The 115,343-nt window shown below is 43.0% G+C and carries 90 protein-coding genes, 1 tRNA gene, 3 rRNA genes, 4 pseudogenes and 4 riboswitches (1 of these 102 running past the window's edge); of the genes and pseudogenes, 88 read left to right on the forward strand and 10 right to left on the reverse strand.

Translation table 11 applies throughout. From position 1 onward, the window contains the following. The 16 genes and pseudogenes from ACQYAD_RS02585 to ACQYAD_RS02660 all read left to right on the forward strand — a co-directional run. On the forward strand, positions 1 to 126 hold a 126-nt coding region (locus ACQYAD_RS02585), incomplete at its 5' end, for a helix-turn-helix domain-containing protein (RefSeq protein ID WP_430235497.1). Positions 127 to 722: 596 nt separating this feature from the next. Further along, positions 723 to 2,426, forward strand: a complete 1,704-nt coding sequence (locus ACQYAD_RS02590) for an IS1634 family transposase (RefSeq protein WP_430235220.1) — start codon at positions 723 to 725, stop codon at positions 2,424 to 2,426. 778 nt (positions 2,427 to 3,204) lie between these two features. Further along, a complete protein-coding gene (locus tag ACQYAD_RS02595) occupies positions 3,205 to 3,543 on the forward strand; it encodes a helix-turn-helix transcriptional regulator (protein ID WP_430235222.1) in 339 nt (112 codons plus the stop codon). Then, the gene (locus ACQYAD_RS02600) at positions 3,536 to 4,414 is read left to right on the forward strand and encodes an ImmA/IrrE family metallo-endopeptidase (protein ID WP_430235224.1); all 879 of its coding nucleotides are present in this window, start codon (positions 3,536 to 3,538) and stop codon (positions 4,412 to 4,414) included. The genes ACQYAD_RS02595 and ACQYAD_RS02600 overlap by 8 nt, the downstream gene beginning before the upstream one ends. Then, positions 4,401 to 5,162, forward strand: coding sequence for a hypothetical protein (locus ACQYAD_RS02605; RefSeq protein WP_430235226.1), 762 nt, complete (start codon positions 4,401 to 4,403; stop codon positions 5,160 to 5,162). The genes ACQYAD_RS02600 and ACQYAD_RS02605 overlap by 14 nt, the downstream gene beginning before the upstream one ends. A 96-nt stretch (positions 5,163 to 5,258) precedes the next feature. After that, positions 5,259 to 5,633, forward strand: coding sequence for a DUF956 family protein (locus tag ACQYAD_RS02610; protein ID WP_430235229.1), 375 nt, complete (start codon positions 5,259 to 5,261; stop codon positions 5,631 to 5,633). A 131-nt stretch (positions 5,634 to 5,764) separates the two neighbouring features. Beyond that, positions 5,765 to 5,917 (forward strand): annotated as a pseudogene (locus ACQYAD_RS02615) (PRD domain-containing protein); the annotation flags it as partial. Between the two features lie 227 nt (positions 5,918 to 6,144). Further along, complete coding sequence (locus ACQYAD_RS02620; RefSeq protein WP_430235231.1) at positions 6,145 to 7,116, forward strand: mannose/fructose/sorbose PTS transporter subunit IIA; 972 nt, start codon at positions 6,145 to 6,147, stop codon at positions 7,114 to 7,116. Positions 7,117 to 7,150: 34 nt separating this feature from the next. Then, a complete protein-coding gene (locus tag ACQYAD_RS02625) occupies positions 7,151 to 7,957 on the forward strand; it encodes a PTS mannose/fructose/sorbose transporter subunit IIC (RefSeq protein ID WP_430235233.1) in 807 nt (268 codons plus the stop codon). A 19-nt stretch (positions 7,958 to 7,976) separates the two neighbouring features. After that, positions 7,977 to 8,888 (forward strand): PTS system mannose/fructose/sorbose family transporter subunit IID, encoded by a 912-nt coding sequence (locus ACQYAD_RS02630; RefSeq protein WP_430235235.1) that lies wholly within the window; start codon positions 7,977 to 7,979, stop codon positions 8,886 to 8,888. Between the two features lie 148 nt (positions 8,889 to 9,036). Further along, complete coding sequence (locus tag ACQYAD_RS02635; RefSeq protein ID WP_430235237.1) at positions 9,037 to 10,053, forward strand: oxidoreductase; 1,017 nt, start codon at positions 9,037 to 9,039, stop codon at positions 10,051 to 10,053. 257 nt (positions 10,054 to 10,310) lie between these two features. Next, complete coding sequence (locus ACQYAD_RS02640; protein ID WP_430235239.1) at positions 10,311 to 12,119, forward strand: sigma 54-interacting transcriptional regulator; 1,809 nt, start codon at positions 10,311 to 10,313, stop codon at positions 12,117 to 12,119. 118 nt (positions 12,120 to 12,237) lie between these two features. After that, on the forward strand, positions 12,238 to 13,443 hold the full coding sequence (locus ACQYAD_RS02645) for an iron-containing alcohol dehydrogenase (protein ID WP_430235241.1): 1,206 nt from the start codon (positions 12,238 to 12,240) through the stop codon (positions 13,441 to 13,443). A gap of 138 nt (positions 13,444 to 13,581) precedes the next feature. Next, positions 13,582 to 15,042: a CoA-acylating methylmalonate-semialdehyde dehydrogenase gene (locus tag ACQYAD_RS02650; RefSeq protein ID WP_430235244.1), complete on the forward strand. Its 1,461-nt coding sequence runs from the start codon at positions 13,582 to 13,584 to the stop codon at positions 15,040 to 15,042. Between the two features lie 81 nt (positions 15,043 to 15,123). Then, on the forward strand, positions 15,124 to 16,422 hold the full coding sequence (locus tag ACQYAD_RS02655) for an MFS transporter (RefSeq protein ID WP_430235246.1): 1,299 nt from the start codon (positions 15,124 to 15,126) through the stop codon (positions 16,420 to 16,422). Positions 16,423 to 16,597: 175 nt separating this feature from the next. Further along, complete coding sequence (locus ACQYAD_RS02660; RefSeq protein ID WP_430235249.1) at positions 16,598 to 17,047, forward strand: YndM family protein; 450 nt, start codon at positions 16,598 to 16,600, stop codon at positions 17,045 to 17,047. A gap of 63 nt (positions 17,048 to 17,110) precedes the next feature. Here ACQYAD_RS02660 and ACQYAD_RS02665 read toward each other — a convergent pair whose 3' ends face one another. Next, entirely contained in the window at positions 17,111 to 18,262 is a 1,152-nt protein-coding gene (locus ACQYAD_RS02665) for a thermonuclease family protein (protein WP_430235251.1), read from the reverse strand. 212 nt (positions 18,263 to 18,474) lie between these two features. On the opposite strand from ACQYAD_RS02665, the gene ACQYAD_RS02670 reads away from it, so the two are divergent. From ACQYAD_RS02670 to ptsG, 5 genes are all read left to right on the forward strand, one after another. Next, on the forward strand, positions 18,475 to 19,290 hold the full coding sequence (locus ACQYAD_RS02670) for an STAS domain-containing protein (protein WP_430235253.1): 816 nt from the start codon (positions 18,475 to 18,477) through the stop codon (positions 19,288 to 19,290). Positions 19,291 to 19,433: 143 nt separating this feature from the next. Continuing rightward, positions 19,434 to 19,535: riboswitch (purine riboswitch) on the forward strand. 128 nt (positions 19,536 to 19,663) lie between these two features. Continuing rightward, positions 19,664 to 21,193 carry a glutamine-hydrolyzing GMP synthase gene (gene guaA, locus ACQYAD_RS02675; protein ID WP_430235499.1) on the forward strand — a complete coding sequence of 510 codons (1,530 nt, stop codon included), beginning with the start codon at positions 19,664 to 19,666 and terminating at the stop codon, positions 21,191 to 21,193. 112 nt (positions 21,194 to 21,305) lie between these two features. Then, positions 21,306 to 21,407, forward strand: a riboswitch (purine riboswitch). A 118-nt stretch (positions 21,408 to 21,525) separates the two neighbouring features. Then, on the forward strand, positions 21,526 to 22,854 hold the full coding sequence (locus ACQYAD_RS02680) for an NCS2 family permease (protein WP_430235255.1): 1,329 nt from the start codon (positions 21,526 to 21,528) through the stop codon (positions 22,852 to 22,854). Positions 22,855 to 23,028: 174 nt separating this feature from the next. Next, on the forward strand, positions 23,029 to 23,865 hold the full coding sequence (glcT, locus tag ACQYAD_RS02685) for a glucose PTS transporter transcription antiterminator GlcT (RefSeq protein WP_430235257.1): 837 nt from the start codon (positions 23,029 to 23,031) through the stop codon (positions 23,863 to 23,865). Positions 23,866 to 24,040: 175 nt separating this feature from the next. Continuing rightward, positions 24,041 to 26,104, forward strand: a complete 2,064-nt coding sequence (ptsG, locus tag ACQYAD_RS02690; protein ID WP_430235260.1) for a glucose-specific PTS transporter subunit IIBC — start codon at positions 24,041 to 24,043, stop codon at positions 26,102 to 26,104. Positions 26,105 to 26,128: 24 nt separating this feature from the next. Here ptsG and ACQYAD_RS02695 read toward each other — a convergent pair whose 3' ends face one another. Then, complete coding sequence (locus tag ACQYAD_RS02695; RefSeq protein ID WP_430235262.1) at positions 26,129 to 27,586, reverse strand: ArnT family glycosyltransferase; 1,458 nt, start codon at positions 27,584 to 27,586, stop codon at positions 26,129 to 26,131. Between the two features lie 493 nt (positions 27,587 to 28,079). Between ACQYAD_RS02695 and ACQYAD_RS02700 the strand changes: the two genes are divergently transcribed. The 17 genes from ACQYAD_RS02700 to purD all read left to right on the forward strand — a co-directional run bounded on the left by ACQYAD_RS02700 (position 28,080) and on the right by purD (position 47,728). Beyond that, positions 28,080 to 29,629 (forward strand): 16S ribosomal RNA (locus tag ACQYAD_RS02700). A 216-nt stretch (positions 29,630 to 29,845) separates the two neighbouring features. Next, positions 29,846 to 32,785: ribosomal RNA gene (locus tag ACQYAD_RS02705) — 23S ribosomal RNA — on the forward strand. Positions 32,786 to 32,866: 81 nt separating this feature from the next. Continuing rightward, positions 32,867 to 32,983, forward strand: a 5S ribosomal RNA gene (rrf, locus tag ACQYAD_RS02710). The 16S, 23S and 5S rRNA genes sit together here, the layout of an rRNA operon. Before the next feature lie 404 nt (positions 32,984 to 33,387). Next, positions 33,388 to 34,113: a response regulator transcription factor gene (locus ACQYAD_RS02715; RefSeq protein ID WP_430235264.1), complete on the forward strand. Its 726-nt coding sequence runs from the start codon at positions 33,388 to 33,390 to the stop codon at positions 34,111 to 34,113. Between the two features lie 50 nt (positions 34,114 to 34,163). Continuing rightward, a complete protein-coding gene (locus ACQYAD_RS02720; RefSeq protein WP_430235502.1) occupies positions 34,164 to 34,361 on the forward strand; it encodes an NETI motif-containing protein in 198 nt (65 codons plus the stop codon). 103 nt (positions 34,362 to 34,464) lie between these two features. After that, a riboswitch (purine riboswitch) is annotated at positions 34,465 to 34,566 on the forward strand. A 155-nt stretch (positions 34,567 to 34,721) separates the two neighbouring features. Then, entirely contained in the window at positions 34,722 to 35,186 is a 465-nt protein-coding gene (gene purE, locus ACQYAD_RS02725) for a 5-(carboxyamino)imidazole ribonucleotide mutase (protein ID WP_430235504.1), read from the forward strand. Further along, on the forward strand, positions 35,140 to 36,330 hold the full coding sequence (gene purK / locus ACQYAD_RS02730) for a 5-(carboxyamino)imidazole ribonucleotide synthase (protein ID WP_430235266.1): 1,191 nt from the start codon (positions 35,140 to 35,142) through the stop codon (positions 36,328 to 36,330). The genes purE and purK overlap by 47 nt, the downstream gene beginning before the upstream one ends. Before the next feature lie 61 nt (positions 36,331 to 36,391). Beyond that, positions 36,392 to 37,690: an adenylosuccinate lyase gene (purB, locus tag ACQYAD_RS02735; protein ID WP_430235268.1), complete on the forward strand. Its 1,299-nt coding sequence runs from the start codon at positions 36,392 to 36,394 to the stop codon at positions 37,688 to 37,690. Positions 37,691 to 37,748: 58 nt separating this feature from the next. After that, on the forward strand, positions 37,749 to 38,462 hold the full coding sequence (gene purC, locus ACQYAD_RS02740) for a phosphoribosylaminoimidazolesuccinocarboxamide synthase (RefSeq protein WP_430235271.1): 714 nt from the start codon (positions 37,749 to 37,751) through the stop codon (positions 38,460 to 38,462). Continuing rightward, on the forward strand, positions 38,455 to 38,709 hold the full coding sequence (purS, locus tag ACQYAD_RS02745; RefSeq protein ID WP_430235273.1) for a phosphoribosylformylglycinamidine synthase subunit PurS: 255 nt from the start codon (positions 38,455 to 38,457) through the stop codon (positions 38,707 to 38,709). Before purC ends, purS begins: the two co-directional genes overlap by 8 nt. Then, positions 38,706 to 39,392: a phosphoribosylformylglycinamidine synthase subunit PurQ gene (purQ, locus tag ACQYAD_RS02750; protein ID WP_430235275.1), complete on the forward strand. Its 687-nt coding sequence runs from the start codon at positions 38,706 to 38,708 to the stop codon at positions 39,390 to 39,392. Before purS ends, purQ begins: the two co-directional genes overlap by 4 nt. Continuing rightward, positions 39,376 to 41,592: a phosphoribosylformylglycinamidine synthase subunit PurL gene (purL, locus tag ACQYAD_RS02755; protein ID WP_430235277.1), complete on the forward strand. Its 2,217-nt coding sequence runs from the start codon at positions 39,376 to 39,378 to the stop codon at positions 41,590 to 41,592. Before purQ ends, purL begins: the two co-directional genes overlap by 17 nt. Continuing rightward, positions 41,577 to 42,989 (forward strand): amidophosphoribosyltransferase, encoded by a 1,413-nt coding sequence (gene purF / locus ACQYAD_RS02760; RefSeq protein WP_430235279.1) that lies wholly within the window; start codon positions 41,577 to 41,579, stop codon positions 42,987 to 42,989. Before purL ends, purF begins: the two co-directional genes overlap by 16 nt. 280 nt (positions 42,990 to 43,269) lie before the next feature. Beyond that, positions 43,270 to 44,295 carry a phosphoribosylformylglycinamidine cyclo-ligase gene (gene purM / locus ACQYAD_RS02765; protein WP_430235282.1) on the forward strand — a complete coding sequence of 342 codons (1,026 nt, stop codon included), beginning with the start codon at positions 43,270 to 43,272 and terminating at the stop codon, positions 44,293 to 44,295. Continuing rightward, positions 44,292 to 44,903, forward strand: coding sequence for a phosphoribosylglycinamide formyltransferase (purN, locus tag ACQYAD_RS02770; RefSeq protein WP_430235284.1), 612 nt, complete (start codon positions 44,292 to 44,294; stop codon positions 44,901 to 44,903). The genes purM and purN overlap by 4 nt, the downstream gene beginning before the upstream one ends. Further along, on the forward strand, positions 44,878 to 46,416 hold the full coding sequence (gene purH / locus ACQYAD_RS02775) for a bifunctional phosphoribosylaminoimidazolecarboxamide formyltransferase/IMP cyclohydrolase (RefSeq protein WP_430235287.1): 1,539 nt from the start codon (positions 44,878 to 44,880) through the stop codon (positions 46,414 to 46,416). The genes purN and purH overlap by 26 nt, the downstream gene beginning before the upstream one ends. Positions 46,417 to 46,450: 34 nt before the next feature. Further along, a complete protein-coding gene (gene purD / locus ACQYAD_RS02780; protein WP_430235289.1) occupies positions 46,451 to 47,728 on the forward strand; it encodes a phosphoribosylamine--glycine ligase in 1,278 nt (425 codons plus the stop codon). A gap of 159 nt (positions 47,729 to 47,887) precedes the next feature. On the opposite strand, the gene ACQYAD_RS02785 is transcribed toward purD, so the two are convergent. Beyond that, the gene (locus ACQYAD_RS02785; RefSeq protein ID WP_430235292.1) at positions 47,888 to 48,169 is read right to left on the reverse strand and encodes a YgaP family membrane protein; all 282 of its coding nucleotides are present in this window, start codon (positions 48,167 to 48,169) and stop codon (positions 47,888 to 47,890) included. A gap of 256 nt (positions 48,170 to 48,425) precedes the next feature. Between ACQYAD_RS02785 and ACQYAD_RS02790 the strand changes: the two genes are divergently transcribed. The 24 genes from ACQYAD_RS02790 to ACQYAD_RS02905 all read left to right on the forward strand — a co-directional run bounded on the left by ACQYAD_RS02790 (position 48,426) and on the right by ACQYAD_RS02905 (position 76,213). After that, a complete protein-coding gene (locus ACQYAD_RS02790) occupies positions 48,426 to 50,171 on the forward strand; it encodes an adenine deaminase C-terminal domain-containing protein (protein WP_430235294.1) in 1,746 nt (581 codons plus the stop codon). 66 nt (positions 50,172 to 50,237) lie between these two features. Continuing rightward, positions 50,238 to 51,290: a DUF3048 domain-containing protein gene (locus ACQYAD_RS02795; RefSeq protein ID WP_430235297.1), complete on the forward strand. Its 1,053-nt coding sequence runs from the start codon at positions 50,238 to 50,240 to the stop codon at positions 51,288 to 51,290. An 18-nt stretch (positions 51,291 to 51,308) separates the two neighbouring features. Then, positions 51,309 to 51,641, forward strand: coding sequence for a YerC/YecD family TrpR-related protein (locus ACQYAD_RS02800; protein ID WP_430235299.1), 333 nt, complete (start codon positions 51,309 to 51,311; stop codon positions 51,639 to 51,641). A 200-nt stretch (positions 51,642 to 51,841) separates the two neighbouring features. After that, on the forward strand, positions 51,842 to 52,525 hold the full coding sequence (locus ACQYAD_RS02805) for a heptaprenylglyceryl phosphate synthase (RefSeq protein ID WP_430235302.1): 684 nt from the start codon (positions 51,842 to 51,844) through the stop codon (positions 52,523 to 52,525). Between the two features lie 78 nt (positions 52,526 to 52,603). After that, positions 52,604 to 54,853 (forward strand): DNA helicase PcrA, encoded by a 2,250-nt coding sequence (gene pcrA, locus ACQYAD_RS02810; protein ID WP_430235304.1) that lies wholly within the window; start codon positions 52,604 to 52,606, stop codon positions 54,851 to 54,853. 67 nt (positions 54,854 to 54,920) lie between these two features. After that, a complete protein-coding gene (gene ligA / locus ACQYAD_RS02815) occupies positions 54,921 to 56,936 on the forward strand; it encodes an NAD-dependent DNA ligase LigA (RefSeq protein ID WP_430235307.1) in 2,016 nt (671 codons plus the stop codon). Between the two features lie 6 nt (positions 56,937 to 56,942). Next, positions 56,943 to 58,091, forward strand: coding sequence for a CamS family sex pheromone protein (locus ACQYAD_RS02820; RefSeq protein WP_430235507.1), 1,149 nt, complete (start codon positions 56,943 to 56,945; stop codon positions 58,089 to 58,091). A 148-nt stretch (positions 58,092 to 58,239) separates the two neighbouring features. Further along, positions 58,240 to 59,787, forward strand: coding sequence for an L-glutamate gamma-semialdehyde dehydrogenase (pruA, locus tag ACQYAD_RS02825; protein ID WP_430235310.1), 1,548 nt, complete (start codon positions 58,240 to 58,242; stop codon positions 59,785 to 59,787). 287 nt (positions 59,788 to 60,074) lie between these two features. Continuing rightward, on the forward strand, positions 60,075 to 60,443 hold the full coding sequence (locus tag ACQYAD_RS02830; RefSeq protein WP_430235312.1) for a hypothetical protein: 369 nt from the start codon (positions 60,075 to 60,077) through the stop codon (positions 60,441 to 60,443). Between the two features lie 73 nt (positions 60,444 to 60,516). Beyond that, on the forward strand, positions 60,517 to 61,605 hold the full coding sequence (locus ACQYAD_RS02835; protein WP_430235314.1) for an ABC transporter permease: 1,089 nt from the start codon (positions 60,517 to 60,519) through the stop codon (positions 61,603 to 61,605). Between the two features lie 5 nt (positions 61,606 to 61,610). Further along, on the forward strand, positions 61,611 to 62,867 hold the full coding sequence (locus ACQYAD_RS02840) for an ABC transporter permease (protein WP_430235316.1): 1,257 nt from the start codon (positions 61,611 to 61,613) through the stop codon (positions 62,865 to 62,867). Further along, positions 62,867 to 63,568: an ABC transporter ATP-binding protein gene (locus ACQYAD_RS02845; protein ID WP_430235318.1), complete on the forward strand. Its 702-nt coding sequence runs from the start codon at positions 62,867 to 62,869 to the stop codon at positions 63,566 to 63,568. The genes ACQYAD_RS02840 and ACQYAD_RS02845 overlap by 1 nt, the downstream gene beginning before the upstream one ends. A gap of 393 nt (positions 63,569 to 63,961) precedes the next feature. Continuing rightward, positions 63,962 to 66,397 (forward strand): nitrite reductase large subunit NirB, encoded by a 2,436-nt coding sequence (gene nirB, locus ACQYAD_RS02850; protein WP_430235321.1) that lies wholly within the window; start codon positions 63,962 to 63,964, stop codon positions 66,395 to 66,397. After that, the gene (gene nirD / locus ACQYAD_RS02855; RefSeq protein WP_430235323.1) at positions 66,394 to 66,714 is read left to right on the forward strand and encodes a nitrite reductase small subunit NirD; all 321 of its coding nucleotides are present in this window, start codon (positions 66,394 to 66,396) and stop codon (positions 66,712 to 66,714) included. The genes nirB and nirD overlap by 4 nt, the downstream gene beginning before the upstream one ends. A gap of 60 nt (positions 66,715 to 66,774) precedes the next feature. After that, entirely contained in the window at positions 66,775 to 68,247 is a 1,473-nt protein-coding gene (gene cobA / locus ACQYAD_RS02860; protein ID WP_430235325.1) for a uroporphyrinogen-III C-methyltransferase, read from the forward strand. A gap of 114 nt (positions 68,248 to 68,361) precedes the next feature. Next, positions 68,362 to 68,985, forward strand: a complete 624-nt coding sequence (locus ACQYAD_RS02865) for a precorrin-2 dehydrogenase/sirohydrochlorin ferrochelatase family protein (protein WP_430235328.1) — start codon at positions 68,362 to 68,364, stop codon at positions 68,983 to 68,985. 308 nt (positions 68,986 to 69,293) lie between these two features. Further along, complete coding sequence (aceA, locus tag ACQYAD_RS02870; protein ID WP_430235331.1) at positions 69,294 to 70,577, forward strand: isocitrate lyase; 1,284 nt, start codon at positions 69,294 to 69,296, stop codon at positions 70,575 to 70,577. A 374-nt stretch (positions 70,578 to 70,951) separates the two neighbouring features. Next, positions 70,952 to 71,275 (forward strand): hypothetical protein, encoded by a 324-nt coding sequence (locus tag ACQYAD_RS02875; RefSeq protein ID WP_430235334.1) that lies wholly within the window; start codon positions 70,952 to 70,954, stop codon positions 71,273 to 71,275. An 87-nt stretch (positions 71,276 to 71,362) separates the two neighbouring features. Beyond that, positions 71,363 to 71,797, forward strand: a complete 435-nt coding sequence (locus ACQYAD_RS02880; RefSeq protein WP_430235337.1) for a YueI family protein — start codon at positions 71,363 to 71,365, stop codon at positions 71,795 to 71,797. A gap of 38 nt (positions 71,798 to 71,835) precedes the next feature. Continuing rightward, positions 71,836 to 71,949, forward strand: a riboswitch (TPP riboswitch). A gap of 55 nt (positions 71,950 to 72,004) precedes the next feature. Next, positions 72,005 to 72,517, forward strand: a complete 513-nt coding sequence (thiW, locus tag ACQYAD_RS02885; RefSeq protein WP_430235340.1) for an energy coupling factor transporter S component ThiW — start codon at positions 72,005 to 72,007, stop codon at positions 72,515 to 72,517. A 158-nt stretch (positions 72,518 to 72,675) separates the two neighbouring features. After that, a complete protein-coding gene (gene gatC / locus ACQYAD_RS02890; RefSeq protein WP_430235343.1) occupies positions 72,676 to 72,969 on the forward strand; it encodes an Asp-tRNA(Asn)/Glu-tRNA(Gln) amidotransferase subunit GatC in 294 nt (97 codons plus the stop codon). 12 nt (positions 72,970 to 72,981) lie between these two features. After that, complete coding sequence (gatA, locus tag ACQYAD_RS02895) at positions 72,982 to 74,439, forward strand: Asp-tRNA(Asn)/Glu-tRNA(Gln) amidotransferase subunit GatA (protein ID WP_430235346.1); 1,458 nt, start codon at positions 72,982 to 72,984, stop codon at positions 74,437 to 74,439. Positions 74,440 to 74,452: 13 nt separating this feature from the next. Then, complete coding sequence (gatB, locus tag ACQYAD_RS02900) at positions 74,453 to 75,880, forward strand: Asp-tRNA(Asn)/Glu-tRNA(Gln) amidotransferase subunit GatB (RefSeq protein ID WP_430235348.1); 1,428 nt, start codon at positions 74,453 to 74,455, stop codon at positions 75,878 to 75,880. Between the two features lie 259 nt (positions 75,881 to 76,139). Then, a tRNA-Pro gene (locus ACQYAD_RS02905) sits at positions 76,140 to 76,213 on the forward strand. A gap of 87 nt (positions 76,214 to 76,300) precedes the next feature. Here ACQYAD_RS02905 and putP read toward each other — a convergent pair. Continuing rightward, complete coding sequence (gene putP / locus ACQYAD_RS02910; protein WP_430235350.1) at positions 76,301 to 77,779, reverse strand: sodium/proline symporter PutP; 1,479 nt, start codon at positions 77,777 to 77,779, stop codon at positions 76,301 to 76,303. A gap of 313 nt (positions 77,780 to 78,092) precedes the next feature. On the opposite strand from putP, the gene ACQYAD_RS02915 reads away from it, so the two are divergent. Next, positions 78,093 to 79,034 (forward strand): diacylglycerol kinase, encoded by a 942-nt coding sequence (locus ACQYAD_RS02915; protein WP_430235353.1) that lies wholly within the window; start codon positions 78,093 to 78,095, stop codon positions 79,032 to 79,034. A 212-nt stretch (positions 79,035 to 79,246) separates the two neighbouring features. Here the strand turns inward: ACQYAD_RS02915 and ACQYAD_RS02920 are convergent, their stop codons facing one another. Beyond that, positions 79,247 to 79,702, reverse strand: coding sequence for a CBO0543 family protein (locus ACQYAD_RS02920; RefSeq protein ID WP_430235355.1), 456 nt, complete (start codon positions 79,700 to 79,702; stop codon positions 79,247 to 79,249). Positions 79,703 to 79,898: 196 nt separating this feature from the next. Here ACQYAD_RS02920 and ACQYAD_RS02925 point away from each other — a divergent pair, with 196 nt between their 5' ends. From ACQYAD_RS02925 to ACQYAD_RS02955, 7 genes are all read left to right on the forward strand, one after another. Next, positions 79,899 to 81,362, forward strand: a complete 1,464-nt coding sequence (locus ACQYAD_RS02925) for a nicotinate phosphoribosyltransferase (RefSeq protein ID WP_430235358.1) — start codon at positions 79,899 to 79,901, stop codon at positions 81,360 to 81,362. 915 nt (positions 81,363 to 82,277) lie between these two features. Next, positions 82,278 to 82,889 carry a 5-bromo-4-chloroindolyl phosphate hydrolysis family protein gene (locus ACQYAD_RS02930; protein ID WP_430235360.1) on the forward strand — a complete coding sequence of 204 codons (612 nt, stop codon included), beginning with the start codon at positions 82,278 to 82,280 and terminating at the stop codon, positions 82,887 to 82,889. A 17-nt stretch (positions 82,890 to 82,906) separates the two neighbouring features. Beyond that, positions 82,907 to 84,082 (forward strand): toxic anion resistance protein, encoded by a 1,176-nt coding sequence (locus ACQYAD_RS02935; protein WP_430235362.1) that lies wholly within the window; start codon positions 82,907 to 82,909, stop codon positions 84,080 to 84,082. A 266-nt stretch (positions 84,083 to 84,348) separates the two neighbouring features. Continuing rightward, positions 84,349 to 86,298: a sigma-54-dependent Fis family transcriptional regulator gene (locus ACQYAD_RS02940; protein ID WP_430235364.1), complete on the forward strand. Its 1,950-nt coding sequence runs from the start codon at positions 84,349 to 84,351 to the stop codon at positions 86,296 to 86,298. Positions 86,299 to 86,511: 213 nt separating this feature from the next. Next, positions 86,512 to 87,492, forward strand: coding sequence for a thiamine pyrophosphate-dependent dehydrogenase E1 component subunit alpha (locus ACQYAD_RS02945; RefSeq protein WP_430235509.1), 981 nt, complete (start codon positions 86,512 to 86,514; stop codon positions 87,490 to 87,492). A gap of 31 nt (positions 87,493 to 87,523) precedes the next feature. Continuing rightward, positions 87,524 to 88,546, forward strand: coding sequence for an alpha-ketoacid dehydrogenase subunit beta (locus tag ACQYAD_RS02950; protein WP_430235366.1), 1,023 nt, complete (start codon positions 87,524 to 87,526; stop codon positions 88,544 to 88,546). Positions 88,547 to 90,781: 2,235 nt separating this feature from the next. Continuing rightward, entirely contained in the window at positions 90,782 to 91,915 is a 1,134-nt protein-coding gene (locus ACQYAD_RS02955; RefSeq protein ID WP_430235369.1) for a dihydrolipoamide acetyltransferase family protein, read from the forward strand. 132 nt (positions 91,916 to 92,047) lie between these two features. Here the strand turns inward: ACQYAD_RS02955 and ACQYAD_RS02960 are convergent, their stop codons facing one another. After that, positions 92,048 to 92,200: a lmo0937 family membrane protein gene (locus ACQYAD_RS02960; protein ID WP_430235372.1), complete on the reverse strand. Its 153-nt coding sequence runs from the start codon at positions 92,198 to 92,200 to the stop codon at positions 92,048 to 92,050. Positions 92,201 to 92,379: 179 nt separating this feature from the next. On the opposite strand from ACQYAD_RS02960, the gene ACQYAD_RS02965 reads away from it, so the two are divergent. The 3 genes from ACQYAD_RS02965 (at position 92,380) to ACQYAD_RS02975 (ending at position 94,590) form a co-directional block, all read left to right on the forward strand. Then, a complete protein-coding gene (locus ACQYAD_RS02965) occupies positions 92,380 to 93,840 on the forward strand; it encodes a PAS domain-containing protein (protein WP_430235512.1) in 1,461 nt (486 codons plus the stop codon). Between the two features lie 85 nt (positions 93,841 to 93,925). Further along, positions 93,926 to 94,216 (forward strand): hypothetical protein, encoded by a 291-nt coding sequence (locus ACQYAD_RS02970; protein WP_430235375.1) that lies wholly within the window; start codon positions 93,926 to 93,928, stop codon positions 94,214 to 94,216. Positions 94,217 to 94,365: 149 nt separating this feature from the next. After that, positions 94,366 to 94,590 carry a hypothetical protein gene (locus ACQYAD_RS02975; RefSeq protein WP_430235378.1) on the forward strand — a complete coding sequence of 75 codons (225 nt, stop codon included), beginning with the start codon at positions 94,366 to 94,368 and terminating at the stop codon, positions 94,588 to 94,590. Between the two features lie 50 nt (positions 94,591 to 94,640). Here ACQYAD_RS02975 and ACQYAD_RS02980 read toward each other — a convergent pair whose 3' ends face one another. Both ACQYAD_RS02980 and ACQYAD_RS02985 read right to left on the reverse strand, forming a co-directional pair. Further along, on the reverse strand, positions 94,641 to 95,123 hold the full coding sequence (locus ACQYAD_RS02980; protein ID WP_430235380.1) for a CotY/CotZ family spore coat protein: 483 nt from the start codon (positions 95,121 to 95,123) through the stop codon (positions 94,641 to 94,643). A gap of 422 nt (positions 95,124 to 95,545) precedes the next feature. Further along, positions 95,546 to 96,334 (reverse strand): GNAT family N-acetyltransferase, encoded by a 789-nt coding sequence (locus ACQYAD_RS02985; RefSeq protein WP_430235383.1) that lies wholly within the window; start codon positions 96,332 to 96,334, stop codon positions 95,546 to 95,548. Positions 96,335 to 96,482: 148 nt separating this feature from the next. Here ACQYAD_RS02985 and rlmD point away from each other — a divergent pair, with 148 nt between their 5' ends. The 4 genes from rlmD to ACQYAD_RS03005 all read left to right on the forward strand — a co-directional run bounded on the left by rlmD (position 96,483) and on the right by ACQYAD_RS03005 (position 100,236). Further along, a complete protein-coding gene (rlmD, locus tag ACQYAD_RS02990; RefSeq protein WP_430235385.1) occupies positions 96,483 to 97,853 on the forward strand; it encodes a 23S rRNA (uracil(1939)-C(5))-methyltransferase RlmD in 1,371 nt (456 codons plus the stop codon). Positions 97,854 to 98,232: 379 nt separating this feature from the next. After that, positions 98,233 to 98,478: a hypothetical protein gene (locus tag ACQYAD_RS02995; protein ID WP_430235388.1), complete on the forward strand. Its 246-nt coding sequence runs from the start codon at positions 98,233 to 98,235 to the stop codon at positions 98,476 to 98,478. A 288-nt stretch (positions 98,479 to 98,766) separates the two neighbouring features. Continuing rightward, the gene (locus ACQYAD_RS03000) at positions 98,767 to 98,904 is read left to right on the forward strand and encodes a shikimate kinase (protein WP_430235391.1); all 138 of its coding nucleotides are present in this window, start codon (positions 98,767 to 98,769) and stop codon (positions 98,902 to 98,904) included. Positions 98,905 to 99,555: 651 nt separating this feature from the next. Further along, positions 99,556 to 100,236: a vWA domain-containing protein gene (locus tag ACQYAD_RS03005; protein WP_430235393.1), complete on the forward strand. Its 681-nt coding sequence runs from the start codon at positions 99,556 to 99,558 to the stop codon at positions 100,234 to 100,236. 364 nt (positions 100,237 to 100,600) lie between these two features. Here ACQYAD_RS03005 and ACQYAD_RS03010 read toward each other — a convergent pair. Continuing rightward, a pseudogene (locus tag ACQYAD_RS03010) lies at positions 100,601 to 100,912 on the reverse strand (YnfA family protein); the annotation flags it as partial. Positions 100,913 to 101,075: 163 nt separating this feature from the next. On the opposite strand from ACQYAD_RS03010, the gene merR reads away from it, so the two are divergent. Both merR and merA read left to right on the forward strand, forming a co-directional pair. After that, positions 101,076 to 101,474, forward strand: coding sequence for an Hg(II)-responsive transcriptional regulator (merR, locus tag ACQYAD_RS03015; RefSeq protein WP_430235396.1), 399 nt, complete (start codon positions 101,076 to 101,078; stop codon positions 101,472 to 101,474). Between the two features lie 397 nt (positions 101,475 to 101,871). Beyond that, positions 101,872 to 103,518, forward strand: coding sequence for a mercury(II) reductase (merA, locus tag ACQYAD_RS03020; protein WP_430235398.1), 1,647 nt, complete (start codon positions 101,872 to 101,874; stop codon positions 103,516 to 103,518). 184 nt (positions 103,519 to 103,702) lie between these two features. Here merA and ACQYAD_RS03025 read toward each other — a convergent pair whose 3' ends face one another. Then, complete coding sequence (locus tag ACQYAD_RS03025; protein WP_430235400.1) at positions 103,703 to 105,100, reverse strand: IS4 family transposase; 1,398 nt, start codon at positions 105,098 to 105,100, stop codon at positions 103,703 to 103,705. Positions 105,101 to 105,359: 259 nt separating this feature from the next. Between ACQYAD_RS03025 and ACQYAD_RS03030 the strand changes: the two are divergent. The 9 genes and pseudogenes from ACQYAD_RS03030 to ACQYAD_RS03070 form a co-directional block, all read left to right on the forward strand. Beyond that, positions 105,360 to 106,459, forward strand: a pseudogene (locus ACQYAD_RS03030) (IS4 family transposase). Positions 106,460 to 106,818: 359 nt separating this feature from the next. Then, positions 106,819 to 107,643, forward strand: coding sequence for a hypothetical protein (locus ACQYAD_RS03035; RefSeq protein WP_430235403.1), 825 nt, complete (start codon positions 106,819 to 106,821; stop codon positions 107,641 to 107,643). A 457-nt stretch (positions 107,644 to 108,100) separates the two neighbouring features. Beyond that, complete coding sequence (locus ACQYAD_RS03040) at positions 108,101 to 108,526, forward strand: VOC family protein (protein ID WP_430235405.1); 426 nt, start codon at positions 108,101 to 108,103, stop codon at positions 108,524 to 108,526. A gap of 133 nt (positions 108,527 to 108,659) precedes the next feature. After that, positions 108,660 to 109,820: a DUF4317 domain-containing protein gene (locus ACQYAD_RS03045; protein WP_430235408.1), complete on the forward strand. Its 1,161-nt coding sequence runs from the start codon at positions 108,660 to 108,662 to the stop codon at positions 109,818 to 109,820. Between the two features lie 260 nt (positions 109,821 to 110,080). After that, entirely contained in the window at positions 110,081 to 111,544 is a 1,464-nt protein-coding gene (locus ACQYAD_RS03050) for a protein adenylyltransferase SelO (RefSeq protein ID WP_430235410.1), read from the forward strand. Between the two features lie 359 nt (positions 111,545 to 111,903). Then, complete coding sequence (locus ACQYAD_RS03055; protein ID WP_430235413.1) at positions 111,904 to 112,866, forward strand: Rpn family recombination-promoting nuclease/putative transposase; 963 nt, start codon at positions 111,904 to 111,906, stop codon at positions 112,864 to 112,866. A 294-nt stretch (positions 112,867 to 113,160) separates the two neighbouring features. Beyond that, positions 113,161 to 114,007 (forward strand): annotated as a pseudogene (locus ACQYAD_RS03060) (Rpn family recombination-promoting nuclease/putative transposase); the annotation flags it as partial. A 439-nt stretch (positions 114,008 to 114,446) separates the two neighbouring features. Next, complete coding sequence (locus tag ACQYAD_RS03065) at positions 114,447 to 115,073, forward strand: TetR/AcrR family transcriptional regulator (protein WP_430235415.1); 627 nt, start codon at positions 114,447 to 114,449, stop codon at positions 115,071 to 115,073. A gap of 130 nt (positions 115,074 to 115,203) precedes the next feature. Continuing rightward, on the forward strand, positions 115,204 to 115,343 hold the 5' end (the start) of the coding sequence (locus tag ACQYAD_RS03070) for a DHA2 family efflux MFS transporter permease subunit (protein ID WP_430235418.1). 1,393 nt of this gene lie beyond the right edge of the window; 140 of the gene's 1,533 nt are visible here — the first part of the coding sequence; its start codon is at positions 115,204 to 115,206; its stop codon lies beyond the right edge, outside the window.

The raw sequence follows: 115,343 nt of genomic DNA on the forward strand, positions 1-115,343 counted from the left end.
CATTCCGGAAATCAAGTAGCGGAACAATTAAAAATAAGTCGTCATTCTGTTTCTAATTATGTAAGAAAATTTAATAAAGGTGGAATAGAAAATCTGTTATTAAGAAATTATAGAAGGTCAAATTAAATATGATCAGGTGAAGATATTTTGTTCGAATTTATTTTACATGTTGTTACTAATTTTATTATTGAAGGTTTGGCTCCACTGCATCAATAATAATTAATTAAATATAAGGTTAGAGATGAATGCTGGGTATCGAAATAAGTACTCAGCATTTTGTTTGCTATGGCGTATAAACATTCGGCAAAGTGGGCATAAAGATAATAACTCATTCGGTAATGTAATCATCGAGGTATCCCTCGATAAGTACTTTACCGAATAAATATGGCTAGAAAGGCTTGATATCAAGGGGTTTTCAAGTTGGCTTGTTTTAAAAAACGGAAAAGGTAAGAATTTCTTCGGTAAAGTGAGCAGTAGGGATAAAAATTTTTCGGTAAAGCAAGCAGTGTAAATTACGTAAAAAAACTGCTGCCATATGGACAGCAGCAGTTAGGCGGATTCATCACCAATCGAACCCACTAGTTTTTCTAATTCAACAAAAGGTGTAAGCCGGTATTCAATCTCATATTTCGCATGAAAAATATTCCAAATTGGAATTTTAAAAGGACTTTCTCTCTACCCTGTAGAAAACTCTAGTTATCACAGAACGTGGAGGGGTTATTATGGGTGATCAAGTCCTTACCTTGGATGTGGGACCATCGATGTTACTGTCCAAACTTATGGACGAAATCCGATTTGTGGAAATCATAAACGAGTCTCTGACTTGGGACCAGGAGCGATGTAGTCTTTCCCCGGGTACCAGGATCAAGGCCCTGATCCTTAACATCCTTTGCCAAGGGAATCCGTTATACAAAGTGAAGGAATTCTATGAAAAACAGGATATCGAATTCCTTTTTGGCCCGGACACAACTGCGGAACAATTCAATGATGACGCTCTTGGAAGAGCGCTTGACTACCTATATGAAGCCACGCCATGGAAGGTATATACACCTGTGGCCCTATCGGCCCTAAATAAGCTCAATATCACACTTGGCCTTCTTCACAATGATACAACGTCATTTTCCGTCTATGGGGAATATACTCCCAAATCTGAAACCGATCCCGAATCTGAAAAGATCCTTTCCGTCACCCGTGGATACAGTAAGGACCATCGTCCGGACCTTAAGCAGATCATGCTTGGCATGTCTGTCACCCCCGAGAGGATCCCTCTGCTCGCAAGAATGGAGAACGGCAACACTTCCGATGTAAAGTGGAACATGGAATTCATCAAAAAACTTCGGGAAGTCCTCACCAAGGAAGATTGGTCGAACCTCCTGTACCAGGCGGACTCTGCCCTCGTATTGAAGGAAAATCTCGATGGACTGGCAGACCATAAGCTTGATTTCCTTTCCCGTCTTCCTGACACATTCAGCCTTTCAAGCGAATTGAAAACCAACGCTTGGAAAGAGGGGAACTGGGTGGATGTCGGGAACTTGTCAGCTAAAAAAGACGGTGCACAGTATCGTTACCAGGCCTTTGAATGTGAACTTGAAGGGCGCACATACCGCTTCCTTGTGGTTCACTCGGACCAGCTCGGAAAGCAAAAGGCCAAACGGCTCGAGTCAGAAGTACAAAAGGAACACAAGCATCTCGCCAAATCAATTGAAAAGCTGTGCACAACCCCTTTCCATTGCAGGGAGGACGCACAGGAGGCTAGGGAAGATTTTGAAAAAAAGCATAAGGCGAAGCTTCATAAATACCGCTTGGACGTCACTGCCTCCGAAGAAACGGTTAAGCGTAGCCGCCGTGGACGTCCGAAAAAGGAAGAACAGGCTCTGACCGAGACAGTATACCGGATTACCCTTCAATCACTTCAAGAAAACCACGAAGAGATTGAGCACAGACTCCGGCTGATGAGCACCTTCATCCTCATGACCAACAGGATGGACAAATCAAAACTGCCGGATCTAGATATGCTTAAGTGCTACAAAGGTCAATCGGCAGCCGAGACGCGGTTCCGGCTGTTGAAGGAGGAGCAGATGATTGACGCTGTCTTTGTGAAGACCCCCGAAAGGATCGAAGCGCTCGGTATCGTCTATGTGATGGCCCTTCTCATCTACGGGATGCTTGAATACAGAGTCAGGACTGAGATGAAATTACAGGAAAAGCCCTTGATTCTTAAAGGGAACAGAAAGCTGTTTGAGCCGACAGGGAAAGCACTCCTAGAACAATTGCAGGATATTCGCTTCATCGTCATTCGCCAAGGTGGGCAGACGCTTCGCTATCTTCCGGATAATATCGGGGACGAGACAAAGAGAATCGTCAGCCTGGCAGGATATGATATGTCCATTTACGTGTCGAAATTTCAGGAAAAGGTAAAAGCCTAAATTGAAATTCTGAAGGAATGCCGCTAACCTGTCGAAACGAGACGATAATTAGGAGAAATACCAAAATATTGTCGGCTCAAATGGCAAAGCAGCAGCTTTTTAAAAATCAATAATCAAAAATTTGTCTAGGTCTGTATTTGACCTGCGAAATGTGAGTTTAAAAGGAGCATTCCTTGTATTAATGTCATCAAATGGATATTTTTGGAAGGTTTAATTGCTGTTGGAAAGATGCGTTTTCCTTTTTTCGGGGAATGATTAACTCAATGGTTTTTGATGATGGAGCTTTGAACTCTTCGAAGTTCTTATTCATTGTGGACACTTATACCATTTTTAAAGACCTGAAACTCCAATAATCGGTCAAACAGTTCCAACACGCCTTTGGATACAATGCTTTCATCTTGTTGAAAGACACCGAAGTAACCACTCTGGAATATCTCGTTGCATAAAGATTTCCTCCTTTCTTTTAGGTATCGCTTGTTGTTCATCAAGCATTATCATGATACCTTCGAACGTGTTTCGTTCGAAGAGGAGGTGAATTATTTTTGGGGGATTTAATTGTATAATTATGGTAATTATCTTGTGCTAATTTGTAAAATGTTTTTTTAAAAAGATTCTAAAATTATGGGGAAAAGGTGTTGGTAAAGGTAATCGGGGGGTTTGAGTATTGTTAACGTATTTATGAGTAAAAGTAGGAATATAAGTAAAAAGGTACAATTTGTATCATTCATTTGATTTTTTATAATCGGATGATATAATTTATATATAAGGAGTGGTTCTAATGAATAGAATATCTGTTGAACTCTTAGCTAATAAAGTAAAAGAGAAACGTGGGGAACGAACTCAAGGGGAAATTGAAACAATAACTGGTATTAATCGCCAAATTATTGGGAGGATAGAAAATGGTAAACATATACCTTCTGTTCCACAACTAAACGCGTTGCTAAACACGTTGGGAATCGATTTCCATGAAATAATTGAATCAAAAGAAAAAAGTGTGTTTGCAGCAATGATGGGCGAAGCTAAAACAGAGGCAGAAAAAGAAGGATTTGAAAAGATGATTTCTATGATGCTATGCCTTCGAAAGTACGAGCGATTAAGAGGGATAGGAAATGCCTAAGTTAACTGATAAGAATATCTTTGAAATTAAGGAACTTGTTAAAGAAAAGCGAGGACAATTGAATATTGGTATGGGGCCAATTGGGGAAAATATTTTTAAAATAGCTCGACAGTTAAATATAAAATTAGTATTTTTGCCAATTGATAATAAGGATAATCCTGATGATGCCTTTTCTGCGTTATATTTGGTTTCTAAAGAAACAAATAGGGATATTTCATTTATTGGCCTTAACACTTCACAACGACAAGATAGGCAAATTTTTTCCATTGCTCATGAATTATATCACCACTGGACAGGTACAACTCTATCGGTCTGCCATCTAGATGATGAAAAATCAGAATTAGTAGAATTAAAGGCAAATCGTTTTGCTGCAGAATTTCTATTACCTTATGAAACATTATTTTATGAGATTGGATTGAAGAACGAAGGGAAAAATAACTTATATAACTTTTCCTATGCAGGCCTTTTACGATTTATTGCATTGTTACATTGTGATTATAGGTTACCTTTTAAAGCAATCGTTCGTCGGTTACACGAGACCAAGGCTATCAACGAAACGCAACTTGAATTATTAAATAAAGAAAATAGTAGAGATCCAGAGGGATTATATTTTAAGATTGGTATAAGCCAAGATGAAAACGTATTCAAGAAACTAAATGAGCCGACATTTACTTCAGGTGTCGATGGTGAAAACATCGATTTAATGATCAACCTATTAGAAAATGGGACTGTAACATTAGAGGAACTTTCTGAAGATTTATCATTATTTGATAAAAATCTTGGGAACTTTGGATTAGAAGAGGATGTAGATCAAGAGGATTTGGATGAAATAAATGCCTTCTTAAAGGATTTTGAAAATGAAGCTGAATAAGGTAAATACTTCAAATCAAAACTCTGCCTTGGTATCTTTAATACAAGACAGTAATCAAATATTGCCTGTTGATGCAAATTTTTTTATTGCATTTGATCGCTCTAAGCTTTCTTCGAGTTTGCGTCCAATCGATTTTATTACATTTCAAAAAATGTGGATTAATCCATTGCTCTCTACTTTTCCGAATCTATCCATTCACGAATCTGTTTATGATGAAATTACTGTAAACTATTCAGCCCAAAAATTTATTGACAAGCAGATTGGAAAATATCAACAACCTCTATTGTTATCTGATTCAGAGTTAGATGAAAACGGAGAGATTGTTCGTGCATCGATTGAAAAGAAGATAGCAAAATATACACGGTATGAACCAGAAAAGGATAACGCAGATAACCGTGGGGAAGTGAAATCTCTCGCATATATCGCAACCAAAGGATTGCTTTATTTTTGTTCGCATGATTCCAATGCCTTAAAATTAATTGAAAAAGCAAGTGAATGGGATACTAACTTGGAAAGTGTAAATGCTATAAGGACGTACGAAATTCTATATTATCTACTAAAAGCAAAAGCGACATCTAAAGATGTGGTCCGGTTTTTGTATAAGTATTTGTACTACTCAACTAAGTCGGATAAAGCGGTGAATCCTGAATGGGGAATATTTATAAATGAAATGGATAACTTGTATGATGAATTAATTTCTACTTGTCCTGATTTCCCAGATATATCTGCTGTACAAGTTAATCCTTGATTTGTTGTTGCTCTATTTCTTTTTCGTCAACTTTGCTTAAAGTGATAAAAAGAGTATAATAATGATTTAGTAAAAGAAAGAAATGGAGTAGATCAGATGGTTCAATCGATCAATACAAAAGTTGATTTAGTTATGGATGCAACCTCCCATATAGGAATTGCTGATTATGGAAAAATCATGATCGGAGACAAAGGATTTGAATTCTTCAATAATCGTGATGCCCGCAAGTTTATTCAAATTCCTTGGGAAGAAGTTGATTACGTGATCGCTTCAATTATGTTCAAAGGGAAATGGATTCCACGTTATGCTATTCAAACTAAGCGAAATGGGACGTTTACGTTTTCTTCTAAAGAGCCGAAAAAAGTTTTGCGAGCAATCCGTGAATACGTTGATCCGAATCATATGGTTCAATCATTAAGTTTCTTTGATGTGATCAAACGCAGCTTGAAGGGTAAATTTAAACAATCATAATTTTACATTCAAGACAGGTTGGAACTTGCCTTTTTTTCTTGCTTAGTTTGGCACAGATCCAAAATGGTTAACTGACAAACTGTTAAAAAATTTAAAATACATTTTTTAAACTTTACACAAAGCTTCAAATAAATCTCTTGAAAGAAAAATATCCGATATGCTATAATCACTTTTGGAAGCTCATTAAAGTGATCCAGCAAACATTGATAAAGAATGTAGTTGATGCAGAGGCTGTTTGTTTAACACTCCATTTACAGCGTTTGCAAATCAATTTAAATAGCTAACGCCATTATTTTTTACGTGTTACTGATTCGATCAGGCATGAGTGAAAAGTATTGATTGAAATGAAGAATAAAGGGCATTCTATACCTATATCTTCATTAAATCGACTTTTTGCTCATGCCTTTTTATTGTCTTTATTGAAACTGTAACCGCTTTAGATGAGCTGAAAAGACTTTAGGAGTTTACCATGTTTATTTAAGCCCTAACAATCATAATAGGAGGTAAAAAGATGGTAGGAATTATCATTGCTAGTCACGGCGAATTTGCCAAGGGTATCTTGCAATCTGGATCGATGATCTTTGGAGAACAAGAAAATGTAAAAGCTGTTACATTGATGCCGAGCGAAGGACCTGATGATGTAAAGGCAAAAATGAAAGAAGCAATCGCCTCTTTCGATAACCAAGACGAAGTATTATTCTTAGTCGATCTTTGGGGTGGAACTCCTTTTAACCAAGCCAATAGCTTGCTTGAGGAACACGGAGGCAAATGGGCAATTGTTGCTGGTATGAACTTACCAATGGTGATTGAGGCTTATGCATCGCGCTTCTCAATGAACACAGCGCATGAAATTGCCGCACATATTTTGGGTACGGCGAAAGAAGGGGTTAAAGTAAAACCTGAAGAGCTAGAACCAGCACCAACATCTGCGACAGCTGCTGCAAAATCAGGAAATGCAGGTGCCCCTGGTAAGTTTGAATATGTGTTAGCACGTATCGACTCGCGGTTGCTTCACGGACAAGTAGCGACTGCTTGGACAAAAGCTACACAGCCTACACGTATTATCGTTGTATCTGATGCGGTAGCGAAGGATGACCTTCGTAAGAAATTGATCCAGCAGGCTGCTCCTCCAGGTGTAAAGGCACACGTTGTGCCTATCAGGAAAATGATTGAACTTGCAAAAGATGATCAACACTTTGGCGGCCAGCGCGCGTTACTTCTTTTCGAAAACCCACAAGATGCGCTTCGAGCGATTGAAGGTGGCGTCCCATTGAAGACAATTAACGTTGGTTCGATGGCACACTCACCTGGTAAAGTTCAACCAAATAAGGTGTTGGCCTTTAGCCAAGATGATATTGATACTTTCGCGAAGTTAAAAGAAGCTGGTTTGAATTTCGATGTACGGAAAGTTCCAAATGATTCAAAAGGCGACATGGACGAAATTCTCAAGAAGGCTCAAGAGGAGTTAAACAAACAAAAGTAATCCTAATTTTCAGAGAAAACGGAGGATAATAATCATGGATTTGAATATTATTCAAATAATTTTAGTCATTATCGTAGCATTTTTAGCTGGTATGGAAGGAATTTTGGATGAATTCCAATTCCACCAACCAATCATTGCTTGTACGTTAATCGGCTTAGTTACAGGAAACTTAGTACCAGCACTTATCTTAGGCGGTACCCTTCAATTGATCGCTTTAGGCTGGGCAAATATCGGTGCTGCCGTAGCGCCAGATGCTGCGTTAGCATCCGTTGCATCTGCCATTATTTTAGTTTTAAGTGGACAAGGTCAAGCTGGCGTGGCTTCTGCGATTGCGATTGCAATTCCGCTTGCAGTTGCAGGATTATTGTTGACAATCATCGTCCGTACGCTTGCAACAGGGTTGGTACATTTAATGGATGCTGCAGCTAGAGAAGGAAACATCAGAAGAGTTGAACTATGGCACATCGTTGCGATCGGCTTGCAAGGGTTACGTATTGCAATCCCGGCTGCATTAGTTTTAGCGATTGGTGCAGGTCCGGTTAGAAGCTTGCTTGAATCGATGCCAGCTTGGTTGACTAGCGGTTTAGCAATCGGTGGGGGAATGGTTGTAGCCGTTGGTTATGCAATGGTTATTAACATGATGGCTACAAAAGAAGTATGGCCATTCTTCGTGCTTGGTTTCATATTAGCGACTGTTTCACAAATCACACTTATTGGTCTTGGGGGTATCGGTGTGGCTCTTGCCCTTATCTATTTAGCGCTTTCGAAACAAGGCGGTTCAGGTAATGGCGGAAACTCAAACACTGGTGATCCACTAGGCGATATAATCGATAGTTACTAAGAAGGAGGCGGACATAGAAATGGCACAAGAATTGAAATTATCAAAAAAAGATCGTATTTCTGTTTGGTGGCGTTCAACTTTCATCCAAGGCTCTTGGAACTACGAACGTATGCAAAACGGCGGTTGGGCATTTTCAATGATTCCCGCAATCAAAAAATTATATAAAACAAAAGAAGATCGTGCTGATGCACTAAAACGCCACTTAGAATTCTTTAATACCCACCCATATGTAGCTTCACCTGTTATTGGTGTAACTTTAGCACTTGAAGAAGAACGTGCAAATGGTGCGCCGGTTGACGACACAGCCATCCAAGGGGTCAAAGTCGGTATGATGGGGCCTTTAGCCGGTATCGGGGATCCTGTTTTCTGGTTCACGGTTAGACCAATCCTTGGTGCGTTAGCGGCTTCTCTTGCTTTGACCGGTAACATCCTCGGGCCGATTCTTTTCTTCGTTTTATGGAATCTTATCCGTATGGGATTCACGTGGTATACGCAAGAATTTGGTTATAAAGCTGGTTCTAAAATTTCTGATGACTTATCTGGCGGCTTGCTTCGAGATATTACAAAAGGTGCATCAATCCTTGGTATGTTTATCCTTGGTGCATTAGTAAACCGTTGGGTGTCCGTAAAATTCACGCCAGTTGTATCTTCAGTTAAACTTTCCAAAGGTGCTTATATTGACTGGAGTAATTTACCTGCTGGAGCGCAAGGGATTAAATCTGCGTTACAACAGCAAGCTGCTGGTCTTTCATTAGAACCTGTTAAAGTAACGACTTTACAAAACAACTTGGATAGTTTAATTCCTGGTTTAGCTGGATTGTTGATAACGCTTCTTTGCATGTGGTTGCTTAAGAAGAAAGTTTCTCCAATCGTTATGATTCTTGGGTTGTTCGTGGTTGGTATCGTCTTCCACTTACTAAACTTAATGTAATCAGCTTTTTTTAAAGATCAAATGTAAGCTGAAAATAGAACAGCACCTCCTGAGATGATAAATCTATCAATTTAAGGAGGTGCTTTTCATATTCAAAACAACCAGAAACACAAGTGACAACTAATAACTAAAATTTTAGGAGGCTGCTATGCTGACGATTGGTTATATTGGAAATGGGAAAAGCACTAACAGATATCATTTGCCGTTCGTCCTGCAAAGAGGGAATATAAAGGTAAAAACAATTTATCAAAGAAATCCTGCGCATGAAAGTTGGGATCGAATTGCAGGAGTCAATTATACTTCTGATTTAAATGAACTATTACATGACAACGACATTCAACTCATTGTGATTTGCACAAGACTTGACAGTCATTATGAATACGCAAAATTAGTATTGGAACATAATAAAAACTGTTTGGTTGAAAAGCCATTTATGGAAACGTCAGAACAGGCAAAAGAACTATTTGCAATGGCAAGAGAGAAAGGATTAATTGTTCAGGCGTATCAAAACAGGCGTTTTGATAGTGATTTTTTAACCGTTCAAAAAGTCATTGAAGAAGGGAAAATAGGAGACTTGCTGGAAGTGGAGATGCATTTTGACTATTATCGTCCCGAAGTACCAGAGTCTGTTCATTCTTTTGATCCTGTTTCGTCCTTTTTATATGGACATGGCTGTCATACACTTGATCAGGTTATCAGCTATTTTGGGAAACCGGATCATATCCATTACGATGTAAGGCAATTATTAGGGCAAGGAAGAATGAATGATTTTTTTGATTTGGATTTATATTACGGTCAAGTAAAAGTCTCTGTTAAATCAAGTTATTTTAGACTTAAAGAAAGACCAAGCTTCGTCATTTATGGCAAAAAGGGATGCTTTGTAAAAGAAACCAAAGATCGGCAGGAAGAACATTTAAAGTTATTTTACATGCCGGATAACAAAGATTTTGGTGTCGATACATTACAACAGTATGGTGTACTGACCTATATGGACGAAGAAGGTACAATCCACGAAGAAAAAGTGAAATCCGTTAATGGCGATTATGGAAGAGTATATGATGATTTATATGACGCCATCATCAATGGTAAAGATAAGACCATAACAGACGAACAGACACTGCTGCAAATGGAAATATTAGAAACTGGAGTTAAAAACTTAAAGTAAAATGAACGGCTGATTCTGTTGCGAGGTTACTTCATTTAAAATCAAAAACCTCGATTTACCGCGTATTATTATCAAAATAGATAATTTTTTAAATCGAGAATGCCTTCCGTTTGTTTGATGGGAGGTCTTTTTTTGCGTAAAAATCAAGAAACTGAAATATTCCAATTTAAATGTAATTGAAAAATTTATAAATTTCAAAAAGTTATTGTACAATTTAATAAAAAGGATGATTTGTTTAAAGGAGTGGTTGAAATAGGATGCAAGTAGATGATTTGAAAACGAAAGATCAAAAAAGTCGCGAGTTGGTTTCGAATTGGATGACCGCTAATCCCTTTACTGTTCAGCCGCAGCAAACAGTAAGAGAAGCGATTGCAATCATCCAAGCTTACCGAATTGGCTATCTGCCTGTGGTTGATGAAGAGAATCGTGTGCAGGGTTTGCTAACGACAGCACGGTTGGTCACGTCTCTATTGGAAGGAGCTGCCCCTGATTGGTTTGTTGCAAACGTGATGAAGCAGCCAGTCGTTACAATTGGCGAAAATGAATATATCGAAAAAGCGAGCAAAATTCCGGTGGGATGTTTGCCGGTATTGAACGAAACCGGGAAATTAGCTGGGATTCTGACAAAAACCGATATTCTGAATTCGTATAAATTTCAGTTAGAAAAAATGAAAGAGTCCCTTCATTCGGCAGAAATTTTGAACACAATTTTGGAATCGGCCTATGAAGGAATTGTTGTTACAAATGAAAACGCTATCATAATTGAGATTAATGATGCATACTGTCGGATTGTTGGAAAACAGCGGGATGAAGTAATTGGTACACCCGTTACGGAAATTATCGAAAATACACGGTTGCATATCGTACTGCAAACAGGGGTTGCAGAAAAAGGATATATTCAGCGGATCCATGGTCATGATATGGTTGTTCACCGGATTCCGATTTGGAAAGATGGAAGAGTGATTGGGGCAATCGGAATGCTTATTTTTGAAGGTGTTAAAGATCTTTATTCGATTCTCGAGCGGTCGCAAGTATTGTCACGGCAACGAACGGAAGACAATCAGGCTGCTAAACGAAAAGATGCAATCACAAGTAGTATCGATCAAATTTTAGGACAAAGCGAGGAAATTGAGCGGGTGAAACGAATGGCCCGCAAAGCGGCAAGAACGCCTTCAACTGTCCTGATTACAGGGGAAAGTGGGACAGGGAAGGAAATGTTTGCAAAAGCGATCCACGAATTAAGCACCTATTCGAAAGGCGAGTTTATCAGCGTGAATTGTGCGGCAATTCCGGAGCATCTCCTTGAAGCCGAATTGTTTGGCTATGAAGACGGTGCTTTCACAGGGGCGAAAAAAGGCGGAAAACCCGGGAAATTTGAACTTGCTCATAAAGGGACAATTTTCCTCGATGAAATTGGTGATATGCCGCCACTGATGCAGTCAAAAATCCTTCGCGTCCTCCAAGAAAAAGAAGTAGAGCGGGTAGGCGGGGTCGTAAAGCATTTTGTCGACGTGCGAATTATTGCAGCGACCAATCGCAGTTTGGAATCGATGGTACAAGATGGAACGTTTCGTGAAGATCTCTATTATCGGTTAAATATTATCCGCTTGCAGATACCACCGCTAAGAGAACGTCGAAAAGATATTCCAATGCTGTTACAGCACCATCTTTTTCAAATTTGCAAAAAATTTACGATTGAACCAAAAACACTTTCCGATGGAGCTTTAGCAATGTTAAGGAACTACAGTTGGCCGGGAAATGTGAGAGAGCTTCAGAATACGGTTGAAATGCTTGTCAGTCTGGCGGAGTCAAACGTTATTCTTGCAGATGAACTATCAGAAAAATTCACCAAAAATGTTTATGTGAATGATTCCTTATCACCGAAAAAAGCAAGGATGAAAGATGCTGTTTTAGAAAAAGAAAAAGAACTGATTATAAAAACACTTCTTGAAACGAGCGGAAATAAAGCTGCAGCGGCAAGAAAACTTGGAATTCGCCGGTCGACGCTTTATGAAAAATTAAAAAAACACGGAATTGCGAATGACTGTCCAATAAAACAGACATAATCCGTACACAAGTGTCTATTTTTACGGACACCCCCCTACCAAAACCACAGCAACAGCTTTTTTGAAAATTGGCACAAATCTTGCATTAATAAAAGGGAACACAAAGGAGGGGGATAAAATGAAAGGGTTTTCAGAATTTCGGATGCCAAAAGCCGTTTTTTACGGGAATCATGCTTTATCAAAATTAGGAGAGCAAGCCGCATTGCTTGGGAAAAAAGCACTTCTTATCAGTGACCGGATCATGGAGAAGATTGGGAACCTCGAAAAATGCCAGAACTATCTAGAAGAAGCAGGCGTATCTTATGCAAATTATAATGAGGTAAACACCGAACCGACCGATGTCCATGTTGCAGAAGCTTTAACAATTTTTCAAAAACAACAATGCGATCTTATTGTTGCGATCGGGGGAGGCAGCTGCCTGGATGTTGCCAAGGCTGTTGCTGTTGTTTCCACAAATGGCGGTTATATTGGTGATTATATGGGTGGAAAAAAACCTATAAAAGAGAATCCGATTCCATTTATTACAATTCCGACAACCGCGGGAACAGGATCTGAAGTCACGAGTGTAACCGTGATTGCCAATACAAAAGAAGACATTAAAATGATGATCAAACATCCGGCCTTTATCCCAACGGTGGCCATTGTTGATCCAATTTTAACGTACTCTGCACCGCCAAGTGTTACCGCAGCTACAGGAGTTGATGCGCTATGTCACGCCCTCGAAGCGTATATTTCACGGGTTTCTCAGCCATTGACGGATCATCTGGCTCTTTCCGCAATCGAAATGATCATGACCCATCTTCGTACAGCCTACATAAACGGTGCTGACAGCGAAGCAAGAGAAAAGATGGCTCTGGCCTCCATGCAGGCGGGACTGGCGTTTACGAATGCGTCTGTGACCCTTGTCCACGGAATGTCCCGTCCAATTGGCGCCTTGTTTCATGTTCCGCATGGCATTTCAAATGCAATGCTGCTCCCGCCAATTCTTGAATTTACAAAAGAGAGTGCAGTTGAGCGGCTTGCAGCAATTGGGCGAATCCTTCGTCCAGATTTGAAAGCGCTTCAAAACAAGGAGATTGCCAATGTCGTAGTAAATGAGATTAAAAAACTTTGCAATGATTTAAACATCCCGAATATGAAAACGTATGGAATTGATCAAGATCAATTTGATCAAGTTGTCGAGAAAATGGCTGCAGATGCCATAGCAAGCGGAAGTCCGGGCAACAATCCGCGTATACCAAGCCATGAAGAAATTGTTGAGCTGTACCATGTTTGTTATGACTATGATTTTACGGTCAGCGAACCAGAAGTGTCGGCGAAATAATCGTTAAAAAATTTAAGTAGAGTTCATCGAAGCCGTTTCTGTTTAGTGAAGAGAACAGAGGATAAACGGAAATGGAAAATGAGTGAAGTAGAGTGGATCGAAATCATTTCTGCTTAGTGAAGAGAGGGGAATATAGCAATGTCAATCATAACGGAAACGAAAACACTAAAAAACTTTATCGGAGGACAGTGGGTTGAATCGTTGTCAGGTAAAACAGAGGTTGTTCCGAACCCGGCTACAGGCGAAATCCTTGCCCATGTCCCAATCTCCAATCGCGAAGACTTAGATAAGGCTGTGGCGGCAGCGAAAGAGGCTTTTACAACCTGGAGTAAAGTTGCTGTTCCAAGACGTGCCCGTATTTTGTTTCGCTATCAGCAATTGCTTGTTGAACACTGGGAAGAGCTTGCAAAATTGGTCACAGTGGAGAACGGCAAAAATTTTGAAGAAGCATACGGAGAAGTTCAGCGCGGGATCGAGTGCGTTGAGTTTGCCGCGGGGGCGCCAACGTTAATGATGGGCACACAGCTTCCGGATATTGCCACTTCCATCGAATCAGGAATGTATCGCTATCCAATTGGTGTTGTCGGCGGGATTACACCATTTAACTTCCCGATGATGGTCCCGGCCTGGATGTTCCCGCTTGCGATTGCATGCGGAAATACATTTATTTTAAAACCTTCTGAACGGACGCCAATGCTTGCGAATCGCTTGGCCGAGTTATTTAAAGAAGCAGGGCTGCCGGACGGGGTATTGAACATTGTCCATGGCGCTCACGAAGTGGTGAACGGAATTCTTGAACATGAAGATATAAAAGCTGTTTCGTTTGTCGGTTCGCAGCCTGTTGCTGAGTATGTTTATAAGACGGCTGCAGCCAATGGCAAGCGTGTCCAGGCGCTGGCCGGTGCAAAAAATCATACGATTGTTCTGCCGGATGCCGACCTTGATGCGGCGGTATCTAATATTATGGGGGCGGCTTTTGGTTCTGCAGGGGAACGCTGTATGGCGTGTTCAGTTGTTGTGGCTGTTGGTGATATTGCAGACAAATTGGTTGAACGCCTTGCAAAGGCTTCGGATGATTTGACAATTGGAAATGGTCTTGAAAAAGGCGTTTTCTTAGGGCCGGTGATCCGCAAGTCTCATAAAGAACGAACCATCCGATACATTGAAAGCGGAGAAGAAGAAGGGGCAAAATTGATTCGCGATGGCCGCAATGATCCGGAAACAGCCGAACAAGGGTATTTTGTTGGGCCAACCATTTTTGACAATGTCACGACCGACATGAAAATTTGGAAAGATGAAATTTTTGCACCGGTTCTATCGGTTATTCGCGCGGATAGTTTAACCGAAGCGATTGAAATTGCCAATAAGTCCGATTTTGCAAATGGCGCATGCCTGTTTACAGATAGTGCAAAAGCAATTAAACAATTCCGTGATGAAATCGATGCAGGCATGCTTGGCGTTAATTTGGGTGTACCAGCACCAATGGCGTTTTTCCCATTCTCGGGTTATAAAAAATCGTTCTATGGTGATTTGCATGCAAATGGCCGAGACGGTGTTGAATTTTATACTCGTAAAAAAATGCTGACGGCGCGCCATTAAAAAGGGAGGCAGCATGATGGAACATTGATTGTGCTGCCGTTCTTTTGCTGCATTGTTTTAAAAACAAAGTGGAGGGGTTTTATGTCAACCATGTCGGGTGAGCAAAAAAAGATACCAATAAAAGCAATTTTAGGTGGAATCGGCGGAAGTGTCCTTGAATGGTATGATTTCTTTTTATACGGAACAGCAGCATCATTAGTTTTCCCACATCTATTTTTCCCCAACATGAGCAACTTTGCCGGACTTTTACTTTCGTACACAACTTTTGCCACTGCTTTCTTATCAAGACCTTTCGGATCGATGATTTTTGCGAGAATAGGCGACCGTGTCGGCAGAAAAACAACGTTGGTTATCACTACTTTGATGATGGGGATCGGTACGGCTTTAATGGGGGTTTTGCCAGGATTTCAGTCGATAGGGTATTGGGCTCCGATTCTGTTGACATTTTTACGGCTGATTCAAGGAATCGCTCTTGGCGGTGAGTGGGGAGGGGGAATGCTGTTAGTCACAGAAAGTGCTCCGGAACATAAAAGAGGTTTTTATGGAAGCCTTCCGCAAATGGGGTTGCCAATTGGATTGCTGTTAGGCGGAATTGCTTTTCAACTCGTGAACCCGAATAGTCCTGGTTTCTTAACGTTCGGATGGAGAATTCCGTTTCTTTTTACGATAGTGCTCGTTGCCATTGTATTATTTTTCACGCGCGGTCTTGAGGATTCCGAGGAATTTACAGAAACCAAAAATGCTGAAAACCTTTCGGAGGCACCATTAAAAGAAGTGTTTACCCTTCATTGGCGGCCGCTTCTGAAAGTCATTGGCACGAGGATTGCAGAAAATGCCTCGTATTATGTTTTAACAACTTATATGCTGACATATGTTACAACCGTGCTCGGATATTCCAAAGGTTCAGCGATTAACGCAACAAATATTGCGGCGTTCATTACCATATTTACAATACCGTTTATTGGTTATTTGTCTGACAAGATTGGCAAACGGGTTATTTATATTTTTGGATCATTTGGTCTTGCTGTCTTTGCGTTTCCTTATTATTATTTCATGGGATCATCCCAAACTGGAATGCTTGTGATGGTGACGATTAGCCTTGCTGTTGTATGGGGAGCGATGTATGCCGTTCAGGGCGGTTTGTATTCGGGAATGTTCCCTACAGAGGTGCGCTATACAGGCATGTCGTTTGGCTACCAAACGGCCGGGATAATAGCTGGCGGTCCTGCTCCATTTATTGCCGCCTTTTTAACCCATCAGTTTAACAGTTTTATCCCAATTGCTTTGTACTTGGTCGTTATTGGGGTTGTTTCCGGGATCTCTGCAATTTTAATGAAAAAAGAAGAACGTGCGAAGGCGGTTTCCCAAGCTGCATCGTAAAAGTGTTTTCCAAGGTGAAATCATAATCTTTGCAAAATTAAGCAAGCCTTCCGCCGGTTTAGTGAACTGGCGGGAGGCTTTTTTAGGTTAGGATCATCCACTGACAGAGATGATCAATTAAAAAACGTATAAAACAGTTAAATCATGGTCATGATTATACAAGGGAGGTCTGGTTATGAGACATTTAGGAATATTGCTGGTAAAATTCGTATCATGTTTAATTGCCTTTTCAGTTGGTCTGGATTTGTTTTTTAATGCCGATGTTACAGACATTGTCACGTTCAGTTTAGCTGTCACCATTATCTCGTATTTAATCGGTGACCGAATTCTTTTGCCAAGGATTGGGCAAAGTAACGCACTTGTTGCTGATTTTTTCCTTGTTTACTTAAGTGTGTGGTTATTCGGTTCCGTCCTTTTGCCTGACGGTTATTTGCAAATTGCCTGGGGAAGTATTATTTCTGCGGTGATTCTCACTGGGGCAGAAGCCTTTGTCCATTGGTTTTTGGTGAATCGCCTGGTTGCCGATCGGGATGAAAGACGGAATCACTATCAAGCGAATCCAAAGCTTGCCTATGGTGTCGAAATGGCTGAAGAAGTGGATCCACTAGAGAAAAAGAAGGAATAAGGCTCTCCTAAAAGGCAGGGAGCCTTATTTTGTTTACAAACGAATCCGCTAAAGAAATGGAATTTAATTGGTTTCACATGCGTATTGATCGTGATCACGGTCCATCTTGGACTGGTAGGCAGGGTGGCCTGCCGGTACACCTTGTGGATATTTCTTTCTTAATTCGGTACAGTTTTGAAAAAATTCAGTAGTCCCGCTCGATGGCGTCGCAGCAGCAGAAGAATTGGATGTGCTGCTCTGTGTGCTTGATGCCGCAGCAGCCGAAGTGGATGAACTGCTCCGATTGCTTCCGCTGCTGGATGAAGCGGGAGCAGCTGCTGTGCCGGCTGCCGAGTCCAAATCGCCTTTTGTGGTGCCATTAGGGCCGTATGCCCATAAACCTTTAGTGGCAGAACGGGCTTCGCGGGCAAATTTGACAAAAACATCGCTGTACTTTACGTCAGGCGGATAGGTTGATGGTTCGGCATAGCCATTTAAAACAAGGTCGGCATTAAACATTTTGGTACGGATTTCATTTTCATCCATATCATTCGTTGGAATGGATAACCAGATGATTCGCAACAACCGTCCATAGCGATCGGTTTCAGATACGTCTTTTTGCAACCAAACTTGCTTGCCTTCAAGTTTGTTCGTTGTATAATTGCTGGCTTCTTTGCCATACGTTTCATGCCTTGTGGTTGATTCTGGCGTGTTGACGCCAATCAAACGTACTTTTTGACCGGTTGAAAGCTGGACCGTATCGCCATCAACGACTCTGGAAATCGTTGCTGCAACTAAACCAAGGCTTGCGGCTGTTTGCTGTTCTTTCTGTGCTGCTTCCTGTTTTGCTTTTTCAGCGGCCTGCTGCTTTGCTTCTTCTTCTTTCTTCGCCTGCTCTTCTGCCTGCTGTTTCGCTCCTGCCTCTTTTGCCGCTTCTTTTGCTCTTTCATTCGCACTGGAGATCTTTTCAGAATCCTGTTTCTTCTCTTTTACAACGTCCGGCTGATTTCCAGTTGAAGAAAACCCTCCAAATGCTAAAAAGATACCAATAATAGCAGCAATAATGGGAACTTTCGCGCGATTTCCAGCTTTTCTATTTTTGATCCACGCATAGATTCCCCATATGGCAATTCCAATACCTAAAACCCCTAAAATAGTGCTAGACAACCAGGATATAATTGCCATCACGAGAGCGACGACAATCAGAATCCCAAAACAACCTAACAGGTTTCTCATTCTTCCCCTCCGAAGTTCTATTTACATAATATTGGATTTTTTACTTTTAATCCTATTCCATAATACAACCACAAGTAGTTTGTGGCAATTACCTTTGAAATTGGTGGAATAGTAAAAAAATCTTTAGCCGCCAACATTGTGTCGGAATCTGCATCTTTAAGGCCAATCATGTATAATCTACTTAAGAATAGGATAAAGGATGGTATACATACATGACATCAAAGTCCAGAGTAGGAGCCTATTTAGTGAAACATGCGGCGGCTCTTTCCGTTGAAATTGTGGAAGACGTCCTGCACACCATGAATTTAGTGATTCCTGAAGAGGAAAAGCAACAAGCCATTACCATGTATATAGAATTTATTGGATTTTTAGGAAAAACGCTCACTGAGGATCGCGAGGAAATTCCTGAAGAACTCGTCGTTTGGAGTAAAAAGAATGCAGTGCAGCAAATATCGGCAGAAGGAAACATTTCAGAAATTTCGGTTCGCTACCTGCCAACGCGGGAGATCTTTACTGAGATTCTAACGAGATTAAGCGTGGAGTTTGGACTTTCCGTTCAGGAAAATGCCTCGCTCATAAAGCGCGTCAACACCTTGCTGGATGTCAGCCACAACGAAATGATTCTAGCGTTTGAACAATTAACCGAACAGAATAAGGAAAAAATGCAAAAAGAAATGGCTGAGTTATCGGCACCGATTGTATTAATAAAAGAGAATACGGCGGTTCTTCCATTGATCGGTGTAATGGATGCTTACCGGGCAAGCTATATTTTGAACAAAGTTGTCCCCACCATCGCAGACCTTCAGTTGGAGCATGTCATTATGGATTGCTCAGGAATTTTGACAATTGATGTGGAAATTGTAAATTATCTCAAACAATTAAGCGAGGTTCTTCTTTTGTTAGGGGTAAATGTAATTTTAACAGGCTTACGTCCGGATTTAACTCAGTTCATTGTCAATCGCGGAATCGATATGTCTGCAATTAAAACATTTGCCCATGTAAAGCAAGCGTTGGAATACATCGAATAAGGGAATGAATGGTATTGTGGAGAAGCTTTAATGGCTGTCACAATTCCGTTTTGTAATGGAAAGCTAATTTACATATTGCGTGAAAATTTAATTAAAAAGACAACCGCTTGACCAAAAAAAGATCCTGTGGTTACAATATGGTGTAATTTAATAGATCGTACCTTCATATATCCTCGATAATATGGATCGAGAGTCTCTACCGGGTTGCCGCAAATAACCCGACTATGAAGGCAGAATTTTTAGCGAGCGATTGTTTCAAGGAAAACGGGAATTCTGCCTTCTTATAGGAGAAGAGGCGAATTCTAGTTTTCTTTTTTTGTTTCTGGAAAAAATAATTTTATGATATGGGAAAGAGGTGGCTGCCTTGACAGGTATGCAGGAAATGATTGTTGTTCTTGATTTTGGAAGCCAGTACAATCAGTTAATAACAAGACGGATCCGTGAATTTGGCATCTACAGTGAGCTGCATCCGCATACGATTACAGCTGAAGAGCTGAAAAAATTGAACCCGAAAGGAATTATTTTTTCCGGCGGGCCGAATAGTGTGTACGACGAGAATTCCTTCCGCTGTGATGAAGCGATTTTTGAAATGGGTCTGCCGATTTTGGGCATCTGCTACGGGATGCAGCTGATGACGATGCACTTCGGTGGTAAAGTGGAAAGGGCTAAGAACCGCGAATACGGCAAAGCGGTTTTAACAGTACAAAATCAATCAAAGTTGTTTACGGATCTGCCGGATGAGCAAGTCGTTTGGATGAGCCATGGGGATCTTGTTGTCGAAGCACCCGATGGCTTTACCATTGATGGCACGAATCCATCGTGTCCGATTGCGGCTATGAGCCATGAAGAGCGGAATCTGTATGCGGTTCAATTCCATCCGGAAGTTCGCCATTCTGTATACGGAAATGACCTTTTGAAAAACTTTGTTTTTAATGTTTGTGACTGCACAGGCGATTGGTCAATGGAGAACTTTATTGAAATGGAAATGGAGAAAATCCGGCAAACGGTCGGGGATAAGAAAGTTCTTTGCGCTCTTAGCGGGGGCGTGGATTCATCGGTTGTAGCCGTGCTGATTCACAAAGCAATCGGCGATCAATTGACCTGTATTTTTGTCGATCACGGCTTGCTTCGTAAAAATGAAGCAGAAAGCGTGATGAAAACTTTTGCGGACGGATTCCATATGAATGTGATCAAAGTGGATGCAAAAGAGCGGTTCTTAAGCAAGCTAGAAGGGGTTTCCGATCCTGAGAAAAAACGGAAAATTATTGGAAATGAATTTATTTACGTGTTCGATGATGAGGCAACAAAACTTGAGGGAATTGAATTTTTGGCACAAGGGACGCTTTACACGGATATTATCGAAAGCGGGACCGCAACGGCGCAAACGATCAAGTCGCACCACAATGTTGGCGGGCTTCCGGAAGACATGCAGTTCAAGTTGATCGAGCCGTTGAATACATTGTTTAAAGATGAGGTTCGCGCGCTTGGCACAGAGCTAGGGATTCCGGATGAAATCGTTTGGCGGCAGCCATTTCCTGGTCCGGGACTTGGAATCCGTGTCCTTGGTGCGATTTCAGAGGATAAGCTTGAAATTGTTCGTGAATCGGACTGGATTTTACGGGAAGAAATTAAAAAAGCCGGCCTCGATCGCGATATTTGGCAATACTTTACGGTTCTGCCGGATATCCGCAGCGTTGGTGTCATGGGCGATGCGAGAACATACGATTACACGATCGGCATTCGTGCCGTAACATCCATTGATGGCATGACATCCGATTGGGCAAGAATCCCATGGGATGTTCTTGAAATCATCTCGACGAGGATTGTCAACGAAGTGGCGCATGTGAACCGTGTTGTCTACGATATAACAAGCAAGCCGCCGGCAACGATTGAGTGGGAGTAGGAACAACTATCGAACAAATGATTAGAATACGAACAACTCTATTGAAAAAATAGAAAAATGTTCGTATTTTTTCTTGACGGTATATGATCAAGCTGATAAGATGAAGATGGAAAAACAAAATGTCGAAAAGCGTCGTATAATGTTGGGGATAAGGCCCAAGAGTTTCTACCGAGCTACCGTGAATAGCTTGACTACGAGGCGAGTGTTAATGAAAAAGGTGCATTAAGCTGCCCTTTGATTTTTTTCACATGCCTTAGTCAACGTTCCGGTAGAATGCCGGAACGTTTTTTGGTCATTATAGTAGATAAGAATCTTTCAGGGGGAAAGGACAAATGAAAAATTATTTTCAGTTTGAAAAACTGGGGACGAGTTATCGCCAAGAATTTATCGGCGGTCTGACTACGTTTTTGGCGATGGCCTATATTTTAGCAGTCAATCCACTGACATTGACGCTTTCTAGTATAAAAGGTTTGCCGGATGCCATGCGAATGGATTATGGAGCTGTATTCGTCGCAACAGCGATTGCATCAGCGATTGGTTCCATCGTCATGGGGCTGCTTGGTAAATATCCGCTAGCACTTGCGCCGGGTATGGGATTAAATGCCTTTTTTGCGTACACTGTTGTTTTGGGAAGCAAGATCCCGTGGCAGCATGCTCTTGGCGCTGTCCTGATTTCGGGTGTATTCTTCTTTCTTTTAACCCTTACAGGACTTCGTGAAAAAATTATTAACGCAATCCCTGTTGACTTAAAGCATGCCGTTGGGGCGGGTATTGGTTTGTTCATTACGTTTATCGGTCTGCAGGAATCCGGAATTATCGTCAACAACGATGCCACCCTTGTTGGGCTGGGTGACCTATCCAAAGGGCCAACACTCCTCGCGATTTTTGGCATTTTTATTACCGTTGTTTTAATGACGAGAGGCTTTAAAGGCGCGGTTTTCTTTGGGATGATCATTACTTCCATTGTCGGTATGGTTTTTGGATTAATTGACGTGCCCCATAAAGTGGTCGATACGGTTCCAAGCTTGCAGCCAACTTTTGGTGCGGTTTTCACCTCATTTGGTGATCATTCTTTCTGGTCGACGACGATGATTGGCATTATTTTGACCTTCTTATTTGTTGACTTCTTTGATAATGCCGGAACACTTGTGGCCGTGGCAAATCAGGCGGGGTTAATGAAGGACAATAAACTTCCGAACGCTGGCCGTGCACTTGTTTCTGATTCGATTGCAACAATGGTTGGTGCGGTTTTGGGGACGTCGACAACGACATCGTATATTGAGTCGTCAGCCGGAGTGGCTTCTGGTGCGAAAACCGGTTTTGCTTCATTGGTTACGGCAGGATTCTTTATTTTATCGTTGTTCTTCTTTCCGTTATTGTCGGTGATTACATCATCGGTTACAGCTCCAGCACTGATCATTGTCGGCGTTCTGATGGTTTCCTCGTTAGGTAAAATTGACTGGACACGGTTTGAGATTGCGGTGCCGGCTTTCTTGACGATGATTGCGATGCCGCTATCTTACAGCATTGCAACAGGAATTGCGATTGGGTTTATTTTTTACCCAATTACGATGATTGTGAAAGGACGAATCAAAGAAGTTAATCCAATTATGTATTTTTTCTTTGTGATTTTCTTGCTCTATTTTATTTTCTTAAAATAATGATGATGAGGCCGAAGTCGAACTTCGGTCTTTTTTTGAACAGAAGGTGCAACATAAAATTTCTATCTCCTCGAGAAGATTCGATGGTTCGGTCGAATTTTGTCGTTGACTTCCTGTAAGTACTTTTATAACATATTTAATACTGAGGGTATGTTTGTGAAGAGGGGAAGACAAATGGTAAAATTGAGGATTGAAAAAGTACTAAATAACAATGTGCTGATAGCTGAGCACCCGGCCTATAAAGAAGTAGTGCTGATAGGAAAAGGTCTTGGGTTTAATCGGAAACAGGGAGACTCCATTGAAACCGATTCCGTTGAAAAGTTTTTTGTCTTAAAAAATGAAAAAGAACAAGAAAATTATCTAAAGCTTTTGCCCTTTGTAGATCATGAGCTGCATGATGTTATTATTTCTGCATTCGAACTGATCAAACAGCGCACCCAGTCATCCTTGAACGAACATATCCATGTCGCCCTTACTGATCATTTGATGTTTGCAGTGACGAGAATTGCAAAGGGAATGGAAATTAAGAATCCTTTTTTGGTTGAAACGAAAACGCTTTATCGCCGAGAATATGAAATCGCAGCAGAAGTTGTGCAATTGATCGAAGATAAGACAGGTATCAAGCTCCCTGTGGGGGAAATTGGCTTTATTGCGTTGCATATCCATAGTTCTCTAACCAACAAAACGCTTTCGGATGTGAATAAACATTCACAGCTTGTGAGAGAGCTTGTTGATATGATCGAGGAACAGCTGAAAATAAACATTGATCGGGAAAGTATTGATTATATGAGGCTTGTTCGTCATTTGCGTTATACCATTGAACGAGTTGTCAGCGGAGAAAAAGTAGAAGAGCCAGAGAAAATTTCTGCCCTCTTGAAGGCTGAATATCCTGTGTGCTATAATCTCTCGTGGAAGATTATGAAAGTAATGCAGCAATCTTTGAAAAAGAAAGTTTTTGATGCGGAGGCCGTTTATTTAACATTGCATTTGCAGCGGCTTAACAAAAAATGAATACGATCTTGTTTTTACGTGTTACTGATTTGATCAGGCATGAGTAAGGGGAATTAATTGAGGTTGTGAGGACATTCTATTCCTGTAAACTTCAGTTGGTTATTTTTACTCATGCCTTTTATTTTGTGAGAATGTAAGCGTTTGATGAGTGAAGTTTCATAGGGGGAAAATCTTTATGTTTAAAAATGCCTTTGGCGTTTTGCAAAAAGTCGGTAAAGCATTGATGTTGCCGGTTGCCCTATTACCGGCAGCAGGTCTGCTTTTAGGAATAGGAAACGCTTTTCAACAGCCGACTATGCTACACTATCTTCCGTTTTTAAATGCGAATTGGTTTCAGTTGGTTGCCAGCGTAATGGAGGATGCGGGCTCCATTATTTTTGGTAACTTAGCATTGATTTTCGCATCAGGGGTTGCTTTAGGATTAGCAGCGGATGGTGCTGCAGCTCTAGCGGCTATTGTTGGCTATTTAGTCTTAAACCAGGTAATGGGTTCATGGCTTGATGTAACAACCAAAATGGTATCAAAGGATCCATCATATGCTACCGTATTAGGGATTCCTACGTTACAAACAGGTGTATTTGGAGGGATTATCGTTGGTTTGATTGCAGCGTTTGCCTATAATCGATACCACGATATTGAGATGCCTTCTTTCCTCGGTTTCTTTGCCGGCAAGCGGTTTGTGCCGATCGCAACTGCAGCGTTTTCGCTTATTGCCGGTTTGTTGTTATTGCTTATATGGCCGCCAATACAGCATGGTATGAATACTGTGTCAAACTGGATGCTGGAAAGCGGAACGTACTTTTCGGTATTCATGTTTGGTTTTATTAAAAGATTATTGATCCCATTTGGATTGCATCATATTTGGTATGCTCCGTTCTGGTATGAGTTTGGTACATATAAGACAGCAGCTGGACAAATTGTACATGGAGATATGACGATTTTCTTTGCGCAATTAAAAGATAACGTGAAACTTACTGCCGGTTACTTCATGCAAGGTGAATTCCCGATTATGATGTTTGGATTACCGGCAGCTGCACTGGCGATGTACCACACAGCTCGACCTGAAAAGAAAAAGCTTGTTGCTGGCTTACTCGGTTCCGCTGCATTAACATCCTTCTTAACGGGTATTACTGAACCGCTTGAGTTTTCCTTTTTATTCGTATCACCACTTTTATTCTTTATTCATGCCGTATTAGATGGTCTTTCATTTGTATTGATGGCTTTCTTTAAGGTTCATCTTGGTTACACTTTTTCCGGGGGGGCTATTGACTTTCTGCTATTTGGTATTCTTCCAGGAAAAGAGCAGTGGTGGATTGCCATCCTGCTAGGTATTGTTTTTGCGGTTGTTTATTACATTGTATTTCGATTCATCATTGTCAAATTGAACGTGAAAACGCCAGGTCGTGAGGAAGACGAAGAAGATGCCGGACTAAAAGAAGGCACAAAAGGGAGGGCAGGGGATCTCCCGTATCATATTTTGAATGCGATGGGCGGACAGCAGAACATTGCTCACCTTGATGCTTGTATCACTCGTCTCCGTGTTACGGTTAATGATAGTAAGAATGTTAATAAAAACGACTTAAAGAGACTCGGAGCATCTGGCATTCTTGGAGTTGGGAACAATATCCAGGCGATCTTTGGTCCGCGTTCTGAGATGATTAAAAGCCAAATGGAAGATATTATGGAAGGAAAGACTCCTCGAGTTATCGCAAAAGTGTCAGAAAAGAGTGTGGAGCAACTAATCATAGGGAACAATTCGGTTGTTCTGCAAACAAAGCGAGAAGAAGAAGTTTTTGTCGCTCCGTTAAAAGGAAACGTCAGGCCGATCACTGAAGTTCCAGACCGGGTTTTTGCCAGGAAAATGATGGGTGATGGTTTTGCGATTGTACCCGCTGAAGGTCTCGTTGTTTCACCTGTTGATGGTAAAATCATAAATCTCTTTCCGACGAAGCATGCGATCGGTATCCTGTCCGACGGCGGCCGTGAAATTTTAATCCACATTGGGATCGACACAGTAAACCTGAAGGGTGAAGGATTTGAAACCTTTGTTGCTGAAAATGACCGTGTGGAAAAAGGACAGCCGCTGATGAAAGTGGATTTGGATTACATAAAAGAGCACGCAACATCAACGATAACGCCAATTATCTTCACAAACTTGGCGGAAGGCGAAAAAGTGGTTCTCGAAAAACAAGGGCCTGTTGAGGCGAACACAGGAGGAATTGTAAGAATTTCTCTATAAAAAGAAAGCCGGCCTCGTATTGAACTAAGGCTGGCTTTTGTGTTTTTGGACAATAAATCCCCACTCGTTTGCATACACCACTGCTAGCTGATGGTTTAGTATGAATTCCTGTGTTTTCTTTCCGCGTTTGATTAAAAGCAGGGCATGATCTTTTTGTAAAAAAGTACGCCAACCACCGTCCTGAATGACTAAGTCTCCATATAATTCCGCAGCTAAAACTTGATTTTGTTGCCAAACGGCTCTTTTACCATGGTGGTAACCGTATAAACTGTAGCCTTTTAAGTCTTTGTTCCTTTCTAAATTTTTCAGTAAACTCAATTGCAACTTTGGAATGGGATTCCGAATGTACATAAAAATTTGGGCCTCGTATACAATCGCGGTAAAAACGATTGAAAAGGTGAGAATGTATCGAATGATCACCGGTTTTACGTGACTTGCTTTGCTTGCTAAAGATCCAATTGCCAGCGAAATGGCAGGATAAACCGGTTGGATGTACCATCTCACTTTTGTTGAAGCAAACGTATAGAGCAAAAAGGGAATGACCATCCATAAATAAATTCCAATCGTGGCTGATTTGGTTTCGACCTTCCATAACGAGCCGCGAAATTCGTGAATCATGGTGAAACCGAAAAGCAAAAGAAGGACAATCCATAACTTGGAAAATTTCCATAGTATAGTAACATAATAGAAAAAGTTCTCGCTATGTCCTTCAATAGGGGTAGAGGACCGGTGCAAGAGATCGTATGCAATCATCTTTTTAAAAAACAGCAATTGATCATATTGATACCTAAATAGAGCCCAAGTCACTATAGGAACCACAACAGTTAAAATAGACAAGAACCATTCGGTGGGTGCGATTTTTTTGTAGTGACCAGTTAGAAAAAGAAACGTCAATATAATAAGTAGGATGCTGCCTGCGTGCCAACTCTTTGTTAAAAAAGCGCAGGAAAACGAAAACGCAGAAACAATCAGCCATTTTTTTTGCTCAATACTTAGTAAAAGGGAAAGAATCGAAGCTGTAAACAAAAAAACAAAAAGGGAGTCAGCATCAGCTGTTCTTGCACCATGATTTAACAGCCATTGTGAGCAGGTTGCCAATACAATAGAGGAAATCAATCCTGCGCGTTTTCCAAACGTTGCCCATGCGAAAGCTGCGACTATTATAATAGTAAGAAACGCAAAAATAGCAGGCAAAAGCCTAAGTCCGAAAGGGTTGAAACCGGCAATTTTGTAGCCAGCGATTATGGCCCAAAAGCTAAGCGGTGGTTTTAAGTTCCAGTAATCAACCTGGTTCCTGTATGTATTGATAAAAAGGTTGTTGTGTTTTACCATTTCATAAGCATTGATCCCGTGCCTTGCCTCATCCCAGCTGTAAATTGGAAAATCTCCAAGCTTGAAAAAGATATTGAAGGAAACAAGACCAAATACCAAAAACACCAAAATACAAAAATAAACCTTTGATTGAATGAATGACTGCTTCATTTGTTACTCCTTGTTTAAAAACTAAATTTCTGTTTATTAGAGTACCAAAATACGAAGTTTTCTATACTTTTGCGAGAAAGTTCTTCTTTTTGGGGAATGGGTGAAGAAAAAGTTTAAAAAGGGTTGACTCTAGATAAGGAGGGTGTTATTATATTAAAGCAGTCGTTAATACGATAGTTGAGCAAAAAAATTATTTAAAAACGCTTGACTTTAAAATAACGATTTGTTATAATAATAGAGTTGTTGTTTAATATGATTGTTCTTTGAAAACTAAACAAACAATTACGTCAACAAATAATCATGATGTCTGCTTTTAGAAGCAACATCAGCCAACGTTAATCAAGTAAGGATCGTCGACTAAGAACGCCACATCCTGTGGCAACATCGACGTCAGCGCATCCTTGCGCAAGTGAGCTATATCAAACGTTTCTGTTCTTCGGTCGACTAAAAGCCGCAACGTCCTGTTGCGAACGTCGACACTAGAACATCCTATTCTTCGGAGAGTTTGATCCTGGCTCAGGACGAACGCTGGCGGCGTGCCTAATACATGCAAGTCGAGCGGATCATCAGGAGCTTGCTCCTGATGGTTAGCGGCGGACGGGTGAGTAACACGTGGGCAACCTGCCTGTAAGACTGGGATAACACCGGGAAACCGGTGCTAATACCGGGTAATTCTTTCTTTCGCATGAAGGAAAGCTGAAAGACGGCTTTTGCTGTCACTTACAGATGGGCCCGCGGCGCATTAGCTAGTTGGTGAGGTAACGGCTCACCAAGGCAACGATGCGTAGCCGACCTGAGAGGGTGATCGGCCACACTGGGACTGAGACACGGCCCAGACTCCTACGGGAGGCAGCAGTAGGGAATCTTCCGCAATGGACGAAAGTCTGACGGAGCAACGCCGCGTGAGTGATGAAGGCCTTCGGGTCGTAAAACTCTGTTGTTAGGGAAGAACAAGTATCGGAGTAACTGCCGGTACCTTGACGGTACCTAACCAGAAAGCCACGGCTAACTACGTGCCAGCAGCCGCGGTAATACGTAGGTGGCAAGCGTTGTCCGGAATTATTGGGCGTAAAGCGCGCGCAGGCGGTCCTTTAAGTCTGATGTGAAAGCCCACGGCTCAACCGTGGAGGGTCATTGGAAACTGGGGGACTTGAGTGCAGAAGAGGAAAGCGGAATTCCACGTGTAGCGGTGAAATGCGTAGAGATGTGGAGGAACACCAGTGGCGAAGGCGGCTTTCTGGTCTGTAACTGACGCTGAGGCGCGAAAGCGTGGGGAGCAAACAGGATTAGATACCCTGGTAGTCCACGCCGTAAACGATGAGTGCTAAGTGTTAGAGGGTTTCCGCCCTTTAGTGCTGCAGCTAACGCATTAAGCACTCCGCCTGGGGAGTACGGCCGCAAGGCTGAAACTCAAAGGAATTGACGGGGGCCCGCACAAGCGGTGGAGCATGTGGTTTAATTCGAAGCAACGCGAAGAACCTTACCAGGTCTTGACATCCTCTGACACTCCTAGAGATAGGACTTTCCCCTTCGGGGGACAGAGTGACAGGTGGTGCATGGTTGTCGTCAGCTCGTGTCGTGAGATGTTGGGTTAAGTCCCGCAACGAGCGCAACCCTTGATCTTAGTTGCCAGCATTCAGTTGGGCACTCTAAGGTGACTGCCGGTGACAAACCGGAGGAAGGTGGGGATGACGTCAAATCATCATGCCCCTTATGACCTGGGCTACACACGTGCTACAATGGATGGTACAAAGGGCAGCGAGACCGCGAGGTTAAGCCAATCCCATAAAACCATTCTCAGTTCGGATTGCAGGCTGCAACTCGCCTGCATGAAGCCGGAATCGCTAGTAATCGCGGATCAGCATGCCGCGGTGAATACGTTCCCGGGCCTTGTACACACCGCCCGTCACACCACGAGAGTTTGTAACACCCGAAGTCGGTGGGGTAACCGTAAGGAGCCAGCCGCCTAAGGTGGGACAGATGATTGGGGTGAAGTCGTAACAAGGTAGCCGTATCGGAAGGTGCGGCTGGATCACCTCCTTTCTAAGGAAAATGTCCTTTCGGACATCAATGAGTTGGATGATTATTGACGTATATTGTTCGTTTAGTTTTGAGAGAACAATTCTCTCTTATTTATATTCGTTCTTTGAAAACTAGATAATCGTATAGAAGAAGTACCAAGCAAGAACCGAGTGATCGCCATTTTAGATTTTCAACCTTTTTCAAGGCGAAATAGAAGCATAGCTGATATGAGCCGCGGGTTAAGTTAGAAAGGGCGCACGGTGGATGCCTTGGCACTAGGAGCCGATGAAGGACGGGACTAACACCGATATGCTTCGGGGAGCTGTAAGTAAGCTTTGATCCGGAGATTTCCGAATGGGGGAACCCACTGTTCGTAATGGAACAGTATCTTTACCTGAATCCATAGGGTAATGAAGGCAGACCCGGGGAACTGAAACATCTAAGTACCCGGAGGAAGAGAAAGCAAACGCGATTCCCCAAGTAGCGGCGAGCGAAACGGGAACAGCCCAAACCGAAAGGCTTGCCTTTCGGGGTTGTAGGACACTCAATATGGAGTTACAAAGGAACGGGGTAAATGAAGCGATCTGGAAAGGTCTGCCGTAGAAGGTAAAAGCCCTGTAGTTGAAACTTCGTTCCCTCCTGAGTGGATCCTGAGTACGGCCGGACACGTGAAATCCGGTCGGAAGCTGGGACGGACCATCTCCCAAGGCTAAATACTCCCTAGTGACCGATAGTGAACCAGTACCGTGAGGGAAAGGTGAAAAGCACCCCGGAAGGGGAGTGAAACAGTTCCTGAAACCGTGTGCCTACAAGTAGTCAAAGCGCGTTTTTGCGTAATGGCGTGCCTTTTGTAGAATGAACCGGCGAGTTACGATTACATGCAAGGTTAAGTCGAAGAGACGGAGCCGCAGCGAAAGCGAGTCTTAAGTAGGGCGAAAGAGTATGTGGTCGTAGACCCGAAACCAGGTGATCTACCCATGTCCAGGGTGAAGGTAGGGTAACACCTACTGGAGGCCCGAACCGACGCACGTTGAAAAGTGCGCGGATGAGGTGTGGGTAGCGGAGAAATTCCAATCGAACTTGGAGATAGCTGGTTCTCTCCGAAATAGCTTTAGGGCTAGCCTCACGTGCAAGAGTCTTGGAGGTAGAGCACTGTTTGGACTAGGGGCCCTCATCGGGTTACCGAATTCAGACAAACTCCGAATGCCAAAGACTTATCCGTGGGAGTCAGACTGCGAGTGATAAGATCCGTAGTCAAAAGGGAAACAGCCCAGACCACCAGCTAAGGTCCCAAAGTATACGTTAAGTGGAAAAGGATGTGGAGTTGCTTAGACAACCAGGATGTTGGCTTAGAAGCAGCCACCATTTAAAGAGTGCGTAATAGCTCACTGGTCGAGTGACTCTGCGCCGAAAATGTACCGGGGCTAAACGTATCACCGAAGCTGTGGGTGGACACCGATGGTGTCCGCGGTAGGAGAGCGTTCTAAGGGCGTTGAAGCTGGACCGGAAGGACCGGTGGAGCGCTTAGAAGTGAGAATGCCGGTATGAGTAGCGAAAGATGAGTGAGAATCTCATCCACCGAATGCCTAAGGTTTCCTGAGGAAGGCTCGTCCGCTCAGGGTTAGTCGGGACCTAAGCCGAGGCCGAAAGGCGTAGGCGATGGACAACAGGTTGATATTCCTGTACCACCTCTTTATCGTTTGAGCGAGTGGGGGGACGCAGGAGGATAGGGTAAGCGCACTGCTGGATATGTGCGTGTAAGCAGTTAGGCTGTCAGTGAGGCAAATCCCGCTGACATTAGGCTGAGCTGTGATGCCGAGGGAAATCGAGTACCGAAGTTCCTGATTCCACACTGCCAAGAAAAGCCTCTAGCGAGATAAAAGGTGCCCGTACCGCAAACCGACACAGGTAGGCGAGGAGAGAATCCTAAGGTGAGCGAGAGAACTCTCGTTAAGGAACTCGGCAAAATGACCCCGTAACTTCGGGAGAAGGGGTGCTCTTTGGGGTTTACGCCCCGAAGAGCCGCAGTGAATAGGCCCAGGCGACTGTTTAGCAAAAACACAGGTCTCTGCGAAGCCGCAAGGCGAAGTATAGGGGCTGACGCCTGCCCGGTGCTGGAAGGTTAAGAGGAGGGGTTAGCTCACAAAGCGAAGCTCTGAATTGAAGCCCCAGTAAACGGCGGCCGTAACTATAACGGTCCTAAGGTAGCGAAATTCCTTGTCGGGTAAGTTCCGACCCGCACGAAAGGCGTAACGATCTGGGCACTGTCTCAACGAGAGACTCGGTGAAATTATAGTACCTGTGAAGATGCAGGTTACCCGCGACAGGACGGAAAGACCCCGTGGAGCTTTACTGTAGCCTGATATTGAATTTTGGTACAGCTTGTACAGGATAGGTAGGAGCCGTAGAAACCGGAGCGCCAGCTTCGGTGGAGGCGTCGGTGGGATACTACCCTGGCTGTATTGAAATTCTAACCCACACCCACAAATTCTGGGTGGGAGACAGTGTCAGGTGGGCAGTTTGACTGGGGCGGTCGCCTCCTAAAGAGTAACGGAGGCGCCCAAAGGTTCCCTCAGAATGGTTGGAAATCATTCGTAGAGTGTAAAGGCACAAGGGAGCTTGACTGCGAGACCTACAAGTCGAGCAGGGACGAAAGTCGGGCTTAGTGATCCGGTGGTTCCGCATGGAAGGGCCATCGCTCAACGGATAAAAGCTACCCCGGGGATAACAGGCTTATCTCCCCCAAGAGTCCACATCGACGGGGAGGTTTGGCACCTCGATGTCGGCTCATCGCATCCTGGGGCTGTAGTCGGTCCCAAGGGTTGGGCTGTTCGCCCATTAAAGCGGTACGCGAGCTGGGTTCAGAACGTCGTGAGACAGTTCGGTCCCTATCCGTCGTGGGCGCAGGAAATTTGAGAGGAGCTGTCCTTAGTACGAGAGGACCGGGATGGACGCACCGCTGGTGTACCAGTTGTCTTGCCAAAGGCATCGCTGGGTAGCTATGTGCGGACGGGATAAGTGCTGAAAGCATCTAAGCATGAAGCCCCCCTCAAGATGAGATTTCCCATAGCGTCAAGCTAGTAAGATCCCTGAAAGACGATCAGGTTGATAGGTCAGAGGTGGAAGCGCGGTGACGTGTGGAGCTGACTGATACTAATCGATCGAGGACTTAACCAATGTAGTTGAATGCGCGATCTCGTTCTTCGTTTACTTCTTCTTGATTACCTAGTTTTGAGGGAATGAACCTCAACAAAATAGCTTGGCGGCAATGGCGAGAAGGTCACACCCGTTCCCATACCGAACACGGAAGTTAAGCTTCTCAGCGCCGATGGTAGTTGGAACGCAAGTTCCTGTGAGAGTAGGACGTTGCCAGGCAAAGAAAAAGACAATCCTTTAGGGGTTGTCTTTTTTGGCTAATCAGAATTTATATGGATAAATTCTGAACGCATAAATTCAACTACGCCTCTGTCTTCGTCCAAAGGACTCGCCAGTCGGCGAGTTTTCATTTATTTGATCGGGATATTTGAAAGGTTGGGCGAAATTCTTCGCAAAACAGCGGTAAATTAGCAAAATCTTAACAATTGTTTTCCATCATTCTTTTCTTCATGCTAACTGTAGCAGCTTCTAGTCGCTGAGAGAGTCGCTCAAAGCCCTCAAAGAAGGAAAAAAGGAAAGTAAAGTCGCTGAGAGAGCCGTTCAAAGTCTGAGAGAATTTTTTCTAGGGATGTTCTCCTGCTCAATATCAATAGTATAATGGCGAGTAGGAGTGGTGATGGAACGTGGAAGGGAAAAAACTGAGGGGTAAAACGATCTTGATCGTTGATGATCATGAACCAACACGGGCAGCCCTAAAAAAAGCGTTATCGGCGAACGGATTTGAAGTGTTGGAAGCGATCGATGCGAACAAAGGATTTGAACAATACGAAAAGCATGATCCCTGTTTCGTCGTGCAGGAGTTGAAGCTACCCGACTTGGACGGTTTTGAGTTTTGCAGGCAGCTGCGCGGAACATATAGCAGCAATGTACCGATTATTATTTTATCAGCAAGGAACTCACAAAGTGATCGAATTGAAGGCCTAAGGGTCGGTGCAGATGATTATATGGGAAAGCCTTTTGACTTGGAAGAATTGATTGCGAGGATTGAGGCAGTTTTAAGGAGAACGGCAAATCGGTGTAGCAAATTAAGCTACCGGGAGTTGACGATAAAACCGCTGCAAGCTGCTGTTAAATATCTTGATGCAGAACTAGAGCTAACACAGTTTGAGTATAAGCTGTTATACCAGTTTATGACCCATCCCAATCAAATTTTATCGAGGGCACAAATTATTAGCCAAATATACGAAAAAGGCGAAAAATTTATCAATGATCGTACGATAGATGTTCATGTTAAGCATTTGCGCGAAAAGATTGCCAAGTTGACTAATTACCCTTTTATCGTCACGATTCGGGGCATCGGCTATAAATTTAACACAGAAAATGAAGCGGAACGGTGCCTGGATGAATAACTGGCCATACTAAGGATAGGGAAATGAATGAGAAGAGGGTAGTCGTAACCATGGGTAAGAAAAAGCAACTATTTGAAGTGCAAGAAAACGAAACGATTGATGCTTGTTTGGAACGGATAAAAAAACAAGGCTATACCCCGATTCGCCGGATCGAAAAGCCGATTTTTCAGGAGGTTGTGACTGACGGTGAAACAAGCTATGAACCGGTTGGCAGACAGATTCTGTTTGAAGCAAAACTAGCCGATTAAGCAACGCAAACGCATTCATTTAAATACGAACAATAAATTTTCCGGTAAAAAAATTGTTCGTTTTTGTTGACCATTTAGCGAAATGGTTGGTAAAATAAGAGTAATCAAATAGGCGATTTGCCCTCGTATAATAATGGGAATAGGGCCCATAAGTTTCTACCCAGTCACCGTAAATGATTGGACTATGAGGGGAAGTGAACAATGCCGGAGATTGTGCATCTCATGGTATTTTTCTGTTCAGAACAAGCCCGAACAGACACTTTTCCTCAACTAAAAATGGGGAAACGTATCTGTTTAAGGGCTTTTTTATTTTGCAATGAATAAGGAGTGTAATCCGTGACCGTACAAGTGGCTGTTATAATGGGAAGCAAGTCCGATTGGGAAACGATGAAGCATGCATGTGAAGTGTTGGAGGAGTTGGACATTTCTTTTGAAAAGAAAGTAGTTTCCGCACATCGTACGCCTGACTTAATGTTCGAATATGCTGAATCCGCAAGAAATCGGGGGATCAAAGTCATTATTGCCGGTGCAGGAGGAGCAGCACATTTGCCGGGGATGGTTGCAGCGAAAACAACGCTACCGGTGATCGGAGTACCCGTACAATCAAAGGCACTGAACGGCCTTGATTCGCTTTTATCGATTGTGCAAATGCCTGCAGGTGTTCCCGTAGCAACAGTTGCAATCGGAAAATCCGGTGCGCGCAATGCAGGATTGCTGGCCGGGCAAATGTTATCGATTCAGGATACAGAAATTGCCGGTCGTTTGGAGAAGTTAAGAAATGAAGCAAAAATGGCCGCCATGGAAAGCAGTGATGAACTTGTCTGAAAAAATGATCGTACCGGGAAAAACAATTGGAATTATCGGCGGCGGTCAACTGGGACGCATGATGGCTATCGCCGCCAAGCCGATGGGTTACCGGATTGCCGTCCTTGATCCGGAAGAGGACTCGCCATGCGGCCAAGTAGCCGATGTGAAAATGGTCGGTGCCTATGACGATTTGGAAAAAATAAAAGAACTCGCGGATGTAAGTGATGTTGTTACTTATGAGTTTGAAAACATTGACGCCGAGGCGTTGGGATGGTTGTGCAAAAACGCTTATGTCCCCCAAGGAACAAAACTGCTTGAAATCTCACAAGATCGAATCATGGAGAAGGCGGCGATTCAAAAGGCCGGAGTCGCAGTTGCACCTTATGAGACGGTTACAACCAGCAGCGAACTTTATGATAAGATGAAGAAGCTTGGCTTTCCTGCGGTATTAAAGACAGCACGGGGCGGCTACGACGGCAAGGGTCAGGCAGTTATTCGTACAATGCAAGATATCGAAGCTGCAGCAGCCCTGCTGAATGCCGGCCCATGCGTGCTTGAGAAATGGATTTCTTTTCAAAAGGAAATATCGGTTATTTTAACGCGAAAACAAAATGGTGAAATGGCCGTTTTTCCAATCGCTGAAAACATTCATGTAGACAATATTCTCCACCAAACCATTGTTCCGGCAAGAATCAGCAAGGAAGCGGCAGAAACGGCTGTCCGTTATGCGAAGCAGCTGGCCGATAGCTTCGAACTTGTCGGGACGCTGGCAGTCGAAATGTTTTTAACAGCGGATGACCAGATTTATATAAATGAACTTGCGCCACGGCCGCACAACTCGGGTCACTTTACGATTGAAGCATGTGAAACATCGCAATTTGAACAACATATCCGGGCAGTGGCTGATTTACCGCTTGGCAGCACAGCGCTATTGAAACCGGCTGTCATGGTCAACCTATTAGGAGAACATCAGCCGAAAGTGCTGGCAAGACTTTCTGAGCTGGACGGATGGAAAGTTCATTTTTATGGAAAAAAAGAACCGAAGCGAAAGAGAAAAATGGGGCATGTGACAATACTTTGCGATTCAGTTGAAGAGGTCTTGATGGCCGTTGAAAAAAGCGGCATATGGGAACCCAAAATTACCGAAATTCAAAAGGTTTAATCCGTCGTTGAATGATTAATGCCGGGAAAGCAATGCAAAACATGATTTAGGGGGCTAAAAGATGATTGATCGTTATACCCGTCCGGAAATGGGTGCCATTTGGACAGAAGAAAACCGATTTAAAGCATGGCTTGAGGTGGAGATACTTGCCTGTGAAGCATGGTCCGTACTGGGCGAGATTCCGAAAGAAGACGTTGAAAAGATTCGTGCGAATGCATCGTTTAACATCGATCGGATTAAGGAAATCGAAGAAGATACAAGGCACGATGTTGTCGCATTCACGCGCGCTGTTTCTGAAACGCTTGGCGAAGAGCGGAAATGGGTTCATTACGGCTTAACATCAACCGATGTTGTTGATACCGCCCTTTCCTATATGCTGAAACAGGCCAATGCCATTTTGCTAAAAGATATTGAGAATTTCATTGAAATTTTAAAAACCAAAGCGATTGAGCATAAGTACACTGTGATGATGGGACGCACTCACGGAGTTCATGCTGAACCGACAACGTTCGGCCTGAAGCTCGCGCTTTGGTATGAAGAGATGAAGCGCAATCTTGAACGATTCAAACAGGCTGCAAAGGGAATTGAGTTTGGCAAAATCTCCGGGGCTGTTGGCACGTATGCGAATATCGATCCGTTTGTTGAAAAATATGTTTGTGAAAAGTTGGGACTGCAAAGCGCGCCAATTTCAACGCAGACATTGCAGCGCGACCGCCATGCTCAGTACGTATCAACGCTGGCTCTAATTGCGACATCGATTGAAAAATTTGCAGTGGAAGTGCGCGGATTACAGAAAAGCGAAACGCGGGAAGTGGAAGAGTTTTTTGCAAAGGGGCAAAAAGGATCTTCGGCGATGCCACATAAACGAAATCCGATTGGTTCAGAAAACATGACAGGGATTGCACGGGTGCTCCGCGGCTACATGGTAACGGCGTATGAAAATGTGCCATTATGGCATGAGCGGGATATTTCCCATTCGTCGGCAGAACGGATTATTTTACCGGACGCAACAATCGGTTTGAATTATATGCTAAACCGCTTTGGAAACATCATTAAGAATTTGACGGTGTATCCGGAAAACATGAAACGCAATATGGATCGGACCCTTGGGCTAATTTACTCCCAACGCGTCCTCTTAGCATTGATTGATAAAGGTCTTTCGCGTGAAGAGGCGTATGATACGGTTCAGCCAAAGACAATGGAAGCATGGGAGAAGCAAGTTCCGTTCCGCGGCTTGATTGAAGCGGAGGAAAAAATCACATCGCTTTTAACACCGGAAGAAATTGCCGATTGCTTCGATTACAATTATCATCTAAAACATGTCGATATGATTTTTGAACGGTTAGGTCTGGAAGGGTAGTCATACCCTTCTTGGTAATGGAAAATTCCCAATATTGAAAATCCAGGAGGCTATTCCGATGAATGAACTTTTGTACGAAGGCAAAGCGAAAAGAATTTATCGCACAGATGATGAAACAATCGTGCGGGTTGAGTATAAAAATTCAGCAACAGCATTTAATGGAGTGAAAAAAGCAGAGATTGCCGGTAAAGGGCATTTAAATAATGAGATTACAAGTTTACTTTTTTTAAAACTAAAAGAACATGGAATTCAATCACATTTTATTGAAAAAATATCTGAAACGGAACAACTGGTTAAAAAGGTAGCGATCATTCCACTTGAAACAGTTGTACGAAATGTTGCTGCCGGAAGCCTTGCGAAACGATTGGGAATCGAAGAAGGGAAGCCATTATCACAGCCGTTGGTCGAATTTTATTATAAAAATGATGTGTTGGGTGATCCGCTGTTAACGATTGACCATATTCATGAATTGAAAATTGCAACTGAAGAGGAAATTGCTATTTTAAAAGAAAAGGCATTGGAAGTGAATACCGTTTTATCAAGCTTTTTTGCCGGGCTTGGAATTCGCTTAATCGACTTTAAACTGGAGTTTGGCAAAGACAGCGAGGGTGAAATTTTGTTAGCGGACGAGATTTCTCCGGACACTTGCCGCCTCTGGGATGCGAATACAAATGAAAAGCTCGATAAAGATGTATTTCGCCGCGACTTGGGAAGTTTAACCGATGCATACGAACAAATTTTAGCGAGACTGGGAGGAAAACAGCATGTATAAAGTAAAGGTGTATGTCACGTTAAGAGAGAGCGTTTTGGATCCGCAAGGGACAGCAGTGAAACATTCGCTGCACACATTGAACTATGGTGAAGTAGCCGAAGTCAGAATCGGAAAATATATGGAGCTGACGATTGAAAAGTCGGAGCGGGATCTCGATGATGTGATCAATGAAATTTGCAGTAAGCTGTTGGCCAATCCGGTCATTGAAGACTACCGTTATGAAGTAGAGGAGGTTGTTCCCCAGTGAAGTTTGCGGTCATTGTCTTCCCAGGATCCAATTGTGATGTCGATATGTATCATGCAATCAAAGACGAGCTCGGCGAAGAAGTGGAATATGTATGGCATGACGCAGAGAGCTTGGATGAATACGACGGGATTTTGCTGCCGGGGGGATTTTCGTATGGTGACTATTTGCGCTGTGGTGCCATTGCCCGTTTCAGCAAGGTCATGAAGGAAGTTGTCAAAGCAGCAGAAGCTGGTAAACCGGTTCTTGGTGTCTGCAACGGATTTCAAATTTTGCTTGAAGCCGGGTTGCTTCCGGGAGCAATGAGACGAAATGACAGCCTATCGTTTATTTGCAAGCCGGTTGAACTAAAGGTGGAACACAGCCGGACAATGTTTACGGGAGAGTATGTAGAAGGCGAAACGATTACTATTCCCGTTGCCCACGGGGAAGGTAATTATTATTGCGATCAGGAGACGCTTGAAGAACTGCAGGCAAACAAGCAAATTGTTTTTACCTACCATGGGGAAAATCCGAATGGGAGCCTGGCAAATATCGCGGGAATTACAAATAAAAACGGCAATGTGCTCGGAATGATGCCGCATCCGGAGCGGGCGGTTGATCAGCTTCTTGGCGGAGCGGATGGCTTGAAACTGTTTCAATCGATTGTAAAACATTGGAGGGAAGCAAATGTTGTTAAAGCATGAACCAAGTCCACAGGAAATTAAGACAGACAAGATTTACGCACAGATGGGTTTGACCGACAGTGAATTTGCGATGATTGAAAAGATTCTTGGGCGCACACCGAATTACACCGAAACAGGCCTATTCTCCGTTATGTGGTCTGAACATTGCAGCTATAAAAACTCGAAGCCGGTGTTAAAAAAGTTCCCAACAACAGGCGAGCGGGTACTCCAAGGCCCGGGTGAAGGTGCGGGGATTGTCGATATCGGCGATGAACAGGCGGTTGTGTTTAAAATCGAAAGCCATAACCACCCATCGGCGATTGAGCCGTATCAAGGCGCAGCAACGGGTGTGGGCGGTATTATTCGCGATGTTTTTTCAATGGGTGCCAGACCGATCGCCATGCTAAATTCGCTTCGTTTTGGCGAGTTGGATTCAGCGCGGGTTCGCTATCTTTTTAAAGAGGTTGTCGCAGGCATTGCCGGCTATGGAAACTGCATCGGGATTCCAACTGTTGGCGGCGAGGTGCAATTTGATGCTTCCTATGAAGGGAACCCGCTGGTAAATGCAATGTGTGTTGGCTTAATTGATCATAAAGATATTCAAAAAGGGCAGGCCCATGGTGCAGGCAATACGGTGATGTATGTTGGGGCAAAAACAGGCCGCGACGGGATTCATGGAGCAACCTTTGCTTCTGAAGAATTAACGGAGCAGTCCGATGAGAAGCGTCCGGCTGTGCAAGTAGGCGATCCGTTTATGGAGAAACTGTTGCTTGAGGCATGCCTAGAACTCGTGCACGTTGATTCGCTTGTTGGAATCCAGGATATGGGAGCAGCTGGGCTGATCAGCTCCTCTTCTGAAATGGCAAGCAAAGCGGGCATGGGGATCGAAATGAATTTGGATCTTGTGCCGCAGCGTGAAACGGGAATGACGCCATATGAGATGATGCTTTCCGAATCCCAGGAGCGGATGCTGATTGTTGTTAAACAAGGAAGGGAACAGGAAATTGTTGATCTTTTTGCAAAGTATGATTTGGAAGCTGTAGCGATTGGCAAAGTGACCGATGATAAAATGCTCCGGCTGTACCATAAAGGCGAGATTGTTGCAGATGTTCCGGCCGATGCACTGGCAGCTGATGCCCCTGTATATCATAAGCCTTCACAGGAGCCGGAGTATTTCCGCGAATTCCAAACGATGGAAGATACTGTACCACAAGTGGATGATTACAAGCAAACGTTGATCCAGCTTCTTGCTCAACCGACGATTGCCAGCAAAGAGTGGGTTTACCAGCAGTACGACTACATGGTTCGAACCAATACAGTCGTTTCACCCGGATCGGATGCTGCCGTTGTCCGCATACGCGGTACACGCAAAGCATTGGCGATGACGACCGATTGCAATTCGCGCTACGTGTATTTGGATCCTGAAACCGGCGGGAAAATTGCCGTTGCCGAAGCAGCAAGAAACATTGTTTGCTCCGGTGCAGAGCCGCTCGCAATCACGGATAATTTAAATTTCGGAAATCCGGAAAAACCGGAAGTGTTCTGGCAAATTGAAAAAGCAGCTGACGGCATGAGTGAAGCCTGCCGGGTATTGAACACACCGGTAATTGGCGGAAATGTCTCCTTATACAATGAAACGAGCGGAACGGCAGTCTATCCAACACCGGTTGTTGGAATGGTCGGATTGGTTGCCGACCTTAACCATATAACGACCCAGCAGTTTAAAGAGAGCGGCGATTTGATTTATTTAATTGGCGAAACAACCCCTGAGTTTGGCGGCAGCGAGTTGCAAAAGCTGTTAAATGGACGGATTTTCGGGAAATCTCCTGCATTGAATGTCGAAGTGGAGAAAGAAAGACAAGCACAAGTATTGGCAGCGATTCGTGCCGGTCTTGTTCAGTCAGCACATGATGTTTCTGAAGGCGGTCTTGCGGTTGCGCTTGCTGAATGTCTGTTCGCCAATGAATGGCTTGGCGCCAATGTTGAAATCGACGGCGAAGCGGTTACGGCTCTATTTAGTGAAACGCAGTCCCGATTCCTGCTGTCGGTGAAAAAAGAGAATCAAGCTGAATTTGAAACGATTGTGGATGCTAGGTTAATCGGGGAAGTTGCGGATTCAGCCATGCTTCGGATTGTCAACAATGGTACGGCAGTTGTCGAAGCAGCTGTTTCTGAATTAAAAGATGCTTGGAAAGGGGCTATCCCATGCTTGCTGAAATAAAAGGGTTGAACGAAGAGTGCGGGGTGTTTGGCATCTGGGGGCACCCTGATGCTGCCCAAATTACCTATTACGGTCTTCATAGTCTTCAGCATCGCGGTCAGGAAGGAACAGGGATTGTCGTTTCAGACGGAAAAACACTGAAAGGTGCAAAAGGCGAAGGGCTTGTAACCGAAGTCTTCACAGCGGATATTATGAAAGATTTAGTCGGAGATGCGGCGATTGGGCATGTCCGCTATGCGACAGCGGGCGGCGGCGGTTATGAAAATGTTCAGCCGCTCTTGTTCCATTCACAAACGGGCAGCCTTGCACTCGCCCATAATGGAAATCTGGTCAACGCCAACTCGTTAAAGCATCAGCTTGAAGGGCAAGGAAGCATTTTTCAAACAAGCTCGGATACGGAAGTACTTGCTCATTTAATGAAGCGCAGCGGCTATCATCAGCTAAAGGATCAAGCAAAAAACGCGCTTACAATGCTGAAGGGTGCCTATGCTTACTTGATTATGACGGAAACGGAATTAATGGTCGCTCTTGATCCGCATGGGTTAAGACCGCTTTCACTTGGAATGATCGGCGATGCCTATGTCGTTGCGTCAGAAACATGTGCGTTTGACGTGGTCGGGGCTGACTATATTCGTGATGTTCTGCCTGGCGAATTGCTGATTATCAATAAGGATGGACTGACATCTGAGCGCTTTGTGGTCAGCACGACGAAAGCGATCTGCATGATGGAATACATTTATTTTTCAAGACCCGACAGTGATATCAATGGTATTAATGTTCATACGGCACGGAAAAATTTGGGGAAACGGCTTGCAATCGAAGCGCCGATTGAAGCAGACGTTGTCACAGGTGTTCCCGATTCAAGCATTTCGGCGGCGATTGGCTATGCAGAGGCGTCCGGCATCCCATATGAAATGGGACTGATTAAAAACCGCTATGTCGGCCGGACGTTTATTCAGCCTTCGCAATCGTTACGGGAGCAAGGCGTTAAAATGAAACTGTCACCAGTGCGCGGTGTAGTAGAAGGAAAACGGGTCATTATGGTCGACGATTCAATTGTCCGGGGTACGACAAGCAGAAGGATTGTCAACATGCTGAAGGATGCCGGGGCGCTGGAGGTTCATGTTGTGATCAGCTCACCGCCAATCAAAAATCCATGTTTTTACGGGATTGACACCTCGACAAAAGAAGAATTGATTGCATCGGACAAATCGGTGGAAGAAATCCGCCAGCTGATCGGCGCCGATTCATTGACATTTTTAAGCGTCGAAGGGATGCTTGAAGCAATCGGCAAACAGGATCATGGCGAGACATCCGGCTATTGCCTTGGCTGTTTTACAGGAAAGTACCCGACGGAAATTTATCCGGATACATTGCAATACTATTATCAGAAATAATTGGGGGAAGACGCTTAAGGTGACTTGCCATCAAAGTCAAAGTCATCCCAACATTGAAGGGGAAGACGCTTAATAAGTAGACGAACAAATTGTGACAGCGGCGGAATCAATTGTGAAAGTCGCGGAATGGTCGCCTAAACTCGCGGAATCAGGACGAAAAGTGGCGGAATGCACGTCAACTTCCGCGGAGTCAGGACGAAAAGTGGCGGAATGCACGTCAACTTTCGCGGAGTCAAGCTCTAAACCTAGCGGATTTTTTAGAAAAAATTGGAGGGTTTCCATGTCAAACGCGTATAAGCAAGCAGGCGTAAATATTGAAGCGGGCTATGAAGCCGTAACGCGCATGAAAAAACATGTGCAAAAAACATCCAGAGCCGGAGTTCTGGGCGGTTTAGGCGGATTTGGCGGAATGTTTGATCTTTCTGTGTTAAATTTAAAAGAACCAGTGCTTGTTTCCGGAACAGACGGGGTTGGAACAAAACTGATGCTAGCCTTCATGATGGACCAGCATGACACGATCGGGATCGACGCCGTGGCCATGTGTGTCAATGATATCGTTGTCCAGGGAGCAGAACCGCTATACTTCCTTGATTATATTGCTTGCGGGGCAGCCGCTCCAGAAAAAATTGAAGCGATTGTCAAAGGAGTGGCAGAAGGTTGCCAACTGGCGGGATGTGCCCTTGTCGGCGGGGAAACAGCGGAAATGCCAGGGCTGTACGATCCAAACGAATACGATCTCGCTGGATTTGCTGTTGGCGCTTGCGAAAAATCCGAGCTCATTACAGGTGAAAGCATTCAGCCGGGCGATGTCTTGATCGGGCTTGCCTCAAGCGGTATTCATAGCAATGGCTATTCGCTCGTTCGAAAAATATTTTTGCAAGATGCCAAATGGGCATTAACTGATTATCTTGATGAACTTGGCTGTACCCTTGGTGAAGAATTGCTAAAGCCGACGAAAATTTACGTGAAGCCCATTTTACAGGCAATGAAAAGCTTCCATTTAAAAGGAATGGCCCATATCACTGGCGGCGGTTTTATCGAAAATATTCCAAGAATGCTACCGGAAGGTCTCGGCGCCTCCCTTACAGAAAAAAATTGGACAGTGCCGCCCGTATTTTCCTTGCTCTCGTCACTTGGTCAAATCAGCCATCAAGAAATGTACAATGTGTTTAATATGGGAGTGGGCATGGTCATTGCCGTTGCCAAAGAAGATGCTGAAGCGCTAGTAAAGCAGTTTAACGAAATGGGCGAAACGGCATATGAGCTTGGTGTTGTGACAGATCGGGAAGGAATTGAAATTTTGTGAAAAAAAATAAAAAACTTGCTGTATTTGCCTCGGGAAACGGAAGCAACTTCCAAGCGATTGTCGACGCGGTATATTCCGGAGAACTAGATGCAGAATTGTCCTTACTTGTTTGTGACAAACCGGGTGCCTATGCCATTGAACGAGCGAACAATGCGGGGATTCCCCGTTTTGTTTTTGAGGCAAAAGCGTATGCCAGTAAAGAAGCTTTTGAAAAAGAAATGATCGCGCACCTGAAATCCGCTGATGTTGATTTTATTGTCCTTGCGGGCTATATGCGCTTAATTGGATCGACATTATTAAATGAATACGAGGGGCGGATTGTCAATATTCACCCATCATTGTTGCCGGCATTCCCGGGCAAGGATGCAATCGGACAGGCGCTGACAGCAGGCGTGAGCGAAACAGGTGTAACCGTCCATTTTGTTGATGAAGGAATGGATACGGGTCCGATCATCGCCCAGAAGCGGGTCGACATTGAGGAAAATGAAACACTGGAAAGCTTGCAGGCAAAAATTCACGCGGTTGAGCATCGACTATACCCAGCTGTTTTACAAAAATTACTCACACAAGGGGAAATGACTTATGGCAAAAAAGAGAGCGTTAATTAGTGTATCGGATAAAACCGGAATTACCAATTTTGCAAAAGAACTCGTCAGCCTTGGTTTTGAACTTATTTCAACCGGCGGTACGAAAAAGGCGCTGCAAAACGAAGGGATTCCGGTCATGAGTGTCAGTGATGTAACCGGATTTCCGGAAATTTTGGAAGGACGCGTGAAAACGTTAAATCCGTACATTCACGGCGGGCTGCTCGCAAAGCAAGATGATCCCGAACATCAAAAGCAACTGGAAGAGCACAAAATCGCGCCGATTCAGCTCGTCGTCGTCAATTTGTATCCATTCCAGCAAACGATTGAAAAACCGGATGTGACCGTGGCAGATGCGATCGAAAATATTGATATCGGCGGTCCGACAATGCTGCGCGCCTCAGCTAAAAATCATCAATACGTGACGGTAGTAGTCGACCCGGCTGATTATGAAACAGTCGTAACCGAACTAAAAGCAGAGGGAATCACGACGCTTGAAACAAGAAGGAAACTGGCAGCCAAGGTTTTCCGTCATACAGCAGCATATGATGCGTTAATTGCTCAATATATGACAGAGCTTGCCAACGAAGAAACACCGGAAAAACTAACCGTAACATACGAATTGAAACAACAGCTCCGCTACGGCGAAAACCCTCACCAACAAGCGGCATTTTATAAAAAACCTCTTGGTTCATCGTTTTCGATTGCTGCTGCCAATCAGCTGCATGGTAAAGAATTATCCTACAATAATATTAATGATGCGGACGCCGCCCTGCAAATTGTCAAAGAATTTACAGAGCCAGCCGCAGTTGCCGTTAAGCATATGAACCCTTGCGGCGTAGGTGTTGGTGTGACTGCGTATGAAGCATTTACAAAAGCGTTTGCGGCAGATCCTATTTCAATTTTTGGCGGGATTATTGCCTTTAACCGCGAAGTCGATGCCGAAACAGCGGCAAAACTTCATGAAATTTTCTTAGAAATTGTTATTGCCCCTTCTTATTCACAAGAAGCATTGGAAATTTTAACAAAGAAAAAGAATCTCCGGCTCTTAACCGTACCGTTTGATCAAGTGAACAAACCGGAAGCGAAGATGGTGACAATCGAAGGCGGACTGCTTGTTCAAGACCAGGATCGTTATACATTGGAAAATGCAGAAATCACGATTCCAACCAAACGGCAGCCAACCGACGAAGAATGGGAAGCATTAAAGCTCGGCTGGAAAATTGTTAAACATGTTAAATCCAATGCAATTGTTGTTGCAAGCAAGGATATGACATTAGGAATCGGTGCTGGGCAAATGAACCGGGTTGGTTCAGCAGAAATTGCTTTGAAACAGGCTGGAGAAAAAGCCCAAGGAGCCGGACTTGCATCCGATGCATTTTTCCCAATGGATGATACCGTCGAAGCAGCCGCAAAAGCAGGAATCACCGCGATTATCCAGCCAGGCGGATCAATTCGTGACGAGGATTCGATCAAAAAAGCGGATGAATACGGAATTGCCATGGTGTTCACAGGTGTCCGCCATTTTAAACATTAATAAGAACTTATTTTTATGAATGGGAGCGAATCAAGTGAATGTATTAGTGATTGGACGCGGCGGCAGAGAGCATGCCATTTGCCGGAAACTAAAGGATAGCTCAATGGTTGAAACTGTTTTCGCCGCCCCTGGCAATGACGGGATGGCGGATGTGGCCACATGCATCCAGCTTGATGAAAACGATCATGAACAGCTCGTTCAGTTTGCGAAGGAACAGCAAGTGGGCTTAACGGTTATCGGACCGGAAATCCCGCTTCAGGCCGGGCTTGCTGACAAGTTCCTTGCTGCCGATTTGAAAGTATTCGGGCCCACTCAAGCGGCGGCGGAAATTGAAGCAAGTAAATCTTTTGCAAAAGAATTAATGAAAAAATATCAAATCCCGACGGCTGATTATGCAGTGTTCACATCCTATGAAGAGGCTTGCCACTATGTGAAAGAAAAGGGAGCACCGATCGTGATCAAAGCGGACGGGCTTGCCGCTGGCAAAGGGGTAACCGTTGCGCTCACCCTTGAGGAAGCATTGCAAAGCCTTGAAGAAATGCTGGTTGGCCAAAAATTTGGCGACGCGTCTAGCCAAGTGGTGATTGAAGAATTTTTAAGCGGCGAAGAATTTTCATTAATGGCCTTTGTGAACGGTGAAAAAGTGATTCCACTTGAAATTGTCCAAGACCACAAGCGCGCTTTTGATGGTGATTTAGGTCCGAACACAGGCGGAATGGGCGCTTATTCACCGGTTCCGCATATCGGTGATGAAACCGTGCAAATTGCGATCGAAACCATTCTGAAGCCGGCGGCGCTAGCGCTCGTACAAGAAGGAAGAAGTTTTTGCGGTGTACTGTATGCCGGTTTAATTAAAACTGAGAATGGCCCGAAAGTGATTGAATTTAATGCCCGTTTTGGCGATCCGGAAACAGAAGTGATTTTGCCAAGATTATCATCCGATCTGGCGGCGGTTATGCTCGAAGTGCTTGACGGAAAAACACCGGAGTTGGTTTGGGACGAGCAAGCGATGATTGGCGTCGTCATTGCGGCCAAAGGGTACCCAGAACAGTATGAAAAAGGACATGTTTTAACAGGCTTAGCTGATTTAGATCGTGAAAAAGTGTTTGTTTTTCATGCTGGAACGGTTCAAAAGGAAAATGGCGAATTTGCAACCGCAGGCGGCCGGGTTCTGCTTGTCGGAGCCAAGGGAGAAACGCTTGAAGAGGCGAGCAGGAAGGTCTACCGAGAGCTTGAGGAAAAATTAACGTCAAGCGGTGTGTTTTATCGAAAGGATATTGGCGCAAAAGCATTTAAGCATTTTTCTTCCTAAAAAATAAGGCTGGTCAGTTCTGCATGCTGACCAGCCTTAATTATTTTGTTACCGTGGCTTGCTGCAGAATTATTTTTTCCGCCGACAACCTATGGAATTCCGCCTAGAAATTTATTTTTCCGCCTTCAAACTGCAGAATTCCGCCTACACACCCATTTTTTATGTTGGATTATAGGGCAGCACTTCGTCTTGATCCAAGCCTTCCATACTATCTCTTGAAGCGGTTTGCCCGTTTGTGGTTGATTTTTTATACAAATCAGTGGCAGGACAATAGCGGACGATTCCTTCCCCAACTTTCATCGCTCCAAGCAAAATGGCAAGGAGATACGATTCTCTCCAAGGCCATTTGACAAGCTTTGCCGTTCCCCAGGCGACAATCGTTAAGCCAATCGTAATCCGAATAAGGGCATTTAAAATAGTGATATTTGGTTTTACATTCATTAAATGTTCACTCCTTCACAAATATTCGAAATTTATTCATGATTCTTTAGTGCGTTAAACGGACAATTATGGTAGTATAAAATTAATTCATTTTGTAAGTGCTTTCTTTTCCAAATTATGAATCAGTACTAGAAAAATGGTTTCTTCATAAAATGAATACGTCGGCTTTAAAAGCAGCCGGGTTACCAATAAAAATTCAGAAAAGAATAAATTTTCACAGAATAATTCGGCGAAAGGTAAAAGGGAGGAGATATCGATGCTGGAACAGCGCTACCGCTGGAAAAACAGACAGCTGCGAGAACATGTAGCGGTTGTGGAAGGGAAAACGTCACCAACCATTTTGTTAAAAAATGCGCTTTATTTAAATCAGGCTTTTCGCCAATGGATGCGGGGAAATATTTGGATCTATCAAGACCGCATTGTCTATGTTGGCGAAGAGCTGCCTGCAAGGATAAATGACAGTTGCGAAGTAATCGACTGTACCAACGAAATTCTCGTTCCCGGTTATATTGAGCCCCATGCTCATCCGTTTCAATTATATAATCCCCATTCGTTTGCTGCTTATGCAGCTCAAACAGGGACAACGACCCTAATCAATGATAATATGGCACTAATTTTACATTTGAAAAAAACGGAAGCGTTTTCACTGCTGAGGGAACTTCGTAGCATTCCAGCGACAATGTTTTGGTGGAGCCGGTTTGATGCACAATCGGAAATTTTAAACGAGGATGAAATTTTTTCCCACAGCAATATTAAATCATGGCTTGAACATGATGCCGTTCTCCAAGGCGGGGAGTTAACCGGTTGGCCAAAATTGCTGGCCGGGGATGATTTAATGCTCCATTGGATTCAAGAAGCAAAACGAATGCGGAAAAAAATTGAAGGTCATTTTCCGGGGGCATCCGAAAAAACATTGGCAAAAATGATGCTGCTTGGTGCGGATTGCGATCATGAAGCAATGACGGGGCAAGAAGTCTGCAACCGTCTGCAGCAAGGTTTCATGGTGACATTGCGCCACTCTTCCATTCGTCCGGATTTACCAGTATTGCTTGATGAGATTAAAAAGATGGGTCTTGGGTGTTATGACCGTCTCATGTTCACGACAGATGGTTCACCTGCCACTTTTTACAGGGAAGGCATAATTGATCGATTGATCAAAATGGCGATTGAAAAAGAGATACCATTAATAGATGCCTACAATATGGCAACGATCAATGTTGCCCGTTACTACAATATCGAGCATTTGCATGGAAGCATTGCAACTGGCCGGGTTGCCAATCTTAACTTTTTAGAAACGAAGGAGAACCCGTCACCGAAATCAGTGCTTGCAAAAGGCAAGTGGGTGAAACGCGACCACCAGCTGCAAGACGCATTTACCCCTTTGCCTTGGAGCGATTATGGTTTAAAGCCGCTTACAATGGATTGGAATTTGTCCTTGGATGATTTACAATATTCGATGCCTTTTGGGATCAAAATGGAGAATTCCGTGATTACCAAGCCGTACTCCATCTCGATTGAAGTGTTGACAGATGAGCTGTCGAGCGATCATGATGAATGCTTTTTTACGTTGCTCGACCGCAATGGAAAATGGCGGATCAACACGCTTGTAAAAGGATTTGCCAACAGCCTTGCCGGACTGGCAAGTTCCTTTTCCAGTACTGGTGATATCATTTTGATTGGGAAAAACAAGCAGGATATGCTGGCTGCTTTTAACAGAATGAAAGAACTTGGCGGGGGCATTGTGATGGCAGAAGGCGGAAAAATTGTTACTGAAATGCCACTGCCGCTTGGGGGAATTATGTCAGATCTTTCCGTGGAAAAGCTGATGGAGGAGGAAGACCAACTGCTTGCCGAACTGAAAAAACGCGGCTATCCGTTTTTAGATCCGCTATACAGCTTATTGTTTTTTTCATCGACTCACTTGCCGTATATTCGGATTACCCAGCAAGGAATGTATGATGTCATGAATAAAACAGTACTCTTTCCATCAATAATGCGTTAAAATGTAAAAGGATAGAAAGTGGTTTTTTTGCGGTAAACATATGGGGAAATTTTAGGAGTGTAGAGGATGAAGAAATGGGTGATTGCTGCTTTTTCTGCCATTTTGCTGCTGTCAGCCTGCAGCCAAACAAGTCAGAATAAAGAGCCGGTAAAACAGCAAAAACAAGCCGTAAAGGCAGAGAAGAAATCGGGTGCATCCGATGCATTTCCGTACTATTATCCGCTGACAGGGAAAGGTTCCGAAAAGAAGACAGATGGCAGGGCAATTGCTGTTATGATCAACAATCACCCAAAGGCAAGGCCGCAGTCGGGTTTACAGAAAGCAGATATTGTCTATGAATTGCTTGCAGAAGGAGACATTACGCGTTTCCTGGCGGTCTATCAAAGTGAAATGCCTGATAAGTTTGGACCGATCCGCAGTGCAAGAGGGTATTTTGTTGAGCTGGCGAAAGGGTTGGATGCGTTGTATATTGCCCATGGATACAGCCCTGAAGCAAAAGAAATGCTTGATAGCGGCTACGTTGATAACCTGAATGGGATGGTTTATGATGGAACCTTGTTTCAACGAGCGAGTTTCCGCAAAGCACCCCATAATTCCTATATCACCTATAAAAATATCTTAAAAGGTGTGAAGGAGAAAAATTATTCAATGGCTAAATCCCCACCGGCGTTTACATTTTTAAGCGAAGGGGAAAGCAAAAAGATTCAAGGCGATCCAGCATTGTCTGCAACCGTTTCCTATTTTTCGAACAACCAGTTTAAAGCCGTTTATCAGTATGACGCGCAGCTTGGAAAGTACAAACGGTTTTCCGGCGGGGAACAAACGGTTGACCTTGATACAAAAGAGCCCGTGCTACTTGACAATGTTTTTATAATTGAAGCTGTGCATCAAACGGTCGATTCTGTCGGGCATCGGAAAATTGACTTGCAGTCCGGAGGCAATGGCTACTTGCTGCAAAAAGGGAAGGTAAACCTGGTCGAGTGGAAAAACAGCAATGGTCGAATCATTCCGGTTAAAAATGGCAAAGAAGTTCCCTTTGTGCAAGGGAAAACATGGGTAAACGTAGTGCCTGCAACACCGGGCTTGCAAAAAAGTGTTTCTTTTACTGAAAATAAATGATTTAAAGGGGTATAGAGGATGCAAATCGATAAGTTAAGAGGGAGAGAGCTGGATCAGCTTTTTCAAGCGATTCTTTCGCTGAAAGATTTGGAAGAATGCTACCGGTTCTTCGATGATCTTTGTACGATTAATGAAATTCAATCATTGGCACAGCGTCTTGAGGTGGCAAGAATGCTGCGTGAGGGCAACACGTATCATAAAATTGAAACGGAAACGGGTGCGAGCACGGCGACCATTTCCCGCGTCAAACGCTGTTTAAATTATGGAAACGACGCATACGAACTCGCTCTCAACCGGGTTTATAAAAAAGAAAATAAGGAATCAGAGGAACTCCAAAAAGCCGAGGAATAGACCATTCTTCGGCTTTTTATTATGGAGGGGGGTCAAGCGGTCACTGAGCGATCCCTTTAATACCAAAAAAAGAGAGAATGAAGTTAAACTCCCATTTGGCTGGATATCTTTTCTATAACAACTCTCTCTTGTTTTCTTTTAGTATCGATTCGGCAAATGCTATAATGGTGAAATGGAATACGAAACAGGAGGATTTTTGGATGTACGATTTTCGCGAGTGGCGCCATGTGTTTAAGCTTGATCCGAATAAAGAAATCAGCGATGAAAATTTAGAACGAATTTGCGAATCGGGAACGGATGCAGTGATGGTTGGCGGCACAGACGGTGTAACGCTTGAGAACGTATTGGACTTGATGGCACGCATTCGCCGTTACACGGTTCCGTGTGTACTGGAGGTCTCGAGCATCGAAACCGTGACACCCGGATTTGACCTTTACTTTATCCCAACCATCCTTAACAGCCGTGATCAAAAATGGATTACAGGCCTTCATCATCAAGCAGTGAAAGAATTCGGCGAAATCATGGACTGGAATGAAATCATCATGGAAGGCTACTGCATTATCAACGAAGAATGCAAAGCAGCAAAACGGACATCTGCGGAAACAAAATTAACGGCAGCAGATGTACAAGCCTATGCCATGATGGCAGAAAAAATGTTCCAGCTGCCAATCTTTTATTTAGAATACAGTGGCCGCTATGGCGATCCCAACCTCGCAGCTGAAATAAAAAAAGTCTTACAAAACACGAAGCTGTTTTACGGTGGAGGCATTGGCACACTGGAACAAGCTGCCGAAATGGCACAGTACGCAGACGTAATTGTAGTTGGAAATGCTGTATACGAAAACATCGAGGAAGCGTTAAAAACGGTCCATTCAGTAAAATAGAGAAATTTGCTTAATGGTGCCGATTTAGGTAAAATAGAAATAGGAACATACGTTTGTTTTAAGAGGGTGAGAACAGTAATGCACTATTTAACAGACAAGCTGCTGAATGGCTTGAATCCAGAACAGCAAAAAGCGGTAAAAGCGACGGACGGACCGCTGTTAATTATGGCTGGCGCCGGCAGCGGCAAAACGAGAGTTGTAACCCATCGAATCGCCTATTTAATGGTTGAAAAAGGGGTCAATCCATACAATATTTTAGCGATTACGTTCACGAATAAAGCAGCCCGGGAAATGCGGGAGCGGATTTCAAAGATGATGGGCGGAGCAGCCGAAGAAATTTGGATTTCTACGTTTCACTCCATGTGTGTAAGAATTTTGCGGAGAGACATTGATCGGCTCGGCTTTAACCGTAACTTTACAATCCTTGATACGACAGATCAGCTTTCAGTCATTAAAGGAATTTTAAAAGATAAAAATATCGATCCGAAAAAATTTGACCCAAGAGCCCTTTTGGGTTCGATCAGCTCCGCGAAAAATGAATTAATTACACCTGAAGAATACGCCAAGACGGCAGGCGGATATTTTGAACAAATAGTTAGCGATGTATACGAGGAATACCAAAAACGGCTGCGCAAAAATCAAGCGCTCGATTTTGATGACCTGATCATGACGACGATTCACCTGTTCCAGCGGGTTCCGGAGGTATTGGAATATTACCAGCGCAAATTCCAGTACATTCACGTTGACGAGTATCAGGATAGCAACAGGGCGCAATATATGTTGGTAAAGCTTCTGGCCAGCCGCTTCCGAAATCTTTGCGTTGTTGGCGATTCGGATCAGTCAATTTACCGCTGGCGCGGAGCCGATATTTCAAACATTCTTTCATTTGAAAAAGACTATCCAAACGCAACGGTGATTTTCCTGGAGCAAAATTACCGTTCCACCAAGCGGATTCTTCTCGCAGCGAACAAAGTAATCGAAAACAATCGGAACCGCAAAGCGAAGAATCTTTGGACAGTGAATCCGGAAGGCAATAAAATTGTCTATTACCGCGCGGACAGTGAGCAAGGAGAAGCACAATTTGTTGTTGGAAAAATAAAGGAATTAACGCGTGACGGCGGGTACAGTCTTTCCGATATCGCAATTCTTTACCGGACAAACGCCCAGTCCCGTGTCATGGAGGAAGTACTGCTGAAATCGAACATCGGCTACTCGATTGTGGGCGGCACGAAGTTCTATGACCGTAAAGAAATTAAAGACATGCTTGCGTATTTACGGCTGATTTCGAATCCGGATGATGATATTAGCCTGCAACGGATCATTAATGTACCAAAGCGGGGTATTGGTGCAAGCTCACTTGATAAAATCGCCAACTTCGCCGCACTGCATGATCTTTCTCTCTACCAAGCACTTGAATCGATTGAGTTAATCGGCTTAAGTCCAAAAATCACAAAAGCGGCAATCGAATTCCGAAATTTGATCAGCAATTACACGAATATGCAAGAGTTTCTTTCCGTAACCGAGCTTGTCGAGGAAGTGCTGGAAAAGTCGGGATACCGCGAAATGCTTGAAGCAGAAAAATCGCTTGAAGCCCAAAGCCGCCTTGAAAACTTGGACGAGTTGTTATCGGTGACGAAAAGCTTTGAAGATACGAGTGAAGATAAGAGCCTTGTTGCGTTTTTAACCGATTTGGCACTTGTCGCCGATATTGACTCGATGGATGACGACGATGAAAAAGCTGATTCCGTTGTCTTGATGACGATGCACTCGGCAAAGGGATTGGAATTCCCGGTTGTTTTTATCATCGGTATGGAAGAAGGCGTATTCCCCCACAGCCGCTCGCTGATGGAAGAAGCGGAAATGGAAGAAGAGCGGCGGCTGGCCTATGTGGGCATTACCCGGGCTGAAAAAAATCTTTTTATAACAAATGCACAAATGCGGACACTGTTTGGCCGAACGAGCATGAATCCTGCTTCCCGTTTTATCATGGAAATCCCTGAGGAATTAGTGGAAGATGTTCAAGTGGCCAATCGAATATCCGCATCGTTCAGCTCACAAGGAAGATCTTTTGGTGCGCAAAAACCGGCGGTCTCCCCATTTGGGACACCGGCAGCAAGAAAACCGGTCGTCCGCCCGGCTGCGGCAGCGACCGGCGGCGACGAAATTGGCTGGAAGGTCGGCGACAAAGCGGAACACGGCAAATGGGGGATCGGCACCGTCGTCAGCGTCAAGGGTGAAGGTGAAGGAACCGAACTCGACATTGCCTTCCCAAGCCCAACTGGAATCAAGCGCCTGCTCGCCAAATTTGCCCCGATCAAAAAAGGATAGCCATTGATCGGACATTGCTAGATTACCTGTATTATTGGAACGCTAACGTTTAGAAAGGGTTGACTACATGGACCTGCAAGTAGCCAGGCAAAAAGTGATTGAATTAAGAAATTTAGTAAATCAATATGGCTATGAATATTATGTTTTGGATCAGCCGTCTGTTCCCGACGCGGAATACGACAGACTGATGAACGAATTACTCGCATTAGAGGAGCAATTTCCGGAATTAACATCACCGGACTCTCCGACCCAGCGAGTCGGCGGCACCGTTCTCGACATGTTTGAAAAAGTGGAGCACCGCACGCCGATGCTTAGTCTAGCAAATGCGTTCAATGACCAGGATTTACGGGATTTCGACCGCCGAATCCGCCAGATTGTCGGCGATGACGTATCTTATGTTTGCGAATTGAAAATTGATGGTCTGGCAGTTTCGCTCAAGTATGAGGATGGTTTATTTGTTCAGGGAGCCACGCGCGGAGATGGAACGATTGGCGAGGACATTACGTCCAATTTACGAACGATTAAATCAATTCCCCTACGGCTGCGCGAAAATGTCACGATTGAAGTGCGCGGCGAAGCTTTTATGCCGAAACGGTCGTTTGAAGCGTTGAATAAAGCGAAGGAAGAGCGCGGCGAAGAGCCGTTTGCCAATCCAAGAAACGCTGCAGCTGGGTCATTAAGACAGCTTGATCCGAAGATTGCGGCATCGCGGAATCTTGACATTTTTTTATACGGAATAGGCGACCTGGGTGAGACCGGCATTACCTCTCATAGTGAAGGACTCGATTATCTTGACCGTCTCGGCTTGAAGACGAACAAGGAGCGCCGCAAATGCGGAACGATCGACGACGTCATTTCCTTTGTGAATAGTTGGGTGGAGAAACGGCCGCACTTGCCTTATGAAATTGACGGGATTGTCATTAAAGTCGATTCGCTTGAGCAGCAGGCGGAATTGGGAACGACCGCGAAAAGCCCGCGCTGGGCGATTGCTTATAAGTTCCCGGCAGAAGAAGTGGTCACAACCCTATTAAACATTGAACTAACGGTGGGCAGAACAGGGGTCATTACCCCAACGGCGATCCTGGAACCGGTAAAGGTTGCGGGCACGACTGTTCAACGCGCATCCTTGCACAACGAAGACTTAATCCGCGAGAAAGATCTTAAAATTGGCGACAAAGTCGTTGTTAAAAAAGCGGGCGATATTATTCCAGAAGTGGTCAATGTAATCGCTGAACAGAGGACAGGTCAAGAAACGGATTTTCACATGCCGACGGAATGCCCGGAATGCGGAAGTGAGCTAGTCCGCCTTGAAGGGGAAGTCGCCCTCAGATGCATCAACCCAAAATGTCCAGCGCAAATTCGCGAAGGCCTGATCCATTTTGTATCCCGCGATGCCATGAATATTGACGGTTTAGGGGAAAAGGTGATCAGCCAACTGTTTACGGAAAAATTAATTGCGGATGTGGCCGATCTTTATACACTCTCAAAAGAACAGCTTCTCGGACTTGAGCGTATGGGTGAAAAATCAGCAAGCAATTTGCTGCAAGCGATTGAAGCTTCAAAAGCGAATTCGCTTGAAAAACTTTTGTTCGGCATGGGCATCCGTCATGTTGGCGCAAAGGCAGCCAAGACCCTTGCCCAAGTTTTTGGCACAATGGACAGGCTCGCGGAAGCAACGGCAGAGGAGCTTGTTGCCATTCATGACATTGGCGAAAAAATGGCTGATTCGATCGTGACCTTTTTTCAAAAAGAAGAGGTACACGAGCTGTTGAAGGAATTAAAAGCTGCGGGCGTCAATATGGAGTACAAGGGACCACAACCGGTACTAGCGGAACAAGTGGACTCCGTGTTCGCTGGTAAAACAGTCGTGCTAACAGGGAAATTGGAGCAGTTAACACGAAACGAAGCAAAAGAAAAAATTGAAGCGCTTGGCGGCAATGTTTCCGGGAGTGTAAGCAAAAAAACCGATCTGGTCATTGCCGGGATAGAGGCCGGATCAAAACGTGCAAAAGCTGAGCAGTTTGGGATTGAAGTATGGGATGAGGAAAGACTTTTGGAAGAATTAATGAAACAAGAGGTGTGATTGGACGTGAGAAAACTCTCATTGCTGGCTCTTGCTGTTGTCTTTTTGCTGAGTGCTTGTGCCCCGAATTTTCAAAAGAAGAATGAAGTCGTGCAGACAGACAATAAAGCGAAAGAGAAGGCAATTATTCCGAAATATAATATTTCCGATAAATACTATCGGACGATCTTACCATTTCAGCCGGGAGAAACGCGCGGGATGGTCGTTAATAATTTAAATACAAGATACGACATCGATGAGTTCGAAACCGGACTGATGAGAATTGCCCAAAAGCAATTTGACCCGAACAAGTATTTATTCCGTGAAGGCCAGGAAATCAAAAAGGATACCGTAAAGCTTTGGCTGAATCGGAAATTTAATAAAGCACAGCTGGATCAGCGAAAACTAAAAGATGCAGACAACATCGGTTTGAACCCGCAGGATGATGCAGGGAATAACTCCACACCGATTTATTTGGCTCATATTTTAGAACATGATTATTTAGTAAAAGACAGCAATAACAGGGTTCAGCTTGGCGGAGTCGTCATCGGGCTTGCGCTGAATTCCACCTATTATTATCAAACGGTTCAATACGGTCCGACGTATGAAAAGAAACTTTCAGATGCGGAAATCGAGGCGCAAGGAAAGAAAATTGCTGCCGAAGTGCTGAATCGATTAAGGGCAATGAAGGATTTAAAAGATGTGCCGATTACAATTGCCCTTTTTAAAACGGAAAGCAAAACATCGATTGTACCGGGGAATTTCTTTGCCTATGCAAATGTTTCAAAGGGAAGCTCCAGCCTGGGGAGTTGGGGGAAAGTGAATGAAAAGTACTACTTGTTCCCGTCAACAGATGCCCAAGATGCGCACCGCGATGATGTAACATCCTTTTTAAACTTCAAACAGGATGTTGAGCAGTATTTTCCGAACTTTAACGGGGTGATTGGCAAGGCCTTTTATGTTGATGACCAGCTGCAGGATTTGAACATCTCAATCCCAATGCAGTTTTACGGAAAAACAGAAGCGATCGGCTTTACGCAATATGTGACAGGGCTTGTAATGCAGCATTTTCCAAAATATATATCCGTATCTGTTAGCGTTACGTCCGTAGATGGGCCGGAAGCGCTGATTGTCCGCAAACCGAATCAAAGTGAACCATTTGTGTATATTTATTAACATCTCACGAGAGCCTGGCAAGAAAAAGCGCCAGGCTTTTTGCTTTAAAATAAGGACTGAATATTTCGAATAATTGTTAGACTCAAAAGAATCATGTTAAAATGAAAAGTGTAATGAATGCGCTTTACTACATAGGAGGGGAATTGAATTGATCCAGCCTTACAAGCATGAACCATTAACGGATTTTTCAGTAGAAGAAAACCGTCAAGCCTATTTGAATGCGTTAAAAACGGTTGAGAGCTATTTAGGCCAAGAGTATGAACTCGTCATTGGCGGCGAAAAAATCTCAACCGAAGAAAAAATCATTTCCTACAACCCTGCCAATAAACAAGAAGTGATTGGCCGCGTTTCCAAAGCCAATAAAGAACTTGCTGAAAAAGCCATGCAAGCTGCGGTCGAAACTTTTAAAACATGGAAAAAGACAAAAGCTGAAATCCGTGCAGATGTTCTCTTTAAAGCAGCAGCAATTCTGCGCCGCCGCAAACATGAGTTTTCGGCATTGATGACAAAAGAAGCGGGCAAACCTTGGCGCGAAGCCGATGCCGACACGGCGGAAGCAATTGACTTTCTCGAATTTTACGGCAGGCAAATGCTCAGGCTCAAAGACGGCATGCCTGTGCAAAGCCGTCCAAATGAATTTAATCGGTATGACTATATTCCCCTTGGTGTTGGAATCATCATTTCGCCATGGAACTTTCCATTAGCGATCATGGCAGGCACAACTGTGGCTGCTATTGTCTCCGGCAATACCGTCTTGTTAAAACCGGCATCCGCTACGCCGGTGATCGCCGCCAAATTTGTTGAAGTCATGGAAGAAGCAGGCCTGCCAAAAGGGGTACTGAACTTTGTTCCAGGAAGCGGCGCTGAAGTCGGGGATTATCTCGTTGACCATAAAGATACCCGTTTTGTCAGCTTCACCGGTTCCCGCGATGTGGGGCTGCGCATTTTTGAACGTTCCGCAAAATTGGCGGATGGTCAAATTTGGATGAAACGACTAATTGCCGAAATGGGCGGCAAAGATACGATTGTAGTCGACAGTGAAGCGGATCTCGAATGGGCAGCCCAATCGATTGTGGCTTCAGCATTTGGCTTCTCCGGGCAAAAATGTTCAGCATGTTCCCGCGCGGTCGTTGTGAAAGACGTTTATGACCAGGTGCTGAATCGCGTTGTCGAGTTGACCAATCCATTAACCGTCGGCGACCCGGCAGACCAAGGAAACTTTATGGGGCCGGTCATTGATCAAAATGCTTTTGTAAAAATCAATGAATACATTGAAATCGGCAAACAGGAAGGCAAGCTGATGGCGGGCGGAGAAAGCGATGATTCCACCGGTTTCTTTATCAAGCCAACTATTTTTGCTGACCTTGATTCAAAAGCGCGGATCATGCAAGAAGAAATCTTTGGCCCGGTCGTCGGATTTGCGAAAGCGAAAGATTTTACCGAAGCGATTGAAATTGCCAATAACACAGAATACGGATTAACCGGTGCCGTAATCACAAAAAATCGCGCCCATATGGAACAGGCGCGCCAAGATTTCCATGTTGGTAACCTGTACTTCAACCGCGGCTGTACAGGAGCCATCGTCGGCTATCAGCCATTCGGTGGCTTCAACATGTCCGGCACCGATTCCAAAGCCGGCGGTCCGGACTATTTGCTGCTGCATATGCAAGCAAAAACCACTTCGGAACTTTACTAATTTACTAGATTTTGTGAAAAAGACCTAAAATAGCTGCAGCACCCTGTTAAAACGATTTAAATCGCAAAAGAAGTTATCTTGCTATGAGATAGCTTCTTTTGCGTGCGTTTAAGAGGAGAACAGCAAGTGGTAAATAATTGAAAATGTAAACAGAATGTAAAAGTTGGTATTTTTATGTTAACTATTTGTAAATAACCGGATAAATCTGAATTATCTTGTATAATTAAGGTGTGGCCATGAAATACTTAAATATTTAAGTAAATTATTAAAAAAGGAGTTTTGAAATTATGAAAAACTTTTTTAAAAAATCATTGGCATCATTGGGTGTTACAGCATTTGCAGTCGGCGCTTTTTCAACAGTTTCAAATGCAACGATAGCTTGGGATTCTGACGCAAGTTGGTATGGATCTGGAGGAAGAGCAAATGTATACGCATATACTTCTCAGTCAAATGAGCCAGCAAATTATAAAATTACTGTTTATGCTGAAACAAATGATGGTTCACAGAAATATGCTCAAAAAAATCCTGCCAGTGCTAGTGACTCGATATCAGTCAGCTTTTTAACTGCTGGTCCAGTAAGCAGTGGTTTTTCAGAGCATGAGTGGGTAATGAGTGGTGAAAGTGGATTTGTAAGGAAGTCCATCGATTTCCACTAAAATAGGAGTTAAAACAAACCGTGAATGAGGCTCACATAGTCTTGTTCACGGTTTAAAATAGCTGGAGGGCTTTATGAGGCAAATAATAAAAGATATATTCATAAACAAGAAAATTTTTCTCATGCTTTTTATAGGCTTTTTGCTGACGATATCTCCAATTCTTATTGCTTTTTCAACGAAAAATTATTATGATGAGTTATTTTATGATTCTAAAAATGGTTTTTTTCAGTATTATTACTCGATTAATTTATCTAATGTGAAAGAGTTAGATTTTCATAAAATGCAGGAACTGGCAGAATCTAATTTTATTAAATCTAGCGTTATTACAGAAACTATTTCAGCAAAAATTCCGGAAATAGGTTTTGTAATGGTTGTTGGTTTACTCAATAAAAATATTTGGTCGCCGCCTTTGATCAAAGGAGCAAAATTAGATCTCAATGAAACGAACAATATAATAGCTGGAAAGAATATTTCCAGTACGGTGGGCAAAATAAAATTATTTGATAAAGAATACACGATTAAAGGAATTACCGGGAAAGGCATGGGAAGTGAATACAATAGTAAAATTTATCTATCGCTAAAAAATGCACCTGAACAAATTAAACGTGATATAGAAAAGTCCAATACCCTTCAACTAATTGTCAGGTCAAATCAAAGTCCGAATAAAGAAATAAACGGATTCGTTTCTAAAGTAAAACAAATGAATAAAATTCCGAACATCAAGATCATAAATGAAAAAGCAAATTATGAAAATCAGAAAAACTCCAGACAGGGAGTAAAAGAAGTATTAAGTTATCCTTATAAACTTTTCATTATCGCGCTTATTAATTGTATAACCGTTAGTTATCTGTGGATTTATCTGAAAAGAAAAGATATTTCTTTAAGAAAAGCTTTAGGAGCAAGCAATCTAAATCTCTTTTCGTTTGTATTTGGTCAATTGTTAATCTGTGCAACTTTAGCAACAGTCAGTTCGATCGTTATCCTGTGGGTTTTGGGCAAAATCGGCAACAATATTCTTTATTTTACAAGTTACAATATTGGCTTGAGCTTCTATCTATATCTCACCAGTCTGGTCATAACATTCGTTGTTTCTTTTATTACATCGATCATTCCGTTTCTTCATATAATGAAAATCGAACCCGCAAAAGCATTAAAGGAGTAAATCATATGATGAAAATGAAAAGTGCTCTTAAAGCTTTAAAAAAAAGATGGGTGATTTCAATTCTTCTTCTTATCCAATTTACTTTTGGATTATCAACGATAACGGGTTCTGTCAACGTGTTTTATAACTTATTTTATTTGAAAAATAATTCACTTTTAGACTTAACCAGCACATACTTAATTACAAGTAAAAATCCTGAGGTTGCTGATGAAAGAAAATTTAAGAAAGAGCAAGCTGAGCAGATTTTTAATAAGTTAAAAAAGAACAAAGATGTCATATCGTATGGTACCTACTATGAAGAATTCTTGCCAGTTGCTGCAAGTTCAGTACCACTTAACAGTAAGCTGCTTTCTGAGCTAAATCAAACAAACCTAGGGATGGACAAGCCAGCAATACGTGCAATTGTGATTGATGGAAACTATAATCAGCTTTTAAACTTACAAGTTGAGCAGGGAAAACGGTTTTCTGCTCAGGACTTTACGTATAATCAGAATGAAAAAACCAACATTTTGGTAGGCTCCTATTTCAAAAAGTATTTTCGTATCGGAGATGTAATTAATAATCAATACACGATCATTGGTTTTTTGCCAAAGGATAAATATATTGTTAATAATAATACCACAAACACCTATCTAAAATTGGATAAGGCAGCAGTGATGCCAATGCCTGCTGATATAAACAACAATTATGCTGCCATGTTTTCCAGATTACATGGAGGAACCATTTTAAAATTGCGAAAAGGTGCGGATGTAGAGAAATTAATTCAATCCATTCAAATAAGAGGCGATAACTCTCAGATGTACCTTAAAAACTTAGGTGTAGAGATCCAACAAAATATAAAGAGTAATAGCTACACTGAAATCCCACAAATCATATTGGGTTTGAGTTTTATCCTATTTTCAGTGATTGGAATTGTAGCAACCACATTTATATCGATTATGATGCGGAAAAGAGAATTTGGGGTAAAATTAGTTCTCGGTGAAAGTAAATATGGCCTATTTATTCAAATTCTTTTAGAGAATCTATTGATTGGTATTGTTGGGATGGGCTTATCACTCATTCATTTTATCTGGAAATATAGTGGACTATTAAAAATTTCAAATGAATTCAATTTAGCGAGTGCATTAGACTTTAAAATGAATGCTTCTATCGTATTTCCAGTATTTTCAGTTCTATTACTCGTGATGATCTTATCAAACCTTATCGTCTTTTTGTTTATTAGAAATTTGGAGCCGAAGTCATTGATAGGAGGAATGGAGTAATGGATTTTATTAATCTAAAAAATATCAAAAAGATCTATGGGAATAAGAATCATCTTACTTTTGCATTAAACGATATCAATTTATCGATTAAACAGGGAGAAATGATTGCGATAATGGGGCCATCAGGTTCTGGAAAAAGTACACTATTGAATATTTTAGGGTTAATTGATACCCCAACAGAAGGTGACTATTTTTTAAACGGAAAATCTTTACATGAGATTCGAAAAAATAAGATGCACAAAACGAGAAACCAAATGATCGGATTTGTTTTCCAATATTTCGCGTTGTTAAAAGATTATACTGTCCTTGATAACGTTATCTTGCCGCTAACTTATCGGAAAGCAAGCCATAAGGAGAGAATTTCTAAAGCAAAATTATATCTAGAAAAAGTGGGTTTGAAAGAGCATATGCATAAAACCCCGGATGAATTATCAGGTGGCCAACAACAAAGGGTGGCCATCGCCAGAGCATTAGTATGTGAACCGGAACTAATTTTAGCTGATGAACCAACGGGAAACTTAGATCGAAAAACCGGCGAAGAGATAATCCATTTATTACTACAATTAAACAAGGAAGGAAAAACGATTATTGTTGTAACGCATGATGTTGATGTTGCCAAAAAGTGCGATCGGATTATTGAATTAATTGACGGAAAAGTGAATCATGACACGATGACAGTCGAAAAAGTTGGCAATTCCTAGAGGCTTGTAAAAATACGATGTAATGTATTCAATTATAATCAAGCTGCCGGATTGGTGGCTTTTTTCTCGTCAATTTCCTTGAATTGTTATAAATGAGGCTGATTGCACCCCGAAATTGAATTTATTCCGCCTTAACGATCAACATATCCGCCTACATAATCAAGAATTCCGCCTTCATCCGTCATAATTTCGCCAACAACTATGATTATATCGCCTACGCCCCCATTAATTCCGTCTTCAGACATTTAAGCTAGCCGACTTTTTGACAATAATGTGAATTTGTTCACAAATACACTCAAATTGTGACGTACCTCACAAATTTTTAACCTCAAGGGGAATACAATTTACTCATAGGAAAAACGACCAGATGAAAAAACGATAGGAGAGACGATCATGAACAAGAAAAAACTCGTGATGATTGGTAACGGCATGGCCGGTGTACGGACAATAGAGGAAATCCTCAAAATCGCTCCAGACCAATTTGAGATTACCATTTTTGGAAAAGAACCATACCCAAACTATAACCGTATTAAATTATCAAATATCCTCCAAGGTGATACAAACTTTGATGAAATTATCATTAACCCGCTCGACTGGTATGAAGAAAACAAGATTCAATTATTCACAGGTGAGGCTGTAACCAAAATTGACAGCAGCGCAAAACGAGTCATTACCGACAAGGGTCGAGAAGTTGAATACGATGAATTGATTATGGCAACTGGCTCGAATTCGTTCATTCTACCAATTCCAGGTGCTGACAAACAAGGTGTAACTGGATTTCGTGATCTCAATGATTGTGAAATGATGATCAAATCGGCAAAAGAATATAAGAAAGCCGTCGTCATCGGCGGCGGACTGCTTGGACTTGAAGCGGCACGCGGCTTGCTTAATCTCGGCATGGAAGTGGATGTAGTCCATTTAATGCCGCATTTGATGGAGCGCCAGCTAGATCCAGCAGCATCGGCATTGCTGAAAAAAGAACTGGAATCCCAAGGCATGAATTTCTTAATGGAGAAGCAAACCGTTGAAATTCTCGGTGATGAGCGGGCAACAGGGCTTCGTTTTAAAGACGGATCTGAAATTGACGCCGATCTTGTAGTAATGGCGATTGGCATTAAACCAAATGTAGCGGTGGCAAAGGATAGTGGCATTTATGTCAATCGCGGGATTGTCGTGAACGATTATCTGGAAACTCAAACCGCTAATGTTTATGCCGTTGGTGAATGCGCTGAACACCGCGAAATCGTTTATGGCCTGGTTGCGCCATTATATGAACAAAGCAAAGTGCTAGCAAGCCGGATTTGCGGCAAAGAAACAGCACCATATGAAGGCTCGGTTACAGGAACACAATTAAAAGTTGCTGGAGTTGACCTTTATTCGGCGGGGGAAATTTTTGAAGATGAAACAACGCAGGCAATCAAAGTTCATAATGAATTTGACGGCGTTTATAAAAAGATTTTAATCAGAGACAACCGGGTCGTCGGGGTTGTGCTTTACGGTGATACGCAGGACAGCACAAAGCTGTTTCGAATGCTGACAAAAAAAGAAGATGTTAGCGGCATGACAAGCATTTCACTTTTACAATCACAGGACGGCTCAGCCACAGGCGATGATGTTGCTTCAATGCCGGATGATGAACTAGTCTGTGGCTGCAACGGAGTCACAAAAGGTACGATTGTGGAAGCAATCCGCACCCAAGGATTAACAACGGTTGATCAAGTTGGCGGCTGTACAAATGCCGGACGTTCATGCGGACGCTGCAAACCGATGATTGGCAAAATTTTAGCTCATACGCTTGGGGATCAATTTGATGCGGCTGCTGCGCAAAAAACAACTCTTTGCGGCTGTACAACACTTAGCCGTGACGAAGTGGTTGCCGAGATTAAAGAAAAGGGCTTAACAAGCATTAAAGAAGTTATGAACGTGCTTGGCTGGAAAAATGAAGAAGGCTGTACAAAATGCCGTCCGGCGCTTAACTACTTCCTTGGCATGATTTATATGGATGAATACAAAGATGACCGTGATTCCCGCCTGGTAAATGAAAAAATGCACGCCAATATTCAAAAGGATGGAACGTTCACGGTTGTCCCAAGAATGTACGGCGGTGTGACAAATGCAAAAGATTTGATTAAAATTGGCGAAGTCGCTGAGAAATACAATGTACCGCTTGTAAAATTAACGGGCGGTCAGCGGATCGGCTTGTTCGGTGTCAAAAAAGAAGATCTGCCCGCTATTTGGGAAGAGCTTGACATGCCATCCGGGTATGCGTACGGAAAAACACTGCGCACGGTTAAAACTTGTGTCGGCGCCCAATTCTGCCGCTATGGAACACAAGATTCCATGGCACTTGGCATCAAGCTTGAGAAAAAATTTGAACGGCTCGATACGCCGCATAAAGTGAAAATGGGTGTATCGGCATGTCCGAGAAACTGCTCGGAAGCGGGGATCAAAGATTTCGGAGTCGTTGGAATTGATGGCGGCTGGGAAATTTATGTTGGCGGTAACGGCGGTGTCGACCTTCGTGCCGGCGATTTGCTCATTACGGTTAAAACACAAGAAGAAGTAATGGAAATCGCTGGAGCCTATTTGCAATACTACCGCGAAACAGCCACTTACTTGGAGCGCACATCGAAATGGCTTGAGCGCGTAGGACTGGAGCATGTCAAACAAGTTCTTGCAGATGAACAAATGAGAAAAGAATTGAATGAGCGGATGGACAAAACGTTGAAAAAATATAGTGAACCGTGGAAAGAAGCAATTGAAAATGAAGAAATCCTATCGAAATACTATGAAAAACATGATATATTAGTAGGGAGTGATTCGAAATGAATGAAACGTTGACACGTGTCGCAGTTGCTAACTATTCGAAACTGCCGCAACGAGTTGGTTATACGGTTACCATTGGGGGACATACCATTGCGATTTTTAAAGTAACGAATGGGAATGTTTACGCAATTGAAAATCGCAGCCCACATCCAAAAGGCGGCGTGCTGTCGGAAGGGCTTGTCAGTGGGGAATTCGTATTTTGCCCGGTGTATGATTGGAAAATTTCTTTAGTTGACGGAAAAGTGCAGGCACCGGACGAAGGCCAAGTGCAAACATATCCGGTGAAAGTCGAAGGAGATACGGTATACTTACTCGTTTAGATCGAAACATAAAGCTTGCCCAAATCGGCAATTGATTCAGCATAGGAGGATGGCTGCAAGATGAAAACAGGGAAAGTATTTTTAGTCGGAGCGGGACCAGGGGATGTCCGTTTAATTACGGTGAAGGGCATGGAGGCCATCAAGCAAGCAGAGGTCATTTTATATGATCGGCTTGCCAATCCGAAATTACTGGAATTTGCACCAGAGGCTTGCGAACGGATTTATTGCGGAAAACTGCCTGATCGCCATATTTTACGGCAGGAGAACATCAATGACCTGTTAGTTGAAAAAGCGCTAGAAGGCAAAGTGGTAGTCCGCCTTAAAGGCGGCGATCCTGGTGTTTTTGGCAGAGTAGGGGAAGAAGCCGCAGCCCTTGCCCGTTTCCAGATTCCGTTTGAAATTGTTCCTGGTGTTTCATCAGGGATTGCAGCGCCCCTCTATGCGGGAATACCTGTTACCCATCGTGAATATGCTGAATCGTTTGCTGTCGTAACAGCCCACGACAAATCCAAAGATGGCAAGCCGATCCTCGATTGGGAGGGGCTGGCCCGCGGCGTTGATACGATCGCTTTTTACATGGGCGTCGGCAACCTGCCATTTATTTGTGAAAATTTGATCGAGCATGGCAAGGCTCCTGATACGCCGGTGATCTTGATTCAATGGGGGACGTTCAGCCGTCAGAAAACGCTCGAAGGGACGTTAGCGGATATTTCAGTGAAAGTGGCTGAAGCCAAATTTTGCAATCCAGCGATTATTTTAGTCGGAAACGTCATTTCGTTACGGGAAAAAATCAGCTGGTTTGAGAAAATGCCACTCTACGGCAGGCAAATTGTGCTGGCACGATCTGGCGAAGGGCCAAGTGAACTGGCTAAAGAATTAATCGAACAGGGTGCGGATGTCATCGAGTTTCCAAAATGGAAAAAAATGAAATTGCCCGTTGATCCAAAACTGTTAGCTGAAGTTTCAAACTTTAAGAAAATTTTGTTTACTACACCAGAAAGTGCTATTGAATTTTTCACCGCTCTTGTTGAATATGGCATTGATAGTCGTAAAATCCAAGCAGATTTCTTTGGCGGATCGGTAAAAACACTGAAAGCTTTGAAGGAACGCGGCTTTTTAAGCCAACTAGTGAAAGATATGCCGGAAACCGGTCGGTTGTTGATTGTTGGCGATGACCGACTGCTGGAAAGTCAGCTGGAGTATACGTTCCACTATGGGACATTTGATTCCTGGATCACCAGTAAAAAGGAGCTTGATCAGCAGTTTTTCCCGATTTTGCAGCGGATGCTGGAAGAGGCGGAGGTAAATACGATGATCTTCCCATGCAAAGCGAGCGTTGAGCCGTTTTTTGCAGGGTTACATGAACTCGGAATTGTTGGGAAAACATTTCTGGAAGGTAAACAAGTGGTTTGTATGGGGAAAGAGACAGCTGGTGCTCTAGAGGCAGCAGGGCTGAATGTGAGTGGCACCCCCTCAACAGCAACGAGGGAAGCAATGGTAGAGTACCTAAAAACGAATTCAGTAAGCAGATGAACTGAGCTATTGCTCAGTTTTGTCTATTTATAGGGGCATTGTTGTTTTCGCTTGATTTCACACTTAAAATTAAGCTTAGGACGGGGAAAATTATATACTGGAGGTGGATGCGAGATGACCTTTTATCCGATGATGCTGAATCTTGCTGGAAAAAAGGTTGTTGTAATCGGCGGCGGGAAAGTGGCAGAACGAAAAGTCAAGGGGTTGCTTGAAGCAGATGCGCAGATTGTGGTAGTGAGTCCGGAAGCTACGGACGATATTGCCAGCCTTTCCGGCGAGGGTCTGATTGAGTGGGTGCAGAGACCGTTTTCCGGTGCGGATATACAAGGGGCGTTGCTGATTTTTGCTACAACAAACGATCGGAAATTGAATCAGGAGATTAAAGATTTGGCCGAATCGCATCAATTCGTGACGATTGCGGATGATCCAGATGGTTCGGATTTTCATGTGCCCGCCCAGGTGAAACGGGGCCGGCTGAGCATCGCAGTTTCGACGAATGGAGCGAGCCCTATGCTGGCACGGCAGATTCGTGAGCGTCTCGAGTTGGAATTTGACGCGCGGTATGAGGCGTATGTGGAATTTCTTTATCAGGCTCGAAAGAAGATTTTAGCGGAAGTGACCGATCCCTTTTTAAAAAAGAAGTTGTTGCAGAAAATTTCCAGTCCAGAGTTTTGGAAAAACGGCGATTGGGAAACACAGTTTCGAAGTTTGTATAAGGGATCGCATCACCAAAGTTAAGATAATGTCAATTTGTTGGTGGGATCCCTATACGTAATTACTGCTAGCTGTTGAAAAGCTAGTTTTTTTTTGAAAAAAATATAAAAAATTCAGATAAAACAGTTCCATTTTTCGAAAATGTGTTATATAATACAAAACGTAATAAATGTCTGTTTTATAACAAAAATGAATGGCGGTGAGGAATTTCGCGGTCTGATCGGCTTTTGTTCAATGTTGCTGTTGTAGTACAAGGGGTATCGTTTTTGGGGGAATTTAGAGGCTGGGGTTTAAAACAAACTAGATTGTTATTTTAAGAGGAGGATGTAAACATGACGGATTTGCGAGTAAAACATTTGCAGGAATCTTGGGAATTTGATGAGCGGTGGAAAGGGGTTACGCGTCCGTATTCGGCAGAGGATGTTATCAAACTTCGCGGTTCTATCGATATTGAGTACACGCTTGCACAGCGGGGTGCGGAGAAACTTTGGAACTTGCTACACGAGGAAGACTATATCAATGCGCTTGGTGCGCTCACGGGTAATCAGGCTGTCCAACAGGTGAAAGCTGGACTCAAGGCAATTTATTTAAGCGGCTGGCAGGTTGCGGCAGATGCCAACCTTGCCGGACAAATGTATCCGGATCAAAGCTTGTATCCTGCGAATAGTGTTCCGAATGTTGTAAAACGAATCAACCAGGCACTGCAGCGTGCGGATCAAATCCACCATTCAGAAGGTGACCATTCGATTGATTGGTTTGCTCCGATTGTTGCCGATGCGGAAGCAGGCTTTGGGGGACAGTTGAATGTTTTTGAATTAATGAAAGCGATGATTGAGGCAGGGGCTTCTGGTGTCCATTTTGAAGACCAGCTTTCTTCGGAAAAGAAATGCGGTCATTTAGGTGGCAAAGTGTTGCTGCCAACGCAAACAGCTGTCCGTAATTTAATTGCAGCCCGCCTTGCTGCTGATGTAATGGGTACGCAGACTGTATTGGTTGCCCGGACGGACGCGAATGCCGCCGATTTGATTACAAGTGATGTTGATCCATATGATGCCCCGTTTATTACTGGCGAGCGGACTTCTGAAGGATTTTTCCGAACAAAGTCCGGCATTGAACAGGCGATTGCCCGCGGATTGGCCTATGCTCCATATGCTGACCTGATCTGGTGTGAAACTTCTGAACCGAATGTTGAGGAAGCTCGCCGTTTTGCTGAGGCAATTCATGAGAAATTCCCGGAAAAACTGCTCGCCTATAACTGTTCACCATCGTTCAACTGGAAAAAGAAATTAGATGAAGAAACGATTGCCAATTTCCAAAAAGAGCTTGGCAAGATGGGTTATAAATTCCAATTTGTTACACTTGCCGGTTTCCATGCCTTGAACCACAGCATGTTTGAGCTTGCCCGCGACTACAAAGAGCGCGGCATGGCGGCATACTCTGAACTGCAGCAGGCTGAATTTGCCAGCGAGCAGTACGGTTACAGTGCAACCAGACACCAGCGCGAGGTTGGAACAGGCTACTTTGACCAGGTTTCCATGATTGTTACGGGCGGAACGTCTTCAACAACCGCTTTGAAAGGTTCGACCGAAGAAGCCCAATTTACCGGAGCGAAATAATTCGATTTTCAAAACCTTCCCTCGTGTGCGGGGAAGGTTTTTAGCCATCGGAAAAGGTAATGTTATGGTGGCTAGTTGGCGTGAAGGCGGAATTCGGGGCCGCATCGGCGGAAAAAAGCAAACTGAAGGCGGAATTCCGCACCAGTTAGGCGGAAAAAACAAAATAACGGCGGAATAGCTTAGCCTATTCGACAAAGACGTCGAATTCCACTTAAAACGCGTCGAATCCGCCCCCAAATGCGTCGAATTCCGCCACAACCGCGTCGAATCGCGCTCCCAAAGACGTCGAATTCCACTTCAATCGCGTCGAATCCGCTCCAAAAGACGTTGAATTCTGCTCCAACCGCGTCGAATCCGCTCCCAAAGACGTCGAATTGCGCTCCAATCGCGTCGAATCCGCCCCCAAAGACGTCGAATTCCACTTAAAACGCGTCGAATCCGCCCCCAAAGACGTTGAATTCCGCTCCAACCGCGTCGAATCCGCCCCCAAAGACGTCGAATTCCACTTAAAACGCGTCGAATCCGCCCCCAAAGACGTTGAATTCCGCTTCAAACGCGTCGAATCCGCCCGCAAAGACGTCGAATTCCGCTCCAAACGCGTCGAATCCGCCCCCAAAGACGTTGAATTCCGCTTCAACCGCGTCGAATCCGCCCGCAAAGACGTCGAATTCCGCTCCAAACGCGTCGAATTCTCATGAAACTGTTCGATTTCCTTTTGACAGCACTTTTTTTAAAATAGAATCATACATAATAATAGGTAAATCACATCGTTGGAGTTGATATTTTTGAAAAAACCGACAGTAGAGGAAGTTTTGCAGCAGGGAATTTACGGTACGAAGGAAATAAAGCCGGAAGAAAGACGGCAATTTCTCGGAACGTTAAGGGAGCGGGTTCTTGCTGTTCTGAAGAAAAACCAGGTGAGGGAGCAAGACGTTTACCCGCAAATTGGCCAGCTATTAAAAGAAAATCCTACTGCACACCTTTTATTAAACGGTACCCTTCCATATCGCGATTTATCAAAATACGTGAAGATTGCGAAAAAATGTAAAGCCTCCTATACAATTGTGACAAATAAGGAGCATGACACCGAGATTGGGCTTGTTCTGGCAGTGGATCATGCAATTGACAAAGAGGAAATTTATCTAGGAAAAACAAACTCCACATCACAAACCAAAGCAAAGTCACCATCGTTTTTGGCAAAACTTTTTAAACGAGGCTGAAATTTGTTGAAACATGGAGTATAATGAAAGCAAAAATACGATAGCACTGGGGGATCCGGAAAGCGGCCGGCTGAGAGTAAGACCCGAAATGTCTTTTACCCTTAAAACCTGATCTGGTTTGTACCAGCGTAGGGAAGTGTATGGAAACCATTCATGCGAACTTCTGCTCAGTAATATCCCCCAGTGCTTGCGATTGAGGGGTTTTTTATGCGAAAAACACAGAAACTTACCGTAACGGCGATGCTGATTGCTTTGGGAACGCTGACGAGCAACTTGTTGTATATCCCACTCGGGGTTACAAAGCTTTTCCCGATGCAAAGCTTAATTAACGTTTTATCAGCCGTTATTCTTGGACCTTATTACGCTCTTGCGGAGGCATTTGGCATCTCGCTGATTCGCAACATGATGGGCACCGGTTCCGTCTTTGCTTTTCCGGGAAGCATGATTGGCGCGGTACTGGCTGCAATTCTGTATAGCAAAACAAACAAACTCTACTTGGCCTTTTTTGGAGAAGTCGTCGGGACAGGGATTCTTGGGGCGATGGCCAGCTTTCCAATTGCCACCTTGCTGCTTGGCAACCAGGCCACCCTTTTTGGTTTTATTCCGATGTTTATCTTCAGTTCACTCGCAGGTGCGGCCATTGGTCTGATTCTTCTCGCCATATTAATGAAAAATAAAGGCGTCATCCGGGTGTTAAGCGCAAACCAAAGCAAAAATTAGCTGGTGAAGAAATTCATCAGCTTTTTTTAATAAAATTTTCTGAAATTGACAACGTTTTCAATGTTGCTTAAATCGGCACAGCCATTGCGAGAATACAGAAATATTTGGTATCATCAATAAATAAACCATGATTGCAATTTGAACGGAGGTAATAAAAAATGACCCGTATATCAGCGGAGCAGGTGAAGCATGTCGCCAATCTTGCGAGACTAGCGATCACTGAAGAAGAGACAGAAAAATTTACAAAACAGCTCGATGCGATTATTACCTTTGCAGAGCAGTTAAATGAACTCGATACTGAGAACGTCGAGCCGACTTCGCATGTCCTTGATATGAAAAATGTGCTGCGTGAAGATAATCCGAAGCCGGGACTGCCGCGTGAACAAGTGTTGAAAAATGCGCCGGAGCACCAGGATGGTCAGATCAAAGTGCCGGCGATTTTAGGCGAGTAAGGAGGAGAACAGGTGAGTATTTTTGATAACAAAGTCGCAGAACTGCATCAATTTTTACATAAAAAAGAATTAACCGTAACGGATTTGGTTGATGAGTCGTATAAGCGCATTCGTGAAGTGGACGATCAAGTACAGGCATTTTTAACATTGGATGAAGAGCGGGCAAGGGCTGCTGCAAACCGTTTTGATCAAAAGCTGGTAACGGACGAGCATAAAGGGTTGCTATTCGGCATGCCGATCGGGCTAAAGGATAATATTGTCACAAAAGACCTCCGGACAACTTGTGCCAGCAAAATCCTTGAAAATTTTCAGCCGATTTATGATGCAACAGTTGTACAAAAATTGCAGTCTGCAGAGACGATCACCATTGGCAAATTAAACATGGACGAGTTTGCGATGGGCTCATCCAATGAAAATTCCGCTTATAAAAAAACGCGCAATCCATGGAATCTTGAAACCGTGCCAGGCGGTTCTTCCGGTGGTTCAGCCGCTTCGGTTGCAGCAGGGGAAGTTTTGTTTTCACTAGGATCGGATACTGGCGGTTCGATTCGCCAGCCAGCTGCCTTTTGCGGTGTTGTTGGGCTTAAACCGACATATGGCCGGGTTTCCCGCTTTGGCTTGGTGGCATTTGCGTCATCATTAGATCAAATCGGTCCGATTACGAGAACGGTCGAGGATAATGCGTATCTTTTACAAGCAATTTCCGGCGTGGATCCAATGGATTCAACCTCAGCCAATGTCGAGGTGCCAAATTTTGTCGAATCCTTAACGGGTAATTGTAAAGGTTTGAAAATTGCCGTACCGAAAGAGTACCTTGGCGAAGGTGTTACCGATGCCGTCCGCCAGTCGGTTTTAGCAGCGTTACGAGTGCTCGAAAAGCAAGGCGCTGTGTGGGAAGAGGTATCGCTGCCACACTCGAAATATGCGCTGGCAACCTATTATTTGCTGTCTTCATCCGAGGCATCCGCAAACCTGTCGCGCTTTGACGGGGTGCGCTACGGCTACCGGACACCGAATGCCGAGACGTTAATCGATTTGTATAAAAACACACGTGCAGAAGGCTTGGGCGATGAAGTCAAGCGTCGGATCATGCTCGGAACATTTGCACTTAGCTCAGGTTATTATGATGCTTACTATAAAAAAGCGCAAAAAGTGCGTACATTGATTAAACAGGATTTTGAGACGGTTTTTGAAAACTACGATGTGATCATTGGCCCTACGACGCCGACGCCAGCATTTAAAATTGGCGAAAAAATTGCCGATCCATTGACCATGTATGCAAACGATATTTTGACGATTCCAGTCAACTTGGCTGGCGTGCCGGCGATTTCGGTGCCGTGCGGTTTTGATGGCGGGCTGCCGCTTGGGTTGCAAATCATTGGCAAGCATTTCGATGAGGCGACCGTGTACCGTGTTGCCCATGCATTTGAACAAGCAACAGACTACTATAAACAAAAGCCGGTATTATAGGGGGTGAAGGAAGATGGAATTTGAAACAGTGATCGGACTAGAAGTCCATGTTGAGTTAAAAACAGCTTCAAAAATTTTTTCCTCCAGTCCAAATCAATTTGGAGCGGAGCCGAATACCAATACAAATGTCGTCGATTTAGGCTATCCGGGCGTCCTGCCGGTTTTGAACAAAAAAGCTGTCGACTATGGGATGAAAGCGGCGATGGCATTAAACTGCCAGATCGCAACGCACACGAAGTTTGACCGCAAGAATTATTTTTATCCGGATAACCCAAAAGCTTATCAAATATCGCAATTTGACAAACCAATTGGCGAACACGGCTGGATTGAAATTGAAGTGAACGGCTATACGAAAAAGATCGGAATTACCCGGATTCATCTAGAAGAGGACGCCGGCAAACTGAACCATGGCCAAGGCTATTCGCTTGTCGATTATAACCGACAGGGGACGCCTCTCGTCGAAATCGTCTCTGAACCGGATATTCGCACGCCGGACGAAGCCTACGCCTATTTGGAAAAATTAAAGTCCATCATCCAGTACACAGGCGTTTCGGACTGTAAAATGGAAGAAGGCTCATTGCGATGTGATGCCAATATTTCCATTCGTCCTGTCGGGCAAAAAGAGTTTGGTACAAAAACGGAATTAAAAAATTTAAACTCGTTTAACTTTGTCCGCAAAGGGCTTGAATATGAAGAAAAGCGGCAGCGGGAAGTTGTTGCTGCCGGCGGTGTGATTGAGCAGGAAACGCGCCGCTATGATGAAGCAACAAACACGACCATTCTGATGCGGGTAAAGGAAGGGTCGGATGACTATCGCTATTTTCCAGAACCGGATTTAATGGATTTGTCTATTGATGAAGAATGGAAAGCGCGGATTCGTGCGGAAATTCCCGAACTTCCGGATGCACGGCAAAAGCGTTATGTGGAAGAACTGGGGCTTCCGGTGTATGACGCAAAAGTGCTGACCGTGACGAAAGAAATGGCTGACTTTTTCGAGGCGACGATTCAAGCTGGCGCTGACGCAAAAATGGCCTCCAACTGGCTGATGGGGGATGTTTCCGGTTATATGAACGCTGAGCAGAAAGAGCTTGCCGATCTCCCACTAACGCCAGAAAACCTGGCAGGAATGATCAAACTCATTGAAAACGGCACGATTTCATCAAAAATTGCGAAAACGGTCTTCAAAGAGCTGATCGAACATGGCGGTGATGCCGAGCAAATCGTTAAGGAAAAAGGACTCGTGCAAATTTCCGACGAAAGCGCACTGTTAAAAATCGCAACCGAAATCATCGATGCCAATCCGCAGTCAGTGGAAGATTTTAAAAATGGCAAAGCGAAAGCAATCGGCTTCCTTGTTGGGCAAATGATGAAAGCAACAAAAGGACAGGCCAACCCGCAAATGGTTAATAAAATATTGCAGGAAGAATTGAAAAAGAGGTAAATAATCAATGAGGCTGAGGGAACCGGATTCCTTCAGCCTTTTATTTCTGGACAAAAAATTGTTCCAAAGGAATTGCCGAATATCGTCTAACCCCACTCGACAATTTTCTCCTATTTCCCGGGAAAAAAAGCGGCATTTCATACCGGTTCTGAGCAATTTTAATCAAACGTTTGATTAAAAAAAACAGAGAGAAGTCAGTCGAAATTTGCTTAATAATGTAGTATAATGAAGGGGAAGTTTCGTATATACTTTACTAAAACGGGATGTAGCTCAGCTTGGTAGAGCACTAGCATGGGGTGCTAGGGGTCGCAGGTTCAATTCCTGTCATCCCGATAAAAAAGGCCAGACACTACTTCAAAGTGCCTGGCCTTTTTCCATTTGGAAAAGTCTAAAAAAAACTACACTGGTTGAAATTTTACTTTATTCTTGCTTGAGAAGCCGAACGCTTTCGTCAAAATCTTGATCAATGGCTTCATTTTTACGATGGGTCCACAGGCTGACGATCACCGCAACAACAAAGTTGAAGACGAAGCCGGGAACAATTTCATAAAGAGTTTCGCCAAGCCCGGCGTTTTTCCATATAATAACGGTAGCGGCACCAACAATCATGCCGAAAAGTGCGCCCCAGTTCGTGATTTTTTTCCAAAACAAGCTTAAAAGAATAATTGGTCCGAACGAAGCGCCAAACCCTGCCCACGCGTAGGCCACAAGGTTTAAGATGGTATTGTTTTGTTTAAAGGCCAGAGCGGCAGCAATCACGGCAATCAGCAATACGGCTAATCTGCCAAGGAAAACAAGCTCTTTGTCTTTCGCATCTTTGCGGACAACGATTTTATACAAATCTTCAACCAATGCACTCGACGTTACAATTAATTGGGATGAAATGGTGCTCATAATGGCTGCGAGGATAGCAGCCAAGGCAAAGCCGGCAAAGAGTGGATGGAATAAAATTTGGCTAAGCGAAATGAAAACAGCTTCAGGATTTTTTAATGAGTATTGTGTGTTCTGATGAAAAAAGGCAAGGCCAATCAGTGCTGTAAAAATGGTGCCGATTAGCGAAAAGATCATCCAGCTCATACCAATTCGGCGGGCGCTTTTTGTCTCTTTCACTGTCTTAATCGCCATAAAGCGAACAATGATGTGCGGCTGGCCAAAATAGCCAAGTCCCCAAGCCGCCGCGGAGACAACCCCTAAGAAAGTTGTGCCTTTAAATAAATCAAGCAATGTCGGATCAATCGCGCGGATCGTCGAGAACGTTTCAGCCGGACCACCGGTTTTAAAAACCCCGATTGCTGGAACAAGCAGGAGCGCCAGCAGCATCATTAACCCCTGAATAAAATCGGTATAACTTACAGCGAGAAATCCCCCGAAAAGCGTATAGGCTACAACAACACCGCCAACGATATAAAGGCCTGTATGGTAACTTGTCTGAAAGGAATTCTCGAAGAAAACCGCACCTGAAACCATCCCGGATGAAACATAGAAAGTAAAGAAAATAAGAATCACAATACCGGAAACAATCCGAAGCAATTTCGTTCCATCTTTAAAACGGTTTTCCAGGAAACTCGGGATCGTAATTGAATCGTTCGCAACTTGTGTATACGAACGAAGGCGTGGTGCCACTAACCGCCAATTTAAATAGGCACCGATCGTCAAGCCAATGGCAATCCAGGCATCGGCAAGACCTGTGACGTAGATTCCTCCCGGTAAACCCATGAGAAGCCATCCGCTCATATCTGCAGCGCCGGCGCTTAACGCAGTAACTGCAGGACCCAATGACCGGCCACCTAACATATAGTCCGTCAGATTGCTTGTGCGGCGATAGGCATACCAACCAATGAAAAGCATGGCCGCCAAGTAAATTCCAATCGAAACAAGTTGTAATGTTTCATTGACCATTCATTTTCCCCCTTTTATTCAATTTTGGAAAAGCTAGAATATTCAAAAATAATATTCTATATTTAAAAAATATTCTAATTATTATAGTTATAATACACTTTTTTTATGAGAGTCAATAGACAATTATTTTTTTAAAATATGAAAAAAACTCGTCGTTCCAAGTCGGACGTTTCTCAGCGAAACAGACTGAATGGGAAACTTTTGCAAATGGAATAGGAAAAGAGGTATGATAGTGTACGGGCAACTGAATGAAAAACAATAAAAGACATGTGGAGTTAGAAAATTGTAAGAATTTAGTTATAGGATGATGTTCATGAAAAGAGCAAGACTGATTTACAATCCTACTTCAGGCCGGGAAATTTTAAAGCGAAACCTTCCAGAAATTCTTGAAAAATTAGAAGTAGCTGGTTACGAAGCTTCCTGTCATGCGACGACTGGAGCGGGAGATGCAACGAAAGCAGCCCGAATTGCCGTAAAGCGACAGTATGATGCTGTCATTGCAGCAGGCGGTGATGGAACCATTCATGAAGTGGTAAACGGACTCGCAGAACAGGAATATCGCCCAAAGCTTGGGATTATCCCAGCTGGCACAACCAATGACTTTGCTCGTGCCCTGCAAATCCCGCGCGATATTTTAGGCGCTGTCGACATCATTACAAAGGGAGATACGATCCCTGTTGATATTGGCCGGATGAATGAAAAGTATTTTATCAATATCGCAGGTGGCGGTAGGATCACCGAGCTTACCTATGAAGTGCCGAGCAAATTGAAAACCATGCTTGGCCAGCTTGCTTACTATTTGAAGGGAATGGAAATGCTGCCATCGATCAAAGCGACTGAAGTTCGGATTGAGTATGACGGAAAGCTGTTTGAAGGCGAAGCCATGCTGTTTCTTGTCGGGTTGACGAATTCGATCGGCGGGTTTGAAAAAATTGCTCCGGATTCATCGATTAATGATGGCCTTTTTTCATTGTTAATTTTGAAAAAAATTAATTTGGCCGATTTTATTCGGATTGCAACGTTGGCACTTCGGGGCGAGCATGTCAACGACCCAAGTGTCATTTATACCCAAGCTAACCGGATCAAAGTCCATTCGGCTGAAAAAGTCCAGTTGAATCTGGACGGCGAGTTTGGCGGCTTGTTGCCTGCGGAATTTGAGAATCTTTATCGCCATTTAGAAGTTTTTGTGCCAATCGATGACATTCGCCCGAATGATAAACCAACCGATTGGGAACCAGGGAAAAGATACAGCTGAACCATTTTATCTAGCCTGTTCAAAAAGTCCGCTTCAGGAGCGGACTTTTCAATTAAAGTTTATGCCAATCGGAAAGCCGATATTTTTTTAGCTAATCACCAAAAAGGCCGGGCGGTTTTTGTCCGGTTTTTCTTAGCTAATCAGAATTTATATCCATAAATTCTGAACGCACAAGGGCAACTATGCCTCTGTCTTCGCCAAAGGCTCGCCAATCAGCAAGTTTTCTTTAAAAGGTAACGGGTATATTGATGGAAAATAACTAAGGTCAAATAAATAAAAGGATAAAGGATAATAGAGTACCATAGATTCCACCCATTATAATAGAAGGTTTTACTCCATACAAAAAGTGTTTCATATATGCCGGCAAATACCACCCACCAAAAAAGGTAATAAATTTTACTTTTTAATTTTTTATGATAAGGAAAACTGTTTAAAAAAACAATGCTTACTGCTGGAAAGATCCCGAAAAGATAAAGGATCGTTTCCCAATTCACCCCTTTCGTAAAATAGCCATACCAATCATATTTTAAATCCAAAAAAACATTCGTTATCGTTTCAAAATAGAGAGAAAATAAGGTCGTGGTTAAAATTTCAATTTGAGACATTCTTTTAGGAATCAAAATGGCAATTAGATTGAAAAGAATGACCGAAAAGATAAGAAATAGCATGGTTTTTTACTCCTACCCCAAACGCAATCATCGTTCTTATCTTTTCCTATTTATCTGTCATGATACCCGTGTAGCCATGTGTAGGATTTTTCAGTAACGAGCCGTATAAATCGCGGGAATGAAGGATCCCATAGACTAAAAATGGTACTTTGGGTATAATGGTGAAAAAAGCTGTTATTGTATCGGGGGTCTATCAATGGCACATACATATCGAGATGATAGTTATACTTTGCATACAGATCTTTACCAGATTAATATGGCAGAAACGTATTGGCGCGATGGCATTCACAATAAGCGGGCGGTGTTTGAATTATTTTTCCGAAAACTTCCGTTTGGAAACGGCTATGCGGTTTTTGCCGGTTTGGAAAAAGCGATTCAATATATTCAGGACTTTCGGTTTACAGAGGAAGACCTTGCTTATTTAAAAAATGAAGTGGGCTACAAGGATGACTTTTTAGATTATTTGAAGGAATTGCGGTTTACCGGAACGATACGGGCGATGCGCGAAGGTGAGTTGGTTTTTGGCAATGAGCCGATACTGAGGGTAGATGCGCCCCTCGCTGAAGCGCAAATCATTGAAACGGCTTTGCTCAACATTGTGAATTACCAAACATTAATTGCGACAAAAGCGTCCCGAATTAAACAGGTAGTCGGAAATGATACTGCGATGGAATTTGGGACAAGAAGAGCACAGGAAATGGATGCGGCGATTTGGGGAACAAGAGCGGCTTATCTTGGCGGATTTGAAGCAACAAGCAACGTAAGAGCTGGAAAAATGTTTGGTATTCCTGTGTCGGGCACCCATGCCCATGCGATGGTGCAAGCTTATAAAGATGAATATACCGCTTTCCGCAAGTATGCTGAAACCCATAAGGATTGTGTGTTTCTTGTTGATACCTATGATACGCTGAAAATCGGAGTGCCGACGGCGATTAAAGTGGCAAAAGAGTTAGGGGATCAGATTCATTTTATCGGCATCCGCCTCGATAGCGGCGACCTTGCGTATTTGTCAAAGAAAGCGCGGAAAATGCTCGATGAAGCTGGTTTTAAAGAGGCAAAAATTGTCGCTTCGAGTGACCTCGACGAACACACCATTATCAACTTGAAAGCGCAAGGGGCGCAGATCGATAGTTGGGGAATCGGCACAAAATTGATTACGGCCTATGACCAGGCAGCGTTGGGCGCAGTTTACAAGATTGTGGCAATTGAAAATGAGAATGGCGAAATGGAAGATACGATTAAGATTTCATCCAATCCGGACAAGGTCACAACTCCGGGTTTGAAGAAAGTGTATCGCATCATAAATAATACGAACCATCATGCAGAAGGGGACTATATTGCCCTGGAGGATGAAAAGCTGCCAGAAAAACGGCTGCGGATGTTCCATCCGACGCATACGTATATCAATAAGGTGGTCACAAACTTTACGGCGCGCGAGCTGCATGAAGATATTTTTGTCGACGGAAAGTTTGTTTATCAGCTTCCGACGCTTGATGAGGCTCGTGCCTATTTGCGGCAAAATCTCGATCTATTTTGGGACGAGTATAAGCGGATTTTGAATCCGGAAGAATATCCGGTCGATTTGAGCCAGAAATGCTGGGATAACAAAATGAGAAATATCGAAGAAGTACGCGAAAAAGTGGCTGCAATGCAACGATAAGCCGCGAGCAAATGGGCGCCTTTGTTAAAAGGGCGCCTTTTTGCATGGCGTATTTAGAGATTTGGTTGAAAAAAACAGCCATTCTCCGGGTGAATGCGGGAATTCGACGCAATTCAGAGGGGATTCGACGCAATTCAGTGGGAATTCAACGCGATTCAGTGGGAATTCGACGCGATTCAGAGGGGATTCGACGCAATTCAGAGGGAATTCGACGCATTTGTCGAAAGAGCAGGCGAATAGAAGAAGCGCCGCTAATCTTGAACCGGGATTGGACGCGATTGGAGAAGAATTCGACGCGATTCAGAGGGGATTCGACGCAATTCAGTGGGAATTCGACGCAAAACCAGGCCGATTCGACGCAAATCAAGAGGAATTCGACGCGATTCAGAGGGAATTCGACGCGAAACCAGGCCGATTCGACGCAATTGTGGAGGGATTCGACGCGAAACCAGGCTAATTCGACGCATTTGTCGAAAGAGCAGGCGAATAGAAGAAGCGCCGCTAATCTTGAACCGGGATTCGACGCAATTGTGGAGGAATTCGACGCGAAACCAGGCCAATTCGACGCAATTGGAGAAGAATTCGACGCGAAATCAGGCTAATTCGACGCAATTGGAGAGGAATTCGACGCGAAACCAGGCCAATTCGACGCAAATCAAGAGGAATTCGACGCATTTGTCGAAAGAGCAGGCGAACAGAAGAAGCGCTATCCAATCTGAACCCGTCATTCGCCGGCTTTTTTGCAGCAGCTCAATTGACCCATCCAAAAGGCGGATCCTTCTGTACCTACTGAAACCTCTTCACAAGAAAATACGTCTTAAGTCTTAGAATGTTTTAAGATTCCAGTCTATGGATTACCTGCTAGTTTGGTGTATGATGAAGAGAAAGAAGCAAATTTTTAGGAGTGGATTTCCGATGAACCCAATATTCGCCGTTTTTCGCGCTATGATTGCCATCCCGGCCACCATCCCGGTCTGGTTCATTAGTTTTTTCGGCTTCCATCAATCGTTTCTCATGTCATCAGCCATCGCATTGGGCAGTGGTGCCCTCGTTTACTGGCTGCTGGCCATTTTTTCAAAAAAACGATTTTTAAAAAAGCACGGTCTGACAAGGAAAGAGTATCAATATATTAAAAGAAATTTGAATGAAGCAAAACCGAAAATTTACCGTTTGCACAAAGCGTTACTGTCGATTCGCCATCTTCCTTCATTGAAAGAGCGAATTGAATTTACCAAAATTACCCGTAAACTCTACACCCTTGCTAGAAAAGAACCAAAACGATTCTACCAGGCGGAACCATTCTTTTTTTCCCATTTGGATTCAGCTGTTGAACTTGCGGAAAAGTATGTATTCTTAGCAGCACAGCCGAAAAAGACGCCAGAACTGGAACAATCGCTAAACGAGGCGTTTTTCATGCTTGAAAATGTAAGCCAATTGGTCGAACAAGACTTGTTTCAAGTCCTGTCCAATGATATCGACAGGCTTGATTTTGAAATCGATGTAGCCAAGCATTCGCTGAAAAACTAACGAAAGCGGGAGACGAAATGGACGAAAAGAACCCATCATTGTTTAAAAACACAGAAAACGCCAACTTACTCGATGATTTGCTGGCGAATCCATTTGGGGACGCCGCAGCAACACCTGAACTGCAGCCGGAGAATGGGAAACCAACAAGACTGATCGATGTCATCCCCGAAGAAAACAGGGAAAAGGCGTACCAGCTGGCGGCACAAATCGATCCGAAAAACCACCAGGCGATGATCGCCTATGGAACTCCCGCCCAATCCAAGCTGTTGTCGTTTTCGCATACCATGCTGGAACATGTGCAGAAAAAAGATGTCGGCGAGGTCGGTGAAATCATCGCCGAATTAATGAAAAAACTGAATGAGGTCAATCCGGAAGAACTCAATCCGGAGAAGCCCTCCTTTTTTGCGCGGGTGTTTGGCAAAATTTCCGGCTCGATTCAGGAAGTGCTCTCGAAGTATCAAAAAACGGGTGCACAAATTGACCGCATCAGCGTGAAATTGGAACGCAGCAAAAATATCCTTCTTTCCGATATCGTGATGCTGGAAAAACTTTACGAAAATAACAAAGAATATTTCCATGCCCTGAATGTGTATATTGCAGCAGGGGAACTCAAACTCGAAGAACTGCACGGCAAGACCATCCCCGAGCTTAAGAAAGCGGCGGAAGCAACGAACGATCAAATGAAGTTCCAGGAAGTGAACGACATGATCCAGTTCGCCGACCGCCTGGATAAGCGACTGTACGACTTAAAGCTCAGCCGGGAAATTACGATTCAAAGCGCGCCGCAAATCCGGCTGATTCAAAATACAAATCAGGCGTTGGTCGAAAAAATTCAGTCATCGATCATGACGGCAATACCGCTTTGGAAAAATCAAGTTGCGATCGCACTTACGCTGATTCGCCAGCGCCATGCGGTTGAGGCACAAAAACTCGTATCGAAAACAACCAATGATCTCTTGCTGAAAAACGCTGAAATGCTAAAAGCGAATACGATCGAAACGGCAAAAGAGAATGAACGCGGACTCGTAGACATCGAAACCTTGAAAAAAACACAGGAAAATTTACTTTCAACCTTAGAAGAGACACTACGGATTCAGGAAGAAGGGCGGATGAAACGCCGTCATGCCGAACAGGAAATGGCCTCAATGGAAAATGAATTAAAGCAAAAACTGCTTGAAATAAAAGGAAAATAAAGCAAAAACTGCTTGATATAAAAGGAAAATAAAGCAAAAACTGCTTGAAATAAAAGGATAATAAAGCAAAACCTGCTTGAAATAAAAGGAAAATAACTGACAGCTTCGCTGGAACGTACAACAATACTGCACCAGTGAAGCTGTTTATTTTTTCAGAAAATAAAGAAGGGATTTCGCTATCAAGCGAGAATCCCTACAATTAAAACCTTCTTTGTGAGCGCGGAAGTGAGAAGTGAAATGAAATCTCCCATTGGAGGCGATGTGGATTGAAGGAAAAAGAAAGATTGCAGCAGATGTGGGAACTGTATGTGAAGGAGGGCACGCTGCACTCGGATCTCGATCCAGTCATCAAAAACTCTTGGATCCGTTCGAAAAAAAACAATGTCGATCCGTTTCAGACAACAGGGACAGAAAAATTATCTACTCGGCGGCTTGAGCAGCGGCTTCAGGAAAGGAGCAAACTGATCGCTATTTCGTTGCCATTAATGGAAGCGCTTTATTCATTGGTAAGAGGGTCAGGTTTTCTGGTTGTTCTATGTGACGAAAAAGGCTATTTACTAAAGGTCATTGGTGATCCAGAGCCACTTGCCAACGCCGAGAAAATTCAATTTGTCCGCGGAGCCAACTGGAGTGAAGCGGCGATCGGAACCAATGCAATCGGTACAGCCATTTTTGAGCGCAGGCCGATTCAAATTTTTTCCTATCAGCATTACGCAATAGCAACGCAATCCTGGACGTGCTCGGCCTCGCCAATTTTGGATGCAGCAGGGAAGATGATTGGCGTTTTAAATATTTCGGGGCCATATGAAAAAGTCCATCCCCATACGCTTGGAATGATTGTTTCAACGGTTAAAGCAATTGAATATGAGCTGCAGCTCAAGGAAAAAACAGAAAAGAATGAACAGATGATGAGCTATCTGGAAGAGACAACCAATACACTAAACGACGGTATCATTGTTCTCAATGAAAAGGGACAAATCATTAAAACGAATCGGATTCTGCAACAAATCTTGCAGATCCAAGCAAATGATATGGAAGGTGAAAACATTACAAAAATACTAGCCAGCCCGGAAATTGCTGTTTTTTTAGCAACAAATCAGGAAATTGCTGATGCCGAGGTGAAATTAACCGTTCATAAAACAGGAAAACCGATTTCCGTCCTGCTAAACGCCAAGCCGATTACCCGAGGCAATCAACTTATTGGCGCACTACTAACCATAAAGGAAATAAAACGGGTTCGTCAGTTGGTTAACCATCTATCCGGAAACCAGGCGAAGGTCACCTTTCATGAGATCATCGGAAAAAATGAAAAATTTCTTTCCTGCATTCAGGAAGCAAAGCTTGCAGCCCAGACAGATGCAACGGTGCTTTTAATGGGGGCAAGCGGGACGGGAAAGGATTTATTTGCCCAGGCGATTCACAATGAAAGCAGCAGAAGGGAGGGGCCGTTTATTGCGATCAATTGCGGCGGTATTCCTAGGGATCTGCTTGGAAGCGAATTGTTCGGATATGTTGAAGGTGCTTTTACGGGAGCAAGAAAAGGCGGGAACGCCGGAAAATTCGAGCTGGCTGATGGCGGGACGCTTTTTTTAGACGAAATTGGCGAAATGTCTTTAGAAATGCAGGTCTTGCTTTTACGCGTTTTACAGAACCGGGAAGTTGCGCGAATTGGCGGCTCAAAAGTGGTGCCGGTAAACGTCCGGATCATTGCGGCAACAAATAAGGATTTGAAAAAAGAAGTGCAACAGGGCAACTTCCGTGAAGATTTGTATTTTCGCTTAAATGTCATGCCAATTCAGATACCAAGCCTAAGGGAGCGAAGCGATGATATCCCGCTGCTCGTTGCCTATTTTTCAGGCCAAATTGCCGCCAGCTTGCAAAAACCAAAACCGAAAATCTTAAACGAGGTAATCACAGTTTTAAAAAGTTATCCTTGGCCGGGGAACGTGAGAGAACTGAACAATCTCATCGAACGAGCAATTGTGAGATCGGCAAACAATGAACTCTCAGCCGCTCTGTTTCCGCCCGATATCAGCGAATCAAAGCAGCCTTTCAGCGAGGACACTTTCTTGTTGTCAAAAAAAGATGAACGCAAACGGCAAGATTTGCTTGAATCGATTAAAAAATTCAACGGAAATTTCAGCAAAGCAGCCGCCTATTTGGGTGTTTCCAGAAGTACCCTGTACCGGCAAATGAAACGCTACAACATCCGCTGAGCTGTCCCGTTTTGGAACACTGTCCCGCTTAATGGGGACAACCTGTTGCAAAACGGGACAGTTCTTTTTTACGAAAAGCAGTTGGAAAGCGTTTTCGATATTGGCATGATACTTGCATCAAATGAATTGAACGCATTTTTAACGAAAAAGGAGGAACTGAATGTGTCAACGGCAAGTGAGAAAGTGACAATTCCTGTTGAAAAGCTGAAATGGATGTTTGAAACAATGGTGAAAAGCCGTTATTTTGAGGACACCATGGTGAAAGCATATGGGGAAGGAAAAAGCCCTGTTTTTAATATTGGAGCAGGCCCGGTTCCTGGCGAAATGCACTTAAGTACCGGACAGGAACCCGCCGCAGTTGGCATCTGTGCCCACCTGAAAAAAGAAGATACCGTGACGGCTCCGCACCGCCCGCACCACCATGCAATTGCCAAAGGGGTGGATTTGAAAAAAATGACGGCAGAAATGTTTGGAAAAATCACGGGTCTTGGGAAAGGAAAAGGCGGTCATATGCATTTATTTGACCCAGATGTGAAGTTCTCTTGCGGCGGCATTGTGGCAGCAGGGATTCCGCATGCAGTCGGAGCAGCGCTTGCCGCCAAGAAAAAGGGAAAGGACTGGGTTGCTGTTGCCTTCATTGGTGAAGGCGCTGCAAATGCCGGCGCATTCCATGAATCTTTGAATCTAGCAGCTGTGTGGAAATTGCCGCTAATTGTCGTAGTAGAGGATAATTCCTATGGCATTTCCGTTGCAAAACTGGCATCCACAGCCGTTGAATCAAATGCCAAGCGGGCAGCTGCCTATGGGATACCGGGTCACCATGTTCGTGACAATGATCCGCTTGAAATGTACCGTGTTTCAGAAGAAGCTGTTCGTCGGGCAAGAAATGGCGAAGGACCTTCGTTAATCGAAATTGAAACATACCGTTACCTTGGCCATTTCCAAGGAGATCCAGAACTCTACCGCGATCAAGATGAGGTACCGCAACTAAGGGAACTGGATCCAATTTTGAAAGTAAGAGAATTACTGTTGGCGGATGGCATTGCAAATGAAGCGGAAATTGCGAACCTGGAGGCAAAAGCGAAAAAGGAAGTAGATGAGGCTTATGCATTTGCCAGAGAAAGTGCCGATCCCGCACCAGAAGCGGCATTGGAGGACGTTTTTCATAAAACAGCATTTAATTCAAAAGGATAGGAATCTCTTAATTGAAGAAAGGAGCTTAAAGATGGAAACGATCAAACAGCGGATGTTGACGGGAAATAAAGCGATGGCTGAGGCGATTGCCTTGGAGATGGAACGAGATCCAAATGTTTTTGTCCTAGGGGAAGATGTTGGGAAATACGGCGGCATTTTCGGTGCGACCCAAGGCCTGATTGAAAAATTTGGCGCTGATCGCGTCATGGATACACCGATTTCAGAGACGGCTTTTATTGGTGCGGCAATCGGAGCGGCAGCTGAGGGAATGCGCCCGATCGCTGAACTAATGTTTGTGGACTTTTTCGGCGTTTGCATGGATCAAATTTACAACCATATGGCGAAAATTCCGTATATGTCAGGCGGTAATGTGAAACTGCCAATGGTTTTGATGACAGCAGTCGGCGGCGGCTACAGTGATGCGGCACAGCATTCACAAACATTGTATGCCACGTTTGCCCATCTGCCAGGTCTGAAAGTGGTTGCGCCATCTACTCCATATGACTTAAAAGGGATGATGATTTCGGCAATCCGCGACGATAATCCGGTAGTGTTCATGTTCCACAAAACCCTTCAAGGCCTTGGCTGGATGGATCAGCTTGACGCGTCTATTTCCCATGTGCCAGAAGAGGCTTATACGGTACCCCTGGATAAAGCAAAGGTTGTTCGTGAAGGAAAAGACGTGACCATTGTCGGCTTGCAAATGACGATGCATTATGCGCTTGAAGCGGCTCAAAGGCTAGCGAAAGAAGGAATGGAAGCGGAAGTCATTGACTTAAGGTCACTTGCCCCGATTGATAAAGATACCATTTTAGCTTCCGTCCGGAAAACACACCGGCTGATCATTGCGGATGAGGACTATTTGTCATATGGTGTGACAGCAGAAATTTCTGCCATTGTTGCAGAAGAGGCCTTATATGATCTCGAGGCGCCGGTTAAGAGGATTGCGATTCCGAATGTTCCAATTCCGTACAGCCGCGGTTTGGAAAAATTCGTCCTTCCAAGCGCGGAAAAAATCTACAATGCCGCAGTCCAACTGGTGAATGAGGATTAAGTGAAAGCCTGTTTTTGTGCAAATTGATGGAACTTTCATACGGGAAAAACTCATAAATTTGGCGAAAAAACAGCTGAACGGTCACTATGAAAGATTCAAAAATCGGTAGAAGGTCATTAGAAAGGCGAGTAATGCCCGTCGGAGGGTGGGAATCCAGGGAATCGGTCATTAGAAAGGCGAGTAATGCCCGCCGGAGGGAGAAAACCGAGGGAATCGGTCACTAGTCAAGCGAGTAATGCCCGTCGGAGTGGAAAAACCGAGGGAAACGGTCATTAGTCAGGCGAGTAATGCCCGCCGGAGGGAGAAAACCGAAGGAAACGGTCATTAGTCAGTCGAGTAATGCCCGTCGGAGGGTGGAAATCCAGGGAATCGGTCACTAGAAAGGCGAGTAATGCCCGTCGGAGGGTGGAAACCGAGGGAAACGGTCACTAGTCAAGCGAGTAATGCCCGCCGGAGGGAGAAAACCGAGGGAATCGGTCACTAGTCAAGCGAGTAATGCCCGTCGGAGGGTGGGAATCCAGGGAAACGGTCACTAGTCAAGCGAGTAATGCCCGCCGGAGGGAGAAAACCGAGGGAAACGGTCACTAGTCAGGCGAGTAATGCCCGTCAGAGGGAGAAAACCGAGGGAAACGGTCACTAGTCAGGCGAGTAATGCCCGCCGGAGGGAGAAAACCGAGAGAATCGGTCACTAGTCAGGCGAGTAATGCCCGCCGGAGGGTGGGAATCCAGGGAATCGGTCACTAGAAAGGCGAGTAATGCCCGTCGGAGGGTGGAAACCGAGGGAAACGGTCACTAGTCAGTCGAGTAATGCCCGTCGGAGGGAGAAAACCGAGGGAAACGGTCATTAGAAAGGCGAGTAATGCCCGTCGGAGTGAAAAAACCGAGGGAAACGGTCACTAGTCAGTCGAGTAATGCCCGCCGGAGGGTGGGAATCCAGGGAAACGGTCACTAGTCAGGCGAGTAATGCCCGTCGGAGTGAAAAAACCGAAGGAATCGGTCATTAGTCAGGCGAGTAATGCCCGTCGGAGGGTGGAAACCGAGGGAATCGGTCACTAGTCAGGCGAGTAATGCCCGTCGGAGTGAAAAAACCGAGGGAATCGGTCACTAGTCAGGCGAGTAATGCCCGTCGGAGGGAGAAAACCGAGGGAATCGGTCATTAGAAAGGCGAGTAATGCCCGTCGGAGGGAAAAAACCGAAGGAATTGGTCATTAGTCAGGCGAGTAATGCCCGCCGGAGTGGAAAAACCGAGAGAATCGGTCACTAGTCAGGCGAGTAATGCCCGCCGGAGTGGAAAAACCGAGGGAAACGGTCATTAGTCAGTCGAGTAATGCCCGCCGGAGGGAGAAAACCGAGGGAAACGGTCATTAGTCAGTCGAGTAATGCCCGCCGGAGTGGAAAAACCGAGGGAAACGGTCATTAGTCAGTCGAGTAATGCCCGTCGGAGGGAGAAAACCGAGGGAAACGGTCATTAGTCAGCCGAGTAATGCCCGCCGGAGGGTGGAAACCGAAGGAAACGGTCATTAGTCAGTCGAGTAATGCCCGCCGGAGGGTGGGAATCCAGGGAAACGGTCATTAGTCAGTCGAGTAATGCCCGTCGAAGGGAGAAAACCGAGAGAATCGGTCACTAGTCAGGCGAGTAATGCCCGCCGGAGTGGAAAAACCGAGGGAAACGGTCATTAGTCAGCCGAGTAATGCCCGTCGGAGGGAGAAAACCGAGGGAAACGGTCATTAGTCAGCCGAGTAATGCCCGCCGGAGTGGAAAAACCGAGGGAAACGGTCATTAGTCAGTCGAGTAATGCCCGCCGGAGGGTGGAAACCGAAGGAAACGGTCATTAGTCAGTCGAGTAATGCCCGTCGGAGGGAGAAAACCGAGGGAAACGGTCATTAGTCAGTCGAGTAATGCCCGTCGGAGGGAGAAAACCGAGGGAAACGGTCATTAGTCAGTCGAGTAATGCCCGCCGGAGTGGTAAAACCGAGGGAAACGGTCATTAGTCAGTCGAGTAATGCCCGTTCCTTGCGAAAAATCACCGCAACGGTAACTACAAAAGGTTCATAAGCCCGTGCCCAGAGAAAAACCTGCAAAATGATCACTTTGAAAAACTCAACAAAACCGAAACCAAGCAAAAAATCATAAAACGGGTAGTAAAGAATGAATCTCAATACCTGGCAAAATCAAAATCAAAATCAAAAGCGAAAAGTATTGGCAAATGATTCGTCACAAGGAGGCCATGCATCGTGTATGAAATAAAACTGCCGCAAACAGCTGAAGATATTTCAGAAAGTGTTATTGTTTTTTGGCATAAATACCCAGGAGATGAAGTGAAGGCTGGCGATGTGCTGGTCGAAGTGCAAACGGAAAAAGCCGTTTTTGAAATCGAAGCGGAAGAGAGTGGGATTTTAACAGAAATCAAGATTCCAAGAGGTGAAGTTGCCAGTGTTGGCGATGTGCTTGCGACGATTTCTCCGGCTGCAGAAGCGGTTCCAGAAAACAGCCACCCAATCAACCGGGAGGATGCACCTTTAGCTGCAACGGCACATAAGGAACCAACGCAATTTGTGAAAGCGCCGCCGAGAATCCGCCGGTTGGCTCGCGAACTTGGTGTGGACTTGGCAACAATTGCAGGTACAGGGCGCAATGGTCACATAACAGAAGAAGATGTCCGCCGCTCTGCCGCTGCCGTAACCGCTCCCGAGTACAAAGTGGTTCCGATCACCGGGATTCGGAAAACAATTGCCAGTCGAATGACGGAAAGTTTACGATCATCGGCCCAATTGACTGAAACGGCTTGGGCAGACGTGACTTTGCTGGATGAGGAGCGGAAGAGAGCCGATCCTAAGTTGACATGGAACGATCTGATCCTGTTTGCGGCAGTCCAAGCACTGAAACAGCATCCAAACATGAACGCCCATGTTTTAGATGAAATCCATCAGTACGAAAAAATTCATCTGGGTATAGCCGTCGATACGGAAGAGGGACTATTTGTTCCCGTTATCAAAAATGCTGGGGAGTTGAGCCTCGTTCAACTAGCGGCGCAGGCTCGCAGTTTGGCGGATAAAGCAAGAGAGGGGCGGCTTGCAGCTAGCGACCTATCAGGCGCCACGTTTACAGTTACGAATTTGGGCAGCTATGGGGTTCAATTTTTTACGCCGATCATCAACCGGCCAGAAGCAGCGATTTTAGGAGTGGGAAAAATCGAGACCGACCTCGTTTTTCAGGAGCGGCAAATCGTTGAACGGAAGCGCCTCCCATTAAGCTTAACATTTGATCACCGGGCAATCGACGGAGCCCCTGCCGCCCGTTTCTTGCAAACACTCATCAGGTTTTTGCAGGAGCCTTCCAAATTGTTGGATGAAATTTTGGCAAAATAATGCCCATGCAAAAAGCTGGAAAGGTACAGAAAACGTCCTCTTCCAGCTTCTTTTTTACGCTCTGCTAAAATGGCCTGTTGGTTTCGCTGCCAATTGAGAGCCATAAGCAAAGTTTTTAGTAACCAACACGAATTACACTCTATTACGGCCCCGGCCAGAAATCAATTTAAACACAAACACTACGATTGCAATCACAAGAAGTAGGTGGATTAACCCCCCAGCAATATGAAATACAAGACCGAGAACCCAAAACAATAATAATAAACCAATAATCGTCCAAAGCATTGTCTCTACCTTCTTTCTCATTTGTACTTAGTTTTCTTTTCCCTAGAAGGGCTTTCGCTAAACATATCCACCTATCAAAAGTAATTTTTTGTCATTTGTATATCATCCATTACATAGATTAAAAATAGAGAGATGCACGATCGGGGATGTTCATCTAGGGGGGAAATTGTGTGGAGGAAATGTTTTGCACGCTTGATGCACGCGGAAGGTTTCAATATATTTCGCCACCCATGCAGCAAAAATTTGGGGATGAAGACTACCGGGAGGGTACGGACGTCAAACAGTTGATCCATCCGGAGGACTTTCAGACCGCTAAAGAATACTTTATCAAATCAATTATGAAAGTTGACGGTTTTGAAACAAATTTACGGCTAAAATACCTGAGACATAAATGGATCTTAGTGAAAATCAAAGCCTTTCCGCTCATCAACGAGTGGGGGAAAATCCAAACGATCCTCATCTATCTCGATATGATTGAGGACATGAAAAAAGAAGAATCGGATCCCAACAGGAGTGATGTTCCAATCCCCGATCAGGATGCTTTCAAAAAGGGAAAACGATCGATCCGAACACGAATGGATGCTCAGCAAGGGAAACAACCATCTGTAAAAAATAAATGGGAAAACAAGCAAACGAATGTTCCGGCCGAAATCGTTGCCTTTTCACAACAATTAACCGCTAGAAAGAATTCACCACCTATTTCTTTCCCGAAAAAAAATAGTCTACTGTTGGCCGCGTTCAATTTAAGAGGAGAAATTACAAGCGTGAACTTGGCAGCTCAAGAAATAACCGGGTATACAGAAGAAGAGTTTTTAACATTCACTTTTCTTGATTTACTCCCGCCTGAAATGAAAACAACTGTAATCGATTTTGTGAACTGCTCCATTTCCACGGATCTTGACATTTCCAATAAAATTGTCACAATGATCGATAAAAGCGGTAAGCCGCTTCAATTAACCATTCATGCATTGCCGCTTTTTAAACGGGGGAAAATAAGCGGCTTATTCGTCATGGGGAAGGATATTTCAAAGGAAATGGAGCTTGAAGGACGATTATTAAGATCAAAACAAGCCTTTTATGAGAAATACAATTCGATTCCATTATGCATTCTTCTTTTAGAAATTGATCGAAAAAATGACTGCGCCAAAATTGCCGAGGCAAATGATTTTACATTGAGAACACTCCGATACACCCATAAGGAGATCGCAAACAAGCCTTTTTGTGAACTATTGTATTTAAAAAATTTCCGGATGAATGCTTTTCTGAAAAACCACTTGGAGTACTTGCATATTCGAACGGTTTTTTTAACAAAGGATGGGAACAAGTTGCCCGCCTTCCTGTATTGCCATTTAACTGAATGGGAAGGAAAAGAAGTCATTTTAACGATTGCGAGGCTGGCTGAATTAGATACCAGCCGCAAAACAGTCGATAAAACGGACTCGGGTCGACAGCTTCGCGTGCTTATGGCGGAAATGGATATCAACACAATGGAGCTTGCCAATCTCACGGGATTAACAACTGCAACCATTTCCAATCTTAGAACCGGAAAAGTCAAAAAGCCGAATATCGAAACAGCTGAAAAAATTGCGGCGGCATTAGGGGTTAACCTATCTTATTTATGGCCGGAGCTAAGGTATTAGTTCGACTTTTGAAATCATTAAAATTCGCAGTTTCACCGCTGAAATCCCTCATATATTCTGTAAAAATAGAAAATGGGGTGAGCGGATGGGAGCAGGTTCAAAAAAGAAAGGTTATCGTGGTGAAGCCGAGCTTGCGAAGTTAACAGGCGGAAAAAGGGTTCCCCTTTCAGGAATGGTCAATGGTTTTGACCATGATGTTATTTTGCCGAACGGCTGGGCAGTGGAAGTCAAGCGACAAAAATCTGGCTTTAAAACAATCTATAAATGGATTGAGAAGGATCATCCTGACATCGTGGCATACAGGGCAGATCACAAACCGTGGATGGTAACAATGAAATTGGAAAAGTTTCTAGAATTGTTGGGGAAAAATACGTAATAGGAGCTTAAGGTGATCCCTCTGATTTGTTAAATTTTAGATGAGAATTTTCTCATAAAATGTGATATACTGTAATTGCTAGGAGAAAAGAACTAGGCCCGGCAACCTAGTCTTTTAGCCGAAGCAGATTTTATAAAAGGGCTGAACAGATGATTACTCCAGAAAACAAACTACTATTGTTTGACCTATTGTACCGGCATTACATTTTGCACGAGGACTTGGATCGCATTCATCAGCTCATTGCGACACTGAAAAAGGAAATGACTACGATTGAAGCGGAGGATGTAACCGCACTCGACCCCAATCAGTTTCCGGCAAAACTTAAATCAGAATGGCAAGAATATCTGGATTGCCGCAAAAAACAAAAAATGTAAAGCGACCTGTTTGGATGCAGATCGCTTTTTCTTTGTGCATTTCTACTAAACTAAAGCGCAAGTGTAACAGGTTCTAGGCATGTAACAGCACAGAAACAGCACAAATCCACTGTGATACAAATGCCTGTTGTTTTAATATCCTCTGGTTTGGCACCTTCAAATTGCTTGCATGGATTTGCAGGGTTTGGCCCTCCTTTTACCTCCAAAAGCTCCAGGCTTGCACAGCAGTTATCATCGACATCATTGACTCGAAAGACGAAAGACTGGATGCATTCAAGATGTTGTGCTCCCCCAGTTGTTCTGACTCTTACCCCTGTTCCTAAGAACGGATTACAGTCACAATAGAGAATGACTGGAATCGTGTTAGGGCTGGTGGAAGCTGGTGACACCCCGTTTAATAATTCTTGGATCGACTTTTCGCAGCTGACAGTGCAGCCTGATGTCGGGGACACTTGGTCCTGTGCATCAACGATTGCCCGCAACACCGAACAAACGCAATTTTCACCCGTACTTCCGGTATTTCCACATACCATATAGATCAACTCCCTCATTTTTTTCTTTACCAGCATATGAAGAGTGGTGTTTTTGGTGTGGGTAGCTATCTATTTTTGGAAAAAGGAATGGTTAGACCTTTCTTTTAATCATTTCAACTATACGCGTGATTGCGTAAATTTTTTATAAAATAAAGTAGGCATATGGCATACATACCATCAGCTTTCCATAAGCTGAAACCTGGAACGCTGATCTTGACTTGGCTTTTTATAGAAAGAAAACTCGCCGACAGAGGCGCAGTTGCCTTTATCGGTTCAGAATTTAGGGATTTACCTTCTGTTTCGCTAAAAAAGGAGCACCATCCGTCCGGTGCTCCAAATCTAAAAGGAGATAAAACCAAGGAGTTGCGGCTCCTTACATTCATACCATATGCGAAAAATTGCTGCAGGTGACAATAAATGGATTATCCTCCGTGAATTTCTTGAATACTTTTTCCGCCGAGAAAGGCATGTCCTGTTTTGATCGTGGCAATCGTGTCAAAGCCGTTTTTTTGATACACCTTTTCGACTCGTTCGCTAATCGGAAAAACCCAAAGATTTTCCACTTTTCGTTCCGCAGCCACACGCTGGATATGGCGGATCAAGTGGCCGATCAATCCTCTTCCGCGAAAGGCTTCAACGGTTGCGACACTTTCCATTCGCGCTTGATTGTTGTGCGCAAAAATGCAAGCTGTTGCACAAGGCGTTCCCTCATATCGCAGAAGAAAATGGGTATAGGCAGGCTGGCGAAATTCCTGTGCAAAAGCTTTTTCACGCACACTTCTGCCGCCCAATTCGTTGATGCTACACTCAATTTCCATGGCTTCGGTAAAATTGTCCTCGGTGACTTGCTCAATCGTAATTCGAGGGTCATTCTCCTGTTCTGTGATCCGTCTATTCCACACTTGAACGGGATCATTAAATTCTTCAACACCAAAGCCATATTCTTTTAACTCCGCCAACAAGCGTTGATGTCGATCCAAATCGTACAGATAGAACCGCGGAGTCAAGTTTCTTTTTTGATAAAAAGAAATAGCATCGGCCATTACTTTTTTGGGATCATCGGAGGTTGAATCCACATGTGCATGATTCGCATCGTAATAGTTTGGTTGCATTTCGTTATAAAAATAACAGCCCCACTCCGTCTCAATCCGGTTCGTAAAGGTTTCCAAATAGGCAAAATCCAGTTCAAGTACTTTTTTTAAAATGTCCATTTCTATTCCTCCTGTTTCTATTTTACGATAAGAAAGAAAGGCTTTCACGAATAATTCGGATGATTTGCCAATAAACCTGCTGGTTTCGCAATACGCTAGGCTTTGTGTTACAATTTTTTTAATCAAAATGGAGCAAAGGAAGAACACGATGAATAGAACTTTACCCGTTCAAAAAAATGAGTATATAGAGGTTGTTTTTGAAGATTTGACTCACGATGGGGCAGGGGTTGCAAAGGTAGACGGCTATCCGATATTCGTGCCAAAGGCACTCCCGGGCGAGTCGGCGAAAATCAAGGTCATTAAGGTGAACAAAGGATACGGCTTTGGCCGGTTGATCGAGCTGTATGAAAAAAGCCCTTACCGGGTGGAGATTCCGATTAGTGAAGCCCATAAATATGGCGGCTGTCAGCTTCAGCATCTCAGCTATGAAGGCCAGCTGAAATACAAGGAAAACCTTGTCCGCCAAGTGCTGACAAGGATCGGCAAGCTTGAAGATGTGAAAGTCCTCCCGATTTTAGGAATGAACAATCCTTGGCATTACCGCAACAAGGCGCAAGTGCCTGTTGGGGAAAAAGATGGGGAGTTGATTGCCGGTTTTTTTAAACCAAGAAGTCATGAAATTGTGGATACGGATGAAAGCGTGATTCAATTACCTGAAGTGAACGAAGCCATTCAAACAGTTAAAGAAATTTGCCGGAAGCTGGGCATCGAGTCGTATGATGAAGAGAACCATAAAGGTGTGCTCCGCCATATCATGGCCCGCTATGGTCTGCAGACAGGCGAGCTGATGGTGGTGTTGATCACAAGAACAGCCGATCTTCCGTTTAAAAACCAACTAGTGGATGAACTCGTCACCCGTCTGCCAAGGATCAAATCGATCGTGCATAACGTGAATGCAAAACGAACAAATGTTATTTTGGGCGAAAAAACGACCGTTCTTTGGGGCAATGAAGTCATTTATGACTCTATCGGCAATGTCAAATTTGCCATCTCAGCATTGTCGTTTTACCAAGTCAATCCTGTTCAAACAAAGGTGCTTTATGACAAAGCCCTGGAGTATGCCGGATTGAATGGTGAAGAAACGGTTATTGATGCCTACTGTGGTATTGGCACAATTTCCTTATTTTTAGCACAAAAAGCCCGGAGTGTCTTCGGAGTTGAAGTCGTTCCAGAAGCAATTGAAGACGCCAAGCGGAACGCTGCTCTCAATGGGATTACCAATGCTGAATTTGCTGTCGGCGAAGCGGAAACCGTCATTCCGAAATGGTACAAGGAAGGGCACACGGCAGATGTCTTTGTCGTCGATCCACCAAGAAAAGGCTGTGACGAAGCCCTCCTCGAAACCATTATCACCATGAAACCTAAAAAAGTCGTCTACGTCTCCTGCAACCCTGCTACACTGGCGCGTGACTTAAGGATTTTGGAAGATGGGGGATACAACACATTGGAAGTGCAGCCGGTGGATATGTTTCCCGGAACGACGCATGTTGAAACAGTTGCACTGCTAGAGCGAAAATAGCCCATGAAATCAAGGTTTTGTAGCGATTTTTACAACGACTGTTTCCTATCTTATTAGTCTAGGAAAACAGAATACGGATAAAAATGTGCAGGAAAAGGGTGTGTAGTTTTGCAGATTAATTTAACTGATTGGCTAAAGGGAGTACAGTTTAGCAAAAGAGGAAGATCATAGAATAAAAACGAACTATTTTTTCTTACTTTTGAGTTGCGCCCTTTTCTTGAATAAATAAGAAGTTTAAAAATGGTAGAAAAGAATCATTGTCATACAGAAGTAAATTTAGCCAATTTCAAGATCGATTAAAGTAACTTAAATTTCACTTTTAGATTTATGATTTGTAATTAGTTATAGCTTATAATAAAGGAAATGGGAGGGATGAAATATGAAGTGGCAGGAAGTTAGAGAATTATTTCCTAATCAGTTTGTTTTAGTATCGATTCTTGAATATCATGAGGAAGATGAAAAAAAAATTATTGATGAAGTCGCACCCATTCGTTCCATTCCAGATGAAAATGCTAATAAAGAGTTTTTTAAAGTAGCACCAGGAAACATTGTTTACCATACATCAAACGAGAACTGTATTATTCATATTCGCAAAGATCCATTGATGAGAGTGAGACGAATTTAATGAAAATATCATTTGATGGACAACTTATTACAACATCACTTATTATTACTTTTCGAGGAAAAACGCTACAAATCGATGATATGATTATTGATACAGGCTCCTCTCACACGGTTATTTTTAATTCCTATTAAGCCCCAGTTTATTAAAGAAAAGTATATCGCATAAAATTCTTAGAGGGTATCTGGGGTGATATCCTGCTCCAATGCTGTTGTAAGTATAATAACTGGGGTCTATCCACAGTGAATTTATATTTAATAAATGCCGTGATTCATTTGGAGGGTTAATTTTATGAAGATTATTCTTGTAGGTGTATCCTGTGTTGGAAAATCTACTGTAGGTAAGATTTTAGCTGATGAAATTGGTTACAAATTCTTGGATTTTGACCTTGAGATTGAGAAGTATTTTAATTACTGCGGAAAATGTTGAGGTAGATTTTAATGACTTCGGATATGAAGACATAAACGGATTACTCGGATTAGACTTATTAATGAAAGCAGGATTTACAATAGATTTAAAGGAATTACAAATGAAGGGAAATTACTAAGACAACCTTTTTCAAATCGTTCTTTTTTTATAACGATTCATCCCAAAAATGGGAGTCCGAGGATCTCTTACCGATTTTCGGCTCCTTTTGCTTATTCTTTAATCTTTTCCATTAACGCACAGCACTCTACGTGTGTCATGAGTGATTCCTCATACAATTCATATCTGAAGGGAGTGGATGCAATGGGGCGTTATAAGTCTGGCTCTGTCACTTCATAAAATTTCAAGTCCGATAATGATTTATGATCAATCGACCGCTAGAAAAAGCGGTTTTTTTGCTTTTTACGGATAGGATAAAAAGGAGATTAAGTCCGGGGGTTTCTCACCTTTTCCGCATTATTTAGGATCTGTTAAATAAATATAAAACTTAGTAATAACAAGGATTTTAGATATTTTTGTCGAATAGAAAGGTATAAGGATTTGTACGAAAAACTATAATATAGCTTTCACTTGGAGTTCAACAAAAAAAGCTCGAGGTACAATTATTTCATTGCCTTTTGTGCCTCGAGCGAAATGAAAGGAATGAATATGAATATGAGTACCATTTCATTAAAAAAGAAAACGGCAAGTATCGTATTGGAAAAGAAAAATCTAAAAGGGGTAGTTGCTAAGGTTGGCTTAGTTTTGGATATTTCCGGTTCCATGCGAAAGTTGTACCGTAAAGGGGTGGTTCAAGAAGCAGTGGAGCGTGTGTTGGCGGTGGCAAGCCAATTTGATGATGATGGTTCCTTGGATATATGGGTGTATGACAATGAGTTTTCGCGGCTACCTTCTGTTACGGAAAATGAGTTGACTGATTATGTAAACAGGCAAATACTGAACAACAATGCCATTCATAAATTTGGGAGAAATGATGAGCCAAAAGTAATGGCAGATGTTATGGTTAAATACACAAAAGAAGAACCAAGTAATGTACCTGTTTTTATTGTCTTTATCAATGATGGTGGTTGCAAGCGGGAAATTAAGAAATTTATCGTGGAGTCCTCAACGCAGCCGATTTTTTGGCAATTCGTAGGGATTGGAGATTCCAATTTCGAAGTATTGAAAAAATTGGATACAATGGAGGGTAGATTTATTGATAATGCGAACTTTTTCCACATGGATGATATGTCCAAAGTGTCGGATGAAATGTTATACGAACAATTGTTAAACGAATTTCCCCAATGGCTAAAAGAAGCGAAAAACAAAGGAATTCTCCAGCTAAAAAAGATCTGAATTAAGCGAAATAAGTTAAAAGAGTTTGATTAAATTGGTAAAACAGAAAAATAAATCGAAAAACGGTATATTTTAAGATCAAACCTATAAAGATCAGTTATTGGTTGTAAATAAAATATTGCATTTCTTGAATTATTGGAACAGATCCAAGTTTTAAAACGACTAGGCTTTTTCCTAGACTGACTGTAAAAGAAAAAAGAAAACAGCTTATTTAAAAAGGATATTTGGAAAAGGAATTCTGAGTTAATGAATGCTACAGTTGGGATTTTCTGCGCTTTTAACTAAGAGCGGCATGGGGATCCATATATGGTTCCCATGCCTTCGGATAAAACCGCGTGGACACAAATATCCTATTGCCTAGGTCCCAGAGCATAATCGCAACGCCAATGAGACATATTGTTGTACCGATCCAATCATATAAATCAGGCCGATTTTTATCTACTATCCACCCCCAAAGAACCGCTAAAATAATAAAAACTCCTCCATAAGCGGCATAAATACGGCCAAAAGAAGGAAAGGTTTGCAAAGTCGGAATAATTCCATAGATAATAAGAATAAGTGCTCCAAGAATTCCATACCAATAAGACTTTTCTTCACGCAGCCAGAGCCAAATCAAATAGCCGCCGCCAATTTCTGCGAATCCAGCTAATACAAAAAGACCAATGGATTTTAGCAAAATGATCACCACTTTTTAGTTGTTCTTATGCTATTATAAACAATATTTATAATCTTTGTATAAAACTAGGTATTCAGTGTGCGTTGACTGACCAGTTAAAATACCAATTATTACTTGACCATGTACTATAGTACATGGTTTATTATTTTTTTGAGGTGATGAAATGACCTATCGAATTAGTGAATTTGCAGTTAAGTGTGGTGTTAAAAAAGAGACAATTCGCTTTTATGAAAAAAAACATTTAGTAAGTCCGGTAGAATATAGCCAATCAGGTTATCGACTGTACAGTCCAGAGAGTGTAAAACGTGTTCGCTTCATAAAACAACTCCAGAATCTAGGTTTTTCGCTTAATGAAATTCATAAATTGTTGGGTGTTGTGGATCGAGATGAAGTAAGGTGTTCAGATATGTACAATTTTGTTTCGCGAAAATCCTTTGATGTGCAAAAACAAATAACAGAATTGCAAAAAGTTCAAAAGATGTTAGAAAAATTAAAAGCATGCTGTCCAAATGAGGAAAACCTATTTTCCTGCCCCATTATTGAAACATTGTTTGAAAGTTAATGTTCATTTTACGAGGAAGTGTAGGATTTGAGGAAAAGGAAATATAAAAAATCTAATTCTAAAGGTGATTTGTTGTTTTTTGGCATCCCTGCATTATTTGCTTTTTGCTGTGGTCTACCGTTTCTTTTAATAGCACTCGGGTTGACTTCTATTGGTACTTTTTTAATTGGCAAAGAGATATGGGAATTTGGAGTTATTTTGTTACTCATTGGATTAATAATGTTCGTAAAACACATGATATCTAGAAAAAACAACCAAGGAGACTGTTGTGAGGGGGAGGTGAAGTGAATTATGGGCATAAGGATTACGGAAAAGGACGATCCATTTTTTATTGGATTAAGCTACGAAACCAGTTCAAATACTAAATAAAGTTTTAAAAGTGAAGGAGGAAGTAAAAATGATCAAAAAAATTAATTTAAAGGTAAGTGGGATGACTTGTTCAGGATGTGAAGAGCATGTGGAAACCGCACTAACCAATATTGGAATAAAAAAAAGCGATGCGAGTTTTCGCCTTGGTCAAGTACAATTTGAATTACCAGAAGATGTAACTATTGAAGATGTGAGAGAAGCCATTCGTGGAGCAAAATATGTTCCTGAAGGTATTGAAGAAATGACATCTGTTCAAGAAAAAGTGGATTTAGGAAATGAAGGAGATTATGATTTTATCATTATTGGTTCTGGAGGCGCTGCTTTTTCAGCTGCTATTAAAGCCGTCGATTATGGAGCAAAAGTGGCAATGGTGGAACGTGGAACAGTTGGAGGAACATGTGTCAATATTGGCTGTGTGCCATCCAAAACACTTCTTCGAGCTGGAGAAATCCGTCATTTAGCCAATGGTAATCCTTTTATAGGATTACAAACTTCTGCTGGGAAAGTTGAATTAGCATCTTTGGTGAAACAAAAAAATGATTTAGTAAGTGAACTTCGAAAGAAAAAATATAGTGACCTAGTCGATGAATACGGCTTGGACTTAATCGAAGGTGAAGCGACATTTATTGATGAAAAAACGATTAAAGTGAAGGGTCAAATGCTTTCGGCAAGAAAGTTTTTGATTGCAACTGGAGCTTCCCCATCTCTTCCACCGATTCCAGGCCTTGAAGATGTCGAGTATTTAACAAGTACAACTCTACTTGAAGTAAAGAAGCTTCCAAAAAGATTAACAGTTATTGGTGCAGGTTATATAGGAATGGAGCTTGGCCAACTGTTTCATCATTTAGGTTCAGAAGTCACATTAATGCAAAGAAGTGAGCGACTTTTCAAAGAATACGATCCGGAGATTTCAGATGCGATTGAAAAAGCTTTAATTGAGCAGGGGATTAATCTTGTCAAAGGTGCTTCGTTTGACCGAGTGGAGCAAAAAGGTGAAAGTAAAAGGGTTTTTGTTACTGTAGATGGAAGGAAAAAAGTGATTGAATCCGATCAGCTGCTTATAGCAACGGGAAGAACACCTAATACTGAATCCTTAAATTTAAGTTCAGCAGGTGTAGAGGTTGGAAAACAGAGTGAAATAAAGATAAATGAATATGCTCAAACAAGCAATGAACGGATTTACGCGGCAGGAGACGTTACCTTAGGACCCCAATTTGTATATATTGCAGCGTATGAAGGAGGGCTTGTGGCAGATAATGCGATTGGAGGATTAAAGAAAAGATTGGATCTCTCAGCTGTTCCGGGTGTCACATTTACAAATCCTTCTGTTGCAACGGTTGGATTGACTGAAAAGCAAGCAAAGGAAAAGGGTTATGATGTTAAAACATCCGTTTTGCCTTTGGAAGCTGTTCCTAGAGCACTTGTTAATCGGGAGACAACAGGTGTATTTAAGTTAGTTGCAGATGCGCAGACTTTAAAAGTATTAGGAGTTCATATTGTGGCTGAAAATGCGGGGGATGTTATTTATGCCGCAACATTAGCTGTTAAATTCGGACTAACCATAGAAGATCTAAAAGAAAGCCTCGCTCCTTATTTAACAATGGCGGAAGGGATAAAATTAGCTGCCTTAACCTTTGATAAAGATGTTTCAAAATTATCGTGTTGTGCAGGGTAAGGATGAAGGGACATGTACTTTGTCCCTTCGCTTTTTTTTTCCTTCGCTTATCTTAACGGAATCATTGAAATCCAAAATTTAATTTAAATCACTAGTATTGTATTAATTTAAATTTACTATCTCAAGTTTCGGACACGATAAATAAACCTCAACACTTGGTATTAAAGGGATAGTACCAATTATATTATCGAGCTACGCTTGTATTAAGCAACGGCTTTTGCAAATAGTCAGGTAACTTGTTGAAAAACCGATCAAAAAATTCGTTGATTTGTTCGTCAGTTAGAAGGTATTCTTCTGCCATCGTGGAACCTACTAGTTCTAATATGGTCATCAATGCCTGCGTAAAACGAATATCTTCCATCTCATCACAGCACATATAGAAAAGTTGTCCAATGGTTCGAGGATCCTCTTCTTCCCGTACACTGAGTGACAACATCATATAACGCAGGAAAACGATGGTTGTATGCGCAGTCATAGAATCATAGCTGCGGCATTGGAATTCCTTTGCCAAACGCAAATTGGATTTGACCACCTTGAAAAAGCACTCGATTTCCCAGCGCTTGCCATAGATTCTTACCGCATCTTCTTCCGTATGTTCAAGGTTGGTTGTTAAAAGGGCAAGCCACTTTTTGGAACGGTTGCGATCACGAACAAATACAATTCGTGCCTGAATCTCATTACCGTTTTCGTCTTCATGACCAAGACCGACAACAATGTTTGCGAGGATTTTGGCTCGCCCACGTTTCTTGTGAACCTTCTTGTAAAGCTGGTTCAATGTGTAAGACTCCCCTTCATAGGTGTAGTGAATTTTTGGTGAGCGTTTGACCATGCAAACTGCATGCAGTGAGTAGTTTTTTACGATTTTTGATAGGATTGCTGGATAGGCGAACCAACTGTCAAAAAGAACCGTTTTCGCACCAAGTTTACTTGGATTGATGGAATCAAGAAGATCGAACATCGTCTCAGTGCTCTTTTTCGTAGCCTCTAGACGTCTACGGTAGCCAACCGTGCGCTTATCGATATTTGAATCGATTTCCTGGTAACGGTTTTTATCATTTTTTGAACTCAACAATGAAAAAGCAAGCGGCATAAAAGAAGCACCATCTGCCCAGCCAAGCGTAAGCATACGGAATCCTTTGAAATACCTCCCAGTTGTGTGGTCCTTCACCTTGGCGAGCAATTCAACTGCTTTACTGCGATTGCGACTGAACAGAGAGTCATCAAATATGAGAACCCGATCGCGATTGTCAGAAGTTAACGGGAGTAGGAATTTCGCAACAAGGTACGAGCCAACGCTGGCTAGAAATTTACGCCAGTTGTATGTAGGATTTTTCAAGAGCTCATAGACAGTATCTTTTTCAAAATCCTTTGGAACACGGTCTGATTCAAGAGCTCTAGAAAAATTCATTCCATGAAGAACAAGTGCGAAAATAAATTGCACGATTTGACGCGGTGTAACCCCCTTTTCCTTGCGAATATTGGCTTGATGCAGGAAGGTTCCAATCTTTGCTTGTGTAAAAAACTGCAACATACGAGAATTAGGTTTTTCATTTCCATTAGAATTTGGTAAAATAGTAGCCATAGAAAACATCCTTTCTTTGCGTTGGTTGGTTACCTACATTTTACCAAAGAATAGGGTGTTTTTTATGTTTTTTGAATTTATAATTTCGTTTATTTGTTTATATATCAAGGGTTTGAGTATGTTTTTTTACTCCGAAACTTGAGTTACTATTAAAAACATTTCAAATGTTCAATTTTGTTATTTCAAGCAAAGAAAAAGTCCTTTATAATGGATTAGCCAGGTGGTAACCCGTCCAAATCCACTAAAAAAGGACTCAAGCATGGACAAGATTACACGAAAAACTTCATTTGGACAATGGTTTTCACCAATAAATCTTCAATTATTTGAAGAACAGGTGAAAACAATGAAATTAGATTACTATACGAAAAAATTAACGACGGAGTCGTTCCTAAAATTACTGCTCTTTGCTCAATTAGAAGAAGTCGAAAGCCTTCACGCGCTTGGTGATTGTCTTTTCGATGACCATCTGCAAAAGGAAATTGACCTTGATTCTATTAGTATTGCTCAGTGGGCTTGAATCCAGATCTTTTCCAAAGGCTTTTTCTTGATTTAGTGTCACAAATTCATGTCAAAACGCATTACACGAAACTTGTAATGCCATTAAAAATCATCGATTCAAGCACATTGCCACTCAATTTGACGAATCATAAGTGGGCAGAATTCCGCAAAACAAAAGCTGGGGTGAAGTTACATTTGCGCCTTGTGTTTATGGAAAGCGGAACCTCTTACCCTGAAAAAGCCGTTATAACAACGGCAAAAGAACATGACCGTGGACAGCTTGAAATCATGGTAGATGACAAAGAGTGCATGTATGTGTTCGACCGCGGTTACTTAGATTACGAACGTTTTGACCGCATGACTGACGAGGGCTTCTTTTTTCTTTCAAGGTTACGGAAAAACGCTGTTATTCGGGAAGTATACAACTTTAAACTACCAGAACATTCTTCTGTCTTATCGGACCAAATGGTCCTGATTGGAACAACACAGAACCGTGCTGAAAATTATTTTCGTCTAATCAAGGTCTTGGATACTAAAGGGAATGTACTCCATTTAATCACAAATCGTTTTGATTTGAGTGCCGAGGAAATCTCAGAAATGTACAAATCACGCTGGTCCATTGAATTGTTCTTTAAATGGATCAAACAACATCTCAGCATCAAAAAGTTCTACGGACAGAGTGAATGGGCAATTCAAAACCAAGTATTCATAGCGCTTATTGTTTTTTGTCTACATGTTCTTGTGCAAATTGAAACAAAAAGCAAACGAAAAACCTTACAAATTAGCCGTTATTTAAGGGCCGCCATATGGAAACCAGCACATATCTGGCTTAGAAAGATTGAAGGTAAAGCCATTCCTTAATAAACAAATCGTCGTTGTCGCACATGTCTAATTGTAAATAAATTTCCAAATGGATGGAACCACCTTTAACTAGGTATTTAACTTTTTGGCTCTAAATGGGTGAAATGATTAAACTGAAAATTCTAACACTATTTATACAACACTAGTGAATTTAAATGCGAAATTAAAACAGCCCTCGAAAGAATTCCGCCTTCACCAAAACCGAGCTTTCAAGTTGTACATATATAAACTTTCACTGGTTCTTTCCTTCCCTTCCAAAAAAAACATTCGGCAAGATTGTTCACGAATTTGTCACACAGTGAACCTGTCCTTTTCGCCCGCTCATCCATATGTAGAGGGTAGAAGGATGGTGCATTTACATGAATATTAAATCTGGCAAAAATGATCAATTTGAATCCTATTCACAATTTCAGACATTGAACGAATTTAATTGCCATTTTGAAATGTGGCTGGCTGAGAAAAAACAGGAGTTTTCCAAGGGAGAATTGATCGGGCTGAAACGGCTGGCTCGTTTTTCAGCAAAAATTCCTGGAGTCGCAAATGCCAAAATTGGTACGATCTTAAAAGCGATTCATGAAGAATACCACAACAGCGGCATTTCCCGCTCCACTTTTAAGCGGATGGTGCAAAAATCGATCCATTTCGGCATCCTAACCGTGTACGAAACTGAGCGAAAAAACGGCTCGCAATCGAGTAATTTGTACATTTTCAATCGCTTTCCTTCAAATGAACCACCAAAGGCAGAAAAAATGGACCACCATAAGGAAACCAGTAATCTTTCTGAAACTAACAATCAAAAGATAACTAAACGTCAACAAGAACCGGCTGAATTGAACCACAGCTTTGTCAGTGACCGCATACCGCAGCCTTTTGTTCAACTTGCAAAATACTTTTTCCCTGAAGCCAAAACAATCGAAGACATGTGGCATATGGTAAAAATCGCCGCTTATCGCAACAACAGCGAAACACAAACGGATCAGATACTTGATATTGCCATCCATTCCTTTCAGCAGCTGATCCGGAAAATGAAGTTCACCCATGCCGTCAAAAAACCGGTTGCCTATTTTTACGGAATTCTGAACAACCAGTTTGAGAGAGCTTATTACGAAGATTTATATGAAACCGGCTTTGGAGCGGGCTGTGGGGAATTGACATTTTCCTGGGTTCCAGGTTCCTCTTTTTAAAATGTCGATCATGATGGACATTGGATATGTGTGTTCATTTTAGTTGGGGGTTCCCTTTAATTTGGTGGGACAAGGTCCCTGTCCACTTGTCCCCTGTCAGGGAAAAGCTGATTAAATTTAGAAATTCAAAATTTACACCTGAAGAAACTCTTGATTTTATTTCTCAACTTGCATTAGAAACAGAGATACAAGGCAAAAACGAATTTCCTCTTTATTTTTGTAAAAGAGGAAATTCGTTTTTTATTTGTCGCCTGTATATTACGAATACATCAGGTCTTTCATAGTTAGAGATTTCTCCCCACTGAATTATTCCGGAAACACTTATTTTCATTTTGGGCTCTCATTTGTTTTGGTTAAAATTGCAAACATACGTTCTATAATATATAATAAAAAAGTAGACAATAATAGAACGAAGCTTCATTAAAAAAACATACATAAACAGGAGTGATAATACATTATGGCAGTACAAGTAATCCCCTATTTAATGATGAATGGAAATGCCAAAGAAGCCATCGGATTTTACGGAAAGGTCTTAGATGCCCAAGTTCTTTTTCTTCAAACTTTTGGGGAGATGCCTGAAAATCCCGAATTTCCGTTACCTGCTGAAGCAAAGGATCGAGTGTCGCACGCAACTATCCAAGTAGGTGAATCGGTTATCATGTTTTCGGACATTTTTCCAGGACAGCCCCACCAAAGCGGCAGTCAAGTAACGATTTGCATTTCCACGACTGACAAAGATAAAGCAAAAAATATATTTGAAGGCTTGCAGCAGAACGGCCAAATAAGGATGCCGCTGCAGGAAACCTTTTTCAGTCCTGCTTATGGTATTGTCACGGACAAATTCGGGGTTACCTTCCAGATTCATACAGAAGAAGATAAATAATGGATTCCGTTCAATTTGCAGCGTCTCAGTGGCTGCGAAGGATCATCTTTCAAAGGAATTGGCCGCTAATTAGTAAATAGAAATAGAGATTTTCCCGCTCGAACAGTATAATCAGGGTTGGGAGTTGAGATTCATGAATAAAAAAGATATTGCGAATATACGCAAGCAATTTAAGCTAGATAACCATCTGATGAACATCAAAGAAATCTTCAATGTCTATGTTCAAAAAGAATCAGGCGAGATTTACCATCATGTCAGCCAGGCATTTCAAATGCTGGAACAGGAAGCACAAGAACTATTTTTGGCAAATTTCAAAAAGGTCTTAACTGGCGCTCTCGATGCCAAACTGTTTGAGCTGAGATTTAAGCGGGATGTGGAAGACAGCACCCAGATGATCCTTTTTGACGGATTGCAGGCAGCCACAGCGGAAGACTGGAAAGAATACATGCTTGAAATTGTTGCTAAACTGTTTGCCCATACGGTTTATGAATTCGATACAATGGTGACGTTTATCCGGGGAGAATATCGGAAACCGGTTCGGAAACGGGATTCGGAAGCCGAAGAAGGCGCGGATGACGAGGTATATTCCAATCCATTTATCCTTTGCAGCCTGAATAAAACGGATCAGCCAAAAAAAGCTCTGATGTTTGATTATGTAGAGAAAGAATTTAAATCGTACAATGTCTTTGATCCGATTATTAATTTAGACTCTCCCATGCTGGGCTTTTTGTTTCCTGCGTTTAATGATAATGCTGCCGATGTGAATCATATTCTTTATTGTGCCGGAAAAGCAAATCAGCCGGATGGAGGTTTTATTGAAGAAATTCTTACTTGTGAAGAAATTATAACGGCTCAGGAAGACAAGGAAAGTTTCGAGCAAATCTTAAAAGAAGTGATGGGAGATGCAGTACCTGCAAGTGTGATTTCCAATGTCTATGAGGAAATTGATAAACTCGTTCAAGAAAATGAGGAGAATGAAGAAAGTGAAGCTCCTACATTGGATTATCGGGATGTCGAACGCATCTTAACGGTAAGCGGGATCGAAAATGTAGAACCTGCCAAAGTGGAGCATGCTTTTAAGGCGGTTGTTGATGACGAAAAACATGAATTCAAAGCAAACAGCTTAATTCCGAAAACGATCAAAATCAAAACAAAAGCGGCCGATGTATCCATCGATCCAAAGGAATTGAAATATGTAAAATATATTACATACCAAGGAAAACGCTGCCTATTGCTGGAGGTTGATGAAGAGATAGTTTTCGAAGGATTTCGGCTGGAAACGGAGACACTCTGAGAATTTTGCGGTGTAGTTACTAGGTTTTAGCTTTGTGGATCAGCTTATAAAAATGCGATGGGTAAATTTTTGAGCTGGAGCAGCGAGCGGGATACAAATTTCTTTTTCACCCCCTTCTCCAACAAATGGTTCATTTGGCCGCATTCCTAAAAAAATTAAATTTCATGGTCATCTTCCGGCACAACGGGTATAGTAATAAAATGGCGACAGCCCATGATAGGGAAAAAGAAATTCAAGATTAAAACAGAAAAGGGGATTCGATGACGAAAACAAGAGATGGTTGGAATTTTGACAATAGTTATGCGCGCCTTCCGGAGGCCTTTTTCACCTTGCAAAATCCAACTCCGGTTTCCGCTCCGAAACTGGTATTTTTCAATGACTCTCTTGCGGCATCCCTGGGATTGGCCGCCGGGGAGTTGAAAAGCGAAGAAGGTGCAGCAGTGTTTGCGGGCAACCGGATTCCTGAAGGAGCGTCCCCGCTGGCACAAGCGTATGCAGGCCACCAGTTTGGCTACTTTACCATGCTAGGAGACGGCCGGGCCATTCTTCTTGGGGAGCAGATCACTCCAGATAGCGATCGTTTTGATATTCAACTAAAAGGAGGTGGCAGAACGCCTTATTCCCGCGGAGGTGATGGCAGGGCGGCTTTAGGGCCAATGCTTCGGGAATACCTTATAAGTGAAGCAATGCATGCACTCGGGATCCCGACAACCCGCAGCCTCGCAGTTGTTACAACCGGCGAGCAGGTCATCCGGGAAACGATGCTGCCGGGGGCAATCCTAACTCGTGTGGCGGCAAGCCATATTCGTGTCGGCACTTTTCAATATGCTGCAGGTAGGGGAAATGTAGAGGATTTGCGTACTTTGGCTAATTATACGATCAAGCGTCATTATCCCGATTGTTCAGAGCATGAAAATCCTTATCTGGCACTGCTAAGGAAAACGATTCAACATCAGGCGGCTTTGGTTGCAAAATGGCAGCTTGTCGGCTTTGTCCATGGGGTAATGAATACCGATAACATGACGATAAGCGGGGAAACGATCGATTATGGGCCGTGCGCTTTTATGGACACGTATGATCCAGCGACTGTTTTTAGCTCAATTGATACGGAGGGACGCTATGCCTATGGTAACCAACCGTACATCGCCGGTTGGAATCTTGCCCGCTTTGCTGAAAGTTTGCTGCCGCTTTTACACGAAAATCAAAAAAAGGCAGTAGAGATGGCTCAGGAAGAGATTTCCGGTTTTATGGGGCTGTACGAAAACCATTGGCTGGCAGGAATGAGAGCGAAACTCGGGATATTCAATGCGGAGGATGAAGACCGTACCCTAATTGAAGGCTTGCTCGCGTTGATGCATCAGTATCAAGCGGATTACACGAATACTTTTCGGGCATTAACGCTTCATGAATCAGTCGACTCCCCTCTGGCAGAAACAGCAGAATTTTCCGATTGGCTTAAGCGCTGGCACGCCAGACTAGAACGGCAGCAAGAAACGAAAATTTCTGTTCAGCAACTGATGCGCCGCAGTAATCCCGCCGTGATTCCGCGAAATCACCAGGTGGAAGAGGCGCTTAATGCGGCAGTGGACCGTGGAGATTACAATTCGATGAATCGGCTTCTAAGTATCCTAGCGAATCCGTTTGCATACAGTACAGAACAGACGGAGTATTGCATGTTGCCGCCACAATCAAACCGGCCGTACCGAACTTTTTGCGGTACATAAGGAATTCTAGACGGCGCATTAGCAACGGGGAATTTTCCTTCTTAATTTTAACATGCAGTTGCCCCCATCTCGGCTGCCCCTAGGCATAGGTGGGGGAACTGACCAGAACAATTGAGGAAGATGAATCCCCGACAGATGGTAGTTTCGCTTTATCGATAATAGGTGGAGCACTTTCGGCCATAGAGGGTCGGTCGCAAATAAAACTTCGGTGTTTTACTTCCCCCAACCTTCAGAAAAAGTTAACAAAAAGGTCATAAAAATGCTAGAAAAGTAGATTGATTTTTTTGAACGAGTAAGTTTTAATAAAGTTGTTGATAGCCTCTCGTATTCTCCTAAATTCCCCGAAAGGATGGACCCACATGACAAAAGAATATCTTGATTTAAAAATGGATTTTATGTTTAAACAATTGTTTGGAGATCCACGCCGTAAGTCGATTACCATTGCCTTCTTAAATGATTTGCTTCACCGAAAAGACAATGACCGGATTGCAGATGTTGAATATGAAAATACCGAACTCATTAAAGAGGCCCTTGATGGAAAAACGAGCAGATTGGACGTCCTTGTGCACACCTCCAATGGTGAGAGAATCAATATTGAGATTCAATTGTCCCATCAGCATGACATGCCAGAACGAGTGCTTTACTACTGGTCCAAGTTGTTTTCTGCATCCTTAGCAAGTGGTGAAGATTATCAACTACTGCCCCCCACGATCATGATCAACATAGTAAATTACCCGCTTTTTCCTCACGAAACCGATAGCTTTCATACTGTTTTTCACATAAAAGAAGATACTGAACATTTTAGTTGGAGCCCCCACCTTGAATTCCATGCGATCGATCTGTCACAATTTATGGTAAAATGGAAAAAATACAAACGAGAAATGAAGCAGAATCCGCCGAAAGAATTACCGTGGTTGATGATGCTCTCAGCAGCCAATTATCAAAAGAAAGTCCTTGACGAAGAGATTATTCAGGAATTGGAGGTCTTGGCAATGAATGAACAGGAAATTCGAGAAGCCCTAGTCGAGTGGGAGAATTTAAGCGCAAATAAGGAAAATAAGGAACTATACGAAGCCAGGCTGAAGTTTTTGCGAGATCAATTATCAAACATACGAGGAGAACGCCGGGAAGGGATAAAAGAAGGGATTAAAAAAGGAATAAAGCAAGGAATTGAACAAGGAATAAAGCAAGGATTAGAACAGGGAAAAGAAAAAGAGAGAAAGGAAATCATTCGAAAAATGCTGCAAAAAGGGATGGATGTTGGAACGATCGCCAATATTCTTGATTGCAGCAGGGAAGAGGTTGAACAATATCAAGATTAGTGGAAATGGAAGTTATTTCATTGTCTCCACATGGCATATTAATCTATAATCACTATTCATGCCATGTGGAATTTGAAATAGTTTATATCATCACTGCAATGTCAACAAGTAGATTTATTTTTCAAGAACGTAAAGAATGGAGCATCCTTTAACTTTTTCAATTAATTTCCTTGCATTTCTTGAATTCACAGTGAAGAGCATTAGATAAAAAGATTGATTTTTTTAAATGATAAGTTTTATAAGTTGTTGATAGCCTCTCGTATTCTCCTAAATTCCCCGAAAGGATGGACCCACATGACAAAAGAATATCTTGATTTAAAAATGGATTTTATGTTTAAACAATTGTTTGGAGATCCACGCCGTAAGTCGATTACCATTGCCTTCTTAAATGATTTGCTTCACCGAAAAGACAATGACCGGATTACAGATGTTGAATATGAAAATACCGAACTCATTAAAGAGGCCCTTGATGGAAAAACGAGCAGATTGGACGTACTTGTGCACACCTCCAATGGCGAAAGAATCAATATTGAGATTCAATTGTCCCATCAGCATGACATGCCAGAACGAGTGCTTTACTACTGGTCCAAGTTGTTTTCTGCATCCTTAGCAAGTGGTGAAGATTATCAACTGCTGCCCCCCCACGATCATGATCAACATAGTAAATTACCCGCTTTTTCCTCACGAAACCGATAGCTTTCATACTGTTTTTCACATAAAAGAAGATACTGAACATTTTAGTTGGAGCCCCCATCTTGAATTCCATGCGATCGATCTGTCACAATTTATGGTAAAATGGAAAAAATACAAACGAGAAATGAAGCAGAATCCGCCGAAAGAATTACCGTGGTTGATGATGCTCTCAGCAGCCAATTATCAAAAGAAAGTCTTTGACGAAGAGATTTTTCAGGAATTGGAGGTCTTGGCAATGAATGAACAGGAAATTCGAGAAGCCTTAGTCGAGTGGGAAAATTTAAGCGCCAACAAAGAAAATAAGGAACTATACGAAGCCAGGCTGAAATTTTTGCGAGATCAATTATCAAACATACGAGGAGAACGCCGGGAAGGGATAAAAGAGGGAATTAAAAAAGGAATAAAGCAAGGAATTGAACAAGGAATAAAACAAGGAATAAAACAAGGAAGAGAACAAGGATTAAAACAGGGAATTGAACAAGGAGTTCAACAGGGAATTGAACAAGGAATAAAACAGGGAATTGAACAAGGAGTTAAACAAGGTATTGATCAAGGATTAGAACAGGGAAAAGAAAAAGAGAGAAAGGAAATCATTCGAAAAATGCTGCAAAAAGGGATGGATGTTGAAACGATCGCCAATATTCTTGATTGCAGCAAGGAAGAGGTTGAAAAAATTCGATAATCGTTAAACTTAGGGTAAGGGGGTTTTCACTATCCACGGTACGGGAAGTAGGGCAACTAGGCCTTCTGAACCACCAAAGGACTCGCCAGTCGGCGAGTTTTCATTTATCGGTCATCATGACACCCTGTCATATTTGTTGTTGACATGTGACAATGTGTCATATATAATTCCATTATGTGACACTTTGTCATTTTAAAGAAAGGAAATGATTATGCCAAAACAAACGTTTTTTCATTTGCCTAAAGAAAAACAGGATACTTTAATGCATTCTGCAAAGGAAGAGTTTTCCAGAGTGCCATTACATGAAGCATCGATTGCGAATATTATCAAAAATGCAGGAATACCAAGAGGCAGTTTTTATCAATATTTTGAAGGAAAAGAAGATTTATTTTATTACTTATTAAACCAACTTGCCCAAAAAAATCATGAACATTTTTTATCTGTGTTGAAGGAACATAATGGAGAATTATTTTCAGCCTTTACAGATATGTTTCAATTTATGATCAAGAACCACAGAAAACAGGAACACAAACACTTTTTTAAAAATGTTTTTTTAAATATGAACTATGAACTTGAAAATACGTTAGCCAACCATATTTATAAGGAAAATCAAAAAAATCAGTACTTAACTACCATTCATCTCATTAATACAAAAAATTTGAACATTCAAGGCAAACACGAACTGCAACAAGTATTAAAAATTATTAGTGCTGTCACTTTTCAAAACCTTGTTCAAGTTTTCGTTAAGGATTTAACGAATGAAGAGGCGCTAAAAAATTATATCGAACAAATGGAACTGTTAAAAAGAGGTCTTTATAAGGGAGAGGAATAACCTTTAGTTGAGAAAGCTGAAAGACTACAAACAGGGGGCATAAATGCTGAGATCAGCAAGCGGCCCGGCTGCATAGTTATCTCGAAAACCAAATAGCCAATTGAATTTTAAGAATAAGGGGATAGGAAACATGGAATCAGGATTACAACAACGAAAAACACCCTATTTAATGCTGGCAATTTTATTTATCGGTGCATTTGTTTCGTTTTTAAATAACTCGCTTTTGAATGTTGCATTGCCAACAATTATGGATGATTTAACCATTAAGGA

The organism is Neobacillus sp. SM06 (assembly GCF_050496765.1).
Taxonomy (GTDB): domain Bacteria; phylum Bacillota; class Bacilli; order Bacillales; family Cytobacillaceae; genus JAEVLT01.

Bases quoted from the DNA above. Each gene is read 5' to 3' on its own strand.
- ACQYAD_RS02590 (WP_430235220.1), top strand. From the start codon at position 723: ATGGGTGATCAAGTCCTTACCTTGGATGTGGGACCATCGATGTTACTG.
- ACQYAD_RS02595 (WP_430235222.1), top strand. From the start codon at position 3,205: ATGAATAGAATATCTGTTGAACTCTTAGCTAATAAAGTAAAAGAGAAA.
- ACQYAD_RS02600 (WP_430235224.1), top strand. From the start codon at position 3,536: ATGCCTAAGTTAACTGATAAGAATATCTTTGAAATTAAGGAACTTGTT.
- ACQYAD_RS02605 (WP_430235226.1), top strand. From the start codon at position 4,401: ATGAAGCTGAATAAGGTAAATACTTCAAATCAAAACTCTGCCTTGGTA.
- ACQYAD_RS02610 (WP_430235229.1), top strand. From the start codon at position 5,259: ATGGTTCAATCGATCAATACAAAAGTTGATTTAGTTATGGATGCAACC.
- ACQYAD_RS02620 (WP_430235231.1), top strand. From the start codon at position 6,145: ATGGTAGGAATTATCATTGCTAGTCACGGCGAATTTGCCAAGGGTATC.
- ACQYAD_RS02625 (WP_430235233.1), top strand. From the start codon at position 7,151: ATGGATTTGAATATTATTCAAATAATTTTAGTCATTATCGTAGCATTT.
- ACQYAD_RS02630 (WP_430235235.1), top strand. From the start codon at position 7,977: ATGGCACAAGAATTGAAATTATCAAAAAAAGATCGTATTTCTGTTTGG.
- ACQYAD_RS02635 (WP_430235237.1), top strand. From the start codon at position 9,037: ATGCTGACGATTGGTTATATTGGAAATGGGAAAAGCACTAACAGATAT.
- ACQYAD_RS02640 (WP_430235239.1), top strand. From the start codon at position 10,311: ATGCAAGTAGATGATTTGAAAACGAAAGATCAAAAAAGTCGCGAGTTG.
- ACQYAD_RS02645 (WP_430235241.1), top strand. From the start codon at position 12,238: ATGAAAGGGTTTTCAGAATTTCGGATGCCAAAAGCCGTTTTTTACGGG.
- ACQYAD_RS02650 (WP_430235244.1), top strand. From the start codon at position 13,582: ATGTCAATCATAACGGAAACGAAAACACTAAAAAACTTTATCGGAGGA.
- ACQYAD_RS02655 (WP_430235246.1), top strand. From the start codon at position 15,124: ATGTCAACCATGTCGGGTGAGCAAAAAAAGATACCAATAAAAGCAATT.
- ACQYAD_RS02660 (WP_430235249.1), top strand. From the start codon at position 16,598: ATGAGACATTTAGGAATATTGCTGGTAAAATTCGTATCATGTTTAATT.
- ACQYAD_RS02665 (WP_430235251.1), bottom strand. From the start codon at position 18,262: ATGAGAAACCTGTTAGGTTGTTTTGGGATTCTGATTGTCGTCGCTCTC.
- ACQYAD_RS02670 (WP_430235253.1), top strand. From the start codon at position 18,475: ATGACATCAAAGTCCAGAGTAGGAGCCTATTTAGTGAAACATGCGGCG.
- guaA (WP_430235499.1), top strand. From the start codon at position 19,664: ATGCAGGAAATGATTGTTGTTCTTGATTTTGGAAGCCAGTACAATCAG.
- ACQYAD_RS02680 (WP_430235255.1), top strand. From the start codon at position 21,526: ATGAAAAATTATTTTCAGTTTGAAAAACTGGGGACGAGTTATCGCCAA.
- glcT (WP_430235257.1), top strand. From the start codon at position 23,029: ATGGTAAAATTGAGGATTGAAAAAGTACTAAATAACAATGTGCTGATA.
- ptsG (WP_430235260.1), top strand. From the start codon at position 24,041: ATGTTTAAAAATGCCTTTGGCGTTTTGCAAAAAGTCGGTAAAGCATTG.
- ACQYAD_RS02695 (WP_430235262.1), bottom strand. From the start codon at position 27,586: ATGAAGCAGTCATTCATTCAATCAAAGGTTTATTTTTGTATTTTGGTG.
- ACQYAD_RS02720 (WP_430235502.1), top strand. From the start codon at position 34,164: ATGGGTAAGAAAAAGCAACTATTTGAAGTGCAAGAAAACGAAACGATT.
- purE (WP_430235504.1), top strand. From the start codon at position 34,722: ATGGGAAGCAAGTCCGATTGGGAAACGATGAAGCATGCATGTGAAGTG.
- purK (WP_430235266.1), top strand. From the start codon at position 35,140: ATGAAGCAAAAATGGCCGCCATGGAAAGCAGTGATGAACTTGTCTGAA.
- purB (WP_430235268.1), top strand. From the start codon at position 36,392: ATGATTGATCGTTATACCCGTCCGGAAATGGGTGCCATTTGGACAGAA.
- purC (WP_430235271.1), top strand. From the start codon at position 37,749: ATGAATGAACTTTTGTACGAAGGCAAAGCGAAAAGAATTTATCGCACA.
- purS (WP_430235273.1), top strand. From the start codon at position 38,455: ATGTATAAAGTAAAGGTGTATGTCACGTTAAGAGAGAGCGTTTTGGAT.
- purL (WP_430235277.1), top strand. From the start codon at position 39,376: ATGTTGTTAAAGCATGAACCAAGTCCACAGGAAATTAAGACAGACAAG.
- purF (WP_430235279.1), top strand. From the start codon at position 41,577: ATGCTTGCTGAAATAAAAGGGTTGAACGAAGAGTGCGGGGTGTTTGGC.
- purM (WP_430235282.1), top strand. From the start codon at position 43,270: ATGTCAAACGCGTATAAGCAAGCAGGCGTAAATATTGAAGCGGGCTAT.
- purH (WP_430235287.1), top strand. From the start codon at position 44,878: ATGGCAAAAAAGAGAGCGTTAATTAGTGTATCGGATAAAACCGGAATT.
- ACQYAD_RS02785 (WP_430235292.1), bottom strand. From the start codon at position 48,169: ATGAATGTAAAACCAAATATCACTATTTTAAATGCCCTTATTCGGATT.
- ACQYAD_RS02790 (WP_430235294.1), top strand. From the start codon at position 48,426: ATGCTGGAACAGCGCTACCGCTGGAAAAACAGACAGCTGCGAGAACAT.
- ACQYAD_RS02795 (WP_430235297.1), top strand. From the start codon at position 50,238: ATGAAGAAATGGGTGATTGCTGCTTTTTCTGCCATTTTGCTGCTGTCA.
- ACQYAD_RS02800 (WP_430235299.1), top strand. From the start codon at position 51,309: ATGCAAATCGATAAGTTAAGAGGGAGAGAGCTGGATCAGCTTTTTCAA.
- ACQYAD_RS02805 (WP_430235302.1), top strand. From the start codon at position 51,842: ATGTACGATTTTCGCGAGTGGCGCCATGTGTTTAAGCTTGATCCGAAT.
- pcrA (WP_430235304.1), top strand. From the start codon at position 52,604: ATGCACTATTTAACAGACAAGCTGCTGAATGGCTTGAATCCAGAACAG.
- ligA (WP_430235307.1), top strand. From the start codon at position 54,921: ATGGACCTGCAAGTAGCCAGGCAAAAAGTGATTGAATTAAGAAATTTA.
- ACQYAD_RS02830 (WP_430235312.1), top strand. From the start codon at position 60,075: ATGAAAAACTTTTTTAAAAAATCATTGGCATCATTGGGTGTTACAGCA.
- ACQYAD_RS02835 (WP_430235314.1), top strand. From the start codon at position 60,517: ATGAGGCAAATAATAAAAGATATATTCATAAACAAGAAAATTTTTCTC.
- ACQYAD_RS02840 (WP_430235316.1), top strand. From the start codon at position 61,611: ATGATGAAAATGAAAAGTGCTCTTAAAGCTTTAAAAAAAAGATGGGTG.
- ACQYAD_RS02845 (WP_430235318.1), top strand. From the start codon at position 62,867: ATGGATTTTATTAATCTAAAAAATATCAAAAAGATCTATGGGAATAAG.
- nirB (WP_430235321.1), top strand. From the start codon at position 63,962: ATGAACAAGAAAAAACTCGTGATGATTGGTAACGGCATGGCCGGTGTA.
- nirD (WP_430235323.1), top strand. From the start codon at position 66,394: ATGAATGAAACGTTGACACGTGTCGCAGTTGCTAACTATTCGAAACTG.
- cobA (WP_430235325.1), top strand. From the start codon at position 66,775: ATGAAAACAGGGAAAGTATTTTTAGTCGGAGCGGGACCAGGGGATGTC.
- ACQYAD_RS02865 (WP_430235328.1), top strand. From the start codon at position 68,362: ATGACCTTTTATCCGATGATGCTGAATCTTGCTGGAAAAAAGGTTGTT.
- aceA (WP_430235331.1), top strand. From the start codon at position 69,294: ATGACGGATTTGCGAGTAAAACATTTGCAGGAATCTTGGGAATTTGAT.
- thiW (WP_430235340.1), top strand. From the start codon at position 72,005: ATGCGAAAAACACAGAAACTTACCGTAACGGCGATGCTGATTGCTTTG.
- gatC (WP_430235343.1), top strand. From the start codon at position 72,676: ATGACCCGTATATCAGCGGAGCAGGTGAAGCATGTCGCCAATCTTGCG.
- gatB (WP_430235348.1), top strand. From the start codon at position 74,453: ATGGAATTTGAAACAGTGATCGGACTAGAAGTCCATGTTGAGTTAAAA.
- putP (WP_430235350.1), bottom strand. From the start codon at position 77,779: ATGGTCAATGAAACATTACAACTTGTTTCGATTGGAATTTACTTGGCG.
- ACQYAD_RS02915 (WP_430235353.1), top strand. From the start codon at position 78,093: ATGAAAAGAGCAAGACTGATTTACAATCCTACTTCAGGCCGGGAAATT.
- ACQYAD_RS02920 (WP_430235355.1), bottom strand. From the start codon at position 79,702: ATGCTATTTCTTATCTTTTCGGTCATTCTTTTCAATCTAATTGCCATT.
- ACQYAD_RS02925 (WP_430235358.1), top strand. From the start codon at position 79,899: ATGGCACATACATATCGAGATGATAGTTATACTTTGCATACAGATCTT.
- ACQYAD_RS02930 (WP_430235360.1), top strand. From the start codon at position 82,278: ATGAACCCAATATTCGCCGTTTTTCGCGCTATGATTGCCATCCCGGCC.
- ACQYAD_RS02935 (WP_430235362.1), top strand. From the start codon at position 82,907: ATGGACGAAAAGAACCCATCATTGTTTAAAAACACAGAAAACGCCAAC.
- ACQYAD_RS02945 (WP_430235509.1), top strand. From the start codon at position 86,512: ATGTTTGAAACAATGGTGAAAAGCCGTTATTTTGAGGACACCATGGTG.
- ACQYAD_RS02950 (WP_430235366.1), top strand. From the start codon at position 87,524: ATGGAAACGATCAAACAGCGGATGTTGACGGGAAATAAAGCGATGGCT.
- ACQYAD_RS02960 (WP_430235372.1), bottom strand. From the start codon at position 92,200: ATGCTTTGGACGATTATTGGTTTATTATTATTGTTTTGGGTTCTCGGT.
- ACQYAD_RS02965 (WP_430235512.1), top strand. From the start codon at position 92,380: ATGTTTTGCACGCTTGATGCACGCGGAAGGTTTCAATATATTTCGCCA.
- ACQYAD_RS02970 (WP_430235375.1), top strand. From the start codon at position 93,926: ATGGGAGCAGGTTCAAAAAAGAAAGGTTATCGTGGTGAAGCCGAGCTT.
- ACQYAD_RS02975 (WP_430235378.1), top strand. From the start codon at position 94,366: ATGATTACTCCAGAAAACAAACTACTATTGTTTGACCTATTGTACCGG.
- ACQYAD_RS02980 (WP_430235380.1), bottom strand. From the start codon at position 95,123: ATGGTATGTGGAAATACCGGAAGTACGGGTGAAAATTGCGTTTGTTCG.
- ACQYAD_RS02985 (WP_430235383.1), bottom strand. From the start codon at position 96,334: ATGGACATTTTAAAAAAAGTACTTGAACTGGATTTTGCCTATTTGGAA.
- rlmD (WP_430235385.1), top strand. From the start codon at position 96,483: ATGAATAGAACTTTACCCGTTCAAAAAAATGAGTATATAGAGGTTGTT.
- ACQYAD_RS02995 (WP_430235388.1), top strand. From the start codon at position 98,233: ATGAAGTGGCAGGAAGTTAGAGAATTATTTCCTAATCAGTTTGTTTTA.
- ACQYAD_RS03000 (WP_430235391.1), top strand. From the start codon at position 98,767: ATGAAGATTATTCTTGTAGGTGTATCCTGTGTTGGAAAATCTACTGTA.
- ACQYAD_RS03005 (WP_430235393.1), top strand. From the start codon at position 99,556: ATGAGTACCATTTCATTAAAAAAGAAAACGGCAAGTATCGTATTGGAA.
- merR (WP_430235396.1), top strand. From the start codon at position 101,076: ATGACCTATCGAATTAGTGAATTTGCAGTTAAGTGTGGTGTTAAAAAA.
- merA (WP_430235398.1), top strand. From the start codon at position 101,872: ATGATCAAAAAAATTAATTTAAAGGTAAGTGGGATGACTTGTTCAGGA.
- ACQYAD_RS03025 (WP_430235400.1), bottom strand. From the start codon at position 105,100: ATGGCTACTATTTTACCAAATTCTAATGGAAATGAAAAACCTAATTCT.
- ACQYAD_RS03035 (WP_430235403.1), top strand. From the start codon at position 106,819: ATGAATATTAAATCTGGCAAAAATGATCAATTTGAATCCTATTCACAA.
- ACQYAD_RS03040 (WP_430235405.1), top strand. From the start codon at position 108,101: ATGGCAGTACAAGTAATCCCCTATTTAATGATGAATGGAAATGCCAAA.
- ACQYAD_RS03045 (WP_430235408.1), top strand. From the start codon at position 108,660: ATGAATAAAAAAGATATTGCGAATATACGCAAGCAATTTAAGCTAGAT.
- ACQYAD_RS03050 (WP_430235410.1), top strand. From the start codon at position 110,081: ATGACGAAAACAAGAGATGGTTGGAATTTTGACAATAGTTATGCGCGC.
- ACQYAD_RS03055 (WP_430235413.1), top strand. From the start codon at position 111,904: ATGACAAAAGAATATCTTGATTTAAAAATGGATTTTATGTTTAAACAA.
- ACQYAD_RS03065 (WP_430235415.1), top strand. From the start codon at position 114,447: ATGATTATGCCAAAACAAACGTTTTTTCATTTGCCTAAAGAAAAACAG.